The organism is Mesorhizobium sp. M1396, assembly GCF_040317725.1.
Classification (GTDB): domain Bacteria; phylum Pseudomonadota; class Alphaproteobacteria; order Rhizobiales; family Rhizobiaceae; genus Mesorhizobium.
On record NZ_JAMYLA010000001.1, the window covers coordinates 1 to 115,343 of the forward strand.

The 115,343-nt window shown below is 63.3% G+C and carries 104 protein-coding genes, 3 pseudogenes and 1 riboswitch (1 of these 108 running past the window's edge); of the genes and pseudogenes, 58 read left to right on the forward strand and 49 right to left on the reverse strand.

Annotated features, from left to right (window positions below):
• Positions 1-150 (forward strand): annotated as a pseudogene (locus NKH02_RS00005) (transposase); the annotation flags it as partial.
• Positions 151-479: 329 nt separating this feature from the next.
• Here the strand turns inward: NKH02_RS00005 and NKH02_RS00010 are convergent.
• Positions 480-686: a hypothetical protein gene (locus NKH02_RS00010; RefSeq protein ID WP_352875456.1), complete on the reverse strand. Its 207-nt coding sequence runs from the start codon at positions 684-686 to the stop codon at positions 480-482.
• Between the two features lie 97 nt (positions 687-783).
• Between NKH02_RS00010 and NKH02_RS00015 the strand changes: the two genes are divergently transcribed.
• Genes NKH02_RS00015 through NKH02_RS00025 form a run of 3 tightly spaced genes read left to right on the forward strand, consistent with a single transcriptional unit; the run spans position 784 to position 3,405 of the window.
• On the forward strand, positions 784-1,776 hold the full coding sequence (locus tag NKH02_RS00015; protein ID WP_352875457.1) for a LysR substrate-binding domain-containing protein: 993 nt from the start codon (positions 784-786) through the stop codon (positions 1,774-1,776).
• Complete coding sequence (locus NKH02_RS00020) at positions 1,773-3,029, forward strand: aminopeptidase (protein WP_352875459.1); 1,257 nt, start codon at positions 1,773-1,775, stop codon at positions 3,027-3,029. The genes NKH02_RS00015 and NKH02_RS00020 overlap by 4 nt, the downstream gene beginning before the upstream one ends.
• A 19-nt stretch (positions 3,030-3,048) precedes the next feature.
• Positions 3,049-3,405: a DUF488 domain-containing protein gene (locus NKH02_RS00025; protein ID WP_352875461.1), complete on the forward strand. Its 357-nt coding sequence runs from the start codon at positions 3,049-3,051 to the stop codon at positions 3,403-3,405.
• 255 nt (positions 3,406-3,660) lie between these two features.
• On the opposite strand, the gene NKH02_RS00030 is transcribed toward NKH02_RS00025, so the two are convergent.
• Entirely contained in the window at positions 3,661-4,014 is a 354-nt protein-coding gene (locus NKH02_RS00030; RefSeq protein WP_352875463.1) for an ArsC family reductase, read from the reverse strand.
• Positions 4,015-4,088: 74 nt separating this feature from the next.
• Between NKH02_RS00030 and NKH02_RS00035 the strand changes: the two genes are divergently transcribed.
• Positions 4,089-4,205 carry an SRPBCC domain-containing protein gene (locus NKH02_RS00035; protein ID WP_352870411.1) on the forward strand — a complete coding sequence of 39 codons (117 nt, stop codon included), beginning with the start codon at positions 4,089-4,091 and terminating at the stop codon, positions 4,203-4,205.
• 104 nt (positions 4,206-4,309) lie between these two features.
• Here NKH02_RS00035 and NKH02_RS00040 read toward each other — a convergent pair whose 3' ends face one another.
• The 8 genes from NKH02_RS00040 to NKH02_RS00075 form a co-directional block, all read right to left on the reverse strand.
• The gene (locus NKH02_RS00040; RefSeq protein WP_352875464.1) at positions 4,310-4,663 is read right to left on the reverse strand and encodes a SnoaL-like domain-containing protein; all 354 of its coding nucleotides are present in this window, start codon (positions 4,661-4,663) and stop codon (positions 4,310-4,312) included.
• Between the two features lie 113 nt (positions 4,664-4,776).
• Positions 4,777-5,385, reverse strand: coding sequence for a 2'-5' RNA ligase family protein (locus NKH02_RS00045; RefSeq protein ID WP_352875465.1), 609 nt, complete (start codon positions 5,383-5,385; stop codon positions 4,777-4,779).
• A 94-nt stretch (positions 5,386-5,479) separates the two neighbouring features.
• Positions 5,480-6,565 (reverse strand): ABC transporter ATP-binding protein, encoded by a 1,086-nt coding sequence (locus NKH02_RS00050; protein WP_352875466.1) that lies wholly within the window; start codon positions 6,563-6,565, stop codon positions 5,480-5,482.
• Complete coding sequence (locus tag NKH02_RS00055; RefSeq protein ID WP_352875467.1) at positions 6,555-7,163, reverse strand: cupin domain-containing protein; 609 nt, start codon at positions 7,161-7,163, stop codon at positions 6,555-6,557. The genes NKH02_RS00050 and NKH02_RS00055 overlap by 11 nt, the downstream gene beginning before the upstream one ends.
• A gap of 177 nt (positions 7,164-7,340) precedes the next feature.
• Positions 7,341-8,465: an ABC transporter substrate-binding protein gene (locus tag NKH02_RS00060; protein WP_352875468.1), complete on the reverse strand. Its 1,125-nt coding sequence runs from the start codon at positions 8,463-8,465 to the stop codon at positions 7,341-7,343.
• Positions 8,450-9,313: an ABC transporter permease gene (locus tag NKH02_RS00065; RefSeq protein ID WP_352875471.1), complete on the reverse strand. Its 864-nt coding sequence runs from the start codon at positions 9,311-9,313 to the stop codon at positions 8,450-8,452. Before NKH02_RS00065 ends, NKH02_RS00060 begins: the two co-directional genes overlap by 16 nt.
• The gene (locus tag NKH02_RS00070) at positions 9,310-10,194 is read right to left on the reverse strand and encodes an ABC transporter permease (RefSeq protein ID WP_352875472.1); all 885 of its coding nucleotides are present in this window, start codon (positions 10,192-10,194) and stop codon (positions 9,310-9,312) included. The genes NKH02_RS00065 and NKH02_RS00070 overlap by 4 nt, the downstream gene beginning before the upstream one ends.
• A 102-nt stretch (positions 10,195-10,296) precedes the next feature.
• Entirely contained in the window at positions 10,297-11,580 is a 1,284-nt protein-coding gene (locus NKH02_RS00075) for an NAD(P)/FAD-dependent oxidoreductase (RefSeq protein WP_352875473.1), read from the reverse strand.
• A gap of 219 nt (positions 11,581-11,799) precedes the next feature.
• Here NKH02_RS00075 and NKH02_RS00080 point away from each other — a divergent pair, with 219 nt between their 5' ends.
• The 5 genes from NKH02_RS00080 to NKH02_RS00100 all read left to right on the forward strand — a co-directional run bounded on the left by NKH02_RS00080 (position 11,800) and on the right by NKH02_RS00100 (position 17,370).
• The gene (locus NKH02_RS00080; RefSeq protein WP_352875475.1) at positions 11,800-12,951 is read left to right on the forward strand and encodes a fumarylacetoacetate hydrolase family protein; all 1,152 of its coding nucleotides are present in this window, start codon (positions 11,800-11,802) and stop codon (positions 12,949-12,951) included.
• A 364-nt stretch (positions 12,952-13,315) separates the two neighbouring features.
• Positions 13,316-14,251: a substrate-binding domain-containing protein gene (locus NKH02_RS00085; RefSeq protein WP_352875476.1), complete on the forward strand. Its 936-nt coding sequence runs from the start codon at positions 13,316-13,318 to the stop codon at positions 14,249-14,251.
• A 120-nt stretch (positions 14,252-14,371) separates the two neighbouring features.
• Positions 14,372-15,358, forward strand: coding sequence for an ABC transporter permease (locus NKH02_RS00090; protein WP_352870401.1), 987 nt, complete (start codon positions 14,372-14,374; stop codon positions 15,356-15,358).
• Between the two features lie 3 nt (positions 15,359-15,361).
• Positions 15,362-16,153, forward strand: a complete 792-nt coding sequence (locus NKH02_RS00095) for an ATP-binding cassette domain-containing protein (protein WP_352875477.1) — start codon at positions 15,362-15,364, stop codon at positions 16,151-16,153.
• Between the two features lie 194 nt (positions 16,154-16,347).
• Entirely contained in the window at positions 16,348-17,370 is a 1,023-nt protein-coding gene (locus NKH02_RS00100; RefSeq protein ID WP_352867090.1) for a LacI family DNA-binding transcriptional regulator, read from the forward strand.
• A gap of 350 nt (positions 17,371-17,720) precedes the next feature.
• Here NKH02_RS00100 and NKH02_RS00105 read toward each other — a convergent pair whose 3' ends face one another.
• Complete coding sequence (locus tag NKH02_RS00105; RefSeq protein ID WP_352875479.1) at positions 17,721-18,314, reverse strand: TetR/AcrR family transcriptional regulator; 594 nt, start codon at positions 18,312-18,314, stop codon at positions 17,721-17,723.
• 259 nt (positions 18,315-18,573) lie between these two features.
• Between NKH02_RS00105 and NKH02_RS00110 the strand changes: the two genes are divergently transcribed.
• The 7 genes from NKH02_RS00110 to NKH02_RS00140 all read left to right on the forward strand — a co-directional run bounded on the left by NKH02_RS00110 (position 18,574) and on the right by NKH02_RS00140 (position 26,188).
• Positions 18,574-18,828, forward strand: coding sequence for a hypothetical protein (locus NKH02_RS00110; RefSeq protein WP_352875480.1), 255 nt, complete (start codon positions 18,574-18,576; stop codon positions 18,826-18,828).
• Positions 18,822-21,998 (forward strand): efflux RND transporter permease subunit, encoded by a 3,177-nt coding sequence (locus NKH02_RS00115; protein ID WP_352875481.1) that lies wholly within the window; start codon positions 18,822-18,824, stop codon positions 21,996-21,998. Before NKH02_RS00110 ends, NKH02_RS00115 begins: the two co-directional genes overlap by 7 nt.
• 15 nt (positions 21,999-22,013) lie before the next feature.
• Complete coding sequence (locus NKH02_RS00120; RefSeq protein WP_352875483.1) at positions 22,014-23,165, forward strand: efflux RND transporter periplasmic adaptor subunit; 1,152 nt, start codon at positions 22,014-22,016, stop codon at positions 23,163-23,165.
• Between the two features lie 249 nt (positions 23,166-23,414).
• The gene (locus NKH02_RS00125) at positions 23,415-24,107 is read left to right on the forward strand and encodes a GntR family transcriptional regulator (protein ID WP_352875484.1); all 693 of its coding nucleotides are present in this window, start codon (positions 23,415-23,417) and stop codon (positions 24,105-24,107) included.
• A gap of 35 nt (positions 24,108-24,142) precedes the next feature.
• Positions 24,143-25,249, forward strand: coding sequence for a mandelate racemase/muconate lactonizing enzyme family protein (locus tag NKH02_RS00130; RefSeq protein WP_352875485.1), 1,107 nt, complete (start codon positions 24,143-24,145; stop codon positions 25,247-25,249).
• 1 nt (position 25,250) lies between these two features.
• Positions 25,251-25,385: a hypothetical protein gene (locus NKH02_RS00135; protein WP_352875486.1), complete on the forward strand. Its 135-nt coding sequence runs from the start codon at positions 25,251-25,253 to the stop codon at positions 25,383-25,385.
• A gap of 38 nt (positions 25,386-25,423) precedes the next feature.
• A complete protein-coding gene (locus NKH02_RS00140) occupies positions 25,424-26,188 on the forward strand; it encodes an SDR family oxidoreductase (RefSeq protein WP_352875488.1) in 765 nt (254 codons plus the stop codon).
• A gap of 181 nt (positions 26,189-26,369) precedes the next feature.
• Here NKH02_RS00140 and NKH02_RS00145 read toward each other — a convergent pair whose 3' ends face one another.
• On the reverse strand, positions 26,370-26,597 hold the full coding sequence (locus NKH02_RS00145) for a hypothetical protein (RefSeq protein ID WP_352875489.1): 228 nt from the start codon (positions 26,595-26,597) through the stop codon (positions 26,370-26,372).
• Between the two features lie 27 nt (positions 26,598-26,624).
• On the opposite strand from NKH02_RS00145, the gene NKH02_RS00150 reads away from it, so the two are divergent.
• The 3 genes from NKH02_RS00150 (at position 26,625) to NKH02_RS00160 (ending at position 30,741) form a co-directional block, all read left to right on the forward strand.
• The gene (locus tag NKH02_RS00150) at positions 26,625-27,599 is read left to right on the forward strand and encodes an ABC transporter substrate-binding protein (RefSeq protein WP_352867110.1); all 975 of its coding nucleotides are present in this window, start codon (positions 26,625-26,627) and stop codon (positions 27,597-27,599) included.
• A gap of 77 nt (positions 27,600-27,676) precedes the next feature.
• Positions 27,677-28,762 (forward strand): quaternary amine ABC transporter ATP-binding protein, encoded by a 1,086-nt coding sequence (locus tag NKH02_RS00155; RefSeq protein WP_352875490.1) that lies wholly within the window; start codon positions 27,677-27,679, stop codon positions 28,760-28,762.
• Positions 28,759-30,741: an ABC transporter permease gene (locus tag NKH02_RS00160; protein WP_352875491.1), complete on the forward strand. Its 1,983-nt coding sequence runs from the start codon at positions 28,759-28,761 to the stop codon at positions 30,739-30,741. The genes NKH02_RS00155 and NKH02_RS00160 overlap by 4 nt, the downstream gene beginning before the upstream one ends.
• Before the next feature lie 15 nt (positions 30,742-30,756).
• Here the strand turns inward: NKH02_RS00160 and NKH02_RS00165 are convergent, their stop codons facing one another.
• A complete protein-coding gene (locus NKH02_RS00165; RefSeq protein WP_352875492.1) occupies positions 30,757-32,115 on the reverse strand; it encodes a trimethylamine monooxygenase in 1,359 nt (452 codons plus the stop codon).
• 340 nt (positions 32,116-32,455) lie between these two features.
• Between NKH02_RS00165 and NKH02_RS00170 the strand changes: the two genes are divergently transcribed.
• Complete coding sequence (locus NKH02_RS00170) at positions 32,456-33,172, forward strand: helix-turn-helix domain-containing protein (RefSeq protein WP_352875493.1); 717 nt, start codon at positions 32,456-32,458, stop codon at positions 33,170-33,172.
• Here NKH02_RS00170 and NKH02_RS00175 read toward each other — a convergent pair.
• From NKH02_RS00175 to NKH02_RS00190, 4 genes are read right to left on the reverse strand one after another with little or no spacing between them, the layout of a single operon-like run.
• The gene (locus NKH02_RS00175; protein WP_352875495.1) at positions 33,169-34,209 is read right to left on the reverse strand and encodes a heme-dependent oxidative N-demethylase family protein; all 1,041 of its coding nucleotides are present in this window, start codon (positions 34,207-34,209) and stop codon (positions 33,169-33,171) included. The two genes, NKH02_RS00170 and NKH02_RS00175, sit on opposite strands and share 4 nt — an antisense overlap.
• 9 nt (positions 34,210-34,218) lie before the next feature.
• The gene (locus NKH02_RS00180; protein WP_352875497.1) at positions 34,219-35,184 is read right to left on the reverse strand and encodes a PDR/VanB family oxidoreductase; all 966 of its coding nucleotides are present in this window, start codon (positions 35,182-35,184) and stop codon (positions 34,219-34,221) included.
• Positions 35,181-35,777: a dimethylamine monooxygenase subunit DmmA family protein gene (locus tag NKH02_RS00185; protein ID WP_352875498.1), complete on the reverse strand. Its 597-nt coding sequence runs from the start codon at positions 35,775-35,777 to the stop codon at positions 35,181-35,183. The genes NKH02_RS00180 and NKH02_RS00185 overlap by 4 nt, the downstream gene beginning before the upstream one ends.
• A gap of 40 nt (positions 35,778-35,817) precedes the next feature.
• Positions 35,818-36,951 carry an aminomethyl transferase family protein gene (locus NKH02_RS00190; RefSeq protein WP_352875499.1) on the reverse strand — a complete coding sequence of 378 codons (1,134 nt, stop codon included), beginning with the start codon at positions 36,949-36,951 and terminating at the stop codon, positions 35,818-35,820.
• 297 nt (positions 36,952-37,248) lie between these two features.
• Here NKH02_RS00190 and NKH02_RS00195 point away from each other — a divergent pair, with 297 nt between their 5' ends.
• The 16 genes from NKH02_RS00195 to NKH02_RS00270 all read left to right on the forward strand — a co-directional run bounded on the left by NKH02_RS00195 (position 37,249) and on the right by NKH02_RS00270 (position 55,050).
• The gene (locus tag NKH02_RS00195; RefSeq protein WP_352875500.1) at positions 37,249-37,527 is read left to right on the forward strand and encodes a hypothetical protein; all 279 of its coding nucleotides are present in this window, start codon (positions 37,249-37,251) and stop codon (positions 37,525-37,527) included.
• Positions 37,528-37,539: 12 nt separating this feature from the next.
• On the forward strand, positions 37,540-37,917 hold the full coding sequence (locus NKH02_RS00200; RefSeq protein WP_023759015.1) for a hypothetical protein: 378 nt from the start codon (positions 37,540-37,542) through the stop codon (positions 37,915-37,917).
• Between the two features lie 32 nt (positions 37,918-37,949).
• Positions 37,950-38,111, forward strand: a complete 162-nt coding sequence (locus tag NKH02_RS00205) for a hypothetical protein (RefSeq protein WP_352867136.1) — start codon at positions 37,950-37,952, stop codon at positions 38,109-38,111.
• A 14-nt stretch (positions 38,112-38,125) separates the two neighbouring features.
• Positions 38,126-39,520, forward strand: a complete 1,395-nt coding sequence (locus tag NKH02_RS00210) for an APC family permease (RefSeq protein ID WP_352867138.1) — start codon at positions 38,126-38,128, stop codon at positions 39,518-39,520.
• Positions 39,521-39,565: 45 nt separating this feature from the next.
• On the forward strand, positions 39,566-40,255 hold the full coding sequence (locus NKH02_RS00215; RefSeq protein WP_352875501.1) for a hypothetical protein: 690 nt from the start codon (positions 39,566-39,568) through the stop codon (positions 40,253-40,255).
• Positions 40,252-40,575, forward strand: a complete 324-nt coding sequence (locus NKH02_RS00220) for a hypothetical protein (protein WP_352875502.1) — start codon at positions 40,252-40,254, stop codon at positions 40,573-40,575. Before NKH02_RS00215 ends, NKH02_RS00220 begins: the two co-directional genes overlap by 4 nt.
• 85 nt (positions 40,576-40,660) lie before the next feature.
• Positions 40,661-41,557, forward strand: a complete 897-nt coding sequence (locus tag NKH02_RS00225; RefSeq protein ID WP_352867143.1) for a class II glutamine amidotransferase — start codon at positions 40,661-40,663, stop codon at positions 41,555-41,557.
• A gap of 4 nt (positions 41,558-41,561) precedes the next feature.
• Positions 41,562-42,287, forward strand: a complete 726-nt coding sequence (locus NKH02_RS00230) for a GltB/FmdC/FwdC-like GXGXG domain-containing protein (protein ID WP_352867145.1) — start codon at positions 41,562-41,564, stop codon at positions 42,285-42,287.
• Positions 42,288-42,293: 6 nt separating this feature from the next.
• Entirely contained in the window at positions 42,294-43,622 is a 1,329-nt protein-coding gene (locus tag NKH02_RS00235; protein ID WP_352875503.1) for an FMN-binding glutamate synthase family protein, read from the forward strand.
• A 63-nt stretch (positions 43,623-43,685) separates the two neighbouring features.
• The gene (gene glnT / locus NKH02_RS00240) at positions 43,686-44,993 is read left to right on the forward strand and encodes a type III glutamate--ammonia ligase (protein ID WP_352867149.1); all 1,308 of its coding nucleotides are present in this window, start codon (positions 43,686-43,688) and stop codon (positions 44,991-44,993) included.
• A gap of 36 nt (positions 44,994-45,029) precedes the next feature.
• Positions 45,030-46,283, forward strand: a complete 1,254-nt coding sequence (locus NKH02_RS00245; RefSeq protein WP_352875504.1) for a sarcosine oxidase subunit beta family protein — start codon at positions 45,030-45,032, stop codon at positions 46,281-46,283.
• A gap of 16 nt (positions 46,284-46,299) precedes the next feature.
• Positions 46,300-46,575: a sarcosine oxidase subunit delta gene (locus NKH02_RS00250; RefSeq protein ID WP_352875506.1), complete on the forward strand. Its 276-nt coding sequence runs from the start codon at positions 46,300-46,302 to the stop codon at positions 46,573-46,575.
• 196 nt (positions 46,576-46,771) lie between these two features.
• On the forward strand, positions 46,772-49,753 hold the full coding sequence (locus NKH02_RS00255) for a sarcosine oxidase subunit alpha (protein WP_352875507.1): 2,982 nt from the start codon (positions 46,772-46,774) through the stop codon (positions 49,751-49,753).
• Positions 49,746-50,372 (forward strand): sarcosine oxidase subunit gamma, encoded by a 627-nt coding sequence (locus NKH02_RS00260; RefSeq protein ID WP_352875508.1) that lies wholly within the window; start codon positions 49,746-49,748, stop codon positions 50,370-50,372. The genes NKH02_RS00255 and NKH02_RS00260 overlap by 8 nt, the downstream gene beginning before the upstream one ends.
• A 343-nt stretch (positions 50,373-50,715) precedes the next feature.
• Positions 50,716-53,085, forward strand: a complete 2,370-nt coding sequence (locus tag NKH02_RS00265; RefSeq protein ID WP_352875510.1) for a trimethylamine N-oxide demethylase — start codon at positions 50,716-50,718, stop codon at positions 53,083-53,085.
• Between the two features lie 255 nt (positions 53,086-53,340).
• Positions 53,341-55,050, forward strand: coding sequence for a trimethylamine N-oxide permease (locus NKH02_RS00270; RefSeq protein ID WP_352875512.1), 1,710 nt, complete (start codon positions 53,341-53,343; stop codon positions 55,048-55,050).
• Between the two features lie 80 nt (positions 55,051-55,130).
• On the opposite strand, the gene NKH02_RS00275 is transcribed toward NKH02_RS00270, so the two are convergent.
• The 4 genes from NKH02_RS00275 to NKH02_RS00290 all read right to left on the reverse strand — a co-directional run bounded on the left by NKH02_RS00275 (position 55,131) and on the right by NKH02_RS00290 (position 62,099).
• Positions 55,131-58,271, reverse strand: coding sequence for an efflux RND transporter permease subunit (locus tag NKH02_RS00275; protein WP_352875514.1), 3,141 nt, complete (start codon positions 58,269-58,271; stop codon positions 55,131-55,133).
• Positions 58,272-58,464: 193 nt separating this feature from the next.
• Positions 58,465-59,613: an efflux RND transporter periplasmic adaptor subunit gene (locus tag NKH02_RS00280; protein WP_352875516.1), complete on the reverse strand. Its 1,149-nt coding sequence runs from the start codon at positions 59,611-59,613 to the stop codon at positions 58,465-58,467.
• 51 nt (positions 59,614-59,664) lie between these two features.
• On the reverse strand, positions 59,665-60,270 hold the full coding sequence (locus NKH02_RS00285) for a TetR/AcrR family transcriptional regulator (RefSeq protein WP_352875518.1): 606 nt from the start codon (positions 60,268-60,270) through the stop codon (positions 59,665-59,667).
• A 188-nt stretch (positions 60,271-60,458) separates the two neighbouring features.
• The gene (locus NKH02_RS00290) at positions 60,459-62,099 is read right to left on the reverse strand and encodes an acyl-CoA synthetase (protein ID WP_352875520.1); all 1,641 of its coding nucleotides are present in this window, start codon (positions 62,097-62,099) and stop codon (positions 60,459-60,461) included.
• A 188-nt stretch (positions 62,100-62,287) separates the two neighbouring features.
• Between NKH02_RS00290 and NKH02_RS00295 the strand changes: the two genes are divergently transcribed.
• The 4 genes and pseudogenes from NKH02_RS00295 to NKH02_RS00310 form a co-directional block, all read left to right on the forward strand.
• Positions 62,288-63,253, forward strand: coding sequence for a sugar-binding transcriptional regulator (locus NKH02_RS00295; protein ID WP_352875522.1), 966 nt, complete (start codon positions 62,288-62,290; stop codon positions 63,251-63,253).
• Positions 63,254-63,343: 90 nt separating this feature from the next.
• Positions 63,344-65,398, forward strand: coding sequence for a bifunctional aldolase/short-chain dehydrogenase (locus NKH02_RS00300; protein ID WP_352875524.1), 2,055 nt, complete (start codon positions 63,344-63,346; stop codon positions 65,396-65,398).
• Between the two features lie 122 nt (positions 65,399-65,520).
• Positions 65,521-65,781: a type II toxin-antitoxin system ParD family antitoxin gene (locus NKH02_RS00305; protein WP_502910873.1), complete on the forward strand. Its 261-nt coding sequence runs from the start codon at positions 65,521-65,523 to the stop codon at positions 65,779-65,781.
• Positions 65,782-65,794: 13 nt separating this feature from the next.
• Positions 65,795-66,061 (forward strand): annotated as a pseudogene (locus NKH02_RS00310) (type II toxin-antitoxin system RelE/ParE family toxin); the annotation flags it as partial.
• Positions 66,062-66,131: 70 nt separating this feature from the next.
• Here NKH02_RS00310 and NKH02_RS00315 read toward each other — a convergent pair.
• The 3 genes from NKH02_RS00315 to NKH02_RS00325 all read right to left on the reverse strand — a co-directional run bounded on the left by NKH02_RS00315 (position 66,132) and on the right by NKH02_RS00325 (position 69,821).
• Complete coding sequence (locus tag NKH02_RS00315; protein WP_352875526.1) at positions 66,132-67,184, reverse strand: substrate-binding domain-containing protein; 1,053 nt, start codon at positions 67,182-67,184, stop codon at positions 66,132-66,134.
• Between the two features lie 49 nt (positions 67,185-67,233).
• A complete protein-coding gene (locus tag NKH02_RS00320) occupies positions 67,234-68,229 on the reverse strand; it encodes an ABC transporter permease (protein WP_352875528.1) in 996 nt (331 codons plus the stop codon).
• Between the two features lie 80 nt (positions 68,230-68,309).
• A complete protein-coding gene (locus tag NKH02_RS00325; RefSeq protein ID WP_352875530.1) occupies positions 68,310-69,821 on the reverse strand; it encodes a sugar ABC transporter ATP-binding protein in 1,512 nt (503 codons plus the stop codon).
• A gap of 135 nt (positions 69,822-69,956) precedes the next feature.
• Here NKH02_RS00325 and mtnK point away from each other — a divergent pair, with 135 nt between their 5' ends.
• Together mtnK and mtnA are read left to right on the forward strand one after the other, a co-directional pair.
• The gene (gene mtnK / locus NKH02_RS00330; RefSeq protein WP_352875532.1) at positions 69,957-71,231 is read left to right on the forward strand and encodes an S-methyl-5-thioribose kinase; all 1,275 of its coding nucleotides are present in this window, start codon (positions 69,957-69,959) and stop codon (positions 71,229-71,231) included.
• The gene (gene mtnA / locus NKH02_RS00335) at positions 71,228-72,322 is read left to right on the forward strand and encodes an S-methyl-5-thioribose-1-phosphate isomerase (RefSeq protein WP_352875534.1); all 1,095 of its coding nucleotides are present in this window, start codon (positions 71,228-71,230) and stop codon (positions 72,320-72,322) included. Before mtnK ends, mtnA begins: the two co-directional genes overlap by 4 nt.
• Before the next feature lie 18 nt (positions 72,323-72,340).
• Here mtnA and NKH02_RS00340 read toward each other — a convergent pair whose 3' ends face one another.
• Positions 72,341-72,880 (reverse strand): Lrp/AsnC family transcriptional regulator, encoded by a 540-nt coding sequence (locus NKH02_RS00340; RefSeq protein WP_352875536.1) that lies wholly within the window; start codon positions 72,878-72,880, stop codon positions 72,341-72,343.
• A 48-nt stretch (positions 72,881-72,928) separates the two neighbouring features.
• On the opposite strand from NKH02_RS00340, the gene NKH02_RS00345 reads away from it, so the two are divergent.
• From NKH02_RS00345 to fba, 3 genes are all read left to right on the forward strand, one after another.
• Positions 72,929-74,104: an MFS transporter gene (locus NKH02_RS00345; protein ID WP_352875538.1), complete on the forward strand. Its 1,176-nt coding sequence runs from the start codon at positions 72,929-72,931 to the stop codon at positions 74,102-74,104.
• 66 nt (positions 74,105-74,170) lie between these two features.
• Positions 74,171-74,370, forward strand: a riboswitch (FMN riboswitch).
• Positions 74,371-74,446: 76 nt separating this feature from the next.
• The gene (locus NKH02_RS00350; RefSeq protein WP_352875539.1) at positions 74,447-74,920 is read left to right on the forward strand and encodes a 6,7-dimethyl-8-ribityllumazine synthase; all 474 of its coding nucleotides are present in this window, start codon (positions 74,447-74,449) and stop codon (positions 74,918-74,920) included.
• Positions 74,921-75,083: 163 nt separating this feature from the next.
• Positions 75,084-76,148: a class II fructose-bisphosphate aldolase gene (fba, locus tag NKH02_RS00355; RefSeq protein WP_352631487.1), complete on the forward strand. Its 1,065-nt coding sequence runs from the start codon at positions 75,084-75,086 to the stop codon at positions 76,146-76,148.
• Positions 76,149-76,272: 124 nt separating this feature from the next.
• Here the strand turns inward: fba and NKH02_RS00360 are convergent, their stop codons facing one another.
• From NKH02_RS00360 to ftsZ, 7 genes are all read right to left on the reverse strand, one after another.
• The gene (locus NKH02_RS00360; RefSeq protein ID WP_352867193.1) at positions 76,273-77,595 is read right to left on the reverse strand and encodes an amylo-alpha-1,6-glucosidase; all 1,323 of its coding nucleotides are present in this window, start codon (positions 77,593-77,595) and stop codon (positions 76,273-76,275) included.
• Between the two features lie 21 nt (positions 77,596-77,616).
• Positions 77,617-78,657: an ABC transporter ATP-binding protein gene (locus NKH02_RS00365; RefSeq protein WP_352875541.1), complete on the reverse strand. Its 1,041-nt coding sequence runs from the start codon at positions 78,655-78,657 to the stop codon at positions 77,617-77,619.
• Positions 78,658-78,678: 21 nt separating this feature from the next.
• Positions 78,679-79,524, reverse strand: a complete 846-nt coding sequence (locus NKH02_RS00370; protein WP_352875543.1) for a carbohydrate ABC transporter permease — start codon at positions 79,522-79,524, stop codon at positions 78,679-78,681.
• A complete protein-coding gene (locus NKH02_RS00375) occupies positions 79,521-80,372 on the reverse strand; it encodes a carbohydrate ABC transporter permease (protein ID WP_502913761.1) in 852 nt (283 codons plus the stop codon). Before NKH02_RS00375 ends, NKH02_RS00370 begins: the two co-directional genes overlap by 4 nt.
• Before the next feature lie 82 nt (positions 80,373-80,454).
• Positions 80,455-81,723 (reverse strand): ABC transporter substrate-binding protein, encoded by a 1,269-nt coding sequence (locus tag NKH02_RS00380; protein ID WP_352867202.1) that lies wholly within the window; start codon positions 81,721-81,723, stop codon positions 80,455-80,457.
• A gap of 39 nt (positions 81,724-81,762) precedes the next feature.
• A complete protein-coding gene (locus tag NKH02_RS00385) occupies positions 81,763-82,806 on the reverse strand; it encodes a substrate-binding domain-containing protein (RefSeq protein WP_352875547.1) in 1,044 nt (347 codons plus the stop codon).
• A gap of 226 nt (positions 82,807-83,032) precedes the next feature.
• Positions 83,033-84,070, reverse strand: coding sequence for a cell division protein FtsZ (gene ftsZ, locus NKH02_RS00390; RefSeq protein ID WP_352867208.1), 1,038 nt, complete (start codon positions 84,068-84,070; stop codon positions 83,033-83,035).
• A gap of 460 nt (positions 84,071-84,530) precedes the next feature.
• On the opposite strand from ftsZ, the gene NKH02_RS00395 reads away from it, so the two are divergent.
• Positions 84,531-85,229: a GntR family transcriptional regulator gene (locus NKH02_RS00395; RefSeq protein ID WP_352867209.1), complete on the forward strand. Its 699-nt coding sequence runs from the start codon at positions 84,531-84,533 to the stop codon at positions 85,227-85,229.
• A gap of 220 nt (positions 85,230-85,449) precedes the next feature.
• Positions 85,450-86,805: a glutamine synthetase family protein gene (locus tag NKH02_RS00400; RefSeq protein ID WP_352867211.1), complete on the forward strand. Its 1,356-nt coding sequence runs from the start codon at positions 85,450-85,452 to the stop codon at positions 86,803-86,805.
• Positions 86,806-86,909: 104 nt separating this feature from the next.
• On the opposite strand, the gene NKH02_RS00405 is transcribed toward NKH02_RS00400, so the two are convergent.
• Together NKH02_RS00405 and NKH02_RS00410 are read right to left on the reverse strand one after the other, a co-directional pair.
• Positions 86,910-87,599, reverse strand: a complete 690-nt coding sequence (locus tag NKH02_RS00405; RefSeq protein WP_352875549.1) for an SDR family NAD(P)-dependent oxidoreductase — start codon at positions 87,597-87,599, stop codon at positions 86,910-86,912.
• A gap of 154 nt (positions 87,600-87,753) precedes the next feature.
• Positions 87,754-88,614 carry a MurR/RpiR family transcriptional regulator gene (locus NKH02_RS00410; protein ID WP_352875551.1) on the reverse strand — a complete coding sequence of 287 codons (861 nt, stop codon included), beginning with the start codon at positions 88,612-88,614 and terminating at the stop codon, positions 87,754-87,756.
• 180 nt (positions 88,615-88,794) lie between these two features.
• Here NKH02_RS00410 and murA point away from each other — a divergent pair, with 180 nt between their 5' ends.
• From murA to NKH02_RS00455, 9 genes are all read left to right on the forward strand, one after another.
• Complete coding sequence (gene murA / locus NKH02_RS00415) at positions 88,795-90,051, forward strand: UDP-N-acetylglucosamine 1-carboxyvinyltransferase (RefSeq protein ID WP_352875553.1); 1,257 nt, start codon at positions 88,795-88,797, stop codon at positions 90,049-90,051.
• On the forward strand, positions 90,048-90,929 hold the full coding sequence (locus NKH02_RS00420) for a glucosamine kinase nucleotide-binding domain-containing protein (protein WP_352875555.1): 882 nt from the start codon (positions 90,048-90,050) through the stop codon (positions 90,927-90,929). The genes murA and NKH02_RS00420 overlap by 4 nt, the downstream gene beginning before the upstream one ends.
• A gap of 178 nt (positions 90,930-91,107) precedes the next feature.
• On the forward strand, positions 91,108-92,031 hold the full coding sequence (murQ, locus tag NKH02_RS00425; RefSeq protein WP_352875741.1) for an N-acetylmuramic acid 6-phosphate etherase: 924 nt from the start codon (positions 91,108-91,110) through the stop codon (positions 92,029-92,031).
• A gap of 122 nt (positions 92,032-92,153) precedes the next feature.
• Complete coding sequence (locus tag NKH02_RS00430) at positions 92,154-93,674, forward strand: ABC transporter substrate-binding protein (protein WP_352875557.1); 1,521 nt, start codon at positions 92,154-92,156, stop codon at positions 93,672-93,674.
• Between the two features lie 114 nt (positions 93,675-93,788).
• Positions 93,789-94,748 carry an ABC transporter permease gene (locus tag NKH02_RS00435; protein ID WP_352875559.1) on the forward strand — a complete coding sequence of 320 codons (960 nt, stop codon included), beginning with the start codon at positions 93,789-93,791 and terminating at the stop codon, positions 94,746-94,748.
• Entirely contained in the window at positions 94,748-95,587 is an 840-nt protein-coding gene (locus NKH02_RS00440) for an ABC transporter permease (RefSeq protein WP_352875561.1), read from the forward strand. The genes NKH02_RS00435 and NKH02_RS00440 overlap by 1 nt, the downstream gene beginning before the upstream one ends.
• A complete protein-coding gene (locus NKH02_RS00445) occupies positions 95,584-97,329 on the forward strand; it encodes an ABC transporter ATP-binding protein (RefSeq protein ID WP_352875563.1) in 1,746 nt (581 codons plus the stop codon). The genes NKH02_RS00440 and NKH02_RS00445 overlap by 4 nt, the downstream gene beginning before the upstream one ends.
• A gap of 229 nt (positions 97,330-97,558) precedes the next feature.
• Positions 97,559-98,566 (forward strand): serine hydrolase domain-containing protein, encoded by a 1,008-nt coding sequence (locus NKH02_RS00450; RefSeq protein ID WP_352875565.1) that lies wholly within the window; start codon positions 97,559-97,561, stop codon positions 98,564-98,566.
• Positions 98,566-99,681 (forward strand): anhydro-N-acetylmuramic acid kinase, encoded by a 1,116-nt coding sequence (locus NKH02_RS00455; protein ID WP_352875567.1) that lies wholly within the window; start codon positions 98,566-98,568, stop codon positions 99,679-99,681. Before NKH02_RS00450 ends, NKH02_RS00455 begins: the two co-directional genes overlap by 1 nt.
• On the opposite strand, the gene NKH02_RS00460 is transcribed toward NKH02_RS00455, so the two are convergent.
• From NKH02_RS00460 to NKH02_RS00470, 3 genes are all read right to left on the reverse strand, one after another.
• A complete protein-coding gene (locus NKH02_RS00460) occupies positions 99,678-100,100 on the reverse strand; it encodes a GNAT family N-acetyltransferase (RefSeq protein WP_352875569.1) in 423 nt (140 codons plus the stop codon). The two genes, NKH02_RS00455 and NKH02_RS00460, sit on opposite strands and share 4 nt — an antisense overlap.
• A 67-nt stretch (positions 100,101-100,167) precedes the next feature.
• Positions 100,168-101,556 carry a sigma-54-dependent transcriptional regulator gene (locus NKH02_RS00465; RefSeq protein ID WP_352875570.1) on the reverse strand — a complete coding sequence of 463 codons (1,389 nt, stop codon included), beginning with the start codon at positions 101,554-101,556 and terminating at the stop codon, positions 100,168-100,170.
• Positions 101,553-103,364, reverse strand: coding sequence for a sensor histidine kinase (locus tag NKH02_RS00470; protein ID WP_352875572.1), 1,812 nt, complete (start codon positions 103,362-103,364; stop codon positions 101,553-101,555). The genes NKH02_RS00465 and NKH02_RS00470 overlap by 4 nt, the downstream gene beginning before the upstream one ends.
• Before the next feature lie 317 nt (positions 103,365-103,681).
• Here NKH02_RS00470 and NKH02_RS00475 point away from each other — a divergent pair, with 317 nt between their 5' ends.
• Positions 103,682-105,010 (forward strand): dicarboxylate/amino acid:cation symporter, encoded by a 1,329-nt coding sequence (locus tag NKH02_RS00475; protein WP_352875573.1) that lies wholly within the window; start codon positions 103,682-103,684, stop codon positions 105,008-105,010.
• 65 nt (positions 105,011-105,075) lie between these two features.
• On the opposite strand, the pseudogene NKH02_RS34485 reads toward NKH02_RS00475, so the two are convergent.
• The 12 genes and pseudogenes from NKH02_RS34485 to NKH02_RS00535 all read right to left on the reverse strand — a co-directional run.
• A pseudogene (locus NKH02_RS34485) lies at positions 105,076-105,210 on the reverse strand (ABC transporter); the annotation flags it as partial.
• Positions 105,203-106,225, reverse strand: coding sequence for an ROK family protein (locus tag NKH02_RS00485; RefSeq protein WP_352875575.1), 1,023 nt, complete (start codon positions 106,223-106,225; stop codon positions 105,203-105,205). The gene NKH02_RS00485 and the pseudogene NKH02_RS34485, both read right to left, overlap by 8 nt.
• The gene (locus NKH02_RS00490; RefSeq protein WP_352875577.1) at positions 106,222-106,944 is read right to left on the reverse strand and encodes a ribulose-phosphate 3-epimerase; all 723 of its coding nucleotides are present in this window, start codon (positions 106,942-106,944) and stop codon (positions 106,222-106,224) included. Before NKH02_RS00490 ends, NKH02_RS00485 begins: the two co-directional genes overlap by 4 nt.
• An 8-nt stretch (positions 106,945-106,952) precedes the next feature.
• Positions 106,953-107,774, reverse strand: coding sequence for an alpha/beta fold hydrolase (locus NKH02_RS00495; RefSeq protein ID WP_352875579.1), 822 nt, complete (start codon positions 107,772-107,774; stop codon positions 106,953-106,955).
• Positions 107,774-108,592 carry a sugar phosphate isomerase/epimerase family protein gene (locus NKH02_RS00500; protein ID WP_352867276.1) on the reverse strand — a complete coding sequence of 273 codons (819 nt, stop codon included), beginning with the start codon at positions 108,590-108,592 and terminating at the stop codon, positions 107,774-107,776. Before NKH02_RS00500 ends, NKH02_RS00495 begins: the two co-directional genes overlap by 1 nt.
• Positions 108,592-109,668, reverse strand: a complete 1,077-nt coding sequence (locus tag NKH02_RS00505) for a Gfo/Idh/MocA family protein (RefSeq protein WP_352875581.1) — start codon at positions 109,666-109,668, stop codon at positions 108,592-108,594. The genes NKH02_RS00500 and NKH02_RS00505 overlap by 1 nt, the downstream gene beginning before the upstream one ends.
• Positions 109,669-109,679: 11 nt before the next feature.
• Positions 109,680-110,501, reverse strand: coding sequence for a sugar phosphate isomerase/epimerase family protein (locus tag NKH02_RS00510; protein ID WP_352875583.1), 822 nt, complete (start codon positions 110,499-110,501; stop codon positions 109,680-109,682).
• Positions 110,502-110,704: 203 nt separating this feature from the next.
• On the reverse strand, positions 110,705-111,547 hold the full coding sequence (locus NKH02_RS00515; protein ID WP_352875585.1) for a carbohydrate ABC transporter permease: 843 nt from the start codon (positions 111,545-111,547) through the stop codon (positions 110,705-110,707).
• A 5-nt stretch (positions 111,548-111,552) separates the two neighbouring features.
• Positions 111,553-112,449 (reverse strand): carbohydrate ABC transporter permease, encoded by an 897-nt coding sequence (locus NKH02_RS00520; protein ID WP_352867287.1) that lies wholly within the window; start codon positions 112,447-112,449, stop codon positions 111,553-111,555.
• A 138-nt stretch (positions 112,450-112,587) separates the two neighbouring features.
• A complete protein-coding gene (locus tag NKH02_RS00525; protein ID WP_352875587.1) occupies positions 112,588-113,835 on the reverse strand; it encodes an ABC transporter substrate-binding protein in 1,248 nt (415 codons plus the stop codon).
• A 109-nt stretch (positions 113,836-113,944) separates the two neighbouring features.
• Positions 113,945-115,090: an ABC transporter ATP-binding protein gene (locus NKH02_RS00530; RefSeq protein WP_352875589.1), complete on the reverse strand. Its 1,146-nt coding sequence runs from the start codon at positions 115,088-115,090 to the stop codon at positions 113,945-113,947.
• A 90-nt stretch (positions 115,091-115,180) separates the two neighbouring features.
• Positions 115,181-115,343, reverse strand: partial view of a PfkB family carbohydrate kinase gene (locus tag NKH02_RS00535; protein ID WP_352875591.1) — the final stretch only. The gene runs 788 nt beyond the window's last position; the window shows 163 of its 951 coding nt (coding positions 789-951); its start codon lies off the right edge, out of view; it ends in the stop codon at positions 115,181-115,183.

Here is a 115,343-nt window from a genome sequence, read left to right on the forward strand (position 1 = left end):
GACGAAGAGATGTACAAATGGCGTCATCTGATCGAAAACTTCTTCTGCAAACTCAAAGAGTTCAAACGTATCGCCATGCGCGCCGACAAAACCGACCAGAGCTTCAACGCCATCATCCATCTCGCCGCCGCCGTGATAAACTCCAGATGAATCTCAACAGGCCCTAGCCCAGTGGCGACTGGCCACTGGCGGATCGCGCGTATTCTATCGTTGCTTCGTCCGTTCGTGTCTCGTCGCGAAGATCTCAACGCCAGCGCCGCCCCTCATCGCCCTGCCGGGCACTTCTCCCCGTATAGTGACGGGGAGAAGGACGCTGTCATCGGCGATTTCTCCAATCTCAACGCTGGAAAGGAGAGCGCCGAGATTGCGGTCATCCCCTTCTCCCCGTCACTATACGGGGAGAAGGTGCCGGCAGGCGGATGAGGGGCGGCGCTGGCGTCGACAATATCGCCTCTCTCCCAGGTTGCCGCGTCCGCGGTTTACCGGCAGCCTGCCGTCTCATGCACGGTTCGCCGCGCCGTCAGCCTGAACGGCACGTCGCCAAGTTGACGCTCCGACATGGTGTTCAGCACGGGATGCGAAAGCGGATCGGTCAGCCATCTCTGCGCCTCGCTCTCCCGGCTGGGCTCATATGCGGAACCTGCAGCGAAAAACCCCTTCAGCGACGACGACAAGATCCTTAGCATTTCTGGCTCCGCGGGTCTGTCTTTCCTTGCATAAAATCTGCCGTTTCGACGGGTCTTTCAATTGAGATTTCGGCCGGACCGGTTTAGAAAATCTCAAATGACCATGCTCAACCGCGTTCATCTCAACGGCCTTCGCGCCGTCGAAACCGTTGCCCGTCTCGGATCCCTGGCGGCTGCCGCCGGTGAACTCAACGTGTCCGTCAGCGCCGTCAGCCAGCAGATAAGCCGCACCGAGAAGCAGCTCGGCCAGACGCTGTTCGATCGAACGGCGAGCGGTCTCGTGCTGACCGAGTTCGGCGCCGTCTTCGCGGCCCGGCTCGGCGCTGGATTTCGCGAGCTTGCCCAGGCCGTGGCGCTGGCCGACGAGGCGACGCAATGTACATTGGTGGTTTCGGTGGCGCCGGCCTTTGCCTCGAAGTGGCTGCTGCCGCGACTGTCGCGTCACTTCGCCCGGCATCCCAACGTGCTTTTGCGCATCGACGCTTCGGTGCGGCTGGCCGATCTCGATCATTCCGACATCGACATCGCCATCCGGCTTGGCGACGGCAAATGGCCGGGCGGGCGGACGGAACTGCTCTTGGCGCAGGAAGTCTTCCCGGTCTGCGCGCCGGCGATCGCCAAGAAACTGAGGTCGATCGAGGACCTTGCCCAGACCTGCGCGATCACCGACGAGCGGGCGATGATCAGTTGGGACAGCTGGTTCGAGACGGCCGGTGTCCCGCCGGTCACCTTCCTGAAGGGCGCGCGTTTCACCGACCCGATGCTGTGCCTGGAATCGGCGATTGCCGGCCATGGCGTGATGCTGGGCTGGCAATTGCTCGCCGCCGATGCGCTCGCCGATGGGCGACTGGTGGCGCCGTTCGGAATCCGCGCCCAGAGCGGCCTCGGCTATTGGCTGGTGACCTCGTCCGCCAGGGCCGAAAGCCGCAAGGTCCGGGATTTCAAGCTCTGGATCAGGGAAGAGATCGAGGCGACCATGGCGCAGTTCGGGTCGGCAACCACTGCACCCGCCGGCGCGATCGCGGTGGAAACGACCGTGGCGCCGCTCTATGATGAGTCGGACATCAAACTACGACAGGCAGGATCATGACCACACATTCGCGCGGCGTTTCCGCATCGATCGACCCGGTGAAGCTCGACAGGCTGGCGGAGGTCGCCATCAAGGTCGGGCTGCAATTGCAGCCCGGACAGGATCTGGTGCTGACCTCATCGATCGCGGCATTGCCGCTGACCAGACGGATCGTCGAGCACGCCTACAAGGCCGGCGCCGGACTGGTGACGCCGATCTTCAACGACGACGAGATGACGCTGGCGCGCTACCGCTTCGGCGCCGATGCCGGCTTCGACCGCGCCGCCGGCTGGCTTTACGAGGGCATGGCGAAGGCCTTTGCCAACAACGCGGCCAGGCTTGCCGTGCGCGGCGAGGATCCGTCGCTGTTGTCGGCACAGGATCCGGCGAAAGTGGCGCGCGCCAACAAGGCGAATTCGATGGCTTACCAGCCGGCGCTGGAAAAGATCACCGGCTTCGACATCAACTGGAACATCGTCGCCTATCCGGACCTCGCCTGGGCCAGGCAGGTTTTCCCCGGCGATGCCGACGATGTTGCGGTCGCAAAGCTCGCCGACGCCATTTTCGCCGCCTCGCGGGTCGATGTGGAGGATCCGATCGGCAACTGGAAGGCGCACAACGCAGCACTGCGCAGCCGGACCGAATGGCTCAACGGCCATAATTTCCATGCGCTGCATTTCACCGGGCCGGGCACCGACCTGACCGTCGGGCTGGCGGACGGCCATGAATGGATGGGCGGCGCTTCGACCGCCAAGAACGGCATCACCTGCAATCCCAACATCCCGACCGAAGAGGTCTTCAGCACGCCGCATGCAAGGCGCGTCGAGGGTCATGTCTCCTCGACCAAGCCGCTGTCCTACCAGGGCACATTGATCGACGACATCTCGGTGCGTTTCGAAGAAGGCAGGATCGTCGAGGCGAAGGCCTCGAAGGGCGAGGACGTGCTGAAGAAAGTGCTCGACACCGATGAGGGCGCGCGCCGCCTCGGCGAGGTGGCGCTGGTGCCGCATTCCTCGCCGATTTCGGCGAGTGGGCTGTTGTTCTTCAACACGCTGTTCGACGAAAACGCCGCCTGTCACATCGCGCTCGGCCAGTGCTATTCGAAGTGCTTCGTCGACGGCGCCTCGCTCAGCCAGGACGAGATTTCTCAGCGCGGCGGCAACAGGAGCCTTATCCACATCGACTGGATGATCGGCTCGGACAAGATCGACATTGACGGCGTCCACAAGGACGGCACCCGCGTGCCTGTCATGCGCAAGGGCGAGTGGGCCTGACCCGCTTACGGAGGGTCCGATGACCTTCGACCTGGCGGTCAAGCGTATCTACGAGCCACCCGCTCCCGATGATGGGCAGCGGGTTCTGGTCGACCGGATCTGGCCACGCGGCGTCAGCAAGGAGGGCGCCGCGCTGGCGCTGTGGCTGAAGGACATCGCGCCGAGCGACGATCTGCGCAAATGGTTCGGCCACGAGGCGGAGCGCTGGGCTGAGTTTCAGGAGCGGTATCGCGCTGAGCTGGCTGGGAATGGCGGGGCTGTGGGTGAATTGCTTGGTCTGCTTCGCCACGGCAAGGTGACGCTGCTCTATGGCGCGCATGACGAAGCCCACAACAACGCGGTGGCACTGGCGGAATGTATGCGCGGGACGGGCTGAGGCGCTTACGTCCTACAAGAGCGGCGATTGGCGAAAGCCGAGGTGACATCCGATCTCCCCCCTTGCGGGGGAGATGCCCGGCAGGCAGAGGGGGGTGCTGTCCCGCCGACCTTTCAACCAATCGCATCCTCATGCTTCGACCGGTTCGCGTCGGAACAATTTCGTCAACAGATGGCGATCCTTCACACCCCCCTCTGGCCTGCCGGCCATCTCCCCCGCAAGGGGGGAGATCGGCAGCTCGCCGTTCCGCTGGCTCTACTTCTCACCTACCGCCTGCTCATAAACATCCGGCTTGAAGCCGACGAGGACGCGCTCGCCCAGTTCCAGCACCGGCCGCTTGATCATGGTCGGCTTGGCCAGCATCAGCGCCTTGGCCTTCTTTTCATCCAGCCCTTGCTTGTCCTTGTCCGCCAGTTCGCGAAACGTGGTGCTCGCCTTGTTGAGCAGCTTTTCCCAGCCGACCTTGCCAACCCAGCCGTCGAGGCGCTTGGCGTCCAGCCCCTCTGCCCTGAAATCGTGAAACCGGTAGGCAACGTCATGGGCCTCCAGCCAGACGCGCGCCTTCTTGACCGTGTCGCAGGTGGTGATGCCGTAGATGGTGATGGTCAAAACAGTGGCCCTTCGGACTTCGAATCTGATCGCAGACTAAGGGCGCCCACCGCACTTTGCCAGCGGCCGCATCGGTGCCCGGCGGGCTGTTCCGGACGCGCATGCAGTCGCGGGACGGCAATGAGGTCAATGACCGCCATTGCTGCTTTCTCGAAATCGTGCCGAACGAGCGGCTGGTTTGGCGTATGTGAAGACGATCTGAACCTGTCACATGGCGGCCAAGACATCGTCTTGGCCGCCACGCTTATCTCTACCCAGCTACGAAGAGAGCAGGCTCCCTAAAGCCGTTCCGGCCTCAGTAATAGAAGCGCTCTTCGGTAATCTTGCCATTCTTGACCGTGTACAGGCCAACCTCATCCATGGTGACACGCTCGCCGGTGGCCTTGGGCGTTATGTCGAACTTGAAGCGCACCGCGAACTGGTCGCCGTTGACATAGGGCCCCTCGACCGAGCCGCCATGCACTTCGTTGTTCTCCTGCCACCATTGGCCCTTCTGTTTGAGAGCCTCCTTGCCACGAGAGATGGCCATCGGCCCCTCCATGGCTTCGAGGCTGACAATGTCATCGGCATTGTATTTCTCGGCCGCAGCTTCGTTGTCGCCCTGCTTGAGCAGCTCGGTGAAGTCCTTGGCAATTTCTGCAATGGTCATTTGTGTTCCTCCGTTCAGACGAATTGCAAATAGGGAACAGCTTGCTGGCCTGCCATCGTCAGGTCGGTCGATAGCTGACAATCCGTGTCAGGACGGATCGACCAGCTTCCAAGCTACGATGCCAACGGTAAAGGCCAACGATCCAGGAACAGGTATTTTGTCAGACCGCGCAGGCTGTGAACAAAGATGAAGTCATGGGCAACGAAGCTGATCGGTTCGATGGGCTGCCGAGGGATGAACTTTTGATCGTAAGCAAGTGTCAGGTGCGGCACGAAACGATCCGACGCTCTGAGGCCATTCCTGAGCATCTCGACGCCAAGCAATTTGTGCAGTTCGAAAACCGGTCCATCATCGGCCAGAAGCACAAACGGGCGATGAGGTGGCCTGCCTCCGGCCGCTGGACGACCGGAAAAGCTGCCAACGTGGCCAAACGTGACCTCGAAAGCAGGCATGTGGACACGCTGGCCTGATCGTGAGCCTGCAAAGACGGTGTTGGACCGTAGCCGCTTGTAGTCGCCAGCATGCTGCAGGCTCAGATGGAACCGTTCGACCGACAGCATCGATCCACCTATTCCGTGTCGACGACAAAGCTGCGTCTGCAGATCGGCGAATGGACCATAGTCCTTCGGCTGCAAGAACAACCCGAAGAAGGCACGATCCGGCCGCTTCGGTTGCCACGGCGGCACTGGTATGCCGAAATCGAATTCACCTTGCCGATACATACCCACACGCCCGGCGAAGAACGCTCCTGTTTCTCGTCTACGAGCGGAACAAAGCAGGAACAATTCTTGGAGTCAAGCGTGGTGGATTGAGGAACTAGCCCGGCAGCATGGGGCAGTTGGCGCCACGGCGCAGGCTGATATGCGCGACGTCGCCGACGCTGAATTGAAAACCCTCGGCCTGGCGCGGCGCGTCGATGACAACAGGTGCGCCCTGCCCGAGTTCGGCATGCAGGCGCAGTGTGCGACCGTGAAAGACGATGCTGTTGACGCGCGCCGGCGCCGTGCCGGCCGCGGCCTCGGTGGCGGCCAGCAGATCCTCTGGTCGCACGCCGACGGTGCGCATGGCCCCTTCAGCGGGAGCGTGGCCGGCTTCGGACGTGGCCTCCAGCGGCAGAGCGCCGGCGACGAAATGCAGGCGATCGCCGTCGCGACCAATGAAACGCGACCGCAGCAGGTTCATCGTGCCGATGAAGCTGGCGACGAATATGGTGGCTGGCCGGTCGTAGAGTGTGGCCGGCGGTGCGATCTGCTCGATTCGGCCCTTGTTCATGATGACGATGCGGTCCGAGATCGACAGCGCTTCGGTCTGGTCGTGCGTGACCATGACGAAGGTGGTGCCGAGCCGCGACTGCAACCGCTTTAGTTCGACCTGCATCTGCTCACGCAGATGCGCGTCGAGCGCCGACAGCGGCTCGTCGAGCAACAGCACGCGCGGTTCACAGACAATGGCCCGGGCGAGCGCGACACGCTGGCGCTGGCCGCCCGACAGTTCGGAGACGCGGGCGCCGATCTTGTCGGCGAGGCCGACCATGTCGAGCGCTTCGCCGACGCGTTTTGCCTGTTGGCTGCCTGAAAGCCTGCGCAGCGACAGGCCGAAGCCGACATTTTCTTCAACGTTCATGTGCGGAAACAGCGCGTAGTCCTGGAACACGGTGTTGACCGGCCGGTCGTAGGGCCGGAGCGCCGTGATGTCGCGGCCATCGAGCAGCACCTTGCCGCTCGATGGGCTTTCGAAGCCGGCGATGACGCGCAGGCTGGTGGTCTTGCCGCAGCCGGACGGGCCGAGCAGCGTGATGAACTCGCCGCTGACAATGTCGAGATCGACGGCGTCGAGCCCGACGATGCCGCCGGGAAAGATTTTCGAGACCGCCTGCAGCCGGACGAGGGGATCAGGCGCCATCGCGAACCTCGGACGGCTTCGTGGTGTTGACCCAGAGGATCTGGCAACGCTCGGCGCCCGGATTGCGGAAGGCGTGCAAAAGCGTGCTCTTGAAGGCAAAACTGTCACCGGCCGTCAGCACGTATCTTGTCGCATCCACCACCAGTTCGACCTCGCCCGACAGGACGAAGCCGAACTCATGGCCGGCATGGGCATAGGCTTCGGCCGTGCCGCCGCCGGCTTCCACCGTCACCAGCATGCCGGTCAGCGTCGCGCCAGGCGGCGACAGCAGCGCCTTGGCAATGCCTTCCGACTTGACCGGGATCTGCCGCCGCTTGTCGGCACGCACGCAATAGAGATCGTTGGCGGCATCGTTGCCGTCGGCGATCAGCGCCGACGGCTCGATGTCGAGGGCGGCAGCGAGCGGCCAGATCACCTTGACGCGCAACGAGGACATGCCGCGCTCGATCTGGCTCAGTGCCCCGATAGACACCCCTGCCCTGGCGGCAAGATCGGCCAGCGATAGGTTGCGCTCGAGCCGCAGCGCCCGCACGCGCCGGCCGACCCGCACATCGGCATCGTCCTTCGGCTTCTCAGCCGCTTCGTCCAGTATATCCATTCATCCGTCCTCGTTTGATTTTCCCTTCTCCCCTTGTGGGAGAAGGTGGATCGGCGCGAAGCGCCGAGACGGTTGAGGGGTGTTCCAGCGGAATGAGACGCTGGTGTTCCCTGGAACACCCCTCATCCGTCGCCTACGGCGACACCTTCTCCCACAAGGGGAGAAGGAAGAACGCCCTTACCCGCCAGCCTTCACCTTTTCGAACATCTTGGCGAGGTCGTCATTCTGTTTCATCGGTCCGGTGAAGATGGTGGTCTTCAGCATCACCTCCGGATCGGGCGGCAGCTGCAATTTCTCCAGTTCCTCCTTCGGCACGGTGGCAAAGGCGGAACTCAGCGAGCTGCCATAGCCATAGGCCTCGATCAGGTATTTGCCTGAGTCAGCGTCCAGCCGGCTGTTGATGAAGTCATAGGCGAGATCGACATTCTTAGCGTCCTTGAGCATGACGAAACCGCAGGCCCAGGTCAGCATGCCTTCCCTGGGCTTCATGAACTCGACCGGCACGCCCTGCTTCTTCAGCGAGGTGGCCGACGCGTTCCAGGTCATGGCGGCGACCAGTTGGCCGCTGGCCAGCGCCTGTTCGACCGAGGTCATGTCGGTGGTGTAGTTGGAGAGCAGCGGGCGCTGCTCGCGCAGCTTCTCGGCCACCTTGTCCATCTCGGCAGGCGTCATGTCGAACGGATTGACGCCGGCCAGAAGCGCGGCAACGATCGGCGTGTCGTGCACCGCGTCGATGGTCGCCATGCGGCCGGCATACTGCTTGTCCCACAGCAGATTCCAGCTTGCTTCCGGGTTCTTCACCAGATCGGTGCGGTAGAGGATCGAGGTGTTGCCCCAATCCCACGGCACCATCCAGACCTTGCCGTCACCGGCCTGCAGGTCGGGCAGGTTCTTGAACACCGGGAAGATCGAATCCCAGTTCTTGATGCGCTTGGTATCGATCGGCTGCAGCAGGCCTTCCTTGTTCCAGCGCGCCACCTTGTCGTAGCAGGGATGCGCGATGTCGGGGCGGAAGCCGGCCTTGACCTTGGTGAAGGCGTCATCGTCGTCACCGAAGATCGAGGCCTCGACGCCGTCGGGGTGCGCCGCAAGGAAGCTCTTGTTGAAATCGGGCAGTTCGTAGCCCGACCAGGTGAAATATTGCAGCTTGTCGCCGGCGAAAGCGACGGTCGACGACAGCGCCAATGCCAAGGCGGCCAGGCCGGCCCGGACCGTCTTTCCGGATATCGGGTGGCCGGATATCGGGTGGCCAGATTTCAGGTCGCCAGATTTCAGGTCGCCGGACTTCAGGTCGAATGCCATTGCAGTTCTCCTCTCTTGGTTTGTTTTGGTTGTGGTGGATCGGCGGGTGCCGCCGCGGCCAAGCCGCGATGGCGCAGGATTTCGGCTGCTGCGGCGATAACGAAGGACACCGCCAGGATCGACGTGCCCAGCGCCATGACCGTCGGCAGCGATCTGGGGAACCTGAGCTGGCTCCAGATGTAGAGCGGCAGCGTCGGCTCTGTGCCGGCGAGGAAGAAGACGACGATGAATTCATCGAAGGAGATGAGGAAGGCCAGCATGAAGGCCGAGATGATGGCCGGCAGGCTGAGCGGCAGCATGACCCGCCGGAACGTCGTCCAGTCCGAAGCGCCGAGATCGAGAGCCGCCTCGCGAATGGTTTTAGGAATGGCGGCGAAGCGGCTGCGCATGATCACCACCGTCGTTGGCAGCGCCACCAATATGTGCCCGAGAACGATGGCAATACGCGATGGCCCCAGACCGATGAGGTTGATGAGGATCAGCAGCGATATGCCGACGATGACGCCGGGGATCAGGATCGGCAGCCGGGCAATGGCGCTGATGGCGGCGGCCAGCGGCGAGCGGCCATAGAGATCCATGTAGGACACGGTGATGCCGCACAGCGTAGCACCCATGGCGGCAAGGGCACCGATGACGAGGCTGTTCAGGAGCGCGCCGGTCAGCGCCGAATTGCCGAACAAAGTCGCGTACCATTGCAAGGTAAAGCCTTGCAGCGGAAACGCTGCCTGGATCGAGTTGTTGAAGGAAAACAGCGGGATCAGCAGGACCGGCAGATAGAGAAAGACCAGATAGGCGATGACGTAGGCGCCAAGCCAGCGACCGCCCCGCTGCGTGCGTGTGTTGCTCATGTCCGGCTGCCAAATCTGCGGTCGGTGAAGCGCGCGACCAACACCACGGCAAGGATGACCAGCATGACAGCGACGGAGAGTGCGGCGCCAAACGGCCAGTCATTGGCCTTGCCGAATTGCGCCTGGATCAGGGTGCCGATCATGGTGCTGGCCGGACCGCCGACGAGAGCCGGCGTGACATAATCGCCAACCGTCGGCACGAAGACGACAAGGGCTGCCGCCAGCACTCCCGGCATCGAATTGGGCAGCAGGACACGGCGGAAAGAGGTGAATGGCCGCGCGCCGAGATCGGAAGCGGCCTCGATCAGCGATTTCGGGATCGTGTCCAGCGCCACATAGATCGGTAGGATGGCGAACGGCGCATAGGCATGGGCAAGCGTGACGACGACGGCGGCCGGCGTGTTGAGAAAGGCCAATGTCGGCTCGGACCAAATGCCGCTTTCGATCAGCGCCGAGTTCAGCACGCCATTGTAGGCGAGCACGATCTTCCAGGCGAAGACGCGCAGGAGATAGCTGGTCCAGAACGGCAGCGTCACCAGGAACAGCAGCAGGCCGCGCCGCCGGCCGGCGTGGAAGGCAAGGTAGTAGGCGACGGGATAGGCGGTGACGACGGTAGCCAGCGTGACAAGCGCGGCAATGACCAATGAGCGCAGCGTCACCGTCCAGTACAGTGGATCGGACACGACAGTCGCAAAATTCGCCGCGGTGAAACCGGCGCCGAGCAGCGAACCGTCATTGCCGCGAAAGGCGAGGAAAAGCACCAGGCCAAGGGCAAACAGGATCAGCAGGAAGGTGACAAGGGCGCCCGGCAGCAGCATGGCGACCCGAAAGCCCGATGACGACCGGGCCTCTGGTGCTGATGCTGCAACGAGGGTCGACATCGACCTGCCTATCAAATTTTGAAATTGGCCTAGAGTTTTTCATATTCATGAAACTGTCAAGCGGAATCCCCAATCGGGACCCGTTGGCATGAATTGCCGTGGTCAGCGCTCCAGCGCGTCGAGCAGGCGATACCAGGCGATGGTCGCGGCGACGCCGACCTGGCGGAAGGCGTGGAACGGGATCGGCCGGATCGGTGAAAGCGGGAACGGCAATTGCCTCGCGTCGCCACTTTGGAGATAGCCGGCGATGCGCTCACCAAGCGCTGTCATCAGGCCAACACCGCGGCCCTGGCAGCCGACGACGGCCAGCAGGCCCTGCTCCGGCACGTGGATGTGCGGCAGGTGGTCCGGCGTCATCGCCACCCGGCCAAACCAGCGCTTCTCGATCGCGATTTCGGACAGCATGGGATAGAGCCGCCGCAGCGCCCGCTCGAGATGTGCCCAGTCACTGGTGCTCGTCGGCAGCGCCATGCGCCCGCGCCCGCCGAGCACCAGCCGGCCGTCGGCGCTCTTGCGGTAATAGACGAGGATGCGTCTGGAGTCCGACACCGCCTGCCCCTCAGGCAGGATCGTGGCCGAAACGTCGGGCGGCAATGGCGCTGTTGCGATCTGGAACGAATGCAACGGCACGATAGTCTCGGCGAGGCCGGGGATCAGACCATCCGTATAGGCATTGGTCGCCAGCACGACCGCTTTTGCCTGCAATTGCAGCCCGTTCTCCGTTGAGATCCGCCAAACGCCGACGCTTTTCCCCAACCGGACCACCTTCTGGTGTTCGGCGATTTTCGCACCCGTGGCCGCGGCAATTCGTGCCAGTTCCGATGTGTAGGCAAGCGGATCGATGACACCCGCGCGGCGATCGAGCCAGCCGCCGAGATAGCCCTGCGCGCCGGTCTTGGCTGCGATCTCAGCCGCGCTCAGAAGTTTGACATCGGCGCCGCGCGCCCGCCATTGCCGGTCACGGTTTGCCGCCGCCTTCAGCGCGACCTCGGTGTGCGCCGCCTGGATCCAGCCATGGCGAACGAAAGGGACCGCCAGCTTCTCGTCGCGGATCAGTTCGAACACTGCGTCGGCGGTGGAAGCGGCGAAGTTGACGAGCGCTTCGCCGCGCTCCGGGCCAAAATGCGCCAGCAGCCATTCCGGATCGTATTTCAGGCCGGGAATGACCTGCCCGCCATTGAGCCCCGACGCGCCCTGACCGATTTCGCCAGCCTCAAGAACCTGAACGGACAGGCCAAGCCGGGCAGCATGCAATGCGGTCGACAGGCCCATGATGCCGCCACCGACAATGACGACGTCGGCACGTTCGCCGCTGGGAAAAAGCGACTGAAACCTGGAAGTTGCCTGCGGCTTGCGCCAAATCGGATCGGAGAATGGTGCGGGCAAAGGGGTCACCTGGATGTGTTGCGGGCTGGTGAAAATCGTAGTGAGGATTTCACAATTTTGAAAGACCACTTCAGTTTTCGTCTATGGACCGACGCCGACAGATGAGATCAGAAGCTGGAATCTCGATCGCCAGCGACGGGATAGACCTTTGACAGGAATCCGGTGAAAGTGCCGCGCCGATCCAGCCAGCCGCATTTTTCGATCAGAGGACCTAATACCATGACGAACCAGACGCATCTGCCCACCGAGGGCCTTTTTGTCGGCCGCGCCAGCAGCGCCTCGCATCCGCTGGTGGTCACGGTGCGCGACGGCACGGTCTTCGACATCACGTCGCGCGCGGCGCCAACCATGCGCGACCTTTGCGAAATGGGCGACCCGGCAGGGCACGTCCGCTCGGCCAAGGGCAGACCGATCGGGTCGCTCGATGACATCGCCGCCAACAGTTTTGAAACCAGACGCGATCCGGCAAAGCCGTATTTGCTCTCCCCGGTCGACCTGCAGGCGATCAAGGCCTCGGGCGTCACCTTCGTCGTCAGCCTGCTGGAACGGGTGATCGAGGAACAGGCGCGCGGTTCGGCTGAGAAAGCCGATGCCATCCGCGCCGACATTGCCGGACTGATCGGCCACGATCTGTCGAAGCTGAAGCCCGGTTCGCCAAAAGCCATGGAGATCAAGGCCAAGCTCATCGCGCGCGGCGCCTGGTCGCAATATCTGGAAGTGGGCATCGGCCCAGATGCCGAGATCTTTACCAAATGCCAGCCGATGGCCTCGGTCGGCTTCGGCGCCGATGTCGGCCTGCACCCCGTATCGACCTGGAACAATCCGGAGCCCGAGATCGCCATGATCGCCGCCAGCAGCGGCAGGATCGTCGGCGCCACCATCGGCAACGATGTCAATCTGCGCGACGTCGAAGGGCGCTCGGCACTGCTGCTCGGCAAGGCGAAGGACAACAATGCCTCGGCCGCACTCGGTCCCTTCATCCGCCTGTTCGACGACACGTTCTCGATCGACGATGTCAAGCGCGCGGTCGTGCGCCTCAAGGTCGAGGGCGAGGATGGGTTTTCGCTGGAGGGCGCGAGTTCGATGGCCGAGATCAGCCGCTCGCCGGAAGAGCTGATTGCCGCCGCCATGGGTCCGCACCACCAGTATCCGGACGGGCTGGCGCTCTATCTCGGCACCATGTTCGTGCCGTCGAAGGATCGCGGCGAGAAAGGCAAGGGTTTTACCCACAAGGTCGGCGACATCGTCACCATCTCGTCGGAAAAATTCGGCGCGCTGGTCAACAGGGTGCGGCTGTCGCCCGATTGTCCGCACTGGACCTACGGCGCCAGCCATCTGATGCGGGAATTGGCGAAGGCCGATCTCATCTAGCATCTCGACACCCAGCCAGGGTGCGGCTGCCGACGCTGGTCCTGATAGGCGTTGGGTGGCTGCCGGCGTCATCCATGTCGGGGCTGATCGCGCTATCGCGGCCCGAGGCGAGGACAATTCGTTTGGCTGCCTCGCCGCCAATTATCCGACAGTCGGAAAATCGCCTCAACTGATGCAATCTGATGGGACCGTTGATGGCGCCCCGTCAGGCGCCAACTACATCTGCAGATGGAGGCTTGCCATCCGTCGAAAAAGGGAATGCTCTGACGCGTCCGACCGGCGCTGGCAAAAGATGCAATCCGGCTGTCGCCGGAACACAAGGGACGGATTGAGAACTGACCATCTACAAACGGGAGGAAATCAAATGCTGACACGGCTAAGACTCGTCCTATACGGCCTGTTGGTGGCGCTGATGGTGATACCAGCAGTGGCACAGGCCAAGACGTTCTACTGGATTTCGCATGGCGGTCCGGCCGATCCGGTCTGGACCTATTTCCTGGCCGGCGCCAAGCAATGGGCCAAGGACACCGGCAACACCGTCAACACCTCGTTCCACAATGGCGATGTGGCCTCGCAGCAGGAAGCGGTTCGCGCCGCCCTCTCCGCCAAGGCCGATGGTATCGTCACCACGAGCCCCGATCCGGGCAGCCTGGTAGAGATCGTCAAGGAAGCGCGTGCGGCGAAAGTGCCGATCATCAATTTCAACACGCCCGACCCTAAAGCGGATTTCAACGCCTATGTCGGCGGCGACAATGTCACCTTTGGCAAGCACTGGGCACAGTATCTGGTCGACAAGGGGCTGGTGAAGAAAGGCGACTTCGTCTGGATGCCGGTTGAAATCCCCGGCGCCACCTATGGCGTCCAGGAAGAAGAAGGCATCAAGAGCGTCTTCGAGCCGCTCGGCATCACCTACGAGATCACCGAAGCCACGCTCGACCAGGCTGAAGTGATCAACCGCATGGTCGACTACCTCACAGCCAACAAGGCCAAGGTCAAGGCGATCATCGGCCTCGGCGACCTTGTCACCGGCTCGATCAAGCGGGTGTTCGACCAGGTCGGTATCAAGGCGGGCGAAATTCCGGTCGTCGGCTGGGGCAACTCGCTCGACACCACCCAGGAAGTGCTGAACGGCTATGTCAATGCCGGCCAGTGGCAGGACCCGCAGGCGACCAGCTATGTGGCACTTTCGCTGGCCAATATGGCCGCCAGCGGCATTCCTCCGGGCTTCAACGTCATCACCGGCGCGCTCTACGAAAAGGACACCGCGCAGATCTACGACGACATCCTGTCCGGCAAGTAACATCCCAAACCCAAACAGTCGCGATCGCCCCGGCGGTCGCGACTGGCTTCTCATTTTCGCCGAGCCCTTCGCGCAAGGATGTGCGAGGCTCAGCCTTTCCACTCATGTCGCGGGTTGCTCGTGGAAAATCGTTCGCTCATCCAACACCTGGTCGCGCGGCCAGAATTCGGCCCCTTCGTGCTGCTCGTGGTCGAGATCGCCGTTTTCTGGGGCTTCAATCACGACTTCCTGTCGCCGCAGAACATCTCCAACACGCTTGCCTTCACCGTCGAGCTCGGCCTGATCGCGCTGGCGATGACGCTGTTGATGACGTCGGGCGAATTCGACCTCTCGGTCGGTTCGCTGTTCGGTTTCTCGCCGGTGCTGATGTGGACGCTGTTCAACAGCGGCCTGACCTCGCTGGAGGTCGGCTTTGTCGCCGCACTTCTGGTTGCCGGCTTCATCGGGCTGGTGAACGGCTGGTTCGTGACGCAGCTCAAGATCCCGTCCTTCCTGGTGACGCTCGGCATGCTTTTGGTGGTGCGCGGCACCGCCCTTTTCGTCACCGATGGTTTTCCGCAGCGCACCTGGAGCGCGGAAGGCAGCTGGCTGGCGGAGGCGCTGGTCGGCGACTTCTTCATCGGGCCCTTCCGCATCTACATGTCGCTGTTCTGGTTCATCGCCGCGGCCATCGCGCTCGGCTATGTGCTGACGCAGAGCCGGACCGGCAACTGGATCCAGGCGGCCGGCGGCAATCCCAGTGCGGCGCGCGCCCGCGGCGTCAATGTCAGCGGCGTCAAGATCGGCCTGTTCGTGCTGTCGTCGGTCATGGCGTCGCTCGCCGGCGTCATCTCTTCGCTGCGCACTTCCGCCGCCAATCCCAACAGCGGCACCGGCTATGAGTTGGAGGTCATCGCCATGGTGGTGATCGGCGGCACGGCGCTGACCGGCGGGCGCGGCACCATCATCGGCACCGTGCTCGGCATCCTGATCCTGCGCGTGATGCGCAACGGCATCGTGCTGATCGGCGTGCCAGGTCTTGCCTACAACATCTTCATCGGCGCGATCATCCTTGGCATGATGGCGCTCCATTCATGGCTGGAACGCCGGCATCAGGCGGGGACTTGAACCATGGCCGAGCCACTGATCCGCATGACGAACATCCGCAAGTCCTATGGCCGCGTGCAGGCGCTGGAGGATGCCAATTTCCATGTCAATGAACGGGAGATCGTCGGCCTGCTCGGCGACAATGGCGCCGGCAAGTCGACACTGATCAAGGTGCTTTCGGGCGCCGTTCCATTGACCAGCGGCGATATCTTCATCCGCGGCCAGAAGGTAAGCCTACGCAGCACCAGAGACGCCATCGCCCAGGGTATCGAGACGATCTACCAGGACTCGGCGCTGGTCACGCAATTGTCGATCGCGCGCAATCTGTTCCTCGGACGCGAACCGATCAAGCCGCCGCGCTTCCTCAACCGGATGGACCAGGACGCCATGAACACGGTTGCCCGCGACCTGCTCAAGCAGGTCGGCATTTCCAAGAACATCCCGCCGACGACACCGATCGGCTCGCTGTCGGGCGGCGAGCGCCAGGCGGTGGCGATCGCGCGCGCCATGCATTTCGACAGCGACCTGATCATCCTCGACGAGCCGACCAACAATCTCGGCGTCGCCGAAACACAGGGCGTGCTGAGCTTCGTGCGCAACGCCCGCGATTCCGGTCATTCCTGCATCTTCATCGCGCACAACATCCACCATGTCTTCCAGGTGGTCGACCGCATTGTCGTCATGCGCCGGGGCAAGGTGGTCGCCGACGACATCGACCCGAAGAAGACCAGCGTGGCGGAAGTCGAACGGATCATCACCGGCATGTCGGACAAGGAAATCCGCGATGCCATCGCCGATGGCAAGCCATCGCACTGACTATCGGGTGATGGGCGGCAATCATCCATCACCTCAGATCGCATCGCTCGTCTGGCGCGGCATCGCATCGGCGCATAGGGTTGCGGCATGAAAATCCACCGTCTCGGATATCGCCCGCAATTGCGGGCCGTGGGTTGCGGCATGAAAGCCACCGTTTCGGATAACGCCCGCAATCGCGGGCCGGGGGTTGCGGCATGAAAGCTACCGTCTCGGATATCGCGCGCAATTGCGGGCTGTCGACCGCAACGGTCGACAGGGTGCTCAACAACCGGCCGGGTGCGAGCGCCGCCAACCGGCAGCGCGTCATGGAGGCGGCCAAGCAGTTGGGCTATCTGCCGGTCGCCGATCAGGTGACGCTGCCTTCGCGGCCCGCGCACCTCGAATTCCTGCTGCCTATCGGCAGTAATGCCTTCATGCGCGATCTTGCCGGGCATATCGAGGACTACGCCGCGCGCCTGCCGCTCGTCGCCTCGTGCCGGATCCACAATCTCGCTGGCATCTCGCCGAACGCGCTGCAGAGTGCCGTCGAAAATCTCTCACTGCGGGCCAATGGCGTCGGTGTCATCGCCGTCGATCATCCGCGTACGCGCAACATCCTGCGCGACATTGTCGACGCCGGCATGCGCCTGGTGACGCTGGTATCAGATGTTCCGGCGGCACCACGATCGGCCTATGTCGGCATCGACAACCGGGTGGCGGGACGAACGGCGGCGCTGTTGATGGGACGCTTCCTTGGCGGCCGCACCGGCCATCTGGCGATGGTCGTAGGTTCCCGCTCCTATCGCGGCCACGAGGAACGCGAAATGGGTTTCCGCTCGGTGCTCAATGAAGAGTTTCCCAACCTGACTGTGAGCAGCGCCGTCGAGATCAACGACGAACCCGACGTCAGCTACATCGAAACCATGAAGGCACTGCACAACGAGCCGGAACTGCTGGGCATCTATTGCGTGGGAGCCGGACACTCGGGCGTTGCAAGGGCGATCCGGGAAGCCAGGCCGAACCGCAAGCCGGTGTTCATCTGCCACGACCTCACCAAGGACACGCGCGGCCATCTCGTCGACGATCTGCTCGATGTCGTCATCGACCAGAATGCCAGGCTGATCGCGGAACAGTCGGTCATTCGCCTGCTCGGCTCGATTGCATCCTCGGCGCCGTATCTGACGCGGAAGTTTATCGAGCCGCGGTTGATCTTCAGGGAAAACGTTCCAGTGCAGTGAAGGCGCGTCTGATTGCAGACTGAGCTTTTCCTGCCACAACCCGCAACTTTCGCGGGCGTCACGGCAAATCTGCACAGCAGCTATGCACGATTCATTATTGCCGAATCATTGGGCAAATCGTAGTTTCTGGTTGTCGGCCATCTACTCCTCCCAGATGCGATGCCGACGCTGAATGGGGCGCACCTCCTCCCGCGCCACATTCGAAATCGAGCCCGCTGCCACCTCCTCCCGGCAGCGGGCTTTTTTCGTTCCAGCGACGGTTGCAACATTGCTCACGTCAAAAGACGCGAGACATCGTTCACTCTCGGTCGCAAGATCGAATAAGGGCCATCAGCTGCCGCAGCGAGACTTCAGCCGGAGGCGGTGCTGCCTCTGAAGGAGACGATCAGCCCTTCCGCCATGCGGACGAACTGCGCGCTCGGGCCTTCCGTGCCGACGCTCTGAACACTGACACGGGCGCCTTCAAGCAGAAGCGACAGCGTGTCGGCGAGCAACTCGGCCTGGCCGATGCCGGCATCCCTGCACAGCGTCACGAGGCGATCGCGCTGTGCTTCCTTGAGTTCCTTGATCACGCGCCTGGCCGGATGATCGGTCTCGCTCAGTTCGACGGCGGCATTGGCCATATCGCAGCCGCGGCCGTCCGCCCTGAGCATATCGGCGGCAACCCGGACCCAGGCATGCAGTTGCGCCAGCTTGTCGCCAGGGTGCTCGGTTTCGAACTTTTCCCACATTGCACCAGCCTTGCAGGCGGTGGCGCGCAGGCATTGGATGATGAGGTCGTCCTTTGAATCGAAATGACGATAGAGCGTCATCTTGTTGGTTCCGGCGGCCTCAGTGATCGCGTCGATGCCGACGCCCTTGATGCCATGCTTGTGAAACATGTCCTGCGCCGTCTCCAGGATCCTGTCCCGGGGGCGGGCGCGCTCCACAGTGCCGTCTTCCATCAAAACCTCCTTGGTTTCCCAAAAATCCCTCGGTACGCCTCTTGACTAGGGTGTTACCGGTCTGTAACGTCACGAATGTTACTTACTGGTAACACCTATATCGCCTTTCGTCAATCACAAGGCCGTGATCTGGTCCTACCAGATCAAAACAGGCCAGATCGAGACAGGCGAAAAATTGAGATCATGCGGCCTCGGCCGGTGAAGAGATGAAAACGGTTCGCGAGCATGGGCTGCGAATCGATAGACAAGGAGCCGGCCAATGCCACAGCGCCGCGATCTTACCATAGATGAAGCCGTCCGGGATCCGATGATCCGGCTGGTCATGAAAGCCGATGGCGTCGACCCGCGCGCCTTCGAGACGATGCTGCGCTCGCTCGCCGATGCACAGCGCCGCGAGGTGCCGTTGCTGCGTTCCCTGGAGGAACGCAGTGATGGGCGCGGCCAAAGGCTGTCCAGGGTTGCCGGCGCCTTCGGGCGGGCAAGAGCAGCCGGGGAGGCGTGCGTGTCGTGGTAAACTTTTTCATCCACCGTCCGATCTTCGCCTCGGCGATCGCCATCATCATGGTGCTCGCCGGGACGATTTGTTATTTCCTGCTGCCCGTTTCGCAGTTTCCCGACATCACGCCGCCACAGGTCGTGGTCAGCGCCCACTATCCGGGCGCCAGCGCGCAGGTGGTCGCGGACACCGTGACGACGCCGCTCGAGCAGCAGATCAACGGCGTGCAAGGCATGACCTACATGTCGTCGACGAGCTCCAATGACGGCTCCTCGACCATCACCATCACCTTCGATGTCGGTTATTCGCTCAGCACCGCCGCCGTCGACGTCCAGAACCGCGTCTCGCAGGCTGCCTCATCGCTGCCGGCGATCGTCAACCAGGGCGGCGTTACCATCAAGAAGCAGAATCCGAACTTCGTCCTCATCGTCAACCTGACCTCGCCCGACAGTTCGGTCGATCCGGTGGCGCTGAGCAACCTTGCCTATCTGCAGGTGGTCGATCCGCTGAAGCGGTTGCCCGGCGTCGGCGACGTGCAGATCTTCGGCGAACGGCGATATTCGATGCGCGTCTGGCTCGATCCGGACAAGCTCGCCAATCTCGGCATTACCGCGGTCGACGTTCAAAACGCCATCTCCGAGCAGAACGTCCAGGTGGCGGCCGGCAAGATCGGCCAGTCGCCGGCCCCCGCCGGCACCGCTTTCGAAATGCAGGTCAACGCCGTCGGCCGCCTGAGCGATCCCAAGGAATTCGGCGACATCGTCGTGCGCGCCAACACGGACACCGGCTCGCTGGTCAGGCTGCGCGACGTCGCCCGCATTGAGCTCGGCGCGCTGCAATATTCGTCGTCGGCCTTCTTTGGCAAGGACCCGACGGTGGTGCTCGCCGTCTACCAGATGCCCGGCTCCAACGCGCTCGATCTGCAGCAGCGTGTCAAGGACAAGATGCAGGAGCTTTCGGGCCGTTTCCCGAAGGGCGTCTCCTATGCGATGCACTATGACACGACCCGCTTCGTCTCGGCGTCGATGCATGACGTGCTGATCACGCTCGGCGAAGCGCTGGTGCTGGTCGTCGCCGTGGTGTTCCTTTTCCTTCAGAGCTGGCGCACGACGATCATCCCGACTATCGCCATTCCGGTGTCGCTGGTGGCGACGCTGGTCGTCATGGAGATGCTCGGCTTCTCGCTCAATATGCTCAGCTTGCTCGGCATGGTGCTGGCGATCGGCCTCGTCGTCGACGATGCCATCGTGGTGGTCGAAAACGTCGAGCGGCAGCTGGAGGCCGGGCTCAAACCGCTGGCGGCGACAAAGGCCGCGATGGCCGAAGTCACCGGTCCGATCATCGCCACCACAGCCGTGCTGATGGCGGTGTTCGTGCCGGTCGCCTTCATTCCGGGCGTCTCCGGCAAACTCTACAACCAGTTCGCGCTGACGGTGGCGATTTCCGTCGGCATCTCCGCCTTCAACTCGCTGACGCTCAGCCCCGCGCTCAGTGCCGCCTTCCTGCGGCATCGCGAGCCGACGCAGTTCGTGCTGTTCCGCTGGTTCAACACCGGCTTCGACAGGCTGTCGCATGCCTATGCCAATGGCGTGCGCATTCTCATCCGCTTGCGCTGGATCATGCTCGGCCTGTTCGCCGCCGGACTGGTCGCCACTTACTTCGTCTGGCAGCGACTGCCCTCGACATTCCTTCCGGTCGAGGACCAGGGCTATTTCTTCGTCGTCATCCAGTTGCCCGACGGCGCTTCGCTGGAACGCACCGACGCGGTGGCGCAGAAGGCGCGCGACATCCTGCAGGCAACGCCCGGCGTCGACATCGTCGGCTCGATCAGCGGACTGAACTTCCTGACCAGTGCCGCCCAGTCGAATTCGGCGGTCGAATTCGCCATCCTCAAACCTTGGGAGGAACGCGGTCCCGACCAGAGCGCCTCGAAGCTCGTCGCCGACGTGCGCGGCAAGCTGATGCAGATTCCGGAAGCCTTCGCGCTGAGCTTCGATCCGCCCTCGATCCCCGGTATCGGCACCACGGGCGGCTTCGAGTTCGTCGTCGAGGATCTCACCGGTCGCGGCAGTTCAGCCCTCAACGATGCGACGCAAGCCGTGATCGCCGAGGCGCGCAAGCAGCCGGAGATCAATCCGCAGCAGCTGTTCTCGCCGTTCTCGACCTCGACGCCGCAGTTCAACTACGACCTCGACCGCAGCAAGGCCAAGCTGCTCGGCCTCAACCTGCCCGATGTGTTCAGCACGCTGCAGATCTATCTCGGCTCACTCTACGTGAACGATTTCAACCTGTTCGGCCGCACCTTCCGTGTGACCATCCAGGCTGACAAGGATGCACGTGCGGGTGCCGCCGACATTTCGCGGCTCTATGTGCGCAATGCCTCCGGCGGCATGGTGCCGCTCAGCACGCTGGGCAAACTCGTGCCCTTCGTCGGCCCGGAAACCGTGCCGCACTACAACAACAACGCCTCGGCCTCGATCAATGGCGGCGCCGCGCCCGGCTTCTCCTCGGGCCAGGCGGTCGCCGCGATGGAACGGGCCGCCGCCACAGCGCTGCCCAGGGATTTCGGTTTCGAATGGACCGGCATCACCTTCCAGGAGCTCAAGGCAGGATCGATCGCGTCCGTCGTCTTCGGCCTCGCCATCGTCTTCGTCTTCCTGATCCTGGCGGCGCAGTATGAGAGCTGGGCGATGCCGTTCATGGTGCTGCTGGCGGTGCCGCTCGCTCTGTTCGGCGCGTTCGTGGTGCTGTGGGCGCGCGGCATGCAGATCGACGTCTACTCGCAAATCGGCTTCGTCATGCTGATCGGCCTGGCGGCGAAGAACGCGATCCTGATCGTCGAGTTCGCAAGGCGACGGCGTGAGGAAGGCTTGAGCATTGTCGAGGCGGCGATGGAAGCCGCACGGCTCAGGCTGCGGCCGATCCTGATGACGGCCTTCGCTTTCATCCTCGGCGTGCTGCCGCTGATGTTTGCGACCGGCGCCGGTGCAGCAAGCCGTCAGTCGATCGGCACCACCGTCTTCGGCGGCATGGTCGCCGCGACCATCCTGTCGCTGGTGTTCGTGCCGGTATTCTACGCGGTCATCGAACAGCTGCGCGAACGCCGCGGCAATGACGAACCCGCTACTCAAGACAATGAGCCAACGACTGACCACGCCTTCCCGCCCCTGGCGGAAGCGGCCGAATAAGATTGGAGACTGATCATGCGTAAATGGAAAATCGCGTTGGGAACAGCCGTCGCGCTGGGTGCGATCTCGGTGGCCAGTGTCCACCTGCTCGACATGGGCAACCTTAGCCTCAATGCCGGCACGGCCGGTGCCGCACCTGCCCCGGCGGCGTTCGTCATGCCGGTGCCGGTGGTCAGCGTCGTCAGGAAGACGATCCCGATCTACCTCGACTATGCCGCGCGGACGGAACCGATCCGCAGCATCACCTTGCAGGCCAGGATTCCCGGCTATCTGCAGGAACAGACCGCTGCTGACGGCGTCGACGTCCGGCAAGGCGATCTTCTCTACAAGATATCGCCTGACGACTTCCAGGCCGCTCTTGACCAGGCGAAGGCGCAGGTGCAGCGCGACATGGCGACGCTCGACTATGCCCGCTCCAATCTTGGCCGTGGCACCGAGCTCGCCAAGAGCGGTTACCTCGCCAAGGATGGCTTCGACCAGCGCACCAGCACCTTGCGCGAGGCACAGGCGTCGCTCGCGCTCAACCAGGCGGCGGTCCGCACGGCAGAGCTCAATTTGAGCTATGCCGAAATCCGGGCGCCGTTTGGCGGACGCCTGGGCCGCAACCAGGCCTCTGTCGGAACGCTGGTCAGCGTCGCCGGCACGGTGCTCAACACGCTGGTGCAGCTCGATCCGATCTACGTCACCTTCAATCCGAGCGAGACGGATCTGGCCGAGATCGAGCAGGCCCGCGCCAACGGCCCGATCGAGGTCGAGGTGCTGCTTCCCGGCCAGACCGAGGCGAGCCAGAAGGGCGAGCTGACCTTCATCGACAATTCGGTCGACCGTTCGACCGGCACCATCACCGCGCGAGCGACGATCGGCAATGGCAAGTTCACCCTGTTGCCCGGCCAATATGTTCGTGTCCGGCTGCATGTGAGGCAGCAGCCCGATGCGCTCATGGTGCCGCAGACGGCGCTGGGCTCGAGCCAGCTCGGCAAATATCTCTATGTCGTCGGCAAGGGCAACACGGTCGACCAGCGGCTGGTTTCGCTCGGCCCGACGAGCGGCGGTCAGGTCGCCATCTTGAGCGGCGTCGCCGAGGGCGATCAGATCATCACGGGCAATCTGCAGAAGATCGGACCCGGAATGCCTGTATCGCCAATGCCGGAAAAGCCGGCCACCTGAACACCCCCGTCAGGACCGGCTTCAGCGCGGCGCCCCGGCCTTCCCACAGGTCGCGGGCGCCGTTTTCGTGAGCAATTCCACGAGGCGGGCGACATCGGCGCGGTCGGCCTTGGCCGGCTGCTTCAGCGGCCGCGCGGCCTGAGGCTGAAGAGGCAACATTCCAGCGGTCCCCAAGAATCCGAAGATGACCTCTTGTTAGATTGTCGACAATCTGCTTGTCTTGCTTTCGGTTACCTTGGGAGCAGCCGAATGGGGAAAGCGGACTTCAGTCCGATCGCGGACACGACGCGCCGCGCCGAGATTGTCGCGCTGCTGCGGCGCGCGATCCTGACCGGGCAGCTCGAACCCGGCCAGAAGCTCAACGAGCTTAGGATTTCCGAACAGATGCGGGTCAGCCGCGCGCCGCTGCGCGAGGCGATGCGCGAGCTGGTCCAGGAAGGCATCCTGACCAGCATTCCCTATGCCGGCACCTTCGTCATCGAGGTCACGGCCAAGGACATCGACGACGCCTATTCGTTCAACAAGGTGATGGACGAGCTGGCCATCGAGCGGGCGTGGCCGCTGCGCGACCAGCGCTTCTTCGACGAGCTCGACCGGCGCCATGAAGCAGTGAAGCAGGCGACCCGTGCGTTGGACACGACGCGCCAAATCGAAACCGCGCTGCAACTGCATGGCCTGATCTACGAATGGGCCGACAATTCGGTGCTGCTGGAAACCTGGCATCGGCTGACCAGCCGGCTGCAGATGTATTTTGCGCTCCACCAGCATGCCCGCAATGAGCCGGTGCCGGCCGAAGACGCTCACGAAACCTATGTGCGGTTGCTGAAGGGCAAGGACATGCGTGCAGCGCAACGCCACGCCAGGGAGCACATCGATCTCGATTTCGAGGAGTTGCTTTCCTACGCGCGCGGCCTCGAACAACGCCCATCGAAGGGCGCCTGACCCGTTCCCAACATCACAGACAACGGAAAAGACACGTGCAGATCGAAATCATCAAGGCCTACCATGTCGTGCAGCCCTTCGTGGACGGGCCCTACCGCATGTCGAAGGGGCGCGTTGCCGACGCCTTCGACGCGGTGATCGTGTCGATTACATCAGACAGCGGCATCACCGGCTGGGGCGAAATGGCGCCGCTCGGTAATTTCTACTCGCCCGCCTTCGCCGCCGGCGTCCGTGCCGGCGTGGTGGAGATCGCGCCGCATCTGATCGGCCAAGAGCCGCGCGGACTGGCCGGCATTGGCCGGCTGATGGACACGGTGTTCAAGGGCCATCCCTACATCAAATCGGCGCTCGACATGGCCTGCTGGGATCTCGCCGCACGTGCCGCCGACGTGCCGCTGGTGACACTGCTCGGCGGCCGGGAGAGCGAGACCACCGAACTCTACAAGGTCGTCACCCATGGCAGCGTCGACGCCATGGCCGCGCTGGCCAAGCGCATCGTCAAGGACGGCTTTCACCGGCTGCAGGTCAAGGTCGGCGGCAATGTCCATGACGACATTGAGCGCGTCACTGCGGTCGCCGCTTCGGTGCCGAAAGGCACGGTCATCTTCTGCGACGCCAATGCCGGCTGGACACCCTACAAGGCGCGCCAGTTCGCCGATGCGACGCGCGCCATCGACTACACGTTCGAGCAGCCCTGCACGACGATCGACGAATGCATGTCGGTGCGCCGCTCGCTCGACAAGCCCATGGTGCTCGACGAGTCCGTCGCCTCGCTGGATGACATGCTCGACATCCATCGCAAGGGTGCGGCCGACGGGCTGACCTTGAAGATTTCGCGGCTCGGCGGCGTCAGCAAGACACGCCAGATCCGCGACCTCGCCGTCGACCTCGGTTTCATGATCACCGTCGAGGACACCGGCGGCGCCGAGATCGACACCGCTGCCATGGCGCATCTGTCGCTATCGACGCCCGAAGAGCGCCGGCTGCACGCGATCGCCTTCCATGAATGGGTGACGGTGCGCACGGCGTCGAACATGCCCCCGGTCACCGGCAGCCGCATGGGCATTCCGGACGGACCGGGCCTTGGCATCGACGTCGTTCCCGACCTGCTCGGAAAACCTTTCTTCGAGGTCGGTCGCTGAGATGAAAATCCGCGGCATCAAAGCCGCGCCGATCAACTTGCGCCTCGAAGCGCTCTATGCCTGGGCGTTCGGCGAGTTCGACGGGTTTTCACCGACCATTGTCGAGGTCGAGGATGGGAGCTTGCTCGGGACATAGCGCGGCGCGTACCCTCCCGAAGGCAGGGAGGGCTATCGATGGATCTTTTCAAACTTAAAGGCGATGTCGCGCTGGTCACGGGCGCCGGCAGCGGCATCGGCCAGGCGATCGCGATCGGGCTGGCCGAGGCGGGTGCCGACGTCGCCTGTTTCGGCCATGCCTCGAAAGGTGGACTGGACGAAACCGCGCACCGGATCACGGCACTCGGCCGCAAGGCGCTCGTGCTGGCCGGCACGGTGACGTCTGAGGGTGATCTCGCGGCGGCGATCGAACGCGTCGAGAGCGAACTCGGTGCGCTGACCGTCGCCGTCAACAATGCCGGCATTGCCGGCTCCGAGCCGGCCGAGACGCTGTCGCTGGAGACATGGCAGAAGGTGCACGAGGTGAATGTCGCCGGCGTCTTCCTGTCCTGCCAGGCGGAGGCCCGCAAGATGCTGGCGCGACGCAAGGGCTCGATCGTCAACATCGCCTCGATGTCTGGCACCATCGTCAACCGCGGCCTGACGCAAGCGCACTACAATTCCTCGAAAGCCGCCGTCATCCACATGTCGAAGAGCCTCGCCATGGAGTGGGCCGACCGTGGGCTGCGGGTCAACGTCGTCAGCCCGGGTTACACGCTGACGCCGATGAACAAGCGGCCGGAGGTGGCGGAAGAGGTCAAGATCTTCAAGCGCGACACGCCGATGGGGCGCATGGCGGCGCCGGAGGAAATGGTCGGACCGACAGTGTTCCTGGCCAGCCGCGCATCGAGCTTCGTTACCGGCCTCGACCTGATTGTCGATGGCGGCTACGTCTGCTGGTAAGGCTGTTCGTGGACCGGGTGCCGTGACCGACTTCGCCCTCAGTCTGGAATTCCGCAGTGCGCAGAGGCGTCAGCCGTTGCGCCGCATGAACGTTGGTATATATACTTTCATCCTATGAAACGGCGTCGACGAGGATGGAGCTCGCCGGCCGAGATCATGGGATTTTGATGGCTCGCACGTCTCAGAGCGCCGCCGGAGCGGCGATCGATCCGTTGACGATTGCTCGCGCAGCAATCCATCCGATGCCATGACGCGGATCCATCCGATACCACACCATCACCAGATTGAGCACCATTTTGCCTGCGCCGATCGCGGCTGCAGCATGGGCATGGTGCGAACGAGCTTGCGTAACGACCAGCCTTTCCAACACAATCAAGAAAAGACGCAAGAAGGGAACGACTGAAAACATCCACATGGTTTGACAGGAGAACCAAACATGTCATTTCGCAGTGTGATTTCGAATCTATCAATGGGAGCCTTCGCGCTTGCCGCCGCAAGTGCGCTTACATCGCCGGCCCAAGCCGCCGCACCGGAATCCAACGACCCGATCAAGATCGCGCTGTTCGACTGGACCAGCGTCAATCTGAACGCCAAGATCCTCGGCGGCATCCTGGAAAAACTCGGCTACACTGTCGAATATCCGACCGCCGACTACCTCTCCAGCCTGACCACGGGTCTCACCAATGGCGATCTCGATGTCGGCCTGGAGTTCTGGGACACGACCGCCGGCGAGGCGATGAAGGCTTCCGATGCGACCGGCCAGACCGAACGGCTGGGCAAGCTCGGACCTAAGGCCAAGGAAGAGTGGTGGTTTCCCGAATACATGAAGGAGAAGTGTCCGGGCCTGCCCAATTGGGAAGCGCTGAAGGAGCCGAAATGCGCCGAAGCCTTTTCAACGGCGGAGACCGCACCGAAGGGCCGTTATCTCGGCGGCCCGGTAACATGGGAAGGCTTTGACGACGAGCGCGTCGAGGCGCTGAAGCTGCCCTTCACCGTCATCCATGCCGGCACCGACGCGGCGATGTTCGCCGAACTGGACTCCGCCTATCAGCGCAAGGCGCCGATCATGCTGTGGATCTATTCGCCGCATTGGGCGCCGGCCAAATACAAGGGCGAATGGGTCGAATTCCCCGAATATACGCCCGAGTGCTACAACGATCCGAAATGGGGCACCAACCCCGACGCCAAATACGATTGCGGCAAGCCGCATGGCGAGATCTGGAAGTACTCCTGGGCCGGCATGAAGGACAAATGGCCGGTCGCCTACAAGGTGGCGAAGGCCTACACGGTCGACACCGACGAACTCAACAAGATGAGCGGCGACATCGATCTCGGCGGCAAGACGCCCGAAGACGTCGCCGCCGCCTGGATTGCTGCCCACGAGGCCGACTGGAAAGCCTGGGCGCAGTAATCGTTCCAACTGGAAAAATGAGACCCGGCTGTTGATCAGCCGGGTCTCAATTCTTGATGTTCCAGAAGGACGTTTGAATGACGGACAAGACTGAACAGGGACCAAACGCGGCAGGCACGCCAAAGGATGCCCGCCCGATAAAGCTTGCCTGCCGCAATGTCTGGAAGCTGTTCGGATCGAACGCGGCCAACTTCATCCGCGAACGCGACGGCAAGGCCAGCATGGCCGATGTCACTGCCGCCGGACTGGTCGGCGCGGTGCGCGCCGTAGACCTCGAAATCCGCCAGGGCGAAATCTTCATCATCATGGGCCTGTCGGGCTCCGGCAAGTCGACGCTGGTGCGCTGCATGTCGAGGCTAGTCGAGCCGACCCACGGCAAGGTCGAATTCGAGGGCAAGGACCTCCTGAAAATCTCGGATGCCGCGCTCATCGAACTGCGGCGACACCGCATGGGCATGGTGTTCCAGAATTTTGCGCTTCTGCCGCATCTCAACGTGCTGGAGAACATCGCCTTCCCGCTCAGCATCCAGGGGCAGGACCGGGCGACGCGCGAGGCACGGGCCCGCGAGGTCATCGAGCTTGTCGGCCTGCGCGGTCGGGAACATTTCTATCCGCGCGAATTGTCCGGCGGCCAGCAGCAGCGTGTCGGCATCGCCCGCAGCCTGGCGACAAAACCGGAAATCTGGTTTCTCGACGAGCCGTTCTCGGCGCTCGATCCGCTGATCCGCCGCGAGATGCAGGACGAGCTGATGCGGCTGCAGACCATGCTGCACAAGACCATCGTCTTCATCACCCATGATTTCGACGAAGCCATCCGGCTGGCCGACCGCATCGCCATCATGAAGGACGGCGAGGTCATCCAGATCGGCACGCCGGAGGAGCTGGTGGTCAATCCGGCGACCGACTATGTCGCCGAGTTCACCCGCGACGTCGACCGCGCCAAGGTGATCTCGGCACGCAGCCTGATGCGCGCCTGCGACGGCTCGGAGCATGGCGGCACGGTGGCGCCGGATGCCAAGATCGCAAGCTTCTCGGCCGGTATCGTTGCCGCCAACAAGCCGTTCGCGGTGGTCAACGGCACCGGCAAGCCGATCGGCGAGGTGACGCCGCAAGCGGTGATCGATCTGCTGGCCGGCATCGATCGCTCGAGGGCCGGCGCATGACGGTGACGGCAAGCGCCAGCGAGGCAAGGGCGCGGCCGATTCAGGTCTGGCTGCTGGTCTGGGCGTTCGCGCTTGCCGCCGTGCTTGTCGTGTTCCTGTTGCAGGACCGTCTGCCCTGGGCCGTCAACTATCCGGCCAGCGCGGTTGTGCCGGTCGCCGACTGGGTCAGCGCGCTGATGCGCTGGATCAAGTCGAACCTGTCGTGGCTGACCCGCTCGATCACCGCGGTCCTTGGCGTGCCGCTCGATTTCGCGCTTAACTTACTGGCCAAGAATTTCAAGATCGGCCATGGCACTGATGCCTATGTCCTGCCGCGCCTGTCCTGGGTCGGTGTCTGCGCTGCCGCTTTCCTTGCTGGACATGCCGTTGGCGGCCGGAAACTCAGCCTGCTGGTTGGTGGCTGCTTCCTCTACATCGCGCTGTTCGGCCAATGGACCAGCGCCATGCTGACGCTGGCGCTGATCTCCATCGCCGTGCCGTTCTGCATCGTCACCGGGCTGTTCGCCGGCATCTGGGCGTGGCGCAAGCCGTGGGCGGAAAGGCTCATCGTCTCCCCGGCGCTCGACCTGATGCAGACGATCCCGACCTTCGCCTACCTGATCCCAATGCTGCTGCTGTTCGGCAACAGCCCGGTCTCGGCGATGATCGCCACCGCAATCTTCGCCACCCCGCCGATGGTGCGGGCGACGATGCTGGGCCTGTCGCGGGTGCCGTCGGAGATCGACGATTTCAGCGAAATGGCCGGCTGCACAGCGCGGCAGAAACTGTGGCGGGTGCTGCTGCCGTCGGCGCGACCGACACTGATGGTCGGCGTCAACCAGGTCATCATGCTGGCGCTGAACATGGTGATCATCGCCTCGATGATCGGCGCCGGTGGCCTCGGCTACGACGTGCTTTTGGCACTGCGCGCGCTGAAGGTCGGCGAAGCGATGGAAGCCGGTCTCGCAATCGTGGCGCTCGCCGTCGCGCTCGACCGGCTGAGTCAGGCCATCGCGCACAAGCAGGCCAAGGGTCATGTCCATCAGGAGATGGGCCCGAGCCTCTGGCGGCGCTACCCCAATCTGACGCTGGCCATCGCCATCCTTGTCGTGACAACGCTGCTCGGCCTGTTCGTGCCGGCCTTCGCGGCGGTGCCGAAGGCGATCACCTTCACCACCGCGCCGCTGTGGAAGGCGGCGGTGAACTGGGTCACGATCAATTTCTTCGATGCGATCGAGGCGTTTCGCGTGGCGCTGATCCTCAACGTGCTGAACCCGCTGCGCGCCTTTTGCGAAGGCTTTCCGTGGCTGGGTGCCGTCTTCCTGCTCGGCCTCGCCGGCTACCAGCTCTCCGGCCTGCGTCTAGCCGCCCTGGTCGCCGCGCTGACCGCCTTCTGCGCCATCACCGGCCTTTGGGAAAAAACCATGGCGACCGTCTATCTCTGCGGCATCTCAGCCTTCATCGCTTGCCTGATCGGCATCCCCATCGGGCTGATGGCCTCGCGTAGCGACCGCTTCGAAAAGATCGTCACCCCGGTCATCGACACGCTGCAGGTGCTGCCGTCCTTCTGCTTCATCATTCCGGTGGTGATGCTGTTCCGGGTCGGCGACGTCACGGCGATGATCGCAACGATAGCCTTCGCCGTGGTGCCGGCGATCCGCTACACCAATCACGGCATCAGGCAGGTGCCGCCGGCGCTGATCGAGGCCGCCAAGGTTTCCGGCTGCACGCCGCGCCAGACCTTCTTTCGCGTGCAACTGCCGCTGGCACTGCCCGAGATCATGCTCGGCGTCAACCAGACGATCCTGATGGCGCTGGCGATGATCATCATCTGCGCCATGGTCGGCACGCGCGATCTCGGCCAGGAGGTGTTCATCGCGCTGTCTAAGGCCGATTCCGGCCGCGGCATCGTCGCCGGCCTGGCGATCGCGTTCATCGGCATCGTCGCCGACCGGCTGTTCAGCGCCTGGACGGCAAGGGCACGGGCAAGGCTGGGGTAGCTTGAGGCGCGACGGCTATTCCGCCGCCACGCCTTTGACTTCCAGATAGCTCTCCATCGAATCGTCCAGCGCCTGCAGCCACGGCGTATGGTGCAGCGGCGCCATGGTGCCGGTCATCAACGAACGGTAGGCGTGGTCGCGGAAGCTCATAATGTCTTCCACCTTGTGGTGTTCCCACTCCATGAAGGTCTGGTTGACCGCCTCGACATCGAAACCGGGATAGTCGGTCTGGTCCATCAATTCCTTGGTGTAGTCGCCCTGGAACCAGATCATCTGCTCGGCGTCTTCCAGCGTTTCCTCACGCGCCCGCCACTTCGCGCCGTGCTCGGCCATCGCCTCGGCGGACGGCAGCTTGATGCGGCCCATGATGACGTCTCGCGCGAACCATGCCTGCGCGTCGAACATATTGAAGGTGTAGAACTGGTCCTGCATGCCGATATAAGAAAGCTGCGGGTTCTTCTCCCAGACGACGCCTTCATAGAGATCAAGCGGCCACATGCGGTTTGCGGTCTTGAGCTTCAAATCGTCGGTCAGGAACGGGAAGGAATGCAGGTATCCGGTGCACAGGATGATGGCGTCGACGTCCTTGGTGGTGCCATCCTTGAAATGCGCCGTCTTGCCGACGACCTTCTGCAGCAGCGGCACCTCTTTCCAATTCTCCGGCCATTTGAAGCCCATCGGCTTCGAGCGGTAGCTGGAGGTGATCGATTTGGCACCGTATTTGTAGCATTGCGAGCCGATGTCCTCGGCCGAATAGGAGCGGCCGATGATCAGGATGTCCTTGCCCTTGAACTCCATAGCGTCGCGGAAGTCGTGGCTGTGCAGGATGCGGCCGTTGAAGGTCGAGAAACCGTCGAAGTATGGCACGTTGGGCACCGAGAAATGCCCGGAGGCGACGACGACGTTGTCGAACTCTTCCGAGTAGGTGACGTCGTTGGTGCGGTCATGCGCGGTGACCGTGAATTTTTTCGTCGTGTCAGAAAAGGTGACCATGCGCACCGGGCTGTTGAAGCGCACCCATTTGCGCACACCTGATTTTTCGACGCGGCCCTTGATGTAGTCCCACAGCACGGCGCGCGGCGGATAGGAGCCGATCGGCCGGCCGAAATGCTCCTCGAAAGTGTAGTCGGCGAATTCCAGGCATTCCTTCGGGCCGTTCGACCAGAGGTAGCGGTACATCGAGCCGTGCACCGGATCGCCATGCTCGTCGAGCCCGGTGCGCCACGTGTAGTTCCACAGGCCGCCCCAGTCCGACTGCTTTTCGAAGCAGACGATCTCGGGAATGTCGGCGCCCTTGTCGTCCGCCGACTTGAAGGCCCTGAGCTGTGCCAGGCCGGATGGCCCGGCTCCGATGACGGCAACGCGACTTTTCATTGCAGGCCTCCCGATCTGATTTCGGCTTTTGTCTTGACGCAATCCCCAAGGGGAAAGCGCTATGGGCTTTTCCCGGGAAAACCGTTTTACGCTTTTCCTGGAATTGCTCTTACGAAACAAATTTCACTCACAGGGACAGTAATTGGCCCTTTCGTGCTGTCAACAGGCCGGTGCTGAAACAAGGTTGCACCGTGGTGGATTTTCGCAAAAAACTGGCGCGGCCAAACGCGAGATCACGCGCATGCGCCTTCAGGCAACTTGCCGTCGCGGTTGCGCTGCTGTATCGGCAGCTTACATGTTCACCTAGAGTGAAATAAATCTGCGGAGTCCCGGGGCCGACATGGCGAAGACAGTTTCCGATTCCAAGGTTGATCCTGTGGCCACGAAAGCAAAGCCGCTGCCAAAGGTTTCTGCCGACGGGAAAACCATCCGCGCGCCGCTGACGCAGAACCCGCATGCCATTCGCGACACGCGCGAAAAAGTGCTGGAGGTGGCGATCGGCCGCGAGGTGCGGGCCTTCCGCAAGAAGCTCGGTATCACCGTCGCCGACCTGGCGGTCGCCACCGACATTTCGCTGGGCATGCTGTCGAAGATCGAGAACGGCATCACCTCGCCGTCGCTGACCACCTTGCAGGCACTGTCGCGGGCGCTCGGCGTTCCGGTCACCGCCTTCTTCCGTCGCTTCGAGGAAGAGCGCAGCGCCGTCTTCGTCAAGGCCGGCCAAGGCCTCGATGTCGAGCGCCGCGGCACCCGCGCCGGCCACCAGTACAATCTGCTCGGCCATATCGGCTCCAACACCAGCGGCGTCGTCGTCGAACCCTATCTGATCACGCTGACCGAGGATTCGGATGTGTTCCCGACCTTCCAGCACGAAGGCATGGAGTTCCTCTACATGCTCGAGGGCGAGGTCGTTTACCGGCACGGCAGCAACCTTTACCCGATGAAGCCCGGCGACAGCCTGTTCTTCGACGCCGATGCACCGCACGGGCCCGAACAGCTGACCAAACTGCCGATGCGCTATCTCTCGATCATCTGCTATCCGCAGAGTGCGGGTTAGTCCGGCCCAAACCCCGGGCTCGTCAGGCTGCCATCATCGAGCTTCGACAGCCATTCGACCAACGCCGGGCGATAGCGTGTCAGGCCCTTGTAGTTGGCCAGTTCGTCGGGCAGGTCGCGGATGACGCGGTGCAGGCGCCGCGCCCATTTCGGCTGGGTCACCAGTTCGTCCATCTTGATCAGGTAGCAGCGGATCGGAAAAACGATGCCGTTCGAGCGCGGCAGGCGCCAGAAGCTCTGCAGTTCGACCCGCAAATGCACCTTGTCGCCGACATTTTCGGGCGTCACCGTCGCCCGGTCCGGACCCCATTTGTGATAGTTCTCAGGGCTCGTATCGAGGCGTGGATTGATGGTCATCGTCCAGTTCAGGCGCCGCGCCGGCTTGCCTTGCTGGATGTTGGTGAGGAATTTCAGCGCCCTGACGAAAATCCCCTTCTCATGCGCCAGCGGCACCGGCGCGTGCCATTCGAAGAAGTTCATGCCGATGTCGAAATCGAGCGACCAGTCGGCCTGGGTGGTGACCATGCCGGCATCCATCCACAGATTGCCGTCGCGCTGGTCGAGGATGCAGAAATCGCCCTGGCTCTGGCGAGTGATGTACTCCATCGGTCCGTAAGGCAGTGTCGAGGTGTCGCCGAAGGTGAAGGTGTCATCGATGCCGAGCGGCCGGTTGATCCAGCGCCAGCGGTCGCCATCGCGCGTCAGCGTGAAGTGCTCGGGATAGCCTAATGCCTGCTGCTCCATCAGGAGTTCGAGCAGGTCCCAGCCGGCCAGCGTCATGTGCGGCAGCGACTGGCAGCGTAGCGGATCCTCGGCCAACACCAAGGCACGGTCCTGCATCTCGGCGACATAGTGCTCGTCGACGTCGATCAGGTTTTCCAGCACGCTGCCCTTCGGCCCGACGACATGCGGCTCGATGTTCACCGCGTACATGTAGGCATCTTCGTGGAACGGGAACGGAAACCGCCTTATGTGTTCCGGGCTGTTCTTGAAGGTGAAATCGTCGCGGAACGTTTCCTTGCGAAAGGTGATGCCCATGATTTCCTCCTAGCGCTCCAGGACCAGCGACCGGCCCTCGAAGCGCGACACGCACGGCATGATCTTTTTGCCTGAACGGTGCTCTTCCTCGCTCAGCCAGTGGTCGTTGTGGATGAACCTGCCGTCCGAAGAGATGACGTTGGTTTCGCATTGGCCGCAGACGCCGCCGCGGCAGAGATAGGGTGGATCGACGCCGGCCGCCTCGATCGCCTCGAGCAGGCTCTGCTGTTCATCGACACGGATCGTCTTGGCGCTGACGGCAAGCGTCACGTCGAACGGCAACCCGGGCTGAGGTGCCGCGAAATGCTCGAAATGGACGGTCTCCCGCGGCCAGCCAAGGGCTGCTGCGCGATCCCGCACCCAATTGATCATGCCGGCCGGGCCGCAGACATAGAGATGCGTGCCGAGCGGCTGCGTCGACAGCAAGCGGTCGAGCTCGATGCGTTCCTCGCGGTCGTCGTGATAGAGCCTGATGCGGCTGCCGTAGCGCTCGCGCAGCACATCGGCATAAGTGCCGAGCGATGCGGTGCGGCAGGTGTAGTGCAGCTCGAAATTGCCGCCTTCGGCCGCCAGCTGCGCGGTCTGCGCCATGAACGGCGTGATGCCGATGCCGCCGGCCAGCATCAGGTGCTTCCTGGCGCGCAGGTCGAGCGAGAACAGGTTGACCGGATAGCTGACCACCATCTCCAGTCCAGGCCGGACATTACGGTGCATGAACAGCGAGCCACCGCGGCCGACATCGTCGCGCCGCACCGAGATCGTGTATTCGCGCGTGTCGAGCGGCGAGCCCATCAGCGAATACGGATTGAGCCTGGTGCGCTCGCCGTCGCGCATCTCGACCACGACATGGGCGCCGCCGGAAAAGGTCGGCAAAAGCTCGCCGTCGCGGCGGCGGAAATGGAAGCGGGTGACCAGATCGTTGACCGGGACGACATCGCTGACGACGACGTCGAGTTTTGTTGTTCCGGTGCTCATCGGAAGACCTCCTCCATCGGAGGAATCTCCGAGCGATCTTCCGCGTTGATGCAGACGCCCTGGAAGGCGGCGATGCGTCGGGAATAGTGATCGCGAACCAGCAGCAGCAGCCCGCAATGCGCGCAGGTCGCCGGCTGCGTCGTCACATTCTCGGTGATGCCCTTGCAGTGCACGCACTGCATGCGCCGCGCCAGCGAGCCGCGGTGCTCGGTCTGGATCGAGGTGTGGTCGATGCCGGCTTCAAGCGCCACCCGCATCGCCTGGCCGATCAGGCCTTCAGTGCCCGAGAGATAGAGGCGCAGGCCCATATGCGCGTTGGCGAGCGTCTGCCTGAGCCGTGGCAGCAGGCTGGCGAAGGATGGCGCCTGGTGAAACCGCGCCGGCTTCAGCGCTTCGAGCGCGGCGATGTGCTTGCCGTCCGACCCTGGAATGAAGACGATTTCGGCATCGTCGAAGAACCCGGCGGGCGCGCTCCCCGCCATGTCCTTTATCGCCAGCGCCCCTTCCGCATCCGCGATAAAAAGATGATGCTTGCCAGGCTGCGGAGACAGGGTTCCGTAAACGGGCCGGCTGATGATACTCTTGACTGCCATCTAACTCTTCGTGCCTCGAACCTCTCGACCTGACTATGCCTCAACCTTTCGCCGTGCGCTTGGTCTTCTTGGGATCATCGAAGGGAAGCGGCTGCGCCGTCGCTTTGATGGCACCGCTCTTGTTGCGGATTTCGAGTTTGGTGTCCTTGACCGCGCAATCGACGTCGAGCCGGGCGATGCCCATCGATTTCTCGACCAGCGGCGAATACATGGCGCAGGTCACCACGCCGACCTTTTTGCCGTCGCGATAGACCGGCGCGCCCTCATCGGCCGGCTCCTTGCCGTCGAGCAGAACCCCATAGATCTTGAAGCGCTCCTTGCCCTTCAGGCGGTAGTGCTCCTCGGCGCCACGAAAGCCCGTCTTGCCAGGACTGACGGTGAAGTCGAGGCCGAGTTCCCACAGCGTGTCGCCGGGGCCTTCATTGTCGAACGGATACTTCTGGGAGTTGTCGTAGGGATAAAAGAGCAGATAACTTTCGACGCGCAGCATGTCGAGCGTGGTGAAGCGGCACGGAATGATGCCGGCGCTCTTGCCCTCGTCGAGGATCCTGTCCCAGATCGTGCCGGCATCCTGGCCGCGGCAGAAGATCTCATAGCCGCGCTCGCCGGTGTAACCGGTGCGCGAGATCATCACCGGAAAGCCGAACAGTTGCGTCTGCATGTGATGGAAATAGTTGAGATCGCGAATGCCCGGCACGTGCTTGGCCAGGTAGTCGACTGATGTCGGCCCCTGCAGCGACAAATCGTGGAGATTGTCGTCGAAGCGGAGTGATACGTCGCGGCCCATGGCCGCGCGCTGCAATTCCTCATGGCCGGTGCCCGAGCCATGCACGACCATCCAGGCATTGGGGCCGGTGCGGTAGAGGATGCAGTCGTCGGTGAATTTTCCCGCCTCGTTCAGCATGCAGGCATAGGCCGACTTGCCGGGATAGATCTTTTCGACATCGCGCGTCGTCGCCAGATCGATCAGGTGCGAGGCATGCGGTCCGGTGATGTGGACCTTCTTGAGGCCGGAGACATCCATCAGACCGGCCTGGGTGCGGATGGCGATGTATTCCTCGTCGGCATCCTTGTCGTAGGTCCAGGCGGTTCCCATGCCGCTCCAGTCTTCGAGCTTCGAACCGAGCGCGCGATGGCGATCCGCCAGGGTCGAAAATCTCCAGGATGCCGTCATCCGCTCGTCCTCCGTTTCGAAAATTCTTTAGCTGTTCCCTGCCCCCTGCGCAGCGGCGGGAGCTTTGACCGAATATTGACCGCAAACGTCGAGGCGCCGCAATACCCATAAGCAATTAATTTCATTGTCAGGCAAAATCCGCCACGCGAAGCAAACGGTTAACCCCACGTAAATCGCGCTTGACAATCGCGGAATTCGGACGGAATTTATGAAAAAAATTTCACTCTCTTGAAAGAGGGCAGCGGGCGGCCAATTCGGGGTCGAGCGTTGGAAAAAGGGGAAAAACCGATGTCAGACATGCAGCAGCGCATCGAAACGCTGTACCTCTCCGACGTGCGCGGGTCCGCGCTCCTGATCGTGTGCCTGTGGGCGACGATCCTCTTTGTCCTCTTCATGACATGGCCGTACGTCCCGAACGCGGGGATCAAGGCGGTCGTCGCCGCCGCCGCCGCTGCCGTGCTGATCTTCAACACGGCCGCCATCCTGGCGATGGTCAAGCACTACAAGGAAGACAAGGAATTCATCTACGGGCTCGATATCAAGAACGCCGACGCGTTCCGCAACCGCAAGTCCTGAGGGGTAGAAGAGATGCCGCGCTACACGCCACCGGAGCAGAGCAAGGCCGGGCAGGTTTTCGACATCGCCGTCGTCGTGGTCGCCATTTTCGTGGCGCTGTGGCTGCCGCTCAAGCTGGGCCTTGCCGGTGCGGCAAAATCAATCGACGCGCTCGACGCCAAGACGTGGGAAGCGCTTGGCCAGAACCCGACAATGGCCTCGATCTGGGAAAAGCTCGGCTACACGCCCGAGACCGCGCATGACATCATCCAGAACCGCTTCCACTATGTCATCGACTGGCCGACGCTGATCATCATGGCCGCGGTGCTGATCGGCTATTTCGTCTTCCTGTTTCGCGCGTCCGACCGCGAATATCGCGACGTCATCAACGAAAAATTCGACGACAAGTAAAAGATTCGACGACAAAAATTGGGGGACGCACCATGTGGACCGCACTCTCTTACGCATGCTGGGGCATCTCGATCGTGCTTGCCCTGTGGATGCTCTATGACTGGTTCAAGGTCGATACGACCTTCTCCGAAGAGGTGCTGACCTCATCGCGCGAAGGTGAGCTGGAAGCCGTTTCCGAAAAACACCGGATCTGAGTGGGGATTGAACAATGACGGTTACACTTGAACCGGCAATCCACGGAGACAGGGTTTCACTGCTCCGCGTGCTTGGCCCGGCCCATGTCTGGGCGCTTGGCGTCGGCATCGTTCTCGTCGGCGAATTCACAGGCTGGAATTTTGCCGCCGACAAGGGCGGCGCGCTGGCCGCGCTGATCGTCTGCTGGGTCGTCGGGCTGCTCTACACCTCGGTCGCGATGATCGATTCCGAGGTCACATCGACGGTCGCCGCCGCCGGCGGCCAATATGCGCAGGCCAAGCACATCGTCGGACCGCTGATGGCGTTCAATGTCGCGCTGTTCCTGGTCTTTGCCTACACCATGCTCGAAGTCTCCGACGCCATCCTGCTCGGCGACACGATCGTCGCCAAGGCGGGGGTCGAAGGGCTGACCCACAATTCCTTCATCGCCGCGACCATCGTCGTGCTGGCGTGGCTGAACTATCGCGGCGTGCTGATGACGCTCAACGTCAACTTCGTCATCACCGCGATCGCCTATGTCTCGATCGTCATCCTGTTCTTCTCGGTCACCCCGTGGACGCAAGGCGCCGTGCTGAAGCTCAACGAACTGGTCACCCCCGGCAACGCCCTGCCCTATGGCTGGATCGGCGTCATCGCCGCCTTCCAGTTCGGCATCTGGTATTATCTCGGCATCGAGGGCACCACGCAGGCCGCCGAGGAAGTGCGCTCGCCGGCCCGCTCGCTGCCTTACGGCACCATGGCCGGCATGATCACGCTTTTGATCGCCGCCGCCATGACCTGGTATGTCTGCGCCTCGATGATGCCGTGGGAATATCTGGGCATCACCTATTATCCGCTGTGGGACGCGGGCAAGCTGACCGGCAGTCCGTTGCTTGAGAACCTGCTATTCGTCGCCACGCTGCTTGCCGCGCTGGCCTCGGCCAATGGCTGCATCAACGACGCGGCGCGCGCCTGGTTTTCGCTCGGCCGTGACCGCTATCTGCCGACCTGGTTCTCGGCCGTGCATCCGAGATATCGCACGCCCTACCGCTCGATCCTGTTCCTGCTGCCGATCGCGCTGGCATTCGCCTTCATCGCCGACCTCAACCAGGCGATCACCTTCTCGATCCTGTCGGGCGTGCTGCAATACACGTTCATGAGCATCAACATCATCATGTTCCGTAAGAAGTGGCCGCTCGGCTCTATCCGCCGCGGCTACACGCACCCCTTCCACCCGGTCCCCGCCATCGTACTGTTCTGCCTTTGCGTGGTGACCTTCTTCGCCATCTTCCTGGGCTTCGGTTCGCAGCTGATCGCGATGGTCGCCTTCTATTTCCTGATCTCGCTGTGGTTCCATTTCTACCGCTACAGATTCGTGCGGCGCGGCGACCAGTTCACCATGCCGTGGCCGAAGCCGCAGGGTTATTGATGGGGGTTGGCCCGTCCGGATCCCGGGCGGGCCTGGCATGAGAACATGTCCGAGGTGACATCAGCACTGCTTGCCGGGGCCATTGTCCTGGCTCTCGTCCTCCACCTTGCCTGGCAGGCGCGTACCAGCCGCAACAGGGCATCGATGGCGCTCGCCGTCGAGCAGGGCCGCATCCGCACGGTCATCGCCGATGCAGCCGATGTCTCGGATGGCACCGTCGGTGTCACCACCTGGCAAGGGTCATGGAACAGTCAACGCGTCCAGGTGCGCACCATCGTCGATACGCTGGCGACCAGGAAACTGCCGGCGCGCTGGCTCAGTGTTTCGGTCACCGAAGAGGTGGCGGTGCCAGCTACCTTCGACATGATGATGCGGCCGGGTTCGCCGACGACCTTCTCCAATTTTGATCACCTTGAGCATACGCTGCCCAAGGCCCCGGGGTTTCCTGCCGAGGCGGTGCTGCGCACCGACCGCAGGGCGGCGCGCTTTCCCCAGGGCCTCATCGCCAGCCATATCGAGATCTTTGCCGAGGGGCGTGCCAAGGAACTGCTGATCACCCCGAACGGAGTGCGTATCGTCTGGCTGCTGGCCGAGGCCGAGCGGGCGCGCTATGGCGTCTTCCGGCAAGCCGAATTTGGCGGTGCCACTCTCGATCCGTCCCTGATCGAAAGGCTGCTGGTTTCGGCGTCGGCGCTGCGCGACGCCATCAACAAGAACGAGCGGCAGGCCGCATGACCAGTTCCATCCCCGCACCCACCAATCCCTATCTGGTTCTCGGCGCCGCAATCGTGCTGCCGGCAAGCGGACATGTCATTCTCGGCGTGCCGGTGCGCGGCTTGCAGTTCCTCTTCTTCATGGTGATCCTGGCATGGGTCACGGCCAAGATCGCGCTGCCTGACGCCAGCTTCGTCGGCCGGCATGCCGGCGGCTTCCTGATCTATGCCTTGTCGATCCTCGACGCCTACAAGACCGCCCGCATCCGCACCGTCAAATGGGTTCACAATGCCCGGCGAGACGGCGACAATGCACAGAGCGGCATTGGGCCGCACACGTAACTAGAGGAAAATTTTTTTCATATGATTGAATTTATGAGACTCATTCGATACATCATCTCTTAGCTGCAAACGTTGGGAGGCTGACATGTGTGGAATTGTCGGACTGTTCTTGAAGGACAAGGCGCTGGAACCCCAGCTTGGGGCGATGCTGTCGCAGATGCTGATCTCGCTCAGCGATCGCGGCCCGGACAGCGCCGGCATCGCCATCTATGGCGCGCCTTCCAAAAATGAGGCCAAGATCACCATCCAGTCAGCCAAGCCAGAGCGCGATTTCCGAGATCTCGAGGCGGAACTCGCCAAGGCCATCGGCACGCCGGTGACGATCGCGGTAAAATCCACTCATGCGGTCGTCAGGATCACGCCCGCCAAGATCGACGAGGCACGCGAGACCATCCAGGCGCTGCGCCCCGACATCCGCATCATGGGCGCCGGCGACGTTGTCGAGATCTACAAGGAAGTTGGCCTGCCCGAGGCTGTCGTCGATCGCTTCGATGTCCGCAAGATGACCGGCACGCATGGCATCGGCCATACCCGCATGGCGACGGAATCGGCGGTGACGACTATGGGTGCGCATCCGTTCTCGACTGGGGCCGACCAGTGCCTGGTTCACAATGGTTCGCTGTCCAACCACAACAATGTCCGCCGCGAGCTGATCCGCGAAGGCATGACCTTCGAGACCGAGAACGACACCGAGGTCGCCGCCGCCTATCTCTCCTCGCAGATGGCGCATGGCAAGAATCTCGGCGAAGCGCTGGAAGGCACGCTCTCCGATCTCGACGGCTTCTTCACCTTCGTCGTCGGCACCAAGAACGGCTTCGGCGTGGTGCGCGACCCGATCGCCTGCAAGCCCGCCGTGATGGCCGAGACCGACCAGTATGTCGCCTTCGGCTCGGAATATCGCGCGCTGACCAAACTGCCCGGCATAGACAATGCGAGGGTCTGGGAACCCGAGCCCGCAACCGTCTATTTCTGGGAGCACTGAGTTCATGTCGGCAATCACCCTTTCAAAGACGGCGGCGCACGACCCTCGGGTCTTCGATCTCGACCAATTGTCGCTGCGCGAACTCAATCAGGCGCTTCACAATCTGGCTCCCGGCTCGAATGAAACAGCCTGGGAGGTGCTCCATCCGAAAGGCAGTCACTCGGTCGCCGTTGGCGTCGACCAGCCTGTCGCCATCGATGTGCGCGGCAGCGTCGGCTATTACTGCGGCGGCATGAATTCCGGCGGCACGATTACCGTGCATGGCTCGGCGGGGCCCGGTGTCGGCGAGAACATGATGTCGGGGTCGATCACCATCAAGGGCGACGCCAGCCAGTATGCCGGCGCCACCGGCAGGGGCGGCCTGCTGGTCATCGAAGGCAACGCATCGTCGCGCTGCGGCATTTCGATGAAGGGGATCGACATCGTCGTGCATGGCAATATCGGTCACATGTCGGCATTCATGGCGCAGTCGGGCAATCTGGTGGTGCTGGGAGACGCGGGCGACGCGCTGGGCGATTCCATCTACGAGGCGCGGCTGTTCGTGCGCGGCAAGGTCGACAGCCTGGGTGCCGATTGCATCGCCAAGGAGATGCGGGCCGAACATCTGGAGTTGCTGCAGGGCCTGCTCGATCGCGCCGGCGTCACCGGCGTCAAGCCGTCGGAATTCAAGCGCTATGGCTCGGCGCGCACGCTCTACAATTTCAATATCGACAACGCCGACGCGTATTGAGGCAGCATGACCTACAGGAACCCGCCGACGACGCCGCGCAAATCCGCGACCTTCGACGACTATACGCTTTCCGAAATTCGCCGTGCCGCGGCGACCGGAATCTATGACATCCGTGGCGGCGGCGCCAAACGCAAGCTGCCGCATTTCGACGACCTCTTGTTCCTCGGCGCCTCGATCTCGCGTTACCCGCTCGAAGGCTATCGCGAACGCTGCGACACCAGCGTGGTGCTGGGTTCGCGCCATGCCAAGAAGCCGATCGAGCTGAAGATCCCGATCACCATAGCCGGCATGAGCTTTGGTTCGCTGTCGGGGCCCGCCAAGGAAGCACTTGGGCGCGGCGCGACGCTGGCCGGCACCTCGACCACCACGGGCGATGGCGGCATGACCGAGGAAGAGCGCGGCCATTCCAAGCAGCTGGTCTATCAATACCTGCCCTCCCGCTATGGCATGAACCCGCGCGATTTGCGCCGTGCGGATGCAATCGAGGTGGTCGTCGGCCAGGGCGCCAAGCCCGGCGGCGGCGGCATGCTGCTTGGCCAGAAGATCTCCGACCGCGTCGCCGAAATGCGCACGCTGCCGAAAGGCATCGACCAGCGCTCGGCCTCGCGCCACCCGGACTGGACCGGACCCGACGATCTCGAGATCAAGATCCTCGAACTGCGTGAAATCACCGACTGGGAAAAACCGATCTACGTCAAGGTTGGCGGCGCGCGGCCCTATTATGACACCGCGCTTGCCGTGAAGGCCGGCGCCGATGTCGTCGTCGTCGACGGCATGCAGGGCGGCACCGCCGCGACCCAGGAAGTGTTCATCGAGAATGTCGGCATGCCGACGCTTGCCTGCATCAGGCCTGCGGTGCAGGCGCTGCAGGATCTCGGCATGCACCGCAAGGTGCAGCTGATCGTCTCCGGCGGTATCCGCAACGGCGCCGATGTCGCCAAGGCGCTGGCGCTCGGCGTCGACGCGGTCTCGATCGGCACGGCTGCCCTTGTCGCGCTCGGCGACAACGATCCCCATTGGGAGGCGGAGTATAACGAACTCGGCACCACGGCCGGCGCCTATGACGACTGGCACGAGGGGCGCGATCCGGCCGGCATCACCACGCAGGACCCAGAACTGATGAAGCGGGTCGATCCTATCGCCGCCGGACGCCGGCTGGCGAACTACCTCAAGGTGATGACGCTCGAGGCGCAGACCATTGCGCGTGCGTGCGGCAAGAACAGTCTGCACAATCTCGAACCCGAGGACCTCGTCGCGCTGACGATCGAGGCAGCCGCCATGGCTGGCGTGCCGCTGGCCGGCACCAACTGGATACCGGGGAAGAACGGCTTCTGATCAACGAAGGGCCGAAGCCCACATGCTCTGGGGCCAACAATCGACAAAAAATGGGGAACTACGGTGACAATTGATCTTGCTGAATTCGCAAGGGCGAAAAACGTCAAATACTTCATGATTTCCTACACCGACCTGTTCAGTGGCCAGCGTGCCAAGCTGGTGCCGGCGCAAGCGATCGCCGACATGCAGAAGGACGGCGCCGGCTTTGCCGGTTTCGCCACCTGGCTCGACCTGACGCCGGCGCATCCCGACATGCTGGCGGTGCCGGATCCGGATTCGGTCATCCAGCTGCCGTGGAAGCCGGAGGTCGCCTGGGTCGCAGCCAACTGCATCATGGACGACAAGGAGGTCGATCAGGCGCCGCGCAACACGCTGAAGCGGCTGATCGCGGAAGCCGCCAGTGATGGCATGCATGTCAAGACCGGCGTCGAAGCCGAGTTCTTCCTGATCTCACCCGACGGCAAGACGATTTCCGACGAATACGACACGGCGTCGAAGCCGTGCTACGACCAGCAGGCGGTGATGCGCCGCTACGATGTCATCGCGGAAATCTGCGATCATATGCTGGCGCTCGGCTGGGGCGCCTACCAGAACGACCACGAGGACGCCAACGGCCAGTTCGAGATGAACTGGGCCTTCGACGACGCGCTGGCGACCGCCGACAAGCACTCGTTCTTCAAGTTCATGGTCAAGTCGATCGCGGAAAAGCATGGCCTGCGCGCCACCTTCATGCCCAAACCCTTCCAGGGGCTGACCGGCAATGGCTGCCATGCCCATATCTCGGTGTGGGACAAGGCCGGCAAGACCAATGTCTTCGCCGACAATGCGATGGAACTCGGCCTGTCGGCCAAGGGCAGGAATTTCCTCGGCGGCATCATGAAGCATGCTTCGGCCCTGGCTGCGATCACCAACCCGACGGTGAACTCCTACAAGCGCATCAACGCGCCGCGCACCATTTCGGGTGCGACCTGGGCGCCGAACACGGTGACCTGGACCGGCAACAACCGCACCCACATGGTGCGCGTGCCCGGCCCCGGCCGCTTCGAACTGCGCCTGCCGGATGGTGCCGCCAACCCCTATCTCCTGCAGGCGGTCATCATCGCGGCCGGCCTCGACGGCGTCCGCTCGAAGGCCGATCCCGGCAAGCGCTACGACATCGACATGTACCAGAACGGACATACTGTGAAGGGCGCGCCGAAGCTGCCGCTCAACCTGCTCGACGCGCTGCGCGAGTTCGACAAGGACAAATCGCTGAAGGCGGCGCTGGGTGAGGAATTCTCGTCGGCCTACCTAAAGCTGAAGCATCAGGAATGGAATTCCTATGCTTCGCACTTCACGCAATGGGAGCGCGACCACACGCTGGACATCTGACCACCAGCGCGATGCGAGCGACCTCGGAATGAACGCATGAAATACTCGATTTTCTCGCTCGCCCGCGCCGCCCTGTCCGGCCACAAGAACTGGCAACGCACCTGGCGCGATGCCACGCCGAAGGACCATTACGACGTGGTGATCATAGGTGGAGGCGGTCACGGGCTGGCAACCGCCTGGTTCCTGGCCAGCGAGTACGGCATCAAGAACGTCGCTGTGCTCGAAAAAGGCTGGATCGGCTCCGGCAATGCCGGCCGCAACACCACCATCATCCGCTCCAATTACGGCCTGCCCGGCAACACCGGCTTCTACGAGCTATCGATGAAGCTGTGGGAAAGGATGGAGCAGGACCTCAACTACAACACGATGGTCAGCCAGCGCGGCGTCATCAACCTCTACCACTCCGACGCGCAGCGCGACGCCTATGCGCGGCGCGGCAACACGATGCGCATCAACGGCATCGACGCCGAACTGCTCGACCTCGCCGCGGTCAGGAAGATGATACCGTTCCTGAACTTCGACAATGCGCGCTTTCCCGTGCAGGGCGGGCTCTTGCAGCGGCGCGGCGGCACGGCACGGCATGACTCCGTTGTCTGGGGCTACGCGCACGCGGCGAGCGAACTCGGCGTCGACATCATCCAGAACTGCGAGGTCACCGGTTTTACCCGCGACGCCAATGGCAAGGTGACCGGCGTCGAGACATCGCGCGGCAGGATCGGCGCCGGCAAGGTCGGCATGGCTGTTGCCGGCAGTTCGTCGCGCGTGGCGGCGATGGCCGGCCTGCGCCTGCCGATCGAAAGCCATGTGCTGCAGGCCTTCGTCTCCGAGGCGATCAAGCCACTCATTCCCGGTGTCATGACCTTCGGCGCCGGCCATTTCTACGTCAGCCAGTCCGACAAGGGCGGGCTGGTCTTCGGCGGCGACATTGACGGCTACAATTCCTATGCCCAGCGCGGCAACATGCCTGTCATGGAAGACGTCTGCGAGGGCGGCATGGCGCTGATGCCGATGATCGGCCGCGTGCGGCTGCTGCGCCAATGGGGCGGCATCATGGACATGTCGATGGACGGTTCGCCGATCATCGACAAGACGCCGGTCGACGGGCTCTATCTCAACGCCGGCTGGTGCTATGGCGGCTTCAAGGCGACGCCGGGCTCGGGCTTTGTGTTCGCCCACCTTCTGGCCCGCGATGCGCCGCACGAAGAGGCGGCGCGGTTCCGCCTCGACCGCTTCCGGCGCGGCGCGATGATCGACGAGAAGGGCCAGGGCGCCCAACCGAACCTGCATTGAAGGCGGTTAGAAGCAAATGCGCATTGTCTGTCCCTTCTGCGGTGAACGCGAACTCGGCGAGTTCACCTATCTCGGCGACGCCAAGCCGGTGCGGCCAGTGGCCGGCGCCTCGGAAGACGAGGTGTTCGACTATGTCTACCTGCGCGACAACATCGCCGGGGAGACCAGCGAATACTGGTACCATGGCGGCGGCTGCAGGGCCTGGCTGAAGGTTGCACGCAACACGCTGACGCATGAGATTTCGGCCGTGGAGCCGGCTGCGGGTGCTGGGGCGAGGCAGGTCGCGAAATGAGTTTTCCTGTCCAAGTCAGCGCTGCCCCTCATCGCCCTGCCGGGTACTTCTCCCCGTATAGTGACGGGGAGAAGGGAGCTGGCCGCAACGAGAGCGCCCCTCTCCCCGTCACTATACGGGGAGAGGATGCCGGCAGGCAGGTGAGGGGCAGCGCGACGCTCCCGCATGACATCGAATCGATGAGAGGCCGGCAATCGTGACGTCCAGCCAATCCCATCGTCTCCCTTCCGGCGGTCTGATCGACCGCTCGGCGCCGCTGAACTTCCGCTTCGACGGCAAGGCTTTCTCCGGCTTTCAGGGCGACACGCTCGCCTCGGCGCTTATCGCCAACGGCGTCAAGCTGGTCGGCCGCTCGTTCAAATACCATCGCCCGCGCGGCATCCTCACCGCCGGTTCGGAAGAACCCAACGCGCTGGTCGAATTGCGCACGGGCGCCCGGCGCGAGCCGAACACCAAGGCGACGACGGCGGAGCTCTATGACGGGCTGGAAGCCGCCAGCCAGAACCGCTGGCCGTCGCTGCGCCATGATGTGATGTCGGTGAACCAGCTATTCGCGCCGATCTTCGTCGCCGGCTTCTACTACAAGACCTTCATGTGGCCGGCGAAATTCTGGGAAGCCATCTACGAGCCGGCGATCCGCCGCGCCGCCGGTCTCGGCCGCGCTGCCGGCGTTGCCGATCCCGACCACTACGACAAGGCATGGGCGCATTGCGATGTGCTGATCGCAGGCTCCGGCCCGGCCGGTTTGGCCGCGGCATTGGCAGCCGGCCGCGCCGGCGCCCGCGTCATCCTGTGCGAAGAGGATTTCACGCTCGGCGGCCGCTTGCTGTCGGACGGCGGCACAATCGATGGCCTGCCGGCAGCCGAGTGGCTGTCGCGGTCACTGGCAGAACTGGCTGATATGCCCGACGTCCGCATCACGACCCGCACGACTTTGTTCGGTGTCTACGATGGCGGCACCTATGGCGCGATCGAGCGGGTCAACGACCATTTGCCCCAGCCGCCCGAGCATCAGGTGCGCCAGCGCTTGTGGCGGATCGTGGCCAAGCGCTGTGTCGTCGCGGCCGGCGCCATCGAACGGCCGATCGTCTTTGCCGGCAACGACACGCCCGGCGTGATGATGGCCTCCGCCATGCGGACCTATGTCGCGCGCTACGCGGCAACGCCGGCCAAACGCATCGCGCTGTTCACCAACAATGAGGATGGCTGGCGCACGGTCGAGACGGCCCTCGGTGCCGGACTGCGGATTGCCGCGGTCATCGATGCGCGGCCTGATGTATCTCCAGCCCACCGATCGCTCGCCTCCAAGGGTGGCTTCGCGGTGCTGCACGGCTCCGTCAGTGGTGTCGAGGGCGGCAAGGACGGCGTCAGGAAAATCGCGGTGTCGCTCACCGGCGGTGCGCGCGCCGAGGTCGAAGCCGACGGGCTCGCTGTCTCCGGCGGCTGGAACCCGGCGGTCGGACTGACATCCTACCATCGCGGCCGGCCGACATGGCGTGACGACATATCAGCCTTCGTGCCAGATGGCGCCCCTCCGGGCATGGTTGCCGCCGGTGCCGCGAACGGCGACTTCGGCCTCGGCGCCTGCCTGAGCCGAGGATTTGCCGCCGGCGCGGCAGCGGCGCGTGACGCGGGGCACAATGGTACGGCGGGCGCTGGTCCTGTCGCCGACGACGAGGCGTTTTCACTGACGCCGCTCTGGCATGTCGCCGGAAAGGGCAAGGCCTTTGTCGATTACCAGCACGATGTGACCGCTTCCGACATCGAACTGGCGCAGCGCGAGGGCTTTGAATCCGTCGAGCACCTGAAGCGCTACACGACGCTCGGCATGGCCACCGACCAGGGCAAGACCTCGAATGTTGCCGGTCTCGCCATCATGGCGGCGGTCAGCGGCCGTTCCATTCCAGAGACCGGCACGACGATCTACCGGCCGCCCTATGTGCCGGTCGCCATCGGCGCCTTCGCCGGTCATCACCGCGATGAGACTTTCCATGCGACGCGGCTGACGCCGTCGCATCACTGGGCGGCCGAACAAGGCGCCGTCTTCGTCGACACCGGCTTGTGGAAGCGTGCACAATGGTATCCGCGCGCCGGCGAGAAGGACTGGCTGGAATCGGTCACCCGCGAGGTCAAGGCGGTGCGCGGCGGCGTCGGCTTCTGCGATGTCTCGACGCTCGGCAAGATCGATGTGCACGGGCCGGATGCCGGCGCCTTCCTCGACCGCGTCTACATCAACACCTTCTCCAGTCTTGCGGTGGGAAAAGCGCGCTACGGGCTGATGCTGCGCGAAGACGGCATCGTCTACGACGACGGCACGACGTCGCGGCTGGCCGAGGACCACTATTTCCTGACCACCACCACGGCCAAGGCCGGACTGGTGATGCAGCATCTCGAATTCTGCCGCCAGGTGCTGTTCCCGGAACTCGACGTGCAGTTGACCTCGGTTTCGGATCAGTGGGCACAATTCTCGATCGCCGGACCCAAGACTCGTGACCTGCTCCAGGAGATAGTCGATCCGACGGAAGACCTGTCGAACGAAGGCTTTCCGTTCATGGGCGCGCGCGAGGTCAGCTTACGCGGCGGCCTCACGGCACGGCTGTTCCGCATCTCATTCTCCGGCGAAATGGCCTTCGAGATTTCAGTGCCGGCACGCTTTGGCGACGCCATGGCGCGCAATCTGATGCTGGCCGGCGCGCCATTCGGTGTGACGCCATACGGCACCGAGGCGCTTGGGGTCATGCGCGTCGAAAAGGGGCACATCGCCGGACCGGAACTGAGCGGCACGACGACGGCGGCCGATCTTGGCTTGGGCAAGATGATGTCGACCAAGAAGGATTATATCGGCCGAGTGATGGCCGGACGTGAGGCGCTGATCGCCCCGGATCGCCAGGTCGTGGTCGGCATCAAGCCGACGGACAAGGCACGCCGCTTGCGCTCCGGCGCGCACATCATTCCGAAGGAGCAGACGCCCGGACCGGGTAACGACCAGGGCTATGTCACCTCGGTCTGTTTCTCGCCGACATCAGATCAATGGATCGGGCTGGCCTTGGTCGAGCGCGGCCGCGAGCGCATCGGCGAGATCGTACACGCGCACGACCCGATACGCGGCGAGGACTATGACGTCGAACTGTGCAATCCCGTCTTCTACGATCCGGATGGAGGGCGCCAGCGTGGCTGATTTTTCCTGGGCTCCCCGCAGTCCCCTCGAGCATGCGCTGGTCGCCGGTAGGCATGGTGCAAGCAGCATCGAGGCCGGCGTTTCGTTGACCGAGATCCGCAATTTCGACCTGATCCAGGTAATGGCGCGGCGCGGCCAAGCGGCCGAGCTGGCAAAGGCGGCCATAGCCCGTTTTGGCGTGGCGGCTCCCGATGCGCCCAAGGCGATACAGGCTCAGGACGCCACGCTGATCTGGTCCGGACCGGATCAGTTCTTCGTCCTGTCGAAGGGCGGCAAGCACACAATGCAAACGCTGGCGCCGGCATTGTCCGGTCCTGCCTCGCTGTCCCACCAATCGCATGCGCGAGTGGTGGTCAGCATTTCCGGAGCCAAGGCGCGGATGATGCTGGCAAAACTGGCGTCGATCGATCTGCATGCGGGAGCATTTCCGATTGGCGCTGCCGCCGCAACCTCGATGGACCATACCAGCGTGACGCTCTGGCGCGGGAATGACAGGGCGGATGGGCTGACGGTGTTCAGGTTACTGGTGTTTGCGACGTTTGCCGAAAGCCTTTGGCATACGATGCTCGACTCGGCTGCGGAATATGGAGTTGCTGTCAGCCATTCCGAGGAATTTTAACTCGCCAATTCCAGATCTCGGCGCTGCCATTGCCCTGCCGGGCATTTCTCCCCGTAAACGGGGCGAAAGAGGCTGGCCGCAATGCCGGTGCCTTTTGCATCGCTGGCGATTGGCGAAAGCAACGAGGACAGCGTCCTTCGCCCCGTTTACGGGGAGAAGATGGCGGCAGCCAGATGAGGGGCGGCGCCGACGTTCGGAGACAAGCCTGATCGGCGAAATTCAACCTGAGCCGACTGCGCCCGAAATGCCACCTCCGCCTTGCCAAACGCAACCGCACTGCTATTCTTGCTGCTAAAATAATTTCACACACAGGCAAACTTGTTTCTCGAACCGCAAGGCTGAGATGAGCCAGTCGCCCTACCCCGCAATTGCAGCCGGACCGCCCCGGCCGAGCCTCATCCTGAGGCCCGGCCAGATCGCGCTGCCGACCGGCATGGAGCGTTATACGATACAGGGCAACGGCGCGGTGCTGATCGACATCGAGCCCGGCGACACGATCAGCGTGCGCAATGTCGAAGGCGGACAGGCTTGTGAATTACTGGCCTGGGACAAGACCGGCGCGACCGATGCCGGCATTTTTGGGGAAACATCGAACAGCAATGCAGCCGGCATCAAGGCGCTGCTCGCGGAGGGCGACGATAGTCTCGCATCGCTACGGGGCGGGCTCGCGCGCCGGCAGGTGCAGCTTGATCAGGCGAAGGCCGTGCGCGTATTTGGCGGCACCACGCCAGCCGGCACCGAGCAGGGTTTCACGGTCATACGCGACGGCGCGATGGTCATCGCCGCTCCCGGCGGGCCGATGCTGGTCGACGGCCACGACACGGCAACGCCACTTACCGTCATCGTCCGGCGCGCCACCATCCGCCCAGTGGCAAAATCGCAATTGGCTGATCCCCTGGCCGACCCGGTGCTCGACCTGCGTGTCCACTCGGCGACGGCGGAATCCTACTTCGTCAAGGCCGGCGATTATCTGCAGATCATCGATGTCGACGGGCGCCAGTGCACCGACTTCCAGTGCTTCTCGGCCCGCAAGCTGGACAAGGGATTCGACCATCCACTCGATGTGACGACGACCCGCACGCTGATGGGTGCAAGTTATCCGATGCCCGGCCTGTATTCGAAATATTACGACCAGGACATGGAGCCGCTGGTCGAAGTGGTGCAGGATACGTGCGGCCGGCACGATGCGTTCGCGCTCGCTTGCGCGGCGAAATATTACGACGACATCGGCTATCCCGGCCACATCAACTGCTCGGAGAATTTCAACCGCGCGCTGGCCGACAAAGGCGTCAATCCTCGTGCCGGCTGGATGGCGATCAACTTCTTCTTCAACACCGCGATCGACGCGCATGGTGTCATGGTGTCCGACGAGCCGTGGTCGCGGCCCGGCGACTATGTGTTGCTGCGCGCGCTCACCGACATTGTCTGCGTTTCCTCCGCCTGCCCCGACGACACGACGCCGGCCAATGGCTGGAACCCGACCGACATCCATGTGCGCACCTATTCCGGCCAGCACAAATTCTCGCGAGCGATCGCCAGACGCATGACGCCTGATTCGGAACCGAAAATGACCCGCGAGACATCCTTTCATTCGAGCTTTGCCAAGCACACCCGCAACTTCATCGAGTACAGGGGCTACTGGCTGGCCAATTCCTTCGCCAAGGAAGGGCCGATCGCCGAATACTGGGCCTGCCGGCAGGACGCGGTGATCATGGACCTGTCGCCGCTGCGCAAGTTCGAGGTCACCGGCCCGGATTCGGAAGCGCTGCTGCAGTACACGCTGACCCGCGACGTGAAAAAGCTCGGCGTCGGCCAGGTCGTCTATTCCGCCATGTGCTACGAGCATGGCGGCATGATCGACGACGGCACGCTGCTGCGCCTCGGCAAGGATAATTTCCGCTGGGTCGGCGGCGACGATCTGTCCGGCGAATGGCTGCGCGAAACAGCGGCGAAACTCGGCCTCAAGGTGCTGGTGCGCTCGTCGACCGACCAGATGCACAATGTCGCCGTGCAAGGTCCGAAGAGCCGCGACATCCTCCGAGAAGTCATCTGGACCTCGCCGCTGCAGCCGTCGATCGACGAGCTCGAATGGTTCCGCTTTGCGGTGGCGCGCATCGGTGGCGGCAACGGCATTCCGGTCGTCGTCTCCCGCACCGGCTATACCGGCGAACTCGGCTACGAGATCTGGTGCCATCCGCGCGACGCCGAAAAAGTGTTCGACGCCATCTGGGAGGCCGGCCGGCCGCACGGACTGAAGCCGATGGGGCTGCAGGCACTCGACATGGTGCGCATTGAGGCCGGGCTGATCTTCGCCGGTTACGAATTCTCCGACCAGACCGACCCGTTCGAGGCCGGCATCGGCTTCACCGTCCCGCTGAAGAGCAAGACCGACGATTTCATCGGCCGCGAGGAGCTGATCCGCCGCAAGGAGCACCCGCGGACGAAGCTGGTCGGCCTCGATATCGATGCCAATGTCGCCGTCGGCCATGGCGACTGCGTGCATGTCGGCCGCGCCCAGATCGGCGTCGTCACCTCAGCCATGCGTTCGCCGGTGCTGAACAAGAACATCGCGCTGGCCAGGCTCGACATCACCCATGCCGCCGTCGGTACCGAGGTCGAGATCGGCAAGCTCGACGGCAATGCCAAGCGGCTGCCGGCGCGCGTCGTCGCCTTCGCGCACTACGATCCGCAAAAGACCAAGCCGCGTTCCTGACCGCCGCCTTCGCGATGGTTTGGCCGGCTGACCGGCGATGTCGCCGGCCGTGTGAGTCCGTGCGCTCACAAGCGTGATGTGCACGACTTCACAAAACGCTTGACCTGAAAGCGCGCCGGATCAATCTTCACTGTTAAGAAAAAAATGCGACTGAGTGGAAACACCGGCAGTCGCTCAATGCACGCGTCGATGATGAAGCCTCGCAAAGTCGCGGCCGTCACGAACGGGGAACATCAAAAAGGGGAACAAAGACACATGAGCACGATAACGACTGCCCTGGAGCCGCTTGCGGAAGGCAAGCTGCATCGGAACATAGATTGGCGCGGCGCCTTCTGGGTGGCGAGTGGCGTCCCTGCCCTCGTCCTGTTCTCGATCGGCGGCATCGCCGGCACGACCGGCACGCTGGCCTTCGCGATCTGGATCGCCTCCATGATCATGGGCTTCCTGCAATCCTTCACCTATGCCGAGATCGCCGGCCTGTTCCCGAACAAATCCGGCGGCGCCTCGATCTACGGAGCCACGGCCTGGCTGCGCTATTCCAAATTCATCGCGCCGCTGTCGGTCTGGTGCAACTGGTTCGCCTGGTCGCCGGTGCTGTCGCTCGGCTGCTCGATCGCCGCAGCCTATATCCTCAACGCGCTGGCGCCGGTGCCGCTGTTCACCGATGCCTCGCCGGATGTCGTTGCCTATATCGCGGCGCATGCCGGAACGAGTGCCGCCGACGCCATCACGGCGGTGACCGCCGCCGCGACGCCGGCGATCCGCAGCTGGACGCTTTACAGCCACACGCTGGGACCGGTCTCGTTCACGTTCAACGCGACCTTCTTCATCGGCGCGGTGCTGATGCTGATCATCTTCGCCATCCAGCATCGCGGCATCCTCGGGACGGCAAATGTGCAGAAATATATCGGCCTGCTGGTGATCATCCCGATGCTGATCGTCGGCATCGTGCCGATCATCACCGGCCAGATCAACTGGGCGAATTTTTCGCCATTTGTGCCGCTGGCTGCTGCCTACGCGCCCGAGCCCGGCTCGTGGAACATTGCCGGCTGGACGCTGGTGCTCGGCGGCATGTTCATCGCCGCGTGGTCGACCTACGGATTCGAGACCGCCGTCTGCTACACTTCGGAGTTCAAGAACCCGGGCACCGACACGTTCAAGGCCATCTTCTATTCCGGTCTGCTCTGCATGCTGCTGTTCATCCTGGTGCCGTTCACCTTCCAGGGCGTGCTTGGCTTGAACGGTATGCTGGCCACCCCGATCGTCGACGGCTCGGGCGTTGCCGACGCTCTGGCCGGCATGGTCGGCGGCGGCGCGCTCATCCACAGCCTCTTGGTGATGCTGATGATCCTGGCGCTGGTGCTGTGCATCATGACCGCCATGGCCGGCTCTTCGCGCACGCTCTACCAAGGCTCGGTCGACGGCTGGCTGCCGCGCTATCTGAGCCACGTCAACGAGCACGGCGCACCGACCCGCGCCATGTGGACCGATCTCGTCTTCAACCTGATCGTGCTGGCCATCGCCTCGGCCGACGCGACGAGCTTCTTCTTCATCCTCGCCGTGTCGAACTGCGGCTACATCATCTTCAACTTCCTCAACCTCAACGCCGGCTGGATCCACCGCATCGACAACGGCCATATCGCGCGGCCTTGGAAGGCGCCGAGCTGGCTGCTCGGGATCGGGGCGATCTTCGCCTATGTCAACGCCATCTTCATGGGCGCCGGCGCCAAGGTGTGGAACCCGATGGCACTGTGGGCCGGACTGATCACAGCGGCGCTGATCATCCCGGTGTTCTGCTTCCGCCACTACGTCCAGGACAAGGGCAAGTTCCCCGACCACATGCTGGCCGACCTCGGCATGACGGGAGCCGACCTCTCGGTCAAAAAGGCAGGCATGCTACCCTATCTGACGCTGGTCGCCGGCGTGGTGGTGATGCTGCTCGCCAACTGGTTCTTCGTCATCTGACGACTTCCGGAAAAGTCGGCAGCGGAAAGCCGTAACAGGATGGACAATCGGCCGGTCGAAACTCGACCGGCCGATATCGTTTATTCAGCCGCCAGGGCCAGTTGAGGCCTTTCGGCTTCTTCGCTGGGTGCCAAATCGTCTTCCTTCTCGGCAACCCTCTTGGGCTCGCGGCCGAAGAACAGGGCATAGCCCGCCGGCAGGACCAGGATGGTCAGCACGGTGGCAACGAGGATGCCGCCCATCATGGCGTAGGCGAGCGGCCCCCAGAACACGCCGCGCGAGATCGGGATCAGTGCCAGCACCGCCGTCATCGCCGTCAGCACGATCGGCCTGAAGCGGCGCACGGCCGAGCCGATGATCGCTTCGGAGCGATCCATGCCTCTCGCAATGTCCTGGTCGATCTGGTCGACCAGGATGATCGAGTTGCGCATGATGATGCCAAGCAGAGCGATGACGCCGAGGATGGCGACGAAGCCGAACGGCGCGCCGCTGATCAAAAGGGCCGCCGCAGCACCGATGATGCCGAGAGGACCGGTCGCCAGAACCAGCATCGCCTTGCCGAAATGCTGCAGCTGGATCATCAACAGCACGACGATGACGGCCAGCATGATCGGCGCCTTGGCGGCGATCGAAGCCTGGCTTTCCGCCGAATCCTCCGCACCGCCCTGAATCTCGATCTTGTAGCCGGGCGCCAGCCCGTCACGCAGGCCCTGCATGTCCTTGTACATCTTGGTGATGACGTCGTTGGACTGCACGCCATCCGGCAGCGTCGCCCGCACGCTGATGGTCGGCAAGCGGTCGCGGCGCCATTCGATGCCTTGCTCCAGCACCGGCACAACCTTGGCTACCTGCGATAGCGGCACGAAGCCGCCGAAATCGGTCGGAATATAGACGGAGTCGACCGAGGACAGCAGGCTGCGGCTGGCATCCGGCTCGCGGGCGACGATCGACACCGTCTCCTCGCCGTCGCGGAAGTCGTCGAGCGGCACGCCGGACATGGCCGCCTGCAGCATCTGGCGGATGCGCTGCGAGGTGACGCCGAGCGCACGGGCGCGATCCTGGTCGATGACCAGCTTCATTGCCGGCACCGGTTCGAGCCAGTCGTCATGGACTGCGCCAAGCAGCGGATCCTCGCGGAACTTCGCCTTCACCTGGTCGGCGATGCGGCGCACCTCCTGGCGATCCGGTCCCATGACGCGCATCTGCACCGGCCAGCCGGTCGGCGGCCCAAGGAACAGGCGGTCGACCTTGGCGCGGATCGACGGGAAATCTTGTGCCAGGACGGTGCGCAATTTGACGATCAGCCGTTCGCGTGCCGGTTCGTCATTGGCCATGACGAGCAGCTGGGCGAAGTTCGGATTGCGCAATTGCTGGTCGAGCGGCAGGAAGAAGCGCGGCGCACCCTCACCGATATAGGTAGCGATGAAGCGCTTGTCCTTGTCGTCCATCATCTTGGCTTCGAGCGCCTTGGCCTGCGCCTCGACCTCCTTGATGCTGGTGCCTTCCGGCAGCCAGAGATCGACGAGGATTTCCGGCCGCGAAGACTGCGGGAAGAAGTTCTGCGGGATGAACTGGAAAGCCCACAGGCTGGTGCCGAAGGTCACCAGAGTCATCGTCAGGACGATGATGCGATGGCGCACCGCCCAGCCGACGGTTCCGCGCAGCCGGCGATAGAAGCGCGTGTCGAAGGCGTCGTGATGGCTGCCGGCATGCTTGCGCTGCTTGAGGATCATATTGCCGAGCCATGGCGTGAAATACACCGCGACGAACCAGGAGACGACCAGCGCGATGCCGACGACATAGAACAGGGTGCGGACATATTCGCCGGCCGTCGAGGCGGCGAAACCGACCGGGATGAAGCCGGCCGTGGTGATCAGCGTGCCGGTCAGCATCGGGAACGCGGTCGAGGAATAGGCGAAGCTTGCCGCCTCGATCTTGACCAGCCCCTCTTCCAGCTTGCGCTCCATCATCTCGACGACGATCATAGCATCATCGACAAGCAGGCCGAGCGCGATGATCAGCGCGCCGAGCGAGATGCGCTGCAGGTCGATGCCGAGCTCGTACATGATGGCGAAGGTGGCGGCGAGCACCAGCGGGATGGTGATGGCGATGATCAAGCCCGAGCGCCAGCCGATCGACAGGAACGAGACGACGAGCACGATCAGCAGCGCTTCGCCGAGCGCATGCATGAACTCGGCCACCGCATCCGTGACGACGCCCGGCTGGTCGGAAATCTGGTCGACCGAAACGCCGTAAGGCAGCGCCTCCTCGAAGCGCTTGTAGGTGGCCTCGACGTCCTTGCCGACATCGGTGACCTTAAAGCCCTTGGCCATGACGACGCCAAGCTGCACGCTGTCATGACCGTTGAAGCGGTATTTGCGCTGGAACGGATCTTCCAGCCCCGAGGTCACCGTGGCGATGTCGCCCAGCCTTGTGACCTGACCGCCGGCGCGCAGGCGCAGGTTCCTGATGTCCTCGACCTTGCCGACATCGCCTTCGACGGAGATGCGGACCGAATTGGTGCCGGTTTCGACGGAGCCGGCCGGGTCGACATTGTTCTGTCCCTTGATCGCGTTCTGCAGATCGGTCAGGGTCAGACCACGTTCGGCGAGCGCCTTGGACGAGACGTCGATGTAGAGTTTTTCCGGCTGGTCGCCGATGATGACGGCTTTCTCGACGCCGGGCGTCGTCAAAAGCATGTCGCGTGCCTGGATGGCAAACTTCTTCAACTCGGGGTAGCTGAAGCCATCGCCGCTGATCGAATGCAGCGTGATGAAGGTGTCGCCGAACTCGTCGTTGAAATAGGGGCCGAGCAGACCCTGCGGCAGGTCGCCTGATATATCGCCGACCTTCTTGCGCACCTGATAAAAGGCGTCGGTCACTTCCGCCGTGTTGGTGTCGCCCTTGATCTGCACCGTGATGATGGCACTTCCCGCGCGGGTGAAGGAGCGCACGAAGTCGAGATGCGGCGTCTCCTGCAGCTTGCGCTCGATCTTGTTGACGACCTGGTCTTCCATCTCCTTGATCGAGGAGCCCGGCCAGATCGCCTGGACCACCATGACCCGGAAGGTGAAATCGGGATCTTCCTTCTGGCCCATGCGCATCAGGCCGAGCGCGCCGGAAATGATGATCAAGCCGAACAGGAACCGCGCAATGGACGGATGGCCGATTGCCCAGCGCGACAGGTTGAAAGGCCGCTTTTCTTCCGTGGAATTGGTCATGGATGCAGATCCATCTGTTCAACAATCGAGTTCGGATCGGCTTCCGGGCGGCAAGGCTCTCCGAGCGGAGAAACACTCATCGCGGTGGGACGCGAGCATCGATGTGGGGGTTACATCAATCGAGCGTCTCAGGTCGGGCGCTTGCCGCCCGGAAACCAGCGGCTGCGGGAACGCGCAGCCGGTTGTCTGTCGTTCAGCGCACCTGCTTGGCGTCGCCGTCGTCACCCGCCGCGGAGGCCGATTGCAGCACCGTATCGCCGGCGAGTTTCACCTTGAGGTTCTCGGTCATGAACTGTGTGCCGGCGGCGACCACGATGTCGCCAGGCTTCAAACCCTCCGCGACACGCACACCATCGGCGGCGAACTTGGCTATCTTGACCGGACGGGCATGAACGGTGTCGGCGTCCCGATCGACGGTCCAGACGATCGACTGGCTGTCTTTCTCAGCCAGTGCGCTCAGCGGGATCGAAACGAGTTGCCGCTCATTGGCCGCCGACGCTTCGATGCTGGCGGTCATGCCGAGAAGCACACGCGGATCCTTGGGCAGGCTGACGCGGACGGCAAAGGTGCGCGACTGCGGATCGGCGCTGCCGGCGACTTCACGGACCTTGCCGTCCAGCGCCAGCGCGTCGTCGGACCAGAAGCCCGCCTTGACGATCTTGCCTGGCTTGAATTCGGCGATCTCCATCTCAGGGACAGCGATCAGCACTTCCTTTTCGCCGTCAACGGCGACGGTGACCACCGGCGATCCGGAGCCGACCACCTGGCCGACATCGGCGCTGACCGCGGTAACGATGCCATCCCTGTCGGCCTTGAGGTCGGTATAGCCAACCTGGTTCCTGGCCTGGGCAAGCGTCGAGCGAGCGGAATCGCGAGTGGCGACGGCTTGGTCGTAGGCCAGGGTCGCCTGCTCCAGCTGCGATTTCGGCGCGAATTTCTTGTCGAACAGCTGTTCGGCGCGCTTGCGGGCAAGCTCTGATGTCTCGACCTGCCGATCGGCGGCATCAAGGGCTGCCTGCGCGCTCTTGACCGATAGGTCGTAATCGATGGGATCGATGCGGGCGAGGACATCGCCCGAGGCCACGTGCTGGCCGATGTCGACGAGGCGCTCTGTGATCTTGCCGTTGACCCGGAAAGCCAGCGCACTTTCGGTGCGAGCCCGCACCGAGCCGGAATAGGAGAGCGTGCGGGTATCATGCGCCTGGGCGATCTCGACGACCTTGACCGGCCGGATGATGTCCTTGACTTCGGCTTTTTCTTGGCTGCAGCCGGCGAGCCCGAGGGCCGCGACCATCAGGCCGGCAACTGGTAGTTTGCGGAGGATGGAACTGGACAAAGACATCTTGTTACTCCCGACTGGAGATGAACGGTCGACACCGGCCTTCGGTGGTTATTATTTCAGAGCCCTGATCGCATAGTCGATCAGGTCGTCGGGCATCGCCCGGTTGGTCTTGGCAAGGCATTGCGCCACCATCTGCGGATGGCACAGGATGACGGTCGTGGCGCCGAAACACCGCGACGCGATCACCGGATCCTGCTCCCTGAACTCACCGGCCTCGATGCCGTCGCGGATCACTTCCGCAAACAGGTCGTGAATGCTGTCGACATGCTTGTCGATGACGGCCCAGTCCCGTTCGAGTGCGACGACGACCATCTCGTGGACCTTCTGCTCGTCGAGCATGACCTCCATGGTCATCTTGTATTGGGCGTGCACGTAGCGCCGAAGGCGCTCCTCGGCGCTGATCGGCAGGTGGGCAATCTCGTAGGCCAGCTTGTAGCTCGCGCCGAGCATCCGGCCGCAGACTGCCTGGTGGATTTCCACCTTGGAGGCGAAGAAGCGGTAGATGTTGGCCGGCGACATGCCGAGTTCGCGGGCGATGTCGGCGACATTGGTCTTGCCGTAGCCATAGTGGCGGAACAGGCGCTCGGCGCAATCGAGAATGCGCGTCACATTTTCCTGTCGGGCGGCGTCGGCGACGATGGTGGCGGCTTCGGACATGATCCTCTATCGATTTACGAGTGACGAATTTCAATTTTCATCACTCGTAAATCGAAATGGGCGGCCTGTCAATGCGATTTCAACGTACTTGTACGATTGGTGACAGATGGTGACATTCGATAGACGTCACGAAGGCACCCGAGGATGCGGACTGCTGAAAATATTTTCCGCGAGAGGCCGTCGGCGTTTCAGGCGACCTTTGCTATTTCGCGCAGCCGGAACTTCTGGATCTTGCCGGTCGAGGTCTTCGGGATTTCGGCGAAGATCACCGCCTTCGGCACCTTGAAGCGGGCAAGCAGCGCGCGGCAATGCTCGATGATTTCGGCTTCGGTCGCGGCCCTGCCGGGTTTCAGCTCGACATAGGCGACCGGCACCTCGCCCCATTTGTCATCGGGCCTGGCGACAACACCGCAAGAGGCAACGGCAGGGTGTTTGTAGAGCGCATCCTCGACCTCGATCGAGGAGATATTCTCGCCGCCCGAGATGATGATGTCCTTGGAGCGATCCTTGAGCTGGATGTAGCCATCGGGATGCATGACGCCGAGATCGCCGGAATGGAACCAGCCGCCGGCAAAGGCTTCGTCGCTGGCCTTGCGGTTCTTCAGGTAGCCCTTCATGACGATGTTGCCGCGGAACATGACCTCGCCGATGGTCTCGCCGTCCGCCGGCGTCGTCCGCATCGTCTCGGGATCCATGATGGTCAGGCCTTCGAGTGCCGCGTAGCGTACGCCCTGCCGTGCCTTTTTGGCACTGCGCTCGCCCTTTTCGAGATCGTCCCAGGCGCCATGCCATTCGTTGACGACCGCCGGGCCGTAGGTCTCGGTGAGGCCGTAGAGATGGGTGACGGCGAAGCCGGCGTCGGCCATCCCCGACAGCACGGCTTCCGGCGGCGGTGCGGCCGCGGTGTTGAAGGTCACCGTCTGCGGAAATTCCCGCTTGTCCTCGTCCTTCGCATTGATCAGCACCGACATGACGACCGGCGCGCCGCATAGATGGGTGACGCCGTGATCGGCAATCGCATCGTAGATCGGCTTCGGCCGCATCCAGCGCAGGCAGACATGGGTCCCGGCCTGGACGGCAAGCGTCCAGGGGAAACACCAGCCATTGCAGTGGAACATCGGCAGCGTCCATAGATAGACCGCATGCTTGGCCATGCCTGCATGGATGGTGTTGGTGTAGGCCATGAGGGCAGCGCCGCGATGGTGGTACACCACGCCCTTCGGATTGCCTGTCGTTCCGGAGGTGTAGTTGAGCGAGATGGCGTCCCATTCGTCGTCGGGCATCGACCAGGCGAAATCCGCGTCGCCGCCGGCGACAAAGGCCTCATAGTCGAGCGCGCCAATGCGCTCGCCTTTCGGATAGGGCGCGTCGGCGGCGTAGTCGGGATCGTCATAATCGATGACCAGCGGCTTGACCTTGGCCAGTTCCAGGGCCTGCTTGACGACGCTGGAGAACTCGCGGTCGACGATCAGCAACTTGGTCTCGGCATGATCGAGCTGGAAGGCGATGACCGCGGCATCGAGGCGTGTGTTGAGCGAATGCAGCACCGCCTTGGTCATCGGCACGCCGAAATGCGCCTCCAGCATCGGCGGCGTGTTGGACAGCATGACCGTGACCGTGTCGCTCTTGCCGATGCCGCGCTTCTGAAGCGCCGAGGCGAGCTTCAGCGACCGCCGCCAGAAATTGCGATAGTCGATGCGCTGGCGGCCATGGATGATGGCGATATGGTCGGGATAGGTCCTGGCCGCGCGCTCCAGATAGGTGAGCGGCGTCAGCGGCTGATGGTTGGCCGCGTTCTTGTCGAGATCCTGTTCGTAAGGATTGCCCATCCCATGCTCCCCGCGTTTTCTTTAGACCTTCTAATCTCAGGCTCGGGCCGCGTCACCATCAACGATGCCCCGTTGAAGCGCATTTGGCGCAATGATGATCCAGATTTGCCGCGCCAAAGGGCATCGCATACCCTTGTCCAGTTTGACTTTTGTCGAGAGCCATGAATAATGTCAGCCGAGGAGACGGCATGGCGATCCGACCGGCAGAACAACTTATCCACAAGGCCGCCTGGCTCTATTATGCCCATGGCCTGCGGCAGGACCAGGTGGCAAGCCAGCTTAACATTTCCCGCGCTTCGGTCGCCATGTATCTGCGCAAGGCGCGCGAGACCGGCATCGTCAACATCTCGACCTCGACCCAACTTTTCACCGACGATGTGCTGGCGCGCAAGCTCGAGGATGCGCTGGGCCTCGACGCCGTCTGGATCGCGCCGGAAAACGCCCATATCGCCGACCCGTCGACGGAAATCGCCGTGCTGGCGGCAAGCGTCTTTCTCGAACTGGTCAAGAAGGGCGACCGCATCGGCGTCGCCTGGGGCCGCACCGTCTACATGATCGCCGACATCATGTCCTATGCCGACCTGCAGGATGTTACGGTGGTGCAACTCTGCGGCAATCTCGGTGCGCCCTATTCCTATCGGCCCGACCAATGCACGATGGAGATCGCGCGGCGGCTCAACGCCAAGGGCCTCAATTTCTACGCGCCGCTGGTGCTGTCGACGGAAGAGCTGGCACGCGCGCTGCGGGCCGAACCGGTGATCCGCGAACAATTGTCGGGCGTCGGTGAATGCGATCTGGCGCTGTACTCGGTCGGCGCGGTCGACGCCGACAGCCACCTGGTCAAATGCGGCGCGCTGACACCAAGTGAAATGGCGGAGCTGCGCGGCCGAGGCGCCGCCGGCGTCATTGCCGGGCAGATCATCGACGCCGACGGCAAGGTGCTCGACTGCAGCTACAACCGCCGTGTGATATCAGCCGAGCTTGCCTCGCTGCGCGCCATCGCTCGGCGGCTGATGGTGGTGCAGGAGGACAGCAAGTTCGAACCGCTGCTCGCGGCGATCACGGGCGGCCTTTGCACGCATCTGGTGGTCGGCGCGCGCATGGCGCAGCGGCTCTTGGATCACGCGGCCGCCGCGACAGAAAAGGCCTCCTAGGAAACACCATCTCCGCCGCCGGCGCACTGTCATCAAAGCGTCGCGGCATTCCTGTTTCACCATCAAAGACAGCAACCGGACGAAGCGAACATGAAGAACCTGTGGAATGACGAAGCCGCCGAAAAGCTCGTTGCCGACTATGCAAAGAAGGGTGTCGGCCGCGACCTAGCCTTGCGCGTCTACACGACCCGGCTGCTGGGCGGCGAACCAAGGCTGGTCCTGCATGGCGGCGGCAACACCTCCTGCAAGACGACGGCCACCGATCTCGTCGGTGACGAGTGGGACGTGCTGTGCGTCAAGGGCAGCGGCTGGGACATGGGGGTCATCGAACCGCAGGGCCTGCCGGCGGTCAAGCTCAAGCCGCTGCTCAAGGCGCGCGCGCTGAACAGATTGGCCGACGAGGACATGGTTGCCCTGCAACGCGTGAACCTGATCGATCCGTCATCGCCCAACCCCTCGGTCGAGACGCTGCTGCATGCCTTCCTGCCGCACAAATTCGTCGACCACACGCACTCGACCGCCATCTTGGCCATCGTCGACCAGGAAGATTCGAAGCCGCTGGTGAAGACGGTGTTCGGCAGCAAGATGGGCTATGTGCCCTACATCATGCCCGGCTTCGACCTCGCCAAGGCGGCGGCCGATATCTTCGACGCCGACCCCACGGTTGAGGGCCTGATCCTCGACAAGCATGGCATCTTCACCTTCGGCGACGACGCCAAACAAGCCTACGACCGGATGATCCATTATGTGAACGTCGCCGAGGACTACATTGCCGCAAGCGCTAAGCCGAAGGCGGCAAAGGCAGCCTTGCCGGCAAGGCTCGCGACACCGGCGTCCATCGCGCCGACGCTTCGCGGCGCCGTCGCCGTGGCACGCGGCGAAGGCCGCTTCGACCGCATGATCAGCGACTTCCGCACTTCGGACGCAATCGTCGATTTCATCAATTCGGCCGAGATTGCCGACTATGCCGGACGCGGCGTGTCGACGCCCGATCTGTCGATCCGCATCAAGACGGGACCGATGGCGCTGCCGGCGCCCGATGCCGACAAGGCCGACGACTACAAGGCCGTGATCAAGGACCACGTCGAAGCCTTCGCCAAGGATTACCGCGCCTATTTCGAAACCAATGACGCGCTCGACGACGTCAAGCGCACCATGCTCGACCAGATGCCACGGCTGACGCTGGTGCCGGGCCTCGGCATGTTCGGCCATGGCCGCACGCTGAAGGACGCGAAGATCGCGTCGGATGTCGGCGAGATGTGGATCGAGGCGGTGCGCGGCGCCGAGGCGGTCGGCCGGTTCCATCCGCTCTCCAAGGCCGACCTGTTCCCGCTCGAATACTGGTCGCTGGAACAGGCCAAGCTCGCCTCCAACAAGCCGAAGCCGCTGACCGGCCAGGTGGTGCTGATCACCGGCGGCGGCGGCGCAATCGGTGCAGCGACGGCAAAACTGTTCGCCGACAATGGCGCCCATGCCGTCGTCGTCGATCTCGACGCCGAAAAGGCCGCCGAGGCGGCGAAGAAAGCCGGCAACAATTCGATCGGTGTCGCCGCCGACATTACCGATCCGGCACAGGTGCGTGCCGCCTTCGACAGAGCGGTCGCCGTGTTCGGCGGTGTCGACATCCTGGTCTCCAATGCAGGGGCTGCCTGGGAAGGCCGCATCGGCGAACTCGACGACGCGCTTTTGCGCAGGAGTTTCGAGCTCAATTTCTTTGCCCACCAGTCGGTGGCGCAGAATGCCGTGCGCATCATGCTCGAACAGGGCACAGGCGGCGTGCTGTTGTTCAACACCTCCAAGCAGGCGGTCAACCCAGGCCCGAAATTCGGCGCCTACGGCGTGCCGAAGGCGGCGACGCTGTTCCTGTCCAGGCAATACGCGCTCGACTATGGCGCGCACGGCATCCGTTCCAACGCCGTCAACGCCGACCGCATCCGCTCGGGCCTTTTGACCGACGCCATGATCGCCAGCCGTTCGGGCGCGCGCGGCGTGTCGGAGAAGGACTACATGTCCGGCAACCTGCTCGGCCAGGAAGTGACGGCACAGGACGTGGCGCAGGCGTTCCTGCATCACGCGCTGGCCGATCGCACCACCGCCGATGTGACGACGGTCGATGGCGGCAACATCGCGGCGGCGTTGCGGTAGGGAATCCTGCCTTGATCACCCTGCTGCCGCGAGGCAGCGGGGCAAGGCGCGAACGTAAAACCCTAACAACAATTGTTAGTTCTTGTTAGGTGTGGTACAGGTTGGGAATGAAAACCGAACCAATGCGTACCCTTACGATATCCCTCACCCCTCAGCAGGTTGCTCGCCTGCAAAGCGCCGTCGAAGGCGGCGGGTATGCCTCCAACAGCGAGATTGTTCGTGACGCCCTTCGTCTGTGGGAGCAGCGCGAAGAATTGCGAGCCTTGGAACTCGAACATTTGAAACGGGCCTATGCCGATGGCATGGCCAGCGGCAGGCCGGTGGAAGTCGAACCCGCCGAGTTTATACGCGGCCTGAAGGCAGAACGCCGCGCCCGCGGCTAAATATCGGCTCACACCACGCGCCTCGCAAGATTTGCGAGATATCTGGCATACCATAGCAATCGACAATGAAAAGGCAGCGGACAAGCTGCTTATGCGCATTTTCGACAGGCTGGAACTGGCGGCTCAACATTCCAAGATGGGCACCGCCCGGCCCGAATTGAGCGCAACTGCCCGTGTGCTCATAGAAGGCCGTTATGTCGTCATTTACGAACCGCAATCGGATGGCGTCCTGGTCGTGGCGATTGTCCACGGGATGCGCGATCCGGAACACTGGCTGTAACCCGGAGCAGCTGAGCATTCACATGGAAAGAGCGGCGCAACCGCCGCCCTTTCTTTGTCAAAGGTCCAAATTACTTCGCGTTCGGGTTCGGCATCCAGGCCGGCATCGCGACATCGGCATGGGCGAACTGCGGCAGCTTGGCCGACAGGTCTTCCATGTTCTTGATGTCCTTGTCGATGAGGTCCTTCTGGGTGATCAGCGTCGGCGGCACGACGACGTTGTGGCCGGGATCTTCACCGGCCAGCAGCTGTGCCAGCGCGCGCACCGAGACCTGGCCGACGACGGCCGGGTTGGTGGCGGCCGTGGCAGCCCAGGCGCTGTCGGGTTCGCGCATCGCTGATATATCGGACGTCGAGATATCGGCCGAATAGATCTTGATGCCCTTGTTGAGGCCCGCCTCGTCGACGGCGATCTTCACGCCCTTGGCGAATTCGTCATAGGGCGCGAACATCACCTTGATGTCGGAGTGAGCCGACAGCACCGAGCGCGCCTGGTTGGCGACCGAATTGGCGATCGGATTGTCGAGCGTGCCGAACATCGCGACTTCCTTGATGCCGGCATACTTCTTCTTCACGTCGACCCAGGTCTCGTTGCGGCGGTCGAGCGGCGCGATGCCGGCGACATAGACATAGCCGGCATTCCAGCTCTCGCCATTGTCCTTGACCGCCTGTTCGAGAGCGAGGCGCGCCAAGTCGCGGTCGGACTGTTCGACCTGCGGGATCTTGGGGTTTTCGACATTGACGTCGAAAGCCACCACCTTGATGCCTGCGTCGACCGCACGCTGCGCGGCGTCCTTCATCGATTCCGTCAGACCGTGCTGGATGATGATGCCCTGCACGCCGAGCGCGATGGCCTGGTCGACCATATCGGATTGAAGGGCAGCATCCTGGCGGCTGTCGAGCACGCGCAGGTCGATGCCGAGCGCCTTCGACTGTGCTTCGACGCCCGACAGATAGGCCTGGAAGAAATCACCGGTCGAGAGATAACGCACCAGCGCGATCTTGACGCCGGGCTTGTCGAAAGGCGCCGGCTTGTCCGCGGCCAGCGCCGGGAATTGCATCAGCATGGTTGCGCCGGCCAATCCGAGCGCCACCTTCCCTAGAAGTCTTCTTGTAATGCTCACTTTGTTTTCCTCCACTCTTGTTGAACCCAAAATCCTGTTCCGGTCGAAACTACCTCCTGCCCCTGCCCGAAAGCGCAAAGGTGAAGACAAGGGCGACGACCAGAACCACGCCCTTGACGAAATCCTGCGTGTAGTAAGGCGCGTTCATCATCGTCAGGCCTTGCAGCAAGATGCCGACGAACAGCGCGCCGATGGCGGTGCCGAAGGCGTTCGGCTTGGCGGCGCCGAGCACCGCGTAGCCGATCAGCGCCGCGGCGACAGCATCGAGCAGGAGATTATTACCCGAGGCGATGTCGCCGCGTCCAAGCCGGGCAGCGAGCAATATGCCGCCGATCGAGGCAAAAACTCCTGAAATAACGTAGGCCCAGATCTTGTATGCCTTGACAGGCGCACCGGCGAGTTCAGCGGCGCGCTCGTTGCTGCCGACGGCGTACATCATGCGGCCGAAGCGGGTGTATTCGAGGAAGAACCAGATCAGCACGGCGAGCACGAGCAGCACCACGACCGACACCGGAATGAGATTGGGGATGAAGAAATCGAAGCGGTGGCGGCCAAGCGCCAGGAAGGCGTCAGAGAATTTGCCGTTGGCGACCGAACCGTCCGGCATGGTCATGCCGGTTGCGATCGAACGGCCTTCGGTCGGGATGCGCTGCAGGCCGACGAGCAGGAACATCATGCCGAGCGTCGCCAGGAGATCGGGCACGCGCATGTAGACGATCAACCAGCCGTTGATCAGGCCGACAATGGCGCCGATCAGCAGGCAGACGACGACCGCGACAAAAGCGTTCTGCTCCAGCACCACCATCACATAGGCCGCCGCCATCATGGCTGATGTGGCGACCGAGCCGATCGACAGGTCGAAGCCGCCGACGACGAGCGTCGCGGTGACGCCGAGCGCCAACACGCCGGTGATGGCAACCGACTGGAAGATGAAGACGGCACTTTGCGGCGAGACGAAACCGTCGGCGGCGATCGCGAAATAGGCGACGAGCCCGAACAAGAGCACGATGAAGCCGTAGCGGATGGCGTGGTCGCGCAACGTCATTCAGCGCTCCCGCGCGCTGGTGCCGTCTTTACCCAACTCGAACCCATGGTCTCTCCGTTCCAATTCATATTACGCGCTCTTCAGGCGGCGCTGTGCAGCGGTCCGCCGGCGACCTCGGCCAGCAGGCGATCGAGATCGACGTCGGCATTGCGGTGCTCGCCGACGATGGTGTGCTCCGACATCACCAGGATGCGGTCGGCGGTCTCCAGCGCCTCGTCGAGTTCGGTGACGAACAGCAGCGTGGCGCGGCCGTTTGCACTGGCCCTGAGCTTGGCGGCAATGTCGCGCCGGGCGGAAATGTCGACGCCCTGAAACGGCTCGTCCAGAATGAACAGTCTGGCATCCTGGGCCATCCAGCGGGCGACCATCACCTTCTGCTGGTTGCCGCCGGACAGCTCCGACATTTCGTCCTTCTCGGAGCGGCAGACGATGCCCAGTTCCTGGATTTGCCGGCGCGCGGTAGCGCGTTCCAGACGGCGCCTGAGAACAGCGAAACGTGACATGCGCTTGTGAAACGGCAGGCTGATATTTTCCTGGATGTTGAAGCCGTCGACGATGCCGTTCTCGCCGCGGTCCTTGGCGACGAGGAACACGCCGGCGGCGATCGCCTCGCCGGCCGATCGCGGCGCATAAGGCTTGCCGTTCATCGTCATGGTGCCGGCGAGCGGCTCGCGCACGCCAAACAGTGTCTCGGCGAGCGCCGTCTTGCCAACGCCCACGAGGCCGGTGATCGCAACGACCTCGCCGTCGCCGAGCGTCAGCGAGATCGGCTTGGCACCCTGCGCGATGCGCAGGCCCTCGATGTTCAGGATTGCCTTGGCCGAATTCCTGACAACGATCTGGTCGAGATGGATCTTGCGGCCGAGCATGGCGTTGACCGCGCCTTCATAGTCGAGCGGCTTCTTGTCGAAAATGCCTGAGATGATCCCGTCGCGCATGGAGACGATGCGGTCGGCAAGCCGCCTGATATCCGACATGCGATGCGAGATGTAGAGGATCGCCACGCCTTGCTCGCGCAGCCTGTCGATCAGCGCAAACAGCCGATCGGCCTCGGTGCTGGAGAGCGATGAGGTCGGCTCGTCGAGGATCAGCACTTTCGGCTGGTGCGCCAGCGCGCGGGCAATCGCGACCATCTGGCGATCGGCCAGCGAAAGATCGCTCACCCGCGCCTTTAAATCGATGGCCAAACCCATGCGGTCGGCGACCGCCTTGGCCTCCCGACGCACGCGGACCGGATTGAACAGGGTCGGCGCGCCTTTGCCGCTCAGCCTGTCGAGGGTCAAATTGGTGGCGACGTCGAGATCGGCGACGACACCGTCATTGATGTTCTGGTGAACGGTGACGACGCCGGCGCGGATCGCCTCGGCCGGGGTTTTCGGTGCAAAATCCTGGTCGGCGAGCGCCATCGTGCCGCCGCCGCGCTCGTAGACGCCGCTGATGATCTTGACGAGGGTGGACTTGCCGGCGCCGTTGGCGCCCATCAGGACGGTCGCTTCGCCCGCATGCAATTCGAGCGAGACGCCGCCAAGCACCTCGTTATGGCCAAAGGATTTCCTCAGTCCCTCTACGCGGAACACGGCACTGCCGACCATGCGTTCCTCCCTGACATGACGCTATGGGCTACATCGGCAATTGTCAACACGATTGACAATTGCCAGATCGCTTCCTAGCTTGGCCCAGCCGCCATGCCTCGATTATGTTCGGAGGGCATATGCGGGAGGATGACGATGACTGAAGAATTGCCGTTCGAAGCCCTGTCGGTCGAGACTCTGGCTGCCCGCCTCGGCACAAACGATGCGCTGTGCGCGAAGATCGGCGAGGACACGACACGCTGGAAGGTCCGCGAGGTCGGTGACGGCAATCTCAACCTCGTCTTCATCGTCGAGGGCGCCAGCGGTGCGGCGGTGGTCAAGCAGGCCCTGCCCTATGTCCGCCTGGTCGGCGACAGCTGGCCGCTGCCGTTAAAACGCTCCTTCTTCGAATATCATGCGCTGACAAGGCAAGAAGCGCGCGCGCCCGGGTCGGTGCCGGCGATCCATTATTTCGATGAACGCCAGGCGCTGATCATCATGGAATATCTAGCGCCGCCGCACGTCATCCTGCGCCGTGCGCTGATCGAAGGCCGGCAATTGCCGAACATCGCTCGGGATATCGGCCTGTTCATGGCCCGCACGCTGTTTCGCGGCTCCGACCTGCACATGGCGGCCAAAGACCGCAAGGCCGACCTGGCGCTGTTCGCCGACAATGTCGAACTCTGCGACATCACCGAGAACCTGGTGTTTTCCGACCCCTATTTCGACGCCAAGATGAACCGGCATACCTCGCCGCAGCTCGACGGCCTCGTCGCGGAACTGCGCGCCGACCGCGACCTCAAGGTCGAGGCGCAGCGGCTGAAGCACATCTTCGCCGCCAATGCCGAAACGCTGCTGCATGGCGACCTGCATTCCGGTTCGATCATGGTCACCGATAGCGAAACCCGGATGATCGATCCGGAATTCGCTTTCTATGGTCCAATGGCCTTCGACGTCGGCATGCTGCTCGCCAATTTCTGGATGTCATTCTTCTCGCAGCGCGGCCACGAGCAGGAGGGCAAGCGCGATGCCATGCGCGCCTATCTGCTCGGTGTGACAGTCGAGACTTGGTCAGTGTTCCGCGCCGAGTTCTCCCATCTGTGGCGCACCGAACGCACTGGCATGCTCTACCAAAAGAGCCTGTTCGAGGATCAGGGCGACAGGCTCGGTGCCGAGCAGGCGCTCGACCATGTACTGCACCAGATCTGGACCGACCTGCTCGGCTTTGCCGGCATCGAGGTTCACCGGCGCATCCTCGGCCTCGCCCACAATGCCGATTTCGAGACCATTGCCGACGAGGATTTGCGCGCCAGTTGTGAGGCAAAGGCGCTAAAATTCGGCCGTCACATCGCCGTCAACCGGCGCCAGATCCACAGCATCGACGAGGTCAACCAACTGGCCGCGCTGATCGAACAGGAGAGCAGTATTTGAACGTCGGCGACCGCCACTATCGCACCATCTGGCTGAGCGACGACGGGCGTTCGGTGGAGATCATCGACCAGCGCTGGCTGCCGCATGATTTCCGCATCGAGACGATCGGCACGGTTGCCGGCATCGCCACCGCCATCCGCGACATGTGGGTGCGCGGCGCGCCGCTGATCGGCGTCACCGCAGCCTATGGTGTCGCCATGCAGATGGCCGACGATGCGTCGGATGCAGCGCTCGACGCCGTCTGGGGGACCTTGCACGAGACGCGTCCGACAGCGATCAATCTGCGCTGGGCGCTGGACGAGATGCGGCGCTTCCTCAAGCCGCTGCCAACGGAACAACGCGCCGAAGCCGCCTATCGGCGGGCCGGTGAGATCGCCGACGAGGATGTCGGCCTCAACCGCGCCATCGGCGAAAACGGTCTCGCCATCATCAAGGCGATCGCGGCGCGCAAGCGGGAGGGCGAGCCGGTCAACATCCTGACCCATTGCAATGCCGGCTGGCTGGCCACCGTCGACTACGGCACCGCCACCGCGCCGATCTACCTGGCCACCGAGGCCGGCATTCCCGTCCACGTCTATGTCGATGAGACGCGGCCACGCAACCAGGGCGCCCAGCTGACCGCCTGGGAGATGGCCGGCCACGGCGTGCCGCACACGCTGATCGTCGACAATGCCGGCGGCCATCTGATGCAGCGCGGCGAGATCGACATGGTCATCGTCGGCACCGATCGCACGACCGCCGACGGCGATGTCTGCAACAAGATCGGCACCTATCTCAAGGCGCTCGCCGCCGCCGACAATGATGTGCCTTTCTATGTCGCGCTGCCGTCGCCGACCATCGACTGGACGGTGCATGACGGTCTGGCCGAAATCCCGATCGAGCAGCGCTCGGCCGACGAGGTGTCGCTGGTCTGGGGCAAGACCGCTGCCGGCGAGATCGCTCAGGTCCGCATTTCGCCGGAGACGACGCCGGCGGCGAACCCGGCCTTCGACGTGACGCCGGCGCGGCTGGTGACCGGGCTGATCACCGAACGCGGCGTCGCCAAGGCGTCGCGCGAGGGCCTGAAGGCGATGTTTCCCGAGCGCGGGTAAGAGCCGACCGTCGAACCCCTAATAGAGCGGCTTGGCCATATGCCTTGGCGTTGGCCACTCAGTGGTGGTGCCGGGCTGCACCGGCCGCTCGAGATAGGTCGACAGCACCACATAACTGCGCGTCGAGGTGACGCCAGGCGTTTCGTAAAGGCGCGACAGCAATCCTTCGAGCGCCCTGGTGTCCTCGGTGCGAACCTTGAGCAGCATGCAGCTGTCGCCGGCAACCGAATGGATCTCCTCGACTTCCGGATACTCCGAGACTGCCATCAGTTCCGGGGTCTTTCCCCAGCCCTTGGTGTCGATATGGACAAAGGCAAGCAAAGGCTTTTTCACCGCCCGGGGATCGATGATTGCCGCGGTGTTGCGGATGGCGCCGCTGCGCCGAAGGCGTTTGACCCGCTCATGAGCGGCAGGAGGCGACAAGCCGACGCGATCGCCGAGTTCGGCGTAGCTGATCGTGGCGTCATCAACCAGGACGCCTAATATTCTTCGGTCTATCGCATCGAGGTCGCGGACCGCAGCCTTATTCCGCGGAACACCATCTGTTTCTTCGTCCATGGCGAATTTCCCGATTGCAGCTGAATAAAATACGGCGATTATGACAATATGTCGAACGCAGATCAAGTTGCATCACTGGCGCCAAGCGTCCGAGCGCCTATCCCGGCGCTTGCTTACCTGCTGACCGGATGCATCGCCGTCATCGGCTCGAACTCGCTTGTGCTGGGCCCGATAGCCCCAGCCGTGGCCGCGTCGTTCGGTACCAGCGTGCCGGCCGTGATGATCGCGGCGGCCGCGTTCGGCCTCGGCACCTCCGCAAGCGCCCTGTTCCTTGCCCGCTACATCGACCGGCTCGGCGCACGCCGGATGCTGCAGGGCGCACTGTTGCTGTTGGCACTGGCGCTTGTCGCAAGTGCCGTGGCGCCAACAGTGATGATGCTGGTCGCGGCACAGTTGCTTGCCGGCATCGCTGCCGGTATCGCCATGCCGGCGATCTATGCCAGCGCCGCCGCCATCGCACCGCCGGGCAGAGAGAGCGGCACGATCGGCGTCGTGTTGACCGGATGGACGCTCAGCATGGTGGCCGGCGTCTCGCTGTCGGCCGTGCTTGCCGATCTGGTGCATTGGCGTGCCGTTTTCGCCGCAGTCGCGTTGCTGGCAATGCTTGCATGGGCGGGGCTTACAATGACGTCGCTCAGCGACATCAGAAAGGCCGGGCCGGCACCCGCCCCGCTGGAAGCGCTCGGCATTCCCGGCATCGTGCCGCTTCTGATCGCTTGCGCCGCCTTCATGACCGCCTTCTACGGTGTCTATGGCTATCTCGGCGACCATCTTCATGTCGGGCTGGGAGAGCCGGTCAGCGCCAATGGCCTGGCGGCTCTTGCCTATGGCATAGGCTTCGGCACGGCTGCTCTCCTCGACGGTGTCATCGACCGGCTTGGCGCGCGGCGCGTCATGCCATTCACCTATCTTCTGGTCGCCGTCGTCTATGTCGCCATGGCCGCGACGAGCGACAGTTTCGGGCTAACCTTGACCATGGTGGCGGTCTGGGGACTGGCCAATCATTTCGGATTGAATGTCCTGGTGACGCGCCTGTCGGCGCTCGATCCGTCGCGGCGCGGCACGATCATGGGCTTGAACAGCGCGGTGACCTACCTCGCGGTCTTCGTCGGCACCACCAGCTTCGGGCCGCTTTATTCCAGCTTTGGTTTTGCGACATGCGCGGCCGTTGCAGCACTGCTCATGCTGATCGCCGCATCGGCGGCGGCGTGGCGCACGAGGTAGTCGAACGGGCTTGGCCCAACCTTCTCACGGTTGACAGCAGCGCCCCGCCCTTTCATACAAAGCCGTTAATGTTCTCAGGGCGGGGTGAAAGTCCCCACCGGCGGTAAGGACTCTTAGTTGCGTATGATTCCTTTCCGAAAGCCGTTCCGGTTTTCGGGGTCATGCGCGGGACCCAAGCCCGCGAGCGCTTTCCGGTTTCGGAAAGGTCAGCAGATCCGGTGTGATTCCGGAGCCGACGGTTAGAGTCCGGATGGAAGAGAACGAACGGAAGATGGACCGCCTCGGCGGGCCGGCTTGCGTATCGTGCGTCCTGATTCTGGTTCGAAACGGAAGGATGGACCCATGAATCAGCATTCCCATAAAGACTACGGAACTGTTCGCATCGCCGTCATTCGCGCGCGCTGGCATGCCGACATCGTCGACCAGTGCGTACAGGCCTTCGAGGCGGAACTGGCTGACATCGGAGGCGACCGCTTCGCCGTCGATGTCTTCGACGTGCCGGGCGCCTATGAAATTCCCCTGCATGCCAAGACCCTGGCCGGGACCGGCCGCTATGCCGCGATCCTCGGCACCGCCTTTGTCGTCAATGGAGGCATCTACCGGCATGAGTTCGTCGCCAACGCGGTGATCGACGGCATGATGAACGTGCAGCTGTCGACCGGCGTACCGGTGCTGTCGGCGGTGCTGACCCCGCACAACTACCACGACAACGCCGAGCATCACCGCTTCTTCTTCGAACACTTCACCGTCAAGGGCAAGGAAGCGGCCAATGCCTGCGTGCAGCTCCTGGCGGCGCGGGAGTTGATCGCGGCCTAAGATCGCCAAACAGGCCGGATTTCAGCCCTGCAACAAGAATTGCGATCAAGAAGAACTCAGAAGGTTGCGGTTCCGCTGAAATCCGGCCAGAAGCATCAAGGGCCGGCCGGCGAACGGCCGGCCCGCGACGTTGCGCTTGAAACCAGATACGGGAGACTATTGGGTGGCTCGCATAACACTGAGACAATTGCTCGACCACGCCGCCGAATACGGCTACGGCGTGCCCGCTTTCAACATGAACAATATGGAACAGGGCCTCGCCATCATGGAGGCCGCCGAGGAGACCAAGTCGCCGGTCATCCTGCAGGCAAGCCGCGGCGCCCGCGCCTATGCCAATGACGTGGTGCTGGCCAAGCTGATCGACGCGCTGGTCGAAATCCACCCCGACATTCCGGTCTGCATGCACCTCGACCATGGCAACAATGAAGCCACCTGCGTCACCGCCATCCAGTACGGCTTCACCTCGGTCATGATGGACGGATCTCTGAAGGAAGACGGCAAGACGCCGGCCGACTACGCCTACAATTCGGGCATCACCAAGCGCGTCGTCGACATGGCGCATTGGGGCGGCGTGTCCGTCGAAGGCGAGATCGGCGTGCTCGGCTCGCTGGAGAGCGGCGGCGGCGAGCAGGAAGACGGCCACGGCGTCGAAGGCGCCATCAGCCACGACCAGTTGCTGACCGATCCCGAGCAGGCCGTGGAATTCGCCAGGGATACCCATGTCGATGCGCTGGCGGTGGCCATGGGCACCAGCCATGGCGCCTACAAATTCTCGCGCAAGCCGGACGGCGCGGTGCTGGCCATGAACGTCATCGAGGAAATCCACCGCCGCCTGCCGAACATGCATCTGGTCATGCACGGCTCGTCCTCGGTGCCGGAGGATCTGCAGGAGATCATCAACAAATATGGCGGCCAGATGAAGCCGACCTGGGGCGTTCCGGTCGAAGAGATCCAGCGCGGCATCAAGCACGGCGTGCGCAAGATCAACATCGACACCGACAACCGCATGGCGCTGACCGGCGCGATCCGCAAGGTGCTGACCGAGAACCCGAGCGAGTTCGATCCGCGCAAATATCTGACACCCGCCATGGCTGCCATGCGCAAGCTGTGCAAGGAGCGCTTCGAACAGTTCGGCACCGCCGGCAACGCGCAGAAGATCAAGCCGCTGCCCGTCGCCGAAATGGCCAAGCGCTACAAGTCGGGCAGTCTCGATCCGAAGTTCGGGTGAGTGGCTGACGCGGCCTTCCCTTCTCCCCTTGTGGGAGAAGGTGTCGCCGCAGGCGACGGATGAGGGGTGTTCCAGGGAACATTAACGCCTCACTCCGCTGGAAGACCCCTCATCCGTCTCGGCGCTATCGCGCCGATCCACCTTCTCCCACAAGGGGAGAAGGCAAGAGAGGTGCCCCCCTCAAAAACTCGATCACCATCGCCGCCGTCCAGGTGAAGCGGCCGCCGCCGAGGGGCTCGCCGGTGAGCGGATCGTAATATTCGGCAAAGCCACTTTCCTGGATCAGATCCAGGCTGGATTGCGTGATGCGCCGCGCCGCGTCATCGTGACCAGCGACGGCAAGGCCGTCCGCGATCATGTAATTGACGACCAGCCAGACCGGGCCGCGCCAGTAGCGCTTGGCGTCGAAGCGTGGATCGTCTGGATCATGCGACGGCACGACGTAACGCGCCTTGGCGGCTAGGCGTTCGACGGTTGCGGCCAGCGCTACGGTGCGAGCCCCGGGAATGGCCGCGAAGGCCGGCAGGATGCCGCCGACGGAAGCGCTGTCGATCAGCCTGCCGGTGACGCGGTCGAGGCAGAGATACTGGCCTCGCGCATCGCTCCACAGCCGCTCCATCGCCGCCAGGCCCTTTTCAGCGCGGGCACGATTGGCGCTGGCGATCCCGGTTTCGCCCAGCGCGTCGGCAAGATCGGCAAGATCGGCGCAGGCGCGGATCAAAATGGCGTTGAAGCCGGGATCGACGACCTGGAATGGCGAGGCGTCATGCAGTCTGGCATTGTCCCAGCCAAGCCCGCGAAAAAGCTGCAGCAGCCAGATGTAGCGGTCATACTGCCCTTGTGTCGGACGGTGCGCAGGGTCGGCATGCAGGATGTCGCGGCGCGTGTAGGGCTCGACACCCTCGGTCGGCACACGCTCGAAGGCATCGTCCCAGTCGATGGAATTGTCGCGGCCGGACTCCCAGGGATGGATGATGGCGACCAGCCCCTCGCCTTTTGGGTCGCGGTTTTCGTAAAACCAGCGGTGCCAGGCATCGATCTTCGGCAGCAGCGCGCGGGCTCGCTCCGCAGCCAATTTCTTGTCCATGGCCCGGTCGAACAGGCGCCGTATGGCAAAACCTGCAACAGCCGGCTGGGTAATGCCTGATGTGGCCGTCGGGCGGCCGGTCCGCCAGACCTCCGGCCCGGGGAAATAACCGTCGCTCCAGACATGGAAGACGATGTGCGGCACCATGCCGTCCGGCCATTGGTGCGCGAACAACGTCTCGATCTCGGTCCAGGCGCGGGCCTCGTCGTAATGAGCGAGGCCGAGCGCGGTCAGGCAGGAATCCCAGTTCCACTGGAACGGATAAAGACCTTTCGTCGGGATGGTGTAGGCGCCCTGGTCGTTTTCTTTCAGCACCTCGATGGCACGGGCAATGATGTCACTAGTGGCGGAAGCGGTCATGGCAGTTCAGGGCTTTCGGTATCAAAGGGCATTGGTGGTTTCGGGATCGAACCAGCGGATGCGGTCGGGTTTGGGCGCGAGCCGCAGGTGATCGCCGACCTGCACGCCGGCATTCGAGTCCAGGATGGCGCGGAACAGGCCGCCCTCGACATCGCAGGTGACCAGCGTGTGCGGGCCGAGCGGCTCGATGACGCGCACGGTGGCGTGCAGACCCTCGCCGCCGGCATCGACGTCCTCGGGGCGGATGGCGAATTCTATTCTCTGCTTGTCCGATTTGGGGCCGGGCAGCGTCAGCCCGGCTACGGTCCAGTCTCCATTCGCGGCCTTGGTCGCCGGGATAAAATTCATCGGCGGATTGCCGATGAAGGAGCCGACGAAGCGCGCGGCCGGATTGCGGTAGACCTCGACCGGCGATGCGGCCTGGACGATGCGGCCCTGATGCATGACGGCGATGCGGTCGGCGAGACTCATCGCCTCGACCTGGTCGTGGGTGACATAGATGGTGGTGGTCTTCGAGGCGGCAAGCACGCCCTTGAGCTCGGCACGCATCTCCAGCCGCAGCAGCGCGTCTAGGTTCGACAGCGGCTCGTCCATCAGGATGACGTCGGGCTCCATGGCGAGCGCACGGGCGACGGCAACGCGCTGGCGCTGGCCGCCGGACAGCTGGCCCGAATAGCGTTTCAGCAATTGCTCGATATGCATGAGTTCGGCGGTGCGGGTGACACGACGCTCGACATCGGCCTGCGGCAATTTCTTCATGCGCAGACCGAAGGCGATGTTCTCGAACACGGTCAGGTGCGGAAAGACGGCGTAGTTCTGGAACACCATGGCAATGCCGCGGTCGCGCGGCGGCAGATGGTCGACGCGGCGGCCGCCGATCCAGACCTCGCCCTGGCTCGGTGTCTCCAGCCCGGCGACGATGCGCAGCAGCGTGGTCTTGCCGCAGCCAGAGGCGCCAAGCAGCACCATGAATTCCTGGTCGGATATGGCGAGATCGACCTGATGCAGGGCGGTGAAGCCGCCGAAGCGCTTGGCCACACCCTTGATCGCGATTTCAGCCATGAGCGTTCTCCGTGCCCTGCGTCATCGGTTGGCAATCCCCCACATGGCGAACAGGTATTTTCGAACGGCGAAGATGAAGATCAGCGCCGGCACGACCAGTGCGGCGCCGCCGGCGAATTTGAGATAGAGCGGCGATTCACCGAGGCTTTGCAGCAGGAAGGCGGTCAGCGTGCGGTTCTCGATGGTGAGCACGGCGGCTGCGAACACCTCGTTCCAGGAGATGGTGAAGGCAAACACCGCCGAGGCGGCGATGCCCGGCAGGGCCAACGGCAGGATGACCTTGCGAAAGGCCTGCCATCGTGTGCAGCCGAGCGTCCAGGCGGCCTCCTCTAGCTCGACCGGAATGCCCGAGAACAGCGAGAACGTGATCAGCACGGCGAACGGCAGCGCCAGCGTGGTATGGACCAGCGCCAGCCCGATGGCGGTGTCGTCGAGGCCCGTGCGGATGAACATCACCGCCAGCGGCAATGCCAGCAGTGGCAACGGGAATGCGCGGGTCATCAGCACCAGGAAGCGGAAGGCCTCCTTGCCCGGAAAGTCGAAACGCGACAGCGCGTAGCCGGCCGGAGCGCCGAAGCCGATGGACAGGATCATCGTCAGGGTGGCGACGAGGACCGAGTTCCACAGTGCCCTGGCGACGCCGGCGAATTCGATGAAGAAGGATAGGCTGCCGAGATCAAAGGACGGCAAGAAACGCTTGGGAAAGGCGGTGACCTCATCCGGTGACGACAGCGCGTTGACGATCAAGAGGTAGATCGGCAGCAGCACCCAGACGCAAAGCAGGATGGCGGTGGCGATCAGCAGCCAGTCGCCGGCCTTGCGCGCATCGGCGGTCGCGGCAGTCGGTGCTTCGGCAAGGGCGCTCATATCCGGGCTTCCTTGGGCACCCGCAGCACCCTAAGGAAAAACAGCGTGAAGCCGATCGAGATTGCGAGGATGAGCAGCGCCGAGGCGGCGGCGACATTGCGATCCTGCAGCGTGAATTGCCAGTTGTAGGTCTCGCCCATCAGCACCGGCAGGTTGGTGCCGCCAAGGGCTGCGACCACGGCGAAGACCTCGAAGGCGAGGATGACGCGCAGGATGATCGCCGTCTGCAGGCTGGGGCGCAGCAATGGCAGCGTGATGCGCAGGAAGCGCTGCCACGGGCTTGCCCCGAACACTTCCGCCGCCTCGTAATATTCCTTGGGGATCAGGCCCATGCCGGCGACGAGGATGACCATCATGATCGCGGTGGCCCGCCAGATCTCGGCCAGCGCCACGGCGATGAAGATGGTCAGCTTGCTCTGGTAGCCGAGGAACATGATCGGCTTGTCGACGACGCCAAGGCTGGAGAGCAGCGTGTTGAGGAAGCCGGACTGGTCGAAGATGGCGAGCCAGATCAGGCCGGCGGCGAGGTCGGAAATGCCGAGCGGGATGGCGAAGACATAGAGCGCGGCACTGCGCCCGGTCTCCAGTCGCGACACCACGCTCGCCATCAGCAGCGCCATGACCAGTTGGATCGGTACGACGATGGCTGCCAGCAGCAGCGTGTTGCGGACCGTGACCGGGAATTTCCAGCTGCCGGCCATGGTGCGGAAATTGTCGAGGGTGAAGGCGCCGTCGCGGGTGATCGCCTCGAAGGCGACCAGCGCGAACGGGTAGAGGAAGAAGATGCAGAGGAACAACGTCGCCGGCATCAGCAGCAGATAGGGCAGAGCCTTGCCGTGCATGGTGATGTCCTTTGCGTGCGGTGGCCATGTGCGTGCGGGTCTGGGCGCCCGAAGTGCAACAAACTCCGGGCGCCCCCTCGGGAGGATTTTAGTCGACGGGGCAAGCGCCAGTGGATGGCTTGTCGGGCGCCCAGCATGGCGCCTTGGCCTGGTCGATGAGAGCCTTGAGCACTGTTGCTTCTTCGCCGAGCACGCCATGCACGTCCTCGCCGCCGAGCACGATGCGCTCGAAACTGTCGGTATAGACCTGGTTGAATTTGCCGCCGAGGTCGCCGAGCCCCATCGGCAGCAACGCCGGCAGTGCATCGGGCGCACCGGTCATGGTGGCGATCGCCGGGCCGAAGGCCTTCACCGAGGCCGGCATGTCGTCTGGCAGTTTGACGTCGACGACCGGGAAGAAATTGGTTGCCTTGAGCGTCGCGATCTGGGTTTCCGGCTTCAGCATATAGGCGACCAGCGCCTTGGCCTTGTCGATATCGGGCGAGGTCTTCGGAATGGCGACGCCAGCCACGACAGGCATGAAGCCGCGACCGGCGGGGCCGGCCGGCGCCGGGAAGGCAACGAATTCGTCCGGCTTCTTGTTGAAGGCGTCGGCAAGGCGCGCGACATGGTCGAACGCCACCCAGACCTCACCTGAAAGCAACGGCTCCTGCATGAAGGCGTAGTTGGTCGAATTCGGGTTGGTGTACTGCCAGAGTTCCCTGAACTTGTTCCAGGCGACCTCGGCTTCCGGTGAACGGAACTTGGTCACCATCGAGCCGGTGTAGGACGGATAGAGAAACCCCTCGAAGAAGCGGTGCTTGAGCCCCTTGGGACCGGCGGGAAAGCCGAATTTCGGTGAGCCGGTCTTCTCCGCGATGTTCTTCGACCATTCGATAAGCTGGTCGTAGGTGATGGTGTTGAGATCGACGCCTGCCGGCAGATATTGCAAGGCCTGCTTGTTGGCCGCCATCAGATAGGTGGCCTGCATCCAAGGCAGGTATTTCTGCTCGCCGGTGCCGAGCATGCCGAGCTTCTTGTAGGCCTCGTTGACCTTGACGCCGCCGATATCGACGCCGGACAGATCGGCAAGGTTCGCTCCGACCGTCGAGAAATCGCCGTGCAGCCCACCCAGCAGGCCGATGGTGCCGGTGCCGGCCTGCAGTTCAGCCTGAAGGCGGGTGAGCCAGGGACCATCCTCGGCGACCTGATAGTCAACCGGGCCGTCAAAACCTTTCAGCACCTCGTCGCGCATCTTCTGGGTTTCCTCGACCGGACGCGCCTGCGTCGACCAGAACAAAACCTGCTGGGCTTGCGCGCCGCCCGAGGCGATCGTTAACGCCAGCGCGGCGCCGATCAGTGTCTTCAATGCTTTCATCACGGTCTTCCTCCCTGGATAGGCGCCATCATTTCGGCGTCAGCTTGTTGTCCGCGGTGCGGGTCCATGGCTTGCGCGCGCAACCAGCGTCGGCCGGATCAGCCGCGTCAGCGGCTCGGCGGGCTTCTCGGCGATCACGGTGAGCAGCATGTCGGCGATCTCGCGCGCGCATTGGCGGATCGAGGCATCGAACGTGGTCAGGCCCGGTGGCGCGTAGCCCGAAGCGGCAATGTTGTCGAAACCGATGACGGAGAGGTCGCGCGGCACGCCGAGGCCCGCGCGGGCGGCCTCCTCCATCACGGTCAGAGCCAGTTCGTCGAACAGAGCGACGATGGCGGTCGGCCTGTCAGGCCGCTGCAGCATGCGGTTGACGGCCTGGATGCGGGCCTCATGGTCGAAGCGCGGCGCCGTCACCACGTCGAGCCGCACCGACGGATCGCCCCGACGGGCAATGGCTGCGGCAAGGCCGTCTTGCCGCAGATGCCGGAAGGTCATCAGCTCGGAAATCGTCACCAGGCCGAAATGGCGGTGGCCGAGATCGTAGAGCATGTCGAAAGCCTCGCCGAAGGCGTGCGCGCCGTCGGTATCGAGCCAGTTGTAGCCGAACTCGCTGTCGAGAAGCCGGCCGTGGGCAACGAATGGAAAGCCACGCTCGCGCAGATAGGCGAGCCGCTCGTCAACCTCGGCGATACGCGTGACGACAACGCCATCGGCCCGCCCGGATTCGACGACATGGCGCAGCACCGACAGTTCCGAATGGCCGAAGGCCGCGGTGGCCAGGATCAGGTCGGCGCCGTGCGACACCAGCCCTTCGCCGAGCCCGGTGACGAATTCGCCAAGGAAAGAATCGACAAGGTTCGGCCCGCGGATCGGTAGTACGAGGCCGACGAAACCACTGCGGCCGGAGACAAGCGTGCGCGCCGCGGTGTTGGGCACGTAGCCAGCCTGACGTGCCGCTTGCGCGACACGCTCGCGCGTCTTCAGCGCGATCTGTTCATGGCCGGCAAGCGCCCGCGACACCGTCGTGATCGACAGGTCGAGGCCTGCGGCAAGCTCCTTGAGCGTGATGACGCGGGTCGTCATCGCTCCTCCCTCGAACAAGTTTGAAACGTTTGTAATTGTCTTTCGCAAAATTGCAAACGTTTTAAATTTCTGGCCCTTGGATTGATCCGAGGCTAGCCTGCCTTTCCACCCTGCGGTGCAGTTTCGGTCAAGTTGCAATCGAGATGAAGCTTGGCAGCGGCCACCATGCGGCCAGCCCAGGCCTCCGTGCGGTGCTACTATCGCTCCGCACTCCGAGCGGCGGATCCTACTGAAGCGTTCGCGCCGGCGGCTGGCCGGCATGGTCCCGGGCGATGCCGGCATCGCCATCCTCTGCTCCAGACGCACGGTCGAGGCCTGTCGCCACCACCGAGACCCTGAAGCGGCCTTCCATGCTCTTGTCGAAGATCGCGCCGACGATGATGTCGGCGTCCTCGTAGACCTCTTCGCGGATACGAGTAGCGGCCTCGTCGACCTCGAACAGGGTCATGTCCCTGCCGCCCGATATCGAGACCAGCACGCCCTTCGCGCCCTTCATCGACACTTCGTCGAGCAGGGGGTTGGCGATCGCGGCTTCCGCCGCCTTCATCGCCCGGCCCTCACCGGAGGCCTCGCCGGTGCCCATCATGGCGCGGCCCATGTCGCGCATCACCGATTTGACATCGGCGAAGTCGAGATTGATCAGGCCTTCCTTGACGATGAGATCCGTGATGCAGCTGACGCCGGCATAGAGCACCCGGTCGGCGATGACGAACGCATCGGCGAAGGTGGTCTTGGCATCGGCGATCCTGAACAGGTTCTGGTTCGGGATGACGATCACCGTGTCGGCGCTCTCGCGCAGCCGCTCGATGCCCTCTTCGGCCATCTGCATGCGGCGCCGGCCTTCGAAGGTGAACGGCTTGGTGACGACGCCCACCGTCAGGATGCCGGCCTTGCGCGCCGCCTGGGCGATGATGGGAGCAGCACCGGTTCCGGTGCCGCCGCCCATTCCGGCGGTTACGAAGCACATATGCGTGCCGGCCAGATGATCCATGATCTCGTCGAGCGATTCCTCGGCCGCGGCCCGGCCGATCTCGGGAAGCGATCCGGCGCCCAATCCCTCGGTGACATGAGAGCCAAGCTGGATCAGCCGCGTTGCCTTCGACATGGTCAATGCCTGGGCGTCGGTGTTGGCGGCGATGAATTCCGTGCCCTGAAGCTGCTCCGCGATCATGTTGTTGACGGCATTGCCGCCGCCGCCGCCAATGCCGATGACGGTGATCTTGGGTCTCATCTCGGAGATTTCGGGCTTCTTGAACTCGGCCATGCCTGTTTCTCCTTCGCCAATTGCGCGCGCTTCACGACCCACCCTCGGACTGCCTTGGGAACATTGCAATCGAGCGGCATGACGCGAATCAGTCCGTTCGCATGGGTACCCCAAAAAGCCAGAGAGCGGCCAGAGGTGCAAGTGCGCGCAAGGTCAAGATTTGTGATGACGGTTTTGCACAGTGGAATCGTGGAGGTGTTCGAGAGCCGGCGCGATACGCCAAACCGAATCCGATGCGGTTGCGATAGCCGCCGGAAGAACCGCGACCGTGTCTGGAAAAGTTTGCTGGCTGCAATGGCCGGCAGGGTGACGAGCCGGCTTGCCGCGCAACGATCGAAGCGTCTATCATGCGTCGATAAATCGCTGACTTGGCGTTCTCGCCGCGATCGGCCAGGCAGGATTATCCGCGGCTGTTGTCGTCAGGGTAGATTTCAGAACGAATGAAGCAGCGCCCCCGCCAATGGCCGACAAAACACAATTCGGGTTGACCGCCGTCGACACCGTTCCCTTGCATGAGAAAGTCTATCTGGAACTCGTGCGGGCGCTGATGTCGGGCCAGTTCACGCCGGGCCAGAAGCTGACTTCACGCAAGCTCGCCAAGGCACTCGGCACCAGCGACATGCCGGTGCGCAGCGCCTTCATGCGGCTTCAGGCACTGCGGGCGCTCAGCCCCATGCCGAACGGCAGCGTCGAAGTGCCGGTCATTTCGGCCGAACGGTTTTCACAGCTGACCGCCGTGCGCACGATCCTCGAAGGCTCGGCGACCGAGCTTGCGACGAAACGCATCAACGGCAACAATCTGCGGGCGATCCGACGCCACTGCACCGACCTGACCCTGGCGGCGCGCAAGGGCGATATCGACGATTACCTGCGCAAGAACCACGACTTCAAATTCTCCATCTATCGCCATTGCGGCAACGAGCAGATGATCTTCCTGATCGAGACCGTATGGATGCAGGTCGGCCCGTTTCTCAGGAACCTTGCCATGGGCTTCGAGGATGACCTCGCCTCCATTCTTGACATCGACCATCACGAGGAAGTCGTCGCGGCGATCGAGGCCCAGGATGGCGAGCGAGCGCGTGCGGCCATCGTGCGTGACATCGATGAAGGCGCCGCGCACATCCTGCAGCAGGCCAGATTTCCGGAAATCAGAACCTGAAGTCGCCCCTTGGCTTTCCGCCCTCTTACCTCTATGTTGCGATCGTAGATCGCGCAATTGGTTTTGAAATGCCTCCCGACATCCCAGCTAGTGAATTGAAAAAATAAGGAAAAAGCCCTTGGCGGCAGCCAGGTCTGTTTTCCAAAACTCACAAGCTATCTTTACCAGGGACAGTGCAGCCGATGAGGCTGCGGCACCTTCAAAAACCAGAGGTTATAAATTGAGCGATGCAATTGCGGACGTTTTGAACTGGCTTGAAAGCAGGACCGACATCCAGAGTCTGAGGGCGGCGGTGTGCGACCTCAACGGCATCATGCGTGGCAAGCGCATTCCGGTCGAGCAGGCAAGGAAGGCGCTGGAAGGCAAGCTGCGCATGCCTTATTCGCTGATCGGGCTCGACATCTGGGGCGAGGATATCGAAGGCAACACCCTGGTGTTCTCGACCGGCGATGCCGATGGACTGTGCCAATGGACGGGGCGCGGCATTCTGCCGGTCGCTTGGACGGCGCATCCGACGGCGCTCATCCCGCTCTGGCTTGCCGACGAAACCGGCGCGCCCTATCTCGGCGACCCGCGACGGGCGCTGGCCCGAATCCTCGATCGCTACAAGGCTTTGGGCCTGACCCCGGTCGCGGCAACGGAACTCGAATTCTACCTCGTCGATCCGCAATCGCAGCGGCCGGTCGGACCTGTCTCGCCGGTGACCGGGCGCCGTCTCGATTCCGACGCGGCGCTGTCGATCGACGAGATCGACGACTTCGAATCCTTCATCCATGACGTCTACGAGGCTTGCCGGACGCAAGGCATTCCCGTCGACACGGCCATCGCCGAGAACGGTGTCGGTCAGTTCGAGATCAATCTGAACCATGTCGCGGACGCCTTGCGGGCTGCCGACGATGCGGTGCTGTTCAAGCGCACGGTGAAGGGCATTGCCCGCAAGCACGGCTTTGCCGCCTGCTTCATGGCCAAGCCCTATGGCGACCGGGCCGGCAACGGCTTTCACGTCCATTTCAGCCTGATCGACGGCGAAGGACGCAATGTCTTCGACGACGGCACCGACCAGGGCTCGGAGATCATGCGTCATGCGGTCGGTGGCCTGCTTGCGGCGATGGCCGAGAGCACGCTGGTGTTCGCACCACACTTCAATTCATACCGCAGGCTACGCCCACGATCCTATGCGCCGACCGCTGTCGCCTGGGGTTATGAGAACCGCATGGTGGCGATCCGCATTCCTGGCGGACCGAGCGGTGCGCGCCGTATCGAGCATCGCGTTTCGGGAGCGGACGCCAATCCCTACCTGGTGCTTGCCGCCATACTGGGCGCCGCACTGACAGGCATTGAAAGACAAATATCGCCAGGCGATCCGATCCGCAGTGACGGTCAGGGACTTCCCCCGGCAAAGCTGCCGCCGGACTGGGCGTCGGCGATCGCCGCCTTTGAAAGCGGGGCGCATGTGGCGGAGATCTTTCCGGCGATCCTGCGCGACTCCTTCGTTGCCTGCAAACGCCAGGAGCTGAATACGTTCGCGCTCAATGTCAGCGATTTCGAGATCGAGACATACCTCGAAAGCGTTTAGGTCCGACTGACCGAAAGCGCCGGCATTCGGTCCGGCCAACCTCCCAGCTGCCGAAAAGCAAGGGCTTGCACGACGCAGTCGCCCCTGGGCGATCCGCTGGATTGTCAAAACGTCTCGACCCAGGGCCGCAGCTCGAGCTCCGAGCTCCAGGCGCTGCGATGCTGGCGATGGGTCGCGAGATAGGCCTCGGCGATGGCGTCCGGCGACAGGCGGCGGTCCGGCCGGTCGGGATCGGCTGCCTGTCCGGGCGGCTCGATCACCCCGTCGATGATGAAGTGGGCGACGTGAATGTTCTTCGGGGCGAGTTCGCGGGCCATGGACTGCGCCAGGCCGCGCAGGCCGAACTTCGGCATGGCAAAGCCGGCCGAGCCGGGAAATCCCTTCACACTGGCGGTGGCGCCGGTGAACAGGATCGATCCGGAACCCCGGACAAGCAGCCGACGCGCCGCCTGCTGGCCGACCAGGAAACCGCCATAGGCGCCGACCAGCAATGCCTGTTTGACCGCTTCGGCATCGAGTTCGGCGACCGGGCCGCGCGTGCGAGCGCTGGCATTGAAAACCACGAGCGCCAGCGGGCCGGCCTTGTCGGCGGCGTCGAACAGCTTGGCGACGGACGCAGCGTCGGCGACATCCGTCTCGACGGCCAGCGCACCGGTCTCGTCGACCAGAGCGCTCAGCTTCTCCACGTTGCGGGCGGCCAGAACCACGCGAAAGCCTTCCCGGGTGAGAAGGCGCGCAAGCGAAGCGCTCAGACCAGCGCCGGCGCCTGCAATGACGGCCACATCGGATGTCATGATTTTTCTCTCCCTGCGGATTTCGGCGGAAGCGTCTCGCCCGATTAGACAGGGTCGCGCCTTTGCGGGTGACAGGCAAGAGATGGCATTGCTGCAGCTGTTGCGCCAGACGGCCGCGGGACCGGCGTTGCGCGGTCCAATATCGCCTGTGGCGCTACGAAGACCGCTCGGCCTTCAGCACCGAAACCGCCACTTCGCTGTTGTGAACGTACTCATTGGCATCCGGCTGCTTCTGTACCAGCAGGATGAACAACAGGTCCGTCAGCGTCAGCTGTGCGTCGCGCGCGGTGATGGAGGAGGAGCGCGCACGCTCCTCGTCGGCGATGGTGTAGAGGCGGATGTCGGCGACCCGGCTCAGCGGATTGTCGTGCAGGCCGGTGACGGCGATCACCATCGTGCCGCGCTTGCGGGCAAGCTCGGCGATGCGCAAGGTTTCGATGCTGGCGCCGGAATAGGAGAGTGCGAACAGCACGTCATCAGGCCCGAGCGTCGAGACATTGGCCATCTGGATGTGGCTGTCGCTGTCATGCATGACATTGCGGCCGAGCTTCATCAGCTTGTAGGAGAAATCGCGCGCCACCAGCGAGGAAGCGCCGACGCCGACCAGATGGATGCGGCGCGCGCCATCCAGCAATTCCAACGTCCTGGAGATGATGCGCTCGCTGTTGGCGACGATCGTCCGCTGCATCGACAGGAGCTTGCTGCCGATCAGCTTCTTCAAAATGACCTGATGGTTGTCGCCGACCTCGATCGAGCCGTGGATCATGCCGGCCGGCACCTGCCACTCCCGCGCCTTGGCCTCGCTGACGGCGAGCTTGAGCTCCTGATAGCTGGCATAGCCGAGCTTCTGGCTGAACTTGACGACGCTCGACTGGCTGCGTCCGATCTCGGCCGCGAGGGCGGCCGTCGACAGGCGCAGCATCTGGTCGGGATTGTCGACGATGTACCGGCCGATCTCACGATCGCCGGGCGCCATGCCGTCGAGCTTCACATTGATCCTGTTCAGGACGGACACGGGATTTCCTCGCGCTTTCAGGTGCCGGCTCAAGGAATAAAATATTCCAATTCCGATTGACAGCCAAGAACGTAGAATTAATTCTCGAACTGGGCCGAGCCAACATCCGGGATTCGGAGCAATATCTCCGGAGAAAGCCGCCCGAGTATGGCCGGCTTTCGTCGCACAAGGTTTCAGCCCATGGACAGATTGCGGATCGTCGGCGGACAAAGATTGGAAGGCGCGGTCACCATATCCGGCGCCAAGAACGCCGCCTTGCCGCAGATAGCAGCGGCGCTGCTCAGCCCCTACCCGCTCGAACTGACCAATTTGCCTGATGTGACCGATGTCGAAAACATGCTCGGCGTGGTGCGGCTTCATGGCGCCGAAGTGACACGATCGGCGCATGCCGCGACGATCGACACCAGCGCCGCCGTCTCCAAGGAGACCTCCTACGATACGGTCAGGAAGATGCGGGCGACCGTGCTCGTGCTGGCGCCGCTGCTCGCCCGTTTCGGCCATGCCCGGGTTTCGCTGCCGGGCGGCTGTGCGATCGGCGCGCGGCCGGTCGACATGCATGTCGCGGCACTCGCCGCGCTGGGCGCCAGGATCGCCATCGAGAACGGTTCGATCGTCGCATCAGCGCCGAACGGGCTGACCGGCACGCGCATCGTCCTGAACTCACCATCGGTCGGCGCGACGGAAACCGCCATGATGGCGGCGACCACGGCCAAGGGAGAAACCGAGATCCTCAACGCGGCGCGCGAACCCGAAGTGGCTGATCTCGCCGCTTGCCTCAACGCCATGGGTGCCAGCATCGAGGGCGCCGGCACGCATCGCATCCTGATTGCCGGCGACACGAACTGGCACGCGGCCACGCACGACATCATCCCCGACCGGATCGAGGCCGGCACCTATGCCATCGCCGCTGCGATCACCGGCGGCCAGCTCGAACTGACCCATGCCCGGCTCGAGCATATGGCCTCGGTGGTGCAATTGCTCGAGGCCACCGGCGTCAGCGTCTGGCCTGGCGACCGCGGGCTTATCGTCTCACGCGACCGGCCGCTCAGGGCTGTCGACGTCACGACGGAACCCTATCCGGGGTTTCCGACCGACCTCCAGGCGCAGTTCATGGCGCTGATGTGCTGCGCCGAAGGCGCATCGCTGCTGCGTGAAACCATCTTCGAGAACCGCTTCATGCATGTTCCCGAACTGATGCGGCTCGGCGCCAACATCAAGCTGCAAGGCACCACGGCGCTGGTGCGCGGCGGCGCGATGCTGCATGGCGCGCAGGTGATGGCCACCGATCTGCGCGCATCGGTGTCGCTGGTGCTGGCGGCGCTTGTCTGCGAAGGCGAAACCATCATCAACCGCGTCTATCATCTCGACCGCGGCTATGAGCAACTGGACCGAAAACTCCGCCTGTGCGGCGCCAACATCGAGCGGCTGAGCACATGAGCAGCGGCGCGGATTATTTCCTCGGCGTCGACGGCGGCGGCACCGGTTGCCGCGCCCGCATCGAGGATACCCAGGGAAACGTGCTGGGACAAGGACTGTCGGGCCCGGCGACGATGCGGCTCGGCATCGATGCCGCCTGGGCGTCGGTTGCAAAAGCGTTCGGCACGGCGATCGAGGAGGCGGGCTTCGGACCGACCGAGATCGCCCGGACCCATGCCGGCATCGGTCTTGCCGGCATCGGCCGCAAGGGCGCGCTGGAAGCACTCAGGGCGATCGCGCATCCCTTCGCCAGCATCGATTTCGTCAGCGACGGAGTCGGCGCCTGCCTTGGCGCGCATTCGGGCCAGGACGGCGCCATCGTCATCGCCGGCACCGGCTCGATCGGCCTTGGCTTTGTGGAGGGCCGCGACCTGCGCGTCGGCGGCTACGGCTTTCCGATCTCCGACGAAGGCAGCGGTGCCGATCTCGGCCTGAAAGCCGTGCAGCTGGCGTTGCGCGCCCATGACGGCCGGCATGAGCGGACGGCACTTCTGGCGGAAGTGATGCAGCGTTTCGAGGACGATCCGATGGAAGCCGTCGCCTGGATGGACCGCGCCAGTCCTACGGACTATGCCGCCTTGGCGCCGATGGTGATGCGCCACGCCGACCAGGGCGATCCGGTCGGACGGCGCATCGTGCAAAGTGCGGCCGAGCAGATCGATACGCTGGTGCGGGTGCTGTTCGAGAAAGGCGCGCCGCGTGTGGCCTTGCTCGGCGGCCTCGCCAGCCCGCTCGAGCCCTGGCTCTCCCCCGATGTCCGGCGTCGCCTGAAGCCCGCCGACGGCGACGCGGTGTCGGGCGCGATCATCCTTGCCAAAAGACCCCTCGACGGACGGTAGCGTCCTGGCAGCGAAGGAATAAAATATTCCCAATTTCTGTTGACGATATGAATATCCAATTCTAAAAAGTTAACAGAGAAAACAGGGTAGCGACGACGGACCTTGGTCCTTGTGCGTTTGCGCCGATCGGCGAGCTATGCTCATCCGGCTGTGCCGCATGGTTTTTGAAAGCATTGGGATGACCGAGCAAGGGTTGATGTCCGAGCTGGACCGGCTGGTTTCCGAGGGCCGGAACCCGAGGACGATGGACATCGATCTGCTGCCGACCATCGACGTGCTGCGCAAGATCAACGACGAGGACAGGGCCGTCCCGGCGGCTGTCGAAAAGGTCGTGCCTGAAATCGCTGCCGCGGTGGACCGCATCGTGCTTGCCTTCCAGAAAGGCGCGCGTCTGATCTATATCGGCGCCGGCACCAGCGGCCGGCTGGGCGTTCTCGACGCCTCGGAATGCCCGCCCACCTTTGGTGTGCCCGAAGGCATGGTCGTCGGTCTGATCGCCGGCGGTCCCGACGCTCTGGTGCGGTCGACGGAAGGCGCCGAAGACGATCCGAAGATGGGCGCCAAGGCATTGCAGGACATTGACCTCACATCAGACGACGTCGTGGTCGGCATCGCGGTCAGCGGGCGCACGCCGTACGTGATCGGTGGATTGAATTATGCAAAACAGGTGGGCGCAACGACGGTTGCCCTGTCCTGCAATCCGGCCTCGACGATTGCCGGCATCGCCGACATCGCCATTTCGCCGGTCGTCGGCCCGGAGGTGCTCACCGGCTCTACCCGGCTGAAGTCGGGAACCGCGCAGAAGCTGGTGCTCAACATGCTGACCACCGCCTCGATGATCCGCATCGGCAAGAGCTACCAGAACCTGATGGTCGACCTTAACCCGTCCAACAAGAAGCTTGTCGCCAGGGCGATCAGGATCGTCATGCAGACGACCGGCTGTAGGGCGCAACAGGCAAAACAGGCGCTCGGCCAGACCGGCAACGATGTGAAGCTGGCGATCCTGGTGACGATCACCGGCATGGGCGTCGAGGAAGCACGCGCGGCTCTGGGCAAGGCCGGAGGCTTCCTGCGAAAGGCAATCAGCGAGACGACGGCATGAAGCCGGATGGGACAGTCGGCGTGAAGCCACATAGACTGGGCCGATAGTCCAAAGCATGTGTGTCTTGGAAGCAGTCGGCGGAAACTGCAAGGCATCGAGTTCAAACAAAATGGGAGACGAGAATGGTTCACCTCACAAGAAAGCTGCTGTCGGGCATTACGCTGGCCGCGATGCTCGGCGTGGCCGCGGTCTCAACGCAGGCGAGTGCTGCAACGCTGCATATGGCCTGGTCGCAGGACGCAACCGGGCTTGACCCGCACAAGCAGACGGCGTTTTCGTCGCTGCGGCTGCTGGAGCTGATCTATGAGCCGCTGGTGCGTGTCGATGCCAGCCTGCGGATCATCCCTGCAATCGCCACCTCCTGGGAGTTCTCCAAGGACGGCAAGGAGCTGACCTTCAAGCTCGACCCCAAGGCAAAATTCCAGGACGGCACCGCCGTCACCTCGGCCGACGTCAAGGCATCGTTCGAGCGCATCCTCGACGAGAAGACGGGGGCTGCGGCACGTGCCAACTTCCTGTCGATCGCCAGCATCGATACGCCGGATGCGGCGACCGTCGTGTTCCATCTGTCGCAGCCAGATGCGCCTATCCTGACGGCGATGAGCGACGTCAACGCGGCCATCGCCCCGGCCAGCGAAATCAAGGCCGGCTCGATCGGCACCAAGGCTTTAGGCTCCGGACCCTTCAAGCTCGACAAATGGGACCCCAATGCCAAGGAAGTCTTGAGCGCCAACAAGGATTGGGCCGAGGGTGCGACAGGTGTCGACGGCATCGAGATCAGCGTGCTTCCCGATGAAGCGGCGATCCTGGCCGCCATGCGCACCAAGCAGATCGATTTCGCGCTGCTCAACGACCCGCTCGTCGCCACGCTGGTGCCCAGGGAACCCAGCCTGCAGCTGAACCGGGTGCCGGTGCTCGCCTATCACGTGCTGCAGCTCAATCCGTCACGCAAACCGATGACCGAACTCAAGGTGCGCCAGGCGATCTCCTGCGCCATCGACCGGCAGGAGGTGCTGGATACCGCTTCGCTCGGCGAAGGCAAGGTGACCGGACCGCTGACCATCCCTGCTCTGGCGACCGACCCAAGCCAGTTGTTCTGCTACAAGCGCGACGTCGAAAAGGCCAAGAAACTGATGCAAGAGGCCGGCTTTGCCGACGGCTTTTCCGCGACGGTGATCGGCGCCACCGGCGAGCCGCCGACGGCAGCGGCAGAGGCGCAGGTCATCCAGTCGCAACTCGCTGAAATCGGCGTCAAGCTCGACATCAAGATGATGGAACTCAACGTCTATGTCGACGCCTGGCTGAAGGGCGATTTCGACATGGCGATCGCCTTGAACGGCGGCCGCGCCGATCCCTACACCATGTACAACCGTTACTGGACCAAGGCGGGCAATCTGCAGAAGGTGGCGAACTACATCGACGACACGCTCGACAGCCAGATGCAGCAGGGCCGCGCCGAGACCGATCCGGCAAAACGCAAGGCGATCTTCGCCGCGTTCGAGAAGCACCTCGCGGAAATGTCGCCGTGGATCTGGCTCTACACGTCCTACAGCTATACGGCCCAGCAGAAGAACATCGCCGGATTCGTGCCGACGCCAACGGGTACGCTGTTCAGCCTGAGCAAGGTTACCATCCAGCAGTAGCCGCCGCCGGCTCTAGAGATAGAAGCATGACGTCTGGACAAACGGCATCCGTTTGTCCGAGAAAACCGCTTCACACTTTTCGGCATCATGCTCTAGACGAGAGGACTTCTTCGCGTGAACTATCTGATGCGACGACTGGCGACGTTTCCTCTCGTCCTGCTTGGCGTGTCCATCCTGGTCTTCGTCGCGATCCGGATGGTGCCGGGCGATTCGATCACGGCGATGCTGGGGACCGAAGCCGGCCTGCTGACGCCGGCGCAACGCGACTCGCTCGCCGCCTATTTCGGCATCGACCAGCCATGGTTCGTCCAGTACTGGCGCTGGATCGGTGGTATCCTGCATGGCAATCTCGGCATCTCGGTCACCTATGGCAGGCCGGCGCTCGACGTCATCCTCGAGCGCTTCCCACTGACGCTCGAACTGGCCGTTCTGTCGATGGTCATCGCGCTCGCGGCCGGCATGCCGGCCGGGATCTATGCCGCCACACACAATGAGAAGCTATCCGATTTGGGCGTGCGCATCTTCGCCATGATCGGCCAGTCGACGCCGAGCTTCGTGCTAGGCCTGCTGATCATCTACACGCTGTCGGCCGGCTTCGGCGTGCTGCCGGCGATGGGCGAATTCGCGCCGCTCTGGCAGGATCCCTTGCGCAATCTCAGCCAACTGATGCTGCCCGCCATCACGCTCGGCTTCGCCTTCGCCGCTTCCGTCACCCGCATATCTCGATCGGCCATGCTCGACGTGTTGAGCGACGACTATGTGCGGACCGCGCGCAGCAAGGGCGCCTCGGCGCGCAGCGTCATCTGGCGGCACGCTCTGCCCAACGCGCTGATCCCTGTCGTGACGCTGAGCGGCATCGAGTTCGGCTACCTCCTGGGCGGCGCCGTCATCGTCGAGCAGATCTACGCCCTGCCCGGCCTCGGTCGCATGGTGCTGGATGCGATCCAGCAGCGCGACTACGCGCTGGTGCAGGGCAGCGTGCTGTTCATCGCCTTGAACTTCATGATCGTCAATCTCCTGGTCGATCTCGCCTATGTCGCGCTCGATCCGCGCATCCGGCTGGGAGAGTCCTGATGCGCATCCTGCGCGCCATTTTCGGCCACGGCAGCGGCCGCATCGGCGGCGTCATCGTCGGCGTCTATCTCACGGTCGCCATCCTCGGCATGCTGGGGCTGACGCCGCACAATCCCATCACGCAGTATCGCGTCGACCGGCTGCATTCGCCCAACGGCGCCTACTGGATGGGCACCGATTTGTTCGGCCGTGATGTGGCCAGCCGGCTGATGGCCGGCGTCGGCCAGTCGTTCACGGTCGCCTTCTTCTCCGTGGCCTTCGCCTCCCTTGCCGGCACCGTGCTCGGACTGGCCGCCGCCTGGCTCGGACGCCGATGGGACGGCATCGTCATGCGGATCATGGACGTGCTGCTGGCCTTCCCGGCGATCCTCCTGGCGCTGCTCATCGTCACCGTCGCCGGACCCGGCACCTGGACCAGCGTCGTTGCCATCGGCATCGTCTACACGCCGATCTTCACCCGCGTGGTGCGTGGCCCTGCGCTGTCGCTCAAGGCGCGTGAATTCGTCGATGCCGCACGCACCTTCGGCAGCAGTTCGAGCTACATCGTGACGCGCCATCTGCTGCTCAATCTGGTGGCGCCGTTGACCGTGCAGGTGACGCTGGCGCTGGCGTGGTCGCTTCTGACCGAAGCAGGCTTGAGCTTCCTTGGCCTTGGCACGCAGCCGCCGGCGGCCTCGCTCGGCCTGATGCTGAGCGACAGCCGCAATCTGATGGAGACCGCGCCCTGGCTGATGATCTTCCCGGGGCTGACGATCATGATCAGCATCCTCGGCTTCAACCTGCTTGGTGACGCCTTGCGCGATATACTAGACCCGAGGATGCGGAGGACGCCGGCATGACCCCGCTGCTGTCCGTCTCGAACCTGCGCGTCGGCTTCGGCCGCAATCCGCAAGCCAATGAGGTGGTGCGCGGCATAAGCTTCGACCTCGCCGATGGCGAGACGCTGGCCATCGTTGGCGAAAGCGGCTCGGGCAAGTCCGTCACCGCATTGTCGATCAACCGGCTCATCGATTTCGGCGGTGGCCGCATCACCGGCGGCGCCATGACGCTGAAACGCGCCGACGGCAGCCTTTTCGACCTGATGAGCGCGACCGAGCCGCAACTGACCGGCATTCGCGGCGCCGAGATCGGCATGATCTTCCAGGAGCCGATGACCTCGCTCAACCCGGTGCTGACCATCGGCTGGCAGATCGAGGAATCGTTTCGGCTGCACCGCGGCCTGACCGGAAGACAAGCCACGGCGGCGGCCAAGGATGCGCTCGACCGCGTGCGCATTCCCGATGCCGCGCGGCGGCTGAAATACACGCCCAACCAGCTGTCGGGCGGCATGCTGCAGCGGGTGATGATCGCCATTGCGCTGGCCTGCAATCCGCGCCTGCTGATCGCCGACGAGCCGACGACGGCACTCGACGTGACGGTGCAGGCGCAGATCATGGCGCTGCTTGCCGAACTGAAGCGCGAAACCGGCATGTCGATGATCTTCATCACGCACGACATCGGCCTGGTGGCCGGCATCGCCGACAAGGTGATGGTGATGCAGAACGGCCAGGCCGTCGAGCAAGGCGAGTTGAACCAGATCCTCGACAATGCGCGGCATCCGTATACGCAGCATTTGCTGCAGGACGTGCCGCATTTCACCAATGGCGGCACGACGCGTTCGGACGGACGGCGCGACAAAGGCGCGAGCCACGAGCCGGCCTTGAAGGTCGACGGCCTCGTGGTGCGGTTTCCGCTCAGGAGCAATTTCTTCAGCCGCGCCACGGGCGCGGTGCATGCCGTTGACGGCGTCGATTTCGACCTGATGCAAGGCGAGACGCTGGCCATCGTCGGCGAGAGCGGTTCGGGCAAATCGACCACCGCACGTGCCGTGCTGGGGCTGGTGCGGTCGACACGCGGCAGCTTCTCGGTCGGCGCTAGAAAGGCGTCAACGAAAAGCGCCCTGCCCGTGCAGATGGTATTCCAGAACCCCTATGCCTCGCTCAATCCAAGGCTCAGCATCGAGAGCATCCTGGCCGAACCGGTGGTCGCGACCGGCGGCCGGGTGGATGCCGGAACGCGGGCCAGGATGGCGAGCCTGCTGGAACGCGTCGGCCTGTCAAAAAACAGTCTCGAGCGCTATCCCCATGAATTCTCCGGCGGCCAGCGGCAAAGGCTGTGCATCGCCCGCGCGCTGATGCTCAACCCTTCCGTCGTCGTTCTCGACGAAGCCGTGTCCGCCCTGGATGTCTCGGTACAGGCGAAAGTGCTGGAGCTTCTTGTCGACCTGCAGCGCGAGTTTGGGCTGGCCTACCTGTTCATCTCTCACGACATGGCGGTCGTCGAGCGGATCGCCCATCGCATTGCCGTCATCTATGCCGGCCAGATCGTCGAGATCGGCGACGCGACCTCGGTGCTGTCGAAGCCGAAGCATTCCTATACGAAGAAACTGATCGCCGCGGTTCCGACCATCGACCGGCGCCACGAACATTTCGAACTCGACACGCGCCAGGTTCCCTCGCTCGTGCGCCCGCAGGGGTATGAGCCGGCACCGGCGAGATGGGAACAGTTTGGCGGGGATCACATGGCGAGGGTGGAGGTGTGATGGGTGGCACCCTGGAATACGCGAGGTCGGCGGGACAGCACCCCCCTCTGCCCTGCCGGGCATCTCCCCCGCAAGGGGGGAGATCGGATGTCGCCTCGGCTTTCGCCAATCTCCAACCTTGGAAGGTTGGCGGGACATCAACGCTGCCAATCTCCCCCCTTGCGGGGGAGATGTCCGGCAGGACAGAGGGGGGTGTGACGGATCGCGGCCTCTCGGACGGAGGCCGGCATTGAACGACCTCCAACAGCCCTTCAACAAAGCCTTCCAACCGCTGGCAGCAGCAGTGGCGGCCAAGCGCATCCCCGGTGGCGTGCTCGGCATTGTCGACAAACATGGCGAACGCATCGTCAGGTCGATCGGCTCGGCGCAACTCGTGCCGAAGCCCCGCCCCATGCAGGACGACACCTGGTTCGACCTGGCATCGCTGACCAAGGTCATCTTCACCACGCCGCGCATCCTGACGCTCGCGCAAGACGGCGTCATCGATCTCGATGCGCCGCTTACTTCCGCCCTGCCCGACCTTCGCCAGTATGATGCAAAGGCCTGGGAGCGGAACGTAACGTTTCGCCAGTGCCTCGGCCACCAGACGCCCTTTCCGGCTGTCGAGCCGATATACACTTACGGGCGCGATCCCGACCTGCTGCGCGCCTTCATCCTGCAGCGCGAGTGGCGGGCCCGCGACCCCGTCTATTCCGACATCAACTTCATCCTGCTCGGTCTTGCGCTGGAGCGGCTGTCGGGAAAGACGATCCGGGACATGGATCCCGGCCCCGGCTTTGCGTTCTCCGCCGATGCCGATGCATCAGCGGCGACCGAGGACTGCACCTGGCGCCACCGCGTGCTGTCCGGCGAGGTCCACGACGACAATTGCGCGGCGCTGCAAGGCGCTGGCCACGCCGGCCTGTTCGGAACGGCCGCTTCGGTGCTGGATTTCGCGCAAGGGCTGTTGGATGGCAACGGCGCGTCCGAGCGTTCGATCGCGCTGATGCGCACGCCCTTGTCCGCCGCCCGCACCCATGGCTGGGAGCGCCCCTATGCGGGCTGGTCCGGCGGGAACTTGTGCAGCCCGGGAACCGTCGGCCACACCGGCTTTACCGGCACCGGGCTGTGGATCGACTTCGACAGTGGCAAGGCCTGGACCTTGCTCACCAACCGGATCCATCCGACACGTCATTTCGATAGCGGCATCGTTTCGCTTCGGCAGGCGGTCGGCGATCTCGTCAATGGAGCTCAATAATGAAACCAATCTGGGCCGTCGGCCTGATGACCGGGACCGTGCTGGACGGAAACATCGACGTCGCGCTGATCAAGACCGATGGCGAACGGATCGACGATTTCGGCACCTATCGGCTGATGCCTTATCCCTCGTCGATCCGCACCCTGCTGGAAGAGACGCTGAAGCAGGCACGGGCCTGGAATTTTGTCGGGCCGGAGCCGGCGATTTTTCGCAAGGCGGAGGAAGCCCTGACGCGTGCCCAGTCGGCGGCGGTCAAGGAGTTGGTCGAAGGCTATGGCATGACGATGGCCGATATCGGCGTCGTCGGCTTTCACGGTCAGACCGTGCTGCATCGTGCGCCGCAGGTTGGACGTCTCGGCCAGACCCGGCAGCTCGGCGATGGGGAGCTGATGCACGCCCTGTTGGGCACCAAGGTCGCCTATGACTTCCGCTCGGCCGACATGCGCGCCGGCGGGCAAGGCGCGCCCTTGGCCGCGGCCTATCACACCGCGCTGATGCGCACCGCCGGCGCCAGTGGCGAGGTGGCGGTGCTCAATCTCGGTGGCGTCGCCAACATCACATGGTGGGACGGCGCCGACAATGTCGTTGCCTTCGACACCGGGCCGGCCAACGCGCCGCTCAACGATTTCATCAAGTCGAAGGGACTGGGCGAAATGGACCGTGACGGCACGCTTGGCCAGGCGGGAACGGTGGACGAGGCAAGGCTCGCCAGGCTGTTGGAGCACCCTTATCTCAGCAAGCCCTGTCCCAAATCGCTGGACCGTTTCGACTTCGGCGCCGCGATGGCGGACGGCCTGGGCGCCGAGGATGGTGCGGCGCTCCTCACCGCCTTCACCGCTGCCGCTGTCGGCAAGGCGCTCGACCTTTTGCCGCACCGGCCGAAAAAGCTCGTGGTCAGCGGTGGCGGCCGCCACAACCCGACGATGATGGCGATGCTGGCCAGCCGCGCCGGCGTCGAGGTGGTGCAGGCGGAAAGCCTGGGCTGGAGCGGCGACGCGGTCGAGGCGGAGTGCTTCGCCTTCCTCGCGGTTCGCGTGCTGCGCGGCCTGCCGATCAGTTTTCCAAGCACCACCGGTGTGCCGCAGCCGATGCGCGGCGGAAAGCTTGCCGGTTAAGCCAGTTTCTTCTGCAAGAAAACGCGGCTGCGGCCGACGGGGAAATCGGTCAGCGTTCCGAAGGGCCGATAGCCCTGGCGCTGGTAGACCTTGGCGGCGTTCGGATTGAAGGTGTCGATCCAGGCATTGTTGCAGCCGCGCGCAACGGCCTCCTGTTCGGCCGCGTCCAACATCGTGCCGGCCATGTGCTGGCCGCGCAGCCTCTCGTCGACCCACAGCCACTGCACGTAAAGCCAGCCCCAGGCGGTGTAGCCCGAAATGCCGGCAACGACCGCACCGGCCTCGTCGCGCACGAACACCGCCAGGGCCTTCCTTTCGGAAGCACCGATATCGCTATCGTTGAACGCCGTCAGACGCTCGCCGAGAAAGGCGAGTTCTTCCGACAAGGGGTTTGCCGTCGTTTCAAGTGTCGTGTTCATGGCTCTTTCCGAAATGCGCGACGGGATAAAAACTAGCGTTACGAAGGGCAGCGCACTTGCGCAATTTCTATATCTGTCCGCGAGGTTGCGCATCCGCGTCGCCGCCATTGCGGAATTCAGACGCGGCGATGCCGTAGCGCTTGAGCTTGTCGTAGAAGGTCTTGCGCGGTACGCCGAGTGCGTCGATGGCGCCGCGCACATCGCCGCCATGGTCGCGCAGCGCATCGCGGATGAGTTGCGCCTCATAGTGACCGACCCGTTCGGGCAGTGTTGCCGCGAGCTCCGGCAAGTGTGCGGAGGCCGCTTTCGTCTCATCCTCTGGACCAAAGCCGAGTGCGACGCGATCGGCAAAATGGGCGAGCTCACGCACATTGCCCGGCCAGGCGTGCGACTGGAGATGATCGCTGACCGCGGCGTTCACCTTGGCGATTGGCCGGCCGAACCGTTCCGAGGCCTTGCCGAGGAAATGCCCGAACAGCATCGGGATGTCGCCGCGCCGCTCGCGCAGGGGCGGGATGCGCAGCGTCACCACGTTGAGGCGAAAATACAGATCCTCGCGAAAATCGCCGCGCTGGTCCGGCCGTCCGAGATCGCCCTTGGTCGCCGCGACGACCCTGAGGTCGACGCGGCGGGTCTCGTTCGAGCCAAGCGGGGTGACGCTGCGCGTTTCGAGTACCCGCAGCAGCTTGACCTGGAGGGCCGGCGGCATGGATTCAATCTCGTCGAGGAACAGCGTGCCGCCGCTGGAATGTTCTATGCGGCCGATCCGGCGCCGCTGCGCGCCGGTGAACGCGCCGGCTTCATGGCCGAACAGTTCGCTTTCGATGACTGTCTCCGGCAGCGCGCCGCAATTCAGCGCCACGAAGGGTTTTGCGCGCCGCCGCCCCCATCTGTGCAGGAGGTCCGCCACCACTTCCTTGCCAGTCCCGGTCTCTCCTTCGACCAGCACGTCGACATCCATGTCGGCGATCTGGCGCAAGGTCTCGCGCAGGCGGCGGATGGCAGGCGCTTCACCGATCAGCGGCAGACCGTCTGCTGCTTGTGCGGCGGCCTCGCGCAGCCGCCGGTTCTCCATCACCAGCCGCCGCTTCTCCGATGCCCGTTTCAGCGCCTCGACAAGGCGATCGCCGGCATAGGGTTTCGGAATGAAATCGTAGACGCCGTCCTTGAGCGCGGCCACCGCAAGATCAACATCGCCATGCCCGGTGACCAGGATCACGGGTATGTCCGGATCGATCGCCTTGATGCGGTCGAACAGCTGCAGACCGTTCATGCCCGGCATGCGGATGTCGCTGACGATCACGCCTTCGAAATTCCTGTCGACGACACCAAGCGCGGCCTCGGCGGCATCGAGCGCGACGACGGTGAAGCCGGCAAGCTCGAGCAATTGCGTGGTGGCGTGAAGCAGGTCCGCATCGTCGTCGACGAGTGCCACCAGCCCTGATCGGTCCGTCATTCTATCCGCCTCAGGTCGATGGTGAAGGATGCGCCGCTGGCGCTGGCGGGATCGAGCCGCAGCGTGCCGCCCAGTTCCTGGGCGATCTCCTGCGAAATCACCAGCCCGAGACCGAGCCCCTTCTCCTTGGTGGTCTGGAACGGCATGAACAGATTGCCGGCCGCCTCTGGACCGAGACCAGGGCCGTTGTCGCGCACCGAAATCAGCACCCGATCGTCGCGCTCGGCGAGTTCAATCTCGATGCGGGGATCAGGCTGGTCCTTCATGGCGTCGAGCGCATTCTGCAATAAATTGACCAGGATCTGCTCCAGCCGGATGCGGCTCGCCATGACGACCGGCGACGCGTTGCCGCGCGGTTTGACGATGGTCACGCCGGAATCGCGGATACGGCCGGACAGCAGCGACAGCGCGCCGTCGATCGCCTCGCGCACCGGTAAGGGCGAGGCAGCGACACCCGGCCGGCGGGCAAAAGTGCGCAATGTGCTGGTGATCGCGCCGATGCGTTCGGTCATCGACACGATCGACATCAGATTGCCGCTGGCCGGTTCGGTCTTGCCACTGTCGAGAAAGCGGCCGGCACTCTCGGCATAGGTGCGGATGGCGGCGACCGGCTGGTTGATTTCGTGCGCCACGCCGGCGGCGATCTGTCCGAGTATCGACAGCCGGTTGGCCTGGGCGAGGTCGTCACGCAGCCGGCGGACCTTGGCTTCGGCGTTCTCGCGCTCGGCGATTTCGCCGGCAAGTGCGGCGTTGGAGCGCGTCAGCTCGGCCGTCCGCATGCTGACCCGGCTCTCCAGTTCGACATTCATCCGCGCCAGCGCTTCCTGTCTCAGCAGGCGGGCGCGCCGGCGCCGGGTCAGCACGAAGATTAGCAAGCCCATCAGCAGCAAGCCGAGCAGCGTGGTGAGGCGCGCCGTGTTGGCGGCGGCGGAGAGAGCCGCATCGGCGGGCGTCAGCAGCCAGAGACGCCAACCGGGGACAGCACCCGGCAGGTCCTGCACCACTTCGACGAACTGACGCTGTTTGCCGGCGCTGTCGATGGTCGCCAGACCGTCACCAGCGCCGCGTCGGATCGGCAAGGGTTCGAAGCCGGCATCGGCCAGTTGGAGCTGCTCGTGGGCAGCGGCGGTGTCCTGCGCGGAGAGCGGTGCGAGGGCATGAAACCGCCAGTCGGGCTGGCTGGTGGCCAGCACCACGCCGCGCTCATCGGTGACGAAGACGAGAAAGCCGCTGGATCGCCAATTGGCTTCGACGCGGTCTAGCTCGACCTTCAACACCGCAACGCCAAGCGGCTTGCCGCCATCGTCGACCCGGCTGGCCAGGTAAAGGCCTGGCTTGCCGCTGATCGTGCCGAGGCCATATTGGCTGGCGGCACCCTTCGCCATGGCCTCCTGAAAATAGTGCCGAAAATCATAGTCGATGCCGACAAAGCTGGTCGGCTCGCCGGCATTGCTGGCTGATATGGCGATGCCTGCCGTGTCGATGACATAGATGGCGGACGCCGAGGCATCGCCGGCAATCGCCTTGAGCTTGTCGTCGAGGGCCTTTTCCTGCATTTTTCCGGCTCGGCGCAGAGCGCCGCGCACCGCATCGTCACGTGCCAGCACCAAGGGAACCAGGCGCTGCTTTTCGATTTCGCCGGTCAGCGTCCCCGCCGCCAGCGGCAGGGCCGCAAGCGCTGTGTCGCGCAGATTGCCTGCCGCTTGGCCGGAGGCAATGCGCCCGGCAATTGCGATCGCGCCGGCCAGAAATACGAGGGCGACGACCACGACAAGCCAGCGGCCATCGCGCGCGGCCTCGCGCAGCAATTCACGGCCGGCAAATCCAGGGGAGCCACTGTCGGTACCTGCTTGCGACGTCTGCCCTCTCCTCTTCCTCCCAGCCCTCCCGGCTTCGCGGCCAGTGTAATGCGAAAATCCGCCCAGGCAAACGCTGCTTGTGCGGAAATCCGCACAGGCATTGCCCGCATGGCCTCTGACAAAGGCGGAAACCCTGGGATTCCGGCCTCTTTCCGATCTGGCACGACGCTTGCAAAAGTCCTTGCAGCGGCGTGCGACCGGAGCGCCGCGATGGGAGAAGTCACGCAGGGCGGTCCATTTTCGCCCATCCGGCCAGGGAGAGTTCGATGCACATCGCAGATCATTCAGGCGCGGCTTCCGCGCGGCGCAAGCCTTTCTATGCCCAACTCTACGTGCAGGTGCTCGTCGCGATCACCGTCGGCATCCTGCTCGGCCATTTCTATCCGTCGGTCGGCGAGAGCATGAAGCCGCTCGGCGACGCCTTCATCAAACTGGTCAAGATGATCATCGCCCCGGTCATCTTCCTGACGGTGACGACGGGAATTGCCGGCATGAGCGACCTGCAGAAGGTCGGGCGTGTCGCCGGCAAGGCGATGCTCTACTTCCTCACCTTCTCGACCCTGGCGCTTGTCATCGGCCTTGTCGTGGCCAATGTCGTGCAGCCGGGCGCCGGCTTCAACATCGACCCGGCGACGCTAGATGCCTCGACCGTAAGCACCTATGCCGCAAAGGCGCATGACCAGTCGGTCACCGGCTTCCTGATGAACATCATCCCGACGACGATCGTCGGTGCCTTCGCCGACGGCGACATCCTGCAGGTATTGTTCTTCTCGGTGCTGTTCGGCATTGCGCTGGCGCTGGTCGGCGACAAGGGAACGCCCGTCCTCAATTTCCTGCAGGCGCTGACGACGCCGATCTTCAAGCTGGTCAGCGTGCTGATGAAGGCAGCCCCTATCGGAGCCTTTGGCGCCATGGCATTCACCATCGGCAAATACGGCATCGGCGCGGTCATCAACCTCGCCATGCTGGTCGGCACTTTCTACGTGACGTCGTTTCTATTCGTCTTCGTCGTGCTGGGTGCGGTCTGCCGCTACAACGGCTTCTCCATCCTGTCCCTGATCCGCTACATCAAGGAAGAACTGCTGCTGGTGCTGGGCACCTCCTCGTCCGAGGCAGCCCTGCCCTCGCTGATGGAGAAGATGGAGAAGGCCGGCGCCAAGCGCTCGGTGGTCGGTCTGGTCATTCCGACCGGCTATTCCTTCAACCTCGACGGCACCAACATCTACATGACGCTGGCTGCGCTGTTCATCGCGCAGGCAACCAACATCCACCTGTCGATGGGCGACCAGATCCTGCTGCTGCTGGTTGCGATGCTTTCCTCCAAAGGCGCCGCCGGCATCACCGGGGCAGGCTTCATCACCCTTGCCGCCACGCTTTCGGTGGTTCCGGCTGTGCCGGTCGCCGGCATGGCGCTGATCCTCGGCGTCGACCGCTTCATGTCGGAATGCCGGGCGCTGACCAACTTCGTCGGCAACGCCGTCGCCACGCTGGTGGTGGCGCGCTGGGAAGGCGAACTCGACGAGGCCAAGCTGGCGAGAGCCCTGGCGGGCACGGCGGACGACAGCCTGCCGGCGGACGTCGTTCCCGCCGAGTAATCCGTGCGGTTTGATACCAGCAATGGCCGGAGGCATGCTGCCTTCGGCCGTTGTCGTTCAGGTCGCAGCGTCGACTTTCCGCAGCCGGACGGGCCGACGAAGACGACGAACTCGCGGTCACCGACATCGATGTCGACGCCCTTGATCACCTCGGCATTGCCATAGGACTTGCGCACGCCGCGCAGCTTGAGCTCAGCCATTGAAGTCCCTCCTCGTGTCCGGAAATGTGCTTGGGCCGACAGGCATGCGGGCGGCAATCGTGCCCACATCATCGAACAGGATGAGGCTGGCGGCGCCGACCAGCCCGGCATGGCGGCCGAGTTGGGCCTGAACGACCGGCACGTCGCGATAGGCGCGCATGGCGCGCTGCCTGATGGTCGCCTCGATGGTCGGCAGCATCAGGTCGAGCCCATTGGCAATGCCGCCGCCGACGACCAGCACATCGGGCGAATAGAGATGCAAGAGGTTGGTGAAGCCAATGCCCAGCCAGCGGGCTTCCTCGTCCAGCAAGGCCGAGGCAAGACCGTCCCGCAGCCGTGCCGCCTCGACGACATGGCGGCCGGTCACCTCCGCGTCGCCTGAGAGGTGCCGCAAGCTCGAGCCATCGCTGGCGGTTGTCGCAGCGGTGGCGCGGCGGCCGAGCGCTGTGCCCGAGGCGATCGCCTCGAAGCAGCCGACGACGCCGCATATACAGCGTTCGCCTTCATTGGTGATGGTCATATGGCCGATCTCGGCGGCAAGGCCACGGCGGCCATGCAGGATGCGCCCGTCGACGACGACACCGCCGCCGATGCCGGTGGAAACCGTGACGAAGACCAGCGAGCGCGCGCCATGGCCGGCGCCGAAGCGCCATTCGCCGAGTGCCGCCGCATTGGCGTCGTTCTCCAGCCGCACCGGCAGGCCGAGCCGCCGTTCGAGGATGTCGGCAAGCGGTACGTCCAGCCAGCCGGCAAGTGTCGGCGGGCCAACGGCGATGCCGGCCAGCGGATCGAGCGGTCCCGGCGCGCCGACGCCGACGCCGACGACTGCAAGCGCCGGCGCCTCGGCATGGACGGTTGCCGCAAGTGCCGCGATCTGATCGACAATCACATCGGGGCCGGCCTGCGCCTGCGTCGGCACCGCCGCGAATGCCAGGATCTTGCCGTCGCGGTCGACCAGGGCGGCGCGAAGCTCCGTCCCACCAAGATCGATCGCAAGGGCGGCTTGTATTGTCATGCCGCGACCTTCAATCCGTGCAGCCAGCCGATGCGGCCGGCGAGATCCTTGTCGCCGAAGGCGAGCGAACCGAGAACCACGGTTTCGGCACCGGCGGCACGCAGCAGCGGCACGGTCTCATGGCGGATGCCGCCGTCAGCCGCCAGAACCACTTCCGCCTCGCGGCCGGCCTGCCTCAGGATGGCGCGGGCAGTGCCCAACCGGTCGCAAGCCTTGTCCGACAGGCTCTGCCCCTTGACGCCGATCGCCGTACCCAGAAGCGTGACGAACGCGACCTCGGAAACGAAAGGCGTCACCGTCTCGACCGGCGTCTCCAGCCTGAGCACGACGCCGGCCTCGGCGCCGAGTTCCCGCGCCAGCCGCACGGCGCGCAATCCCGCTTCGCCATTCTCGGCATGGACGCTGATCATGTCGGCGCCGGCTTCGATGAACTGGCGCGTCTGCGCCTCGACGATTGCTTCATCGACCATCAGATGGACATGGACAGGCTTGGCCGTCAGCCTGGCGATGCGGGCGACGAGATCGGGAAAGAACAGGAAGGACGGGGCGAAATGCCCGTCCGCCACATCAATGTGATGAAGATCGACATAGGGCTCGATGCGCCTGAGATCGCTCTCGAAATTGGCGAGGTCGGCGGACCACAGCGAGAATTCGGCGATCATGCGATCGCGTGGCAATGCGGCGATAGCGGCCGGGCCTGAGACGAGTTTCGAGATCATGACTGGTCCTAGTTGTTGAAATTTGTGTCGAGAAAGCCCGCGATAGCAGCGCGGATTTCGGCGAAATGGCGATCCTTGTCGGTGGCCTTCGGCGTCACCTTGACAAAGGCGGCGTTGGGAATAGCGTCGGCAAGGCTGCGGGCGGTCGCCAGCGGATGGACGAGATCGACACCGCTGCCGATGACGAGTGTCGGGATTGCCAGGCCGGCGGCCGCTGCTCGCGTCACGCCGGGCCCATCGTTTGCGATCGCTTGCATCACCTCGGCGAAGACGGCCGCGTTGTCGCGCGCGAAGAAGCCGAGCAGCGAGGCGAGATTATCCGGCGCTTCTTTGCGAAAGCGGGCGGCAGTCGCGGAAGCCGCGAAGGCATCGCGCGCTTCATCCAGTGGACGACTGCGAATGAGTTCCGCCACTTCCGCGTAAGGGCGCATGTTTTGCGGTGCCGCGTCGAAAGCCCAGGCCGGGCGTACAAGGATGAGGCCGGTGACACGGTCCGGATACCGGGCGGCAAGCTGCAAGGCGATCGCCGCGCCCATCGAAATGCCGCCGGCGACGAAACGGTCGACGCCGGCGGCATCGGCGGCGGCCAGCACGTCATCGGCGAACATCGCGATCGAAAAGGGCCGTTTGGTGCCGGCGCCGGAATCGCCCTGCGCGCGGCATTCGACGGTGAGCCGGCGGTATGACGGCCTGTCGGGAAAATTCTGCGCGACCTGCGCTGCATCACCGCCAAGGCCATGCTGGAAGATGACGGGAAGCCTGCCCTGCCCCGTGTCGAAGACACGAAGCGATGCATCATCGCGCAGCAGGATCGACGGTGCGGAGCCCATCAGAGCAGCCCTCGCAGGAAGGCAGCGACGCCGGGGGCTTCTTCCGCGGACAGGCCGTGGGTGACGAGCGGGCCGTCGAAGCCCGCTGCCTTCAGCCGCGCGACAAAATCCGGGAAGTCGACGATGCCTTGTCCTGCGGTGGCAAAGCGGCCGTCGCCAAAGCGGTCCTTGGCGTGCGCCATGGCGATGTGGCCGGCGGCCCCGTCGATCGCGGCGGCGACGATGGCGCGCGCCTCGTCGGGCGTGGCTTGTTCGAACAGGTTTGCCGGATCAAGCACGATCTTCAGGTGTTTCGATCCCATCTCGGCGATCAGCCTTGTCGCGTCCCTGGCGGAAGTGACGATGTTGGCTTGCTCAGGCTCGATGCCGAGATCGACGCCGGCCTCTTCGGCCAGCGCCAGCGCCTTCGCCATCTCGATGGCCATGTCGGACCACGCGGCCGGCGTGGCATTGTCGGGGTGATACGCCCACTGATCGGCTGCGTTGCGCGAGCCGGTGCAGAGTGTGACCAGCGGGATGTCCAGGGCAGCAGCAACCTCGATGACGACGGCGAGACGCCGAAGGCCATCGTCGCGCACTGCCTTGTCGGGATGCGCCATGTTGTAGGTGCCGGAAAGTGCTGCAAGTGAGACGCCGCTCGATTGCGCGGCAGCGCGGATGGAAGCGACGGCATTTGCCGGCATCGCATCCGGCATCGACGGCAGGCCGGCGCAGGCGAGATTGAATTGCGTCGTCTCATAGCCCGCTTGCCGAACGGCCGCGAGCACCGCGGCCGGCTCGGTACCGGGAAAGGTCTTGGCGAAGATGCCGAGACGCATCAGACCGCTCCTGAAACCGAAGCGAGTTCGACCCGCTCGCCAGTCTCCACCGAGCGGGCGATAGCGACCATGGCGCGGATCGACGCGATGCCGTCCTCGACATTGGCGCCGCGCATCGGCGTGCCTTCCAGTACGGTTTGGGCAAGACCTTCCAACTGGCGGCGGAAGAAATGGCCGTCGGCGCCGAGCGGCTTGTGGGCAGTGGCGGTCTTCTCGTGAAAGATCTCAACCTCACTGGCACGGAAGTACCAGGGGTTGAATGTCTTGGCGATGACCGAACCGTTCTCGCCATAAAGCTGAAAACCTTCGTGCCAGTCCATCCGTACTGCGACGGTCAGGTCGAGATGGCCGAGCGCGCCGCTGGCGCACTCGGTCTCGACGAACCAGCAATAGGCACCGAAGCGTTCGTTGAGCCGGGCGCGCACGGCGACGATCTCGCCGCACAGGAACCGCGCCGTGTCGACGAGATGCGAGCCGTGCGCCAGCATGAAATACTGCCGCAAATCGGCCTTCGGATTGCCTCCCGGTTTGCGCGCCAGCTTGCTGGTGACGGGCAGCGGCTGAACGGCGTCGGTGTTGGTGTAGCGATGGGTGGAATCGCAGTACCACGCCTTCAGCGCCAGCACCTCGCCGATCTCATCGCGGACAAAATCGCGCGCGGCCTCCAGCGCCGGATCGAAGCGCTTCATGTGCCCGACCTGCAGAACTTTGCCCGAGCGCCTGACTGCTTCGGCCAGCGCCTCGCCCTCCTCGACCGAGGTGCCGATCGGCTTTTCGCACAGAACATGCTTGCCGGCGTCGAGCGCCTTGATGGACATCGGCACGTGATAGGCGTCCGAGGTGGCGACGATCACCGCCTCCAGTTCCGGATCGGCGAGCATCGCGTCATAGTCGCCATACATTTTTTCGGGCTCGTAGGTGGCGCCCATGCGCGCGAGCAGGTCGGGTGCCGCGTCGCAGATGGCGTAAAGGTCGGCATTGCCGGCCTTGACGCAGGATTCCAGATGCGCGAACTGCGCGATGGGGCCGCAGCCGAGCACGCCGACCCTGAGGCGTCTGTCCTGTTTCTTGATCATCGTCTCGTTCTTCAGGCGCCGTAGGAGCGCATTGTCTGGCGGTTGGTCTTGACCGCGCCGGCGGGATCGGCGGCGGCCGTGTCGGATTCCTCCTCCAGCACCAGCCAGCCGTTGAAGCGTGGCGCGGTGCCGGCAATCTCGATGACATCTGGCGTGTCGCAGACGCCCTTGCCGAGCATCGCCCAGGTGCCGTTGGCATCGACGTCCTTGAGGTGGATGTAGCGGATGCGGTCGCGATAGGTGCGCAGCGTGTCGGACATGTCCTTGTGACCACGCAGGATATGGCCGGTATCCGGCACCCAGCCGACCAGATCGCGGTCGAGCAAGGCAAAGATCGTGTCGTAGTCGGCGCGGTCGAACAGCAGCGTGTTGTGGTGCGAACTCGGATGCACCGCGACATCCACACCGGCCTTGCGGCCGATCTCGGCGGCGCGGTTGTAGAATTCGGCTGCGATGGCGAACTTATCGTCGCGCGGGCCGTCGGACACCACGGTTGCCGAGCCCATCGAGACCAGCGCATTCGGGAAGGTGGCGGCGAAGTCGATCCAGACTTTGGCGGTCTCGAGATCGGCGCCGATTTTCTCCTTCAGCGTAAAACCACTGTTCGAGCCGAAGGCGAAGGAGACCAGCGTCAGCCCGGACGCGTTCAGCGCGGCGGCGAACTCCGACGGCTTGCCGGCATACTGGCCGATCATGGTGTCGGTGATCTCGATGCCGGCATAGCCGCCATCGGCGATCGCCTTCAACAGATCGTCCGGGCCGCCGGTGAACCGGTCTCCCAGCATTTCCCAGGTGAAGGTCTGGCAGCCGACTTTGAGGTCTTTCACGTTCATCCTTTCATTCCTTGCCTATTCCTTGATGCGCCCTGCGTCAGCCGTTCGATGATGTGGCGCGGGAAGAGTGCAGCACGAGCACGATCGGCGGAACAGTGACGACGGCCGCGGCCGCGGCGATGCCGCCTGCCAGCAGACAGGGCCCAATCATCGATGGCGATAGGCGGGGGCCTGCTCCTTCGGTTCTCCTTGGGATGGACATCCTACTTGACCGAGCCTGCGGTCATGCCGGCGAGGAAATACCTTTGGGCAACTAGGTAGATGAGCAAGAGCGGTAGCGAGCCGAGCACGCTCATCGCCATCATCTGGTTCCATTCGAAGGCGTGCTGCCCCATCAACAGCTGGATGCCGATCGGGACGGTGCGCATGGACGTTGACTTCGTCAGCGTCAGCGCAAAGAGAAATTCGTTCCAGCACAACAGGAAGGTGTAGACCGACGTCGCCACGATACCAGGCAGTGAAATCGGGACGATCACCCGCCAAAGCGCTGTCCAACTGGTGCCGCCATCGACAGCCACGGCTTCATCGAGATCGCGAGGCAAGGTGTTCAGATATCCCGTCATCAGCAGGATCGCGTACGGCAGTGTAAACACCAGGTAAGTCAGGATCAGTGCGACGTAGGTATCAAAGATACCGTATGAGACGACAAGCCCGAAGAAGGGGATCAGAAGTGTGATTGGCGGAATCGTCTGCGTGCTGATGATGAGTGTGTTCAGGCTGCCCTTGCCGCGGAAGTCGAAGCGGCTGAACCCGTAGGCCGCCAGCAAGGCGATCAGCACCGTTAGCACGGTCACCGCTCCCGCCACGAAATAGCTATTGAAGAAGAAGCGCAGTTTTACCGGGTCGCCAAGGATGGCTGCATACGCTTCCAACGTGAAGGCCTTTGGCAGGATGGTTGGTGGCAGGGCAAAGATTTCGGTATTCGATTTGAACGAACTGCTCAGCATCCAGTAGATCGGGAATGCCGCGAAAAAGAGCCCCGCAGCAAGCGCTAGATGGAGCGCGACGGTGATCAGCCTGTCTTTCGGCGTATGCCTTTTCCTCATGGTGACTACCGAGCCTTTTGATAGCGAATATAGAACAGCGTCAGGCCGAGAGAGATCAACAAGATGACCACAGCGCTCGCCGAAGCTTGCGACAGGTTGTAGCTCGAAAACGCCAGCTTGTACGTGTAGGTGCTGAGGACCTCGGTCGAGTAGATCGGGCCACCGCCGGTCGTTATCCAGATTAACGGGAAGACCTGCATGGTCCAGATGAAGTCGAGCAGCGAGATGCTGATGATGATCGGCATCAGCATCGGGATGGTGATGAAGATCAGCTTCTGGTAGGCTTTTGCTCCGTCGATATCGGCGGCCTCGTAGAAATCCTTGGGAATGCCCTGCAAACCCGCGAGCAGGCTGACCATGAAGAGCGGATAGCCCGCCCAGATATTGGCGAAGGTGACGGCGTGCAGCGCGGTCTCAGGCGAGGAAAACCATTCGACCTTGGAACCGATGACGCCGATTTGCATGAGAATGCTATTCACGACACCGTTCGGCTCAAGCAGGAGGCGCCAGATTACGGCGATAATCACCGCGGTGAACAGCCAGGGCAGTATGTAGAGCACGCGCAGAATATTGCGCAGCGTCGGATTGATGCGGTCGCTGTTCAGCATGAGCGCGAAGACCATGCCGATGGTCATGTGGAAAATGACACTCATGCATGTGAAGTAGAGCGTGTGCCACAGCGAAGCCCAGAACACGGGATCGTCGAAGATCGCCTGGTAGTGTTTCAGTCCGGCAAAGGATGGGTCACGACGCAGCACCGCGCTGTTCTGGAACGAGTAGGCAATCACCGTCACCATCGGCAGCAGCATCAGAAGCCCGATTATGAGCAGCGAGGGCGACAGATAGAGGTAGGGTGCGACCGCTCGTTTCAGCTTGTGGTGGGAGCGCTTTTGCCGGGTCATGTGCCAACCTTGGGATACGCCTTCAAGAGAAGGTAAGCTTCGGAAACAGGTCCATCTCAAATTGCCGATCCGTTGTTGCCGGGTGGCCTGCCCTATGTCAGGCAACCGGGTCGAAGATAGCAAACGGGAACAGGCCGATCAGAATTTCGCCATCCAGCCCTTCTGAGCGGTGGCTGCGGCCTGTTCCGGAGACTGCTCGCCGGCGAGCATCTTCTGGGCTTGCACGTCGAACTGGGTCATCAGGTCTTCAGCCACCGGCAGGCCCGTGAACTCATTGGCGAGATAGCCGGTCTTGAAGATTTCAAAAGCCTTGCCGAAAGCCTTGTCCGAGGTCACGAAATCGGGCTTGGCGTTGACGTTGCCCGGGAAGGCGTTTGCAAGCGACACGAGCTTGGCGTTCACCTTTTCACTCATCAGATATTGGACGAGTTTCCAGGCCTCTTCCTGATGTTTCGAGGCAACAGAGATGCCGATGCCCCAGGAGGCATAGGGAAGGCCGCGCTTGCCGGTATAGTTCTCCACGACCGGGACCGGGATGAGGTCGAAGTTCAGCTTGGGATTGCGCTTGCGGATGAGGTTCACATGCGCGAGCGAGTCGATCATCATCCCGACGCGGTCGTTGACGAATTCCTCGACCTTTTCCTGCTCGGTCTTGGTGGCAATGCCGGGCGAGATGGTGCCGGCGTCGTTGAGTGATTTGACGAAGGCGAGCATATCCACCACCGGTTTGCCCTCAAGGTCCGGCTTGCCGCTCGCCATCATCGACTGACCCGAAGCCCAAACCCACGACATCATGTCGTTCTGGACGCCGGATGGCGTTTGCAGCGACAGGGGCAGCACCCAGCCATACTGGTTCTTGTCGGCGTGCGTCATCTTCTTGGCGGCTTCGAGAAACTCCGCACGGGTCGACGGCAGCTTGGTCACGCCTGCCTGGGCGGCGAGGTCCAAATTCACGAAGACCGGATAGACGAAGGAAGCCACGGGAAACATCACCGCCTTGCCGTCCACCTTGATGATGTCCGCGACCTGGCTCTTGTCGAAACCGCTCGCATCCATCATCGGATTCATGTCGGCGAGTGCGTTCTGCGCATTCAGATTGTTCACCCAGGCACCGTCGAGCCCGACGACGTCGCTGAGCGTTCCGGTTGCAGCACCAACCGAGATCTGGTCTCGCGTGGTCGCGTAGGGACCGCTGACCAGCGTCACCTTGATACCGGGGTTTGCGGCCTCGAAGTCATCCATGATTGCCCTGAGCGAGCCAGCCGGCAATTCGGGCTCCCACCATTGGGTGAATTCCAGCGTCGTATCCGCCATGGCTCCGGTTGCGCCAAGCAACCATGCGGCCGCGGCTATTTTCAGCATCGTGGGCTTTATACGAAACGTCATTTTCTCCTCCTTCTTTATATTCGACCGCACAATGCGGCCGATCGTCTGTTATTCAGAAGTCTTCTTATGCAGGCGCCTCACCCTCGCCCGCGGGTCTTGTCGCGGATATTCAGATCGCCAGATGCGTCTCGGGATCGAAGAAATGGAGCTTGGCGTCATCCAGGGCCAACCTGATTTCCTCGCCGGAGCGGACTGTGCTGACCGGTTCGAATTTCGCCACCGCATTCGACGCCAGGCCGAAATCCTGCACCGCGTCAGGGTCGCCGGAGTCCACCCGGACCGCGTCGATGTTGAGATGAACGATATGTTCGGATCCGAGTTCTTCGATCGAGGTCACCTTTGCCGGTATCGTCTGATACTTGCGGCCGGATTCGAGGCTGCTGTCATAGAGATCCTCCGGTCGTATCCCGAACACGACCTTGCGCCCCGCATACGACCTCAAGCCCGAACTGCGGACGAAGGCTGCATCCTGCAGCCGGATGGCTAAGGCGCCGGACATCAGTTCGTCGCCCGTCAGGGTCGCCTCGAAAAGGTTCATCGAAGGAGACCCGATGAAGCCGGCAACGAAGGCGTTCACCGGCAATTCATAGAGCCTCTTGGGTGTGTCTACCTGCTGCAGCACGCCGCCTTTCAACACCGCGACCCTGTCGCCCATCGTCATGGCTTCGGTTTGGTCGTGGGTCACATATATGGTCGTTACGCCGAGCTGCTTTTGCAGACTGGTGATTTCGGCGCGCATTTGAACACGCAGTTTCGCGTCCAGATTGGAAAGGGGTTCGTCCATGAGAAAGGCTGCCGGCTCGCGCACCATGGCGCGGCCCATGGCAACCCTTTGACGCTGTCCGCCTGAAAGGTTCGCGGGTTTGCTGTCCAGCAGAGACGTCAGTTGAAGGGTTTTGGCGATCTCGCCCACGCGCTTTTTGCGCTCGGCCTTCGGCTTGCCTGCCAGCCGCATCGAAAAGCCGATGTTTTCGAACACCGTCATATGCGGATAGAGGGCGTAGCTCTGGAAGACCATCGCGATGTCGCGGTCCTTGGGCGGCATGTCGACAACGTCGACTCCGCCGATTCGAAGGCTGCCGCTGGTGACGTCCTCCAGTCCCGCGATCATCCGCAACGCGGTGGATTTGCCACAGCCGGACGGCCCGACGAGAATCAAAAACTCGCCGTCCTCGACCGACAGGTTCAATTGGTCGATTGCGTGAAAATTGTTCCCGTATGTCTTGCAGATATTCTCAAGAACGACTTCTGCCATATTCCTCCCTCTCACAAGTCTAAGCCACTGATTTTTATGATTGTCCTCTGCTTATGTTCACCTGCGAAATATTTCCTCGGATAGTTCGGGCTATGTTCCGGTATGGAGCCGCGCATACTTCAGTTCGACTGCCGACGGCGCGTTCGTCGATGCCAGGAGTTCCGTGACCTGGTCGTTGTTCGGAAGCGCCTCGCGCCCGCCCCGCCCCGTTATCGAAAGGGCCGCCGCCGCGGCCGCGAAGGCGACCCGGCCT

Coding starts and splice junctions, on each gene's coding strand:
- NKH02_RS00185 (WP_352875498.1), bottom strand. CDS start 35,777: ATGGCAGTCAAGAGTATCATCAGCCGGCCCGTTTACGGAACCCTGTCT.
- NKH02_RS00145 (WP_352875489.1), bottom strand. CDS start 26,597: ATGTTTTCAGTCGTTCCCTTCTTGCGTCTTTTCTTGATTGTGTTGGAA.
- NKH02_RS00365 (WP_352875541.1), bottom strand. CDS start 78,657: ATGGCTGAAATCGCGATCAAGGGTGTGGCCAAGCGCTTCGGCGGCTTC.
- NKH02_RS00095 (WP_352875477.1), top strand. CDS start 15,362: ATGGCCGAGCCACTGATCCGCATGACGAACATCCGCAAGTCCTATGGC.
- NKH02_RS00285 (WP_352875518.1), bottom strand. CDS start 60,270: ATGTCCGAAGCCGCCACCATCGTCGCCGACGCCGCCCGACAGGAAAAT.
- NKH02_RS00190 (WP_352875499.1), bottom strand. CDS start 36,951: ATGACGGCATCCTGGAGATTTTCGACCCTGGCGGATCGCCATCGCGCG.
- NKH02_RS00250 (WP_352875506.1), top strand. CDS start 46,300: ATGCGCATTGTCTGTCCCTTCTGCGGTGAACGCGAACTCGGCGAGTTC.
- NKH02_RS00195 (WP_352875500.1), top strand. CDS start 37,249: ATGCAGCAGCGCATCGAAACGCTGTACCTCTCCGACGTGCGCGGGTCC.
- murQ (WP_352875741.1), top strand. CDS start 91,108: ATGACCGAGCAAGGGTTGATGTCCGAGCTGGACCGGCTGGTTTCCGAG.
- NKH02_RS00180 (WP_352875497.1), bottom strand. CDS start 35,184: ATGAGCACCGGAACAACAAAACTCGACGTCGTCGTCAGCGATGTCGTC.
- NKH02_RS00065 (WP_352875471.1), bottom strand. CDS start 9,313: ATGAGCAACACACGCACGCAGCGGGGCGGTCGCTGGCTTGGCGCCTAC.
- NKH02_RS00010 (WP_352875456.1), bottom strand. CDS start 686: ATGCTAAGGATCTTGTCGTCGTCGCTGAAGGGGTTTTTCGCTGCAGGT.
- NKH02_RS00445 (WP_352875563.1), top strand. CDS start 95,584: ATGACCCCGCTGCTGTCCGTCTCGAACCTGCGCGTCGGCTTCGGCCGC.
- NKH02_RS00050 (WP_352875466.1), bottom strand. CDS start 6,565: ATGGCGCCTGATCCCCTCGTCCGGCTGCAGGCGGTCTCGAAAATCTTT.
- NKH02_RS00040 (WP_352875464.1), bottom strand. CDS start 4,663: ATGACCATTGCAGAAATTGCCAAGGACTTCACCGAGCTGCTCAAGCAG.
- NKH02_RS00025 (WP_352875461.1), top strand. CDS start 3,049: ATGACCTTCGACCTGGCGGTCAAGCGTATCTACGAGCCACCCGCTCCC.
- NKH02_RS00505 (WP_352875581.1), bottom strand. CDS start 109,668: ATGATCAAGAAACAGGACAGACGCCTCAGGGTCGGCGTGCTCGGCTGC.
- NKH02_RS00150 (WP_352867110.1), top strand. CDS start 26,625: ATGTCATTTCGCAGTGTGATTTCGAATCTATCAATGGGAGCCTTCGCG.
- NKH02_RS00220 (WP_352875502.1), top strand. CDS start 40,252: ATGACCAGTTCCATCCCCGCACCCACCAATCCCTATCTGGTTCTCGGC.
- mtnK (WP_352875532.1), top strand. CDS start 69,957: ATGACTGAAGAATTGCCGTTCGAAGCCCTGTCGGTCGAGACTCTGGCT.
- NKH02_RS00045 (WP_352875465.1), bottom strand. CDS start 5,385: ATGTATCGGCAAGGTGAATTCGATTTCGGCATACCAGTGCCGCCGTGG.
- NKH02_RS00125 (WP_352875484.1), top strand. CDS start 23,415: ATGGGGAAAGCGGACTTCAGTCCGATCGCGGACACGACGCGCCGCGCC.
- NKH02_RS00475 (WP_352875573.1), top strand. CDS start 103,682: ATGCACATCGCAGATCATTCAGGCGCGGCTTCCGCGCGGCGCAAGCCT.
- NKH02_RS00345 (WP_352875538.1), top strand. CDS start 72,929: ATGTCGAACGCAGATCAAGTTGCATCACTGGCGCCAAGCGTCCGAGCG.
- NKH02_RS00490 (WP_352875577.1), bottom strand. CDS start 106,944: ATGATCTCGAAACTCGTCTCAGGCCCGGCCGCTATCGCCGCATTGCCA.
- NKH02_RS00225 (WP_352867143.1), top strand. CDS start 40,661: ATGTGTGGAATTGTCGGACTGTTCTTGAAGGACAAGGCGCTGGAACCC.
- NKH02_RS00015 (WP_352875457.1), top strand. CDS start 784: ATGACCATGCTCAACCGCGTTCATCTCAACGGCCTTCGCGCCGTCGAA.
- NKH02_RS00055 (WP_352875467.1), bottom strand. CDS start 7,163: ATGGATATACTGGACGAAGCGGCTGAGAAGCCGAAGGACGATGCCGAT.
- murA (WP_352875553.1), top strand. CDS start 88,795: ATGGACAGATTGCGGATCGTCGGCGGACAAAGATTGGAAGGCGCGGTC.
- NKH02_RS00080 (WP_352875475.1), top strand. CDS start 11,800: ATGACGAACCAGACGCATCTGCCCACCGAGGGCCTTTTTGTCGGCCGC.
- NKH02_RS00085 (WP_352875476.1), top strand. CDS start 13,316: ATGCTGACACGGCTAAGACTCGTCCTATACGGCCTGTTGGTGGCGCTG.
- NKH02_RS00350 (WP_352875539.1), top strand. CDS start 74,447: ATGAATCAGCATTCCCATAAAGACTACGGAACTGTTCGCATCGCCGTC.
- NKH02_RS00485 (WP_352875575.1), bottom strand. CDS start 106,225: ATGACAATACAAGCCGCCCTTGCGATCGATCTTGGTGGGACGGAGCTT.
- NKH02_RS00385 (WP_352875547.1), bottom strand. CDS start 82,806: ATGACGACCCGCGTCATCACGCTCAAGGAGCTTGCCGCAGGCCTCGAC.
- NKH02_RS00170 (WP_352875493.1), top strand. CDS start 32,456: ATGGCGAAGACAGTTTCCGATTCCAAGGTTGATCCTGTGGCCACGAAA.
- NKH02_RS00270 (WP_352875512.1), top strand. CDS start 53,341: ATGAGCACGATAACGACTGCCCTGGAGCCGCTTGCGGAAGGCAAGCTG.
- NKH02_RS00395 (WP_352867209.1), top strand. CDS start 84,531: ATGGCCGACAAAACACAATTCGGGTTGACCGCCGTCGACACCGTTCCC.
- NKH02_RS00510 (WP_352875583.1), bottom strand. CDS start 110,501: ATGAACGTGAAAGACCTCAAAGTCGGCTGCCAGACCTTCACCTGGGAA.
- NKH02_RS00530 (WP_352875589.1), bottom strand. CDS start 115,090: ATGGCAGAAGTCGTTCTTGAGAATATCTGCAAGACATACGGGAACAAT.
- NKH02_RS00140 (WP_352875488.1), top strand. CDS start 25,424: ATGGATCTTTTCAAACTTAAAGGCGATGTCGCGCTGGTCACGGGCGCC.
- NKH02_RS00105 (WP_352875479.1), bottom strand. CDS start 18,314: ATGGAAGACGGCACTGTGGAGCGCGCCCGCCCCCGGGACAGGATCCTG.
- NKH02_RS00500 (WP_352867276.1), bottom strand. CDS start 108,592: ATGCGTCTCGGCATCTTCGCCAAGACCTTTCCCGGTACCGAGCCGGCC.
- NKH02_RS00235 (WP_352875503.1), top strand. CDS start 42,294: ATGACCTACAGGAACCCGCCGACGACGCCGCGCAAATCCGCGACCTTC.
- NKH02_RS00290 (WP_352875520.1), bottom strand. CDS start 62,099: ATGGGCAATCCTTACGAACAGGATCTCGACAAGAACGCGGCCAACCAT.
- NKH02_RS00275 (WP_352875514.1), bottom strand. CDS start 58,271: ATGACCAATTCCACGGAAGAAAAGCGGCCTTTCAACCTGTCGCGCTGG.
- NKH02_RS00070 (WP_352875472.1), bottom strand. CDS start 10,194: ATGTCGACCCTCGTTGCAGCATCAGCACCAGAGGCCCGGTCGTCATCG.
- NKH02_RS00300 (WP_352875524.1), top strand. CDS start 63,344: ATGAAGAACCTGTGGAATGACGAAGCCGCCGAAAAGCTCGTTGCCGAC.
- NKH02_RS00420 (WP_352875555.1), top strand. CDS start 90,048: ATGAGCAGCGGCGCGGATTATTTCCTCGGCGTCGACGGCGGCGGCACC.
- NKH02_RS00295 (WP_352875522.1), top strand. CDS start 62,288: ATGGCGATCCGACCGGCAGAACAACTTATCCACAAGGCCGCCTGGCTC.
- NKH02_RS00455 (WP_352875567.1), top strand. CDS start 98,566: ATGAAACCAATCTGGGCCGTCGGCCTGATGACCGGGACCGTGCTGGAC.
- NKH02_RS00515 (WP_352875585.1), bottom strand. CDS start 111,547: ATGAGGAAAAGGCATACGCCGAAAGACAGGCTGATCACCGTCGCGCTC.
- NKH02_RS00020 (WP_352875459.1), top strand. CDS start 1,773: ATGACCACACATTCGCGCGGCGTTTCCGCATCGATCGACCCGGTGAAG.
- NKH02_RS00370 (WP_352875543.1), bottom strand. CDS start 79,524: ATGAGCGCCCTTGCCGAAGCACCGACTGCCGCGACCGCCGATGCGCGC.
- NKH02_RS00060 (WP_352875468.1), bottom strand. CDS start 8,465: ATGGCATTCGACCTGAAGTCCGGCGACCTGAAATCTGGCGACCTGAAA.
- NKH02_RS00215 (WP_352875501.1), top strand. CDS start 39,566: ATGTCCGAGGTGACATCAGCACTGCTTGCCGGGGCCATTGTCCTGGCT.
- NKH02_RS00245 (WP_352875504.1), top strand. CDS start 45,030: ATGAAATACTCGATTTTCTCGCTCGCCCGCGCCGCCCTGTCCGGCCAC.
- NKH02_RS00320 (WP_352875528.1), bottom strand. CDS start 68,229: ATGACGTTGCGCGACCACGCCATCCGCTACGGCTTCATCGTGCTCTTG.
- NKH02_RS00525 (WP_352875587.1), bottom strand. CDS start 113,835: ATGACGTTTCGTATAAAGCCCACGATGCTGAAAATAGCCGCGGCCGCA.
- NKH02_RS00230 (WP_352867145.1), top strand. CDS start 41,562: ATGTCGGCAATCACCCTTTCAAAGACGGCGGCGCACGACCCTCGGGTC.
- NKH02_RS00160 (WP_352875491.1), top strand. CDS start 28,759: ATGACGGTGACGGCAAGCGCCAGCGAGGCAAGGGCGCGGCCGATTCAG.
- NKH02_RS00405 (WP_352875549.1), bottom strand. CDS start 87,599: ATGACATCCGATGTGGCCGTCATTGCAGGCGCCGGCGCTGGTCTGAGC.
- NKH02_RS00305 (WP_502910873.1), top strand. CDS start 65,521: ATGCGTACCCTTACGATATCCCTCACCCCTCAGCAGGTTGCTCGCCTG.
- NKH02_RS00465 (WP_352875570.1), bottom strand. CDS start 101,556: ATGACGGACCGATCAGGGCTGGTGGCACTCGTCGACGACGATGCGGAC.
- NKH02_RS00280 (WP_352875516.1), bottom strand. CDS start 59,613: ATGTCTTTGTCCAGTTCCATCCTCCGCAAACTACCAGTTGCCGGCCTG.
- NKH02_RS00110 (WP_352875480.1), top strand. CDS start 18,574: ATGCCACAGCGCCGCGATCTTACCATAGATGAAGCCGTCCGGGATCCG.
- NKH02_RS00135 (WP_352875486.1), top strand. CDS start 25,251: ATGAAAATCCGCGGCATCAAAGCCGCGCCGATCAACTTGCGCCTCGAA.
- ftsZ (WP_352867208.1), bottom strand. CDS start 84,070: ATGGCCGAGTTCAAGAAGCCCGAAATCTCCGAGATGAGACCCAAGATC.
- NKH02_RS00265 (WP_352875510.1), top strand. CDS start 50,716: ATGAGCCAGTCGCCCTACCCCGCAATTGCAGCCGGACCGCCCCGGCCG.
- NKH02_RS00440 (WP_352875561.1), top strand. CDS start 94,748: ATGCGCATCCTGCGCGCCATTTTCGGCCACGGCAGCGGCCGCATCGGC.
- NKH02_RS00100 (WP_352867090.1), top strand. CDS start 16,348: ATGAAAGCTACCGTCTCGGATATCGCGCGCAATTGCGGGCTGTCGACC.
- NKH02_RS00175 (WP_352875495.1), bottom strand. CDS start 34,209: ATGGGCATCACCTTTCGCAAGGAAACGTTCCGCGACGATTTCACCTTC.
- NKH02_RS00165 (WP_352875492.1), bottom strand. CDS start 32,115: ATGAAAAGTCGCGTTGCCGTCATCGGAGCCGGGCCATCCGGCCTGGCA.
- NKH02_RS00495 (WP_352875579.1), bottom strand. CDS start 107,774: ATGGGCTCCGCACCGTCGATCCTGCTGCGCGATGATGCATCGCTTCGT.
- NKH02_RS00360 (WP_352867193.1), bottom strand. CDS start 77,595: ATGACCGCTTCCGCCACTAGTGACATCATTGCCCGTGCCATCGAGGTG.
- NKH02_RS00520 (WP_352867287.1), bottom strand. CDS start 112,449: ATGACCCGGCAAAAGCGCTCCCACCACAAGCTGAAACGAGCGGTCGCA.
- NKH02_RS00210 (WP_352867138.1), top strand. CDS start 38,126: ATGACGGTTACACTTGAACCGGCAATCCACGGAGACAGGGTTTCACTG.
- NKH02_RS00430 (WP_352875557.1), top strand. CDS start 92,154: ATGGTTCACCTCACAAGAAAGCTGCTGTCGGGCATTACGCTGGCCGCG.
- NKH02_RS00200 (WP_023759015.1), top strand. CDS start 37,540: ATGCCGCGCTACACGCCACCGGAGCAGAGCAAGGCCGGGCAGGTTTTC.
- NKH02_RS00380 (WP_352867202.1), bottom strand. CDS start 81,723: ATGAAAGCATTGAAGACACTGATCGGCGCCGCGCTGGCGTTAACGATC.
- NKH02_RS00325 (WP_352875530.1), bottom strand. CDS start 69,821: ATGGTCGGCAGTGCCGTGTTCCGCGTAGAGGGACTGAGGAAATCCTTT.
- NKH02_RS00460 (WP_352875569.1), bottom strand. CDS start 100,100: ATGAACACGACACTTGAAACGACGGCAAACCCCTTGTCGGAAGAACTC.
- NKH02_RS00340 (WP_352875536.1), bottom strand. CDS start 72,880: ATGGACGAAGAAACAGATGGTGTTCCGCGGAATAAGGCTGCGGTCCGC.
- NKH02_RS00120 (WP_352875483.1), top strand. CDS start 22,014: ATGCGTAAATGGAAAATCGCGTTGGGAACAGCCGTCGCGCTGGGTGCG.
- NKH02_RS00205 (WP_352867136.1), top strand. CDS start 37,950: ATGTGGACCGCACTCTCTTACGCATGCTGGGGCATCTCGATCGTGCTT.
- NKH02_RS00155 (WP_352875490.1), top strand. CDS start 27,677: ATGACGGACAAGACTGAACAGGGACCAAACGCGGCAGGCACGCCAAAG.